Here is an 82882-nt window from a genome sequence, read left to right on the forward strand (position 1 = left end):
TTTATCGTTTAGGAGATGAAACGATCAGCACTTACGAAAATGGTCAGGCTGTAGTCTATAATCCGTTATATAATATTTACGAAGAAGGTACGCCAACGGGAAGTATCTCTTATGGAAAAGGAAAAACCATCAGCAAATTCGATAATTTTGAACCGCGAGCTGCCTTATCTTATGCCTTTAATGAAGAAACTTCGGTAAAAGCAAGTTACAACAGAATGGCGCAGTACATTCATATTTTATCCAACACGCAGTCTCCGTTACCAATGAGTATCTGGACTCCAAGTGGACCTTTTACAAAACCTCAGCTTTTGGATCAGTATGCGATGGGTTATTTTAGAAATTTCAAAGACGGCGATTACTCTTTAGAAACCGAATTATTCTACAAAAATGTTCAAAATCGTATTGACTATATTGACGGCGCTGATGTTTTGGCTAACAACAACATTGAGCAAGTTATTTTAAACGGAAAAGCCAGATCGTACGGAATGGAATTACTGTTCAGAAAAAATAGAGGCGTTTTCACCGGATGGGTTTCTTATACCTTATCTCGAGCAGAACAAAAAACGCCTGGAAGAACTCCCGAAGAACCAGGAATTGCAAATGGCAACTGGTATTTATCTGGTTACGACAAAATGCATAATTTGAGTATTGTAGGAAGTTATGAACTAAACCCGAAATGGTCTTTTAATGGAAATTTCACTTTACAATCTGGTCAGCCAGTAACGTATGCAAATGGTTATTATGAAATGGGCGGTATTCACGTTCCAAATTATTCTTTAAGAAACGAAAACAGATTGCCTCTTTTCCACCACTTAGATCTTGCGGCGACTTACACACCAAAACCAGATAAAAAGAAAGGATGGCAAAGCTATTGGGTTTTTAGCCTTTATAATGTGTACAACAGAAAAAATGCGGCTTCTATGAGTTTTACAACCAATGAAGATACGGGGGCAAATGAAACCAGAAGACTTTCGATTTTCGGAATTGTACCTGGAGTTTCTTATAATTTTAAATTTTAATGCTATGAATAAATTGAAAAAATATACAGTAATGAACAGAGCACTGGCATTAATAACTCTTCTTTTTGTTTTTTCTTTCGCTTCATGCGAAGATGTGGTAAATCTTGATTTGCCAACTGGCGAAACCAAACTGGTCATTGACGCCGAAATTATCTGGAAAAAAGGAACTGACGGAAAAGAACAAACCATAAAAATCAGTAAAACGGCTCCTTATTACAGCGGTTCTACACCAAAAGTTTCGGGCGCGCAAGTACGAATAGAAAACAGCAATGGCGACATTTTTACTTTTAACGAAACGGAAGCAGGAGTTTACAAATGCACCAATTTTGTTCCTGTAATTGATGCCGATTATAAATTATTTGTAGATGCGGAAGGACAAAGTTTCACGGCGACTGAAAAACTGACTTCTGTAAGTCCAATTAATAAAGTAGAACAGAAAATTGTTCCAGATTTTGATGGGAAAGATATCATCGAACTGACTTTTTATTACAACGATCCCGCAGATCAGACTAATTTTTACGTAACCGATTATCAAAGCGAATTCTTGATTTATCCAGAATACGAAATTACAAATGATGAATTCTATAACGGAAACGAAATCAGTACGAGATATTCTAGCGAAGACGACATAAAACCTGGAAATACCATAACGATTACACATCGAGGCGTTTCTAAGAATTTCTTTAATTATTGGAAACTAATTTTGGAAGCTTCAAACTCAAATCCGTTTTCTGTTCCTCCGGGAACCATTAGAGGAAATATTGTCAATAGTACTGATGCCAATAATTTTGCATTTGGTTATTTTAGACTTTGCGAAGCCGATCAGGTTCCTTATTTGGTACAATAAAAACCCGTTTATTTAAAAAACACAAAAGCCTTAAACATTTCGTTTAAGGCTTTTCTTATATCCAATCTGCTTTGTCAATCTGATACACAAAATTCAATTTTGGTTTTTCTCCGAAGTAAGCTACTTCTTCTTCGGCAATTTTTTCGGCTCCCACTCTTGAGATTGCAATTTGAGAACGGAAATTTTCTGAACCGACATGAAACCTAACTTTAGAAACATATTCAAAAAGATAATCAAGCATCATTTTTTTTACGCTTAGATTAAATCCTTTTCCCCAGCAGGAAACCGTATAAAAAGTATAACCAATAAAAATACAATCTTCTTCCTGATTAAAATCGTAAAATCTTGTACTTCCTACAACTTCTTCAGTTGCTTTATTTATAATTTTAAATGCGCCTTTGCTTTTAATGGCTCCTTCAAAAAAAATTTCAAAAACTTCTTTCTTCCATCGGTCTTTGTTGGGATGCTGTTCCCAAATTTTAGGATCAGAAGCAGCTTTATATAAAACATCAAAATCGTTTTCTTCTAAAGGAGATAAGATGCAAAGATCGTTTTCTAAAACAGGTTGTAGGTTTAAATTCATTGCTTGTTTTTTTTTGAATTCTAAAATTAAGGAAAAAACATAGAAAAGCCTTCAAAGTCAAAAACTGAGTTTGGAGGTTTTCATTTTATAAAATCGAAAATTATTAGTGAATAAAAAAGAAAAATATGGTTATCCGTAAATTAAATTAAAATGTATAACTTAAATTTACACACAATATTAATTAGAGAAATACACTATTCATAGTATATTGCTTAAATATATTTATATTAAAATTTAAACTAATAGAATACCAAAATAAATTAATGAATCAATCAGTACACAACAAATTAGTTTCTTTTATATGGTCAATTGCAGACGATTGCTTGCGAGATGTATATGTACGCGGAAAATATCGTGATGTAATTTTACCAATGGTGGTTTTACGCCGTTTAGATGCACTTCTTGAACCAACAAAAGAAGCTGTTTTGGAAGAATTGGCATTTCAGCGCGATGAAGCACATATTACAGATTGGGACGAAAAAGGATTGCGTGCCGCTTCTGGTTATGTTTTTTACAATACAAGCGAATGGACTTTGCAAAGATTGCACGGAACAGCAACAAATAGTCAGCAATTATTACAAGCAAATTTTGAGGATTATTTAAATGGTTTCAGTAATAATGTTAAAGAAATCATTGAGAAATTCAAGCTAAAAAGTCAAATCCGGCATATGGCAACAAAAGACGTGTTGCTTGATGTGTTAGAAAAATTTACTTCTCCAGATATTAATTTAACCCCTTTTGAGAAAACCGACAGTAATGGTCGTAAACTTCCTGCTTTATCAAATTTAGGAATGGGATATGTTTTTGAAGAATTAATTAGAAAATTTAACGAAGAAAACAACGAAGAAGCTGGAGAACACTTTACTCCACGTGAGGTAATTGACTTAATGACACACATTATTTTTGACCCAATCAAGAATAATTTGCCTCCAGTTATGACCATCTATGATCCTGCTTGCGGAAGCGGTGGAATGTTGACTGAATCTCAAAACTTCATAAAAGATGAAGATGGAGAAATTCGTGCAAAGGGTGATGTCTATTTGTATGGGAAAGAAATCAACGACGAGACATATGCGATTTGTAAATCGGATATGATGATTAAAGGGAATAATCCTGAAAATATTCGTGTTGGTTCGACATTGTCTACGGATGAATTTGCAGGAACTACTTTCGATTTTATGTTATCTAACCCTCCTTACGGAAAATCATGGGCTAGTGAGCAAAAATATATTAAGGACGGAAAAGATGTAATTGATTCCCGTTTTCAAATAAAACTAAAAAACTATTGGGGAATCGAAGAAGACGTTGACGCTATACCACGTTCATCAGATGGACAATTGTTGTTTTTGATGGAAATGGTCAGCAAAATGAAACCACTTTCACATAGTAAAACAGGAACACGAATCGCTTCTATACATAACGGAAGTAGTTTATTTACCGGAGACGCAGGAGGTGGCGAGAGCAATATTCGTCGTTATATTATTGAAAACGACTGGCTCGAAGCCATTGTACAATTGCCAAATAACCTATTTTACAATACAGGAATTACAACTTATATCTGGATTTTAAGCAACAACAAAACCGAAAAAAGGAAAGGTAAAGTACAGCTCATAGATGCAGGACAATTGTATCGTAAACTTCGCAAGAACTTAGGAAATAAAAATTGTGAGTTTGCGCCTGAACATATCACAGAAATAGTAAAAACGTACAATGATCTGGAAGCTATTGAACGTAAAACCGATAATGAAATTGCTTCAAAAGTATTTGACAACAATGATTTTGGCTATCACAAAGTAACAATCGAAAGACCAAAACGTTTAAAAGCTCAATTTACAAAAGAGCGAATTGAAGAGTTACGCTATGACAAATCGCTAAAAGAAGCAATGGAATATGCGTATAAAACATATGGCGAAGAAGTTTATACCGATATTGCAAAACACAAGAAAGAGATTCTGCATTGGGCAGAAAAGCAAGAACTTAATTTAAACAGTAAACAAGAAACTGCTTTAACAAGCAAAACTTTGTGGGAAAAACAAAAATTTTTGCTAGACAATGGTTTGCAATTATTTCAAAAAACGGGAACAAAAGAATTTAATGATTTTAACGAGTTTCGTGTAAAAGTTGATGAGGTAATTAAATCTGAAAAACTAAAACTTTCTGCTTCCGAAAAAAATGCAATCCTTAATGCTGTTAGCTGGTATGATGAAGAAGCTGAAAAAGTGATAAAAGGAACCGTAAAACTGACTGGCGAGAAGTTAGAAAAGGTTTTAAATCATTTGAATTGCTTAGAAAATGAATTACCTAATTACGGCTATTTTACAACAGCAAAAAAAGGAGAATATATCACTTATGAAACTGAAAGCGACTTACGTGATTTTGAAAATGTACCACTCAAAGAAAATATTTACACCTATTTTTTACGTGAAGTAAAACCACATGTAGAAGAAGCCTGGATAAATCTTGATAATACTAAAATTGGTTACGAAATAAGTTTTAATAAATATTTCCACCAATATAAACCATTACGTGACATTATAGAAGTTACTAAAGATATCGTTGATTTAGAGAAATTAAGTGATGGCTTAATTGCCGAAATTTTAAGCTTGTAAAATATGAAAAAATACGACAAGTATAAAAATAGCGGTGCGGAATGGTTAGAAGAAATTCCTGAGCATTGGGAAGTGAAAAAATTTAAGTTTGTTTCACATACCCAGAAAGGAAAACTTCCAAATAAAATTACTTCAATAAATGAATTAGAACTACCGCCATATATGAGTATGGAATACTTAAGAGGAGGAGAAGAAAATCAATGGGTAATTGATAAAAATGCTAAAATTATTGACGAGGGAGAAGTGCTATTACTTTGGGATGGTTCAAATGCAGGAGAATTTATAAAAAGCAGAAAAGGAGTTATATCCTCAACTGTAGCACAAATTGAATTTAAACACATTAATAAAGGCTTTGCTTGGTATTATTCAAAACTTTTGGAGATTGAATTAAGAAAAAAAAACATAGGAATGGGAATTCCCCATGTTAATGGAAATGAGTTAAAAAATTTTCTAGTAGTTATACCTCTAATCGAAGAACAAACCGCAATAGCCAATTTTCTTGATGATAAGACCAAGAGGATAGATCAAGCTATTGCCATTAAACAAAGACAAATAGAACTGCTTAAAGAACGCAGACAAATATTGATTCATAAAGCTGTTACCAGAGGTTTGAATGATGTTGCAAAGTTGAAAGATAGTGGTGTGGAATGGATTGGGGAGATTCCTGAGCATTGGAAGGTGAAACGTTTAAAGTATGTAGCCGAAATAGTGTATGGTATTTCTCCTCATGAAAAAACATACAATGATGAAGGAGAAGGAACAGTTCTTATAAATGGCCCTGTTGAGTATTCTGAAACAGATTTTGGATATACAAGATCATTAAAATGGACAACATCACCGGTAAAATTTGCAAAAAAAGGAAGTTTGCTTTTCTGTTTACGTGGTTCAACTACAGGAAGATTAAATATATGTCATCAAGATGTGGCAATTGGAAGGGGTTGTGCTTCAATATTGGGCAGAGAAAACCATGAATTTCTTATTAAAACAGTTATTGCCTTAAAAGAAAGAATTGTTGAAACTTTTAAAGGTTCAACTTTTCCGAGTGTAACAAGTTCAGATTTGGATAATTATAGTATTCCATTACCTCCAAAAGAAGAACAAACAGCAATTTCAGAATACATCGAAATCGCCACGAACAAAATCGCCACCGCCATTTCTTTAAAAGAGCAAGAAATTGAGAAATTGAAGGAGTATAAAATGAGCTTGATCGATGGAGTTGTTACTGGTAAGATAAGGGTTTCTTAAATGGAAGTTCTTTTGAATAAATTAATATTGTAGCTTTGCTTAAAACGCATTAGAAATGGAAGAAAATATTGACCCAAAATTAATAAATTTACTTAATAATTCAGATATGTCTTCTGAAGAACAAGAACCTGTTGAAGAGGAGATCATTGATGATACCATTTTATTAATGGAAAAACCTTTTGATCCCACAAAAATAAACATAGAAACAAAAACACCTTCACTAGACACTTTAATCAAAAGAATACAGTATAAAAGTATTCAAATGAATACCGAATCCTACTTTCAACGCCAAGATGATTTATGGGATAATGTAAAACAAAGCAGATTAATAGAGTCTATATTAATAAGATTTCCTTTACCTGCTTTTTTCTTTGATTCTACAGACGATAACGAATGGTTAGTAGTCGATGGATTACAGAGACTGAGTAGTATCCGTAATTTTTGTGTTGAAAAAAAATTGAAACTTACCAATTTAGAATTTTTGTCGCACCTAAATGGCAAAACATTTGACGAACTGAGCGGTGATCTACAACGTATAATTGAGGAATCACAGGTGGTTATTTACAAAATTATGCCAGGCACACCTACTGATGTAAAATTTAATATTTTTAAGAGAATTAATACTGGCGGTTTAGTTTTAGAATCACAAGAAATAAGACATGCTTTATTTCAAGGCAAACCAGCTGTATTTATAGCTGAATTAGGAAAAAATACTGATTTCTTAAAAGCCACTTATGGAAAAATAAAAACCAATAGAATGTTGGATAGAGATTTTGCTAATCGTTTCTTGTGTTTTTATTTGTTCGGTTATGAAAATTATAGCTCAGATTTAGATACGTTTATGAGTAAAGCGATGGCTGGTATATATGATAAATCGGATGATGAATTAAATAAAATCAAATATGATTTTTCAGAAGCGATGAAATTAGCACACAATATATTTGAAATTGGTGCATTTAGAAAAAATATTGGAAATAACAATAGACTTCCTCCAATAAACAAAGCCTTGTTTGATGCTATTTCAACACAATTTGCTGTTTTAAATGATGAGCAAAGAGATAAATTAAATTTAAAGAAAGAAGATTTCAAAAATGAACTAAAGAATATTTTAGCAAGCGACTCTTTATTTTTCACATCTATAAGTAGTTCAACAGGTGACAAAAATAGAGTATACAAAAGGCATCATACTATTGAGAAACTAATTCAAAAAATAATTTCAGCTTAAATGATACAGACACTGATAATAAATAATTTCAAGTCAATTAAAAGTAAAGCATTTAATTTAAAGAATCTTAATTTAGAATTAGGATTAAATGGAATGGGAAAATCTACATTTATCCAATCCATACTTGCCATCAAACAATCCAAAGATTTAATTGAAGGTAAATTGAATTTAAAAGGCGAATATGTAAATATTGGAACAACAAAAGATGCTTTGTATCAATATGCAAAAAAAGATGAGAATTTATCTTTTGAAATTCAATTTAACGATTCCGACATTTTTTCAATGGAATTTGATTACGAAATTGATGCTGATTATTTTAGATTTGACCCCAAATTAAATATGTATGGGGAAAGTAATGAAGCATTAGAAAAAATTATAAAATCAATATCTAATAGTGATTTCCAATACTTAAATGCAAATAGAATTGAACCAAAATCAATTTATAATAAAAGTTACTCAAATGTCGTAAGTGATAATAACGTTGGAAACAACGGTGAATATACGGCACACTACATAGAAATTCATGGTAATAATGAAGTTTTATTTGATAATCTTTTACATAAAGATACTATTGTAAAGGATACAACTACAAATACAGATATTATTAATAGAACTTTAATAAATCAAATTAATTTATGGATGGGAGAAATTTCGCCTGGTGTAAATGTCAGAACAACATCTATTTCATCTGAATTTGTTTTACTTGAGTATGTTTTCAAGCAGCCAAATTTCGGCAATACAAATCGATTTAAACCAGAAAATGTTGGTTTTGGTATTACTTATGGTTTACCAATTGTTACTGCTTTATTAGCTTCTAAACCTGGTGAACTGATTATTATTGAAAATCCTGAATCTCATATCCATCCACGTGGCCAAGCAGAATTAGGAAAACTTATTGCAAAAACAGCTATGAATGATGTTCAAATAATTGTTGAGACCCATAGTGATCATATTTTAAATGGCATTAGAGTAGCTGTAAAAGAATGTGATATTGATAAAGACAAAGTTGCTATTTTTTATTATGAAAAAATAGTTGAAGCCAGTGAACAATATACTAAAGTTATCGATATTAAAGTTGACAAAAATGGAGAGTTAAGTGAATACCCTAAAAATATGTTAGACGAATGGAGTAATCAATTATTTAAGTTGATGTAATTATGGAAATCTTTTTTAATGAATTATCTGTTTTTCCAACAGTTGGCACTAATGATTTGGCTAGAAAAAAAATAATTGCATTACTTGAAACCATGAAAAGTTTAAAAGAATTTGGTTTTAATATTTTAAGAGTTCATGATAACTTCTATGGGGAAAATTTAAGTTCTGATTATACATTTTCATCTTTTTTTAATGATTCAGAAGTTAGTAATGTTCAAAAATTATTACTAATGAGCCTTGTCAAAAATCCTTTTATAGCAGATGAGGATAGTTTTGAAGCCGAAATGTTTATTAATAACAAATTTGAAACAATAGATCATCTGGGAAATTCAACCTCTCCAGAAGGTGTCGCAATTTCTTTTGTACATGAGGTACCAACTCTAAGTCTATCTGGATTTCCTTTATGGGATGAAAATTATATAAGATTAAATGTTACACAAAATGCAGCGAATAATTCCTCAATTGAAAATGTAATCAATATTTCAAATTCCAATTCTGTAAATACTAATCCAGAATTTATTGAGTGGGTCAAACGTATTACAGCAGAAGACACTCCGTTAAACTCCTATGAAAATATTATTAAAGTATTTCCTTTAGATAAATACGAATTTGATGCAAGAGCAATTAATGAAATAATTTCATGGTATTATGATGACAAAAGATATATAACAAGAATTAAAAATTTGATTGAAGACATTAGAAATGCTCCTTTTGTTGGCGGAGCTGGCTTAACTGAGAACTTAGGTGGAGGTCAGGCATCTAAGAGAATTGTTAAGAAAGATAGGGTTGTCTATACTGTACTTGACAAAAAAATTATAATCCATTCTTGTAAAAAACATTATAACGACAAATAATCATGCCAAGCCAAACGAACGAACAAGCATTAGAATCTGCTATTGAAAAAAAACTCACAGGTTTTTGTCTGGAAGATTTAAAACAAGATGGAAACATTCAAGAACGTAAAGAATTGTATCGTTCTGGCAATGGTTATTACATTGGTTATTCTTCAGATTTCAATACAAAATATGCTATTGATGAAGTTCGTTTTTGGGATTTTCTGGAAACTACTCAACCTGAAGAACTTGCCAAATTGCAAAAACAAAATGACTGGAAACTCAAAATCCTGGAACGGTTTGATCGTTTGGTAAAAAAATATGGAATTTTACGCTTGCTGCGTAAAGGTCTGGAAGTAGATGATGCACATTTTACCTTATTATATGTTTTACCATTAGCAAGTAGCAGTAATGCTGCAAAAGCTAATTTCGAAAATAATCAGTTTAGTGTAACTCGACAAATTCGATATTCTTTGTTGAATCAGAGAGAAGAAATAGACATGGTGGTTTTTGTAAATGGTATTCCTCTTGCTACAATGGAACTCAAAAACCATTGGACAGGACAAAATGCAAAAGTCCACGGTCAAAACCAATATAAAACCAAAAGAGATACTACACAGCCTTTATTAAATTTTGGTCGTTGTATTGTGCATTTTGCGGTAGATACAGACGAAGTTTATATGACTACAAAACTGGATGGTGCAAACACTTTCTTTCTACCTTTCAATTTAGGACATAATTACGGAAAAGGAAATCCTCCAAATCCATTTGGACATAGAACATCTTATCTCTGGGACGAAGTTTTAACACACGAAAGTTTAGCTAATATCATACAGCATTTTGTGCGTTTTGATGGAAAAGAAACAGATGCATTAAATAAAAGGAGTTTGTTTTTTCCTCGCTATCACCAAATGAATGTGGTACGAAAACTAATAGCCAATGCGAGTAAAAATGGTGTAGGACAAACATACTTAATTCAACATTCAGCTGGTTCTGGAAAATCAAATTCTATAACTTGGGCAGCTTATCAATTGATTGAAACCTATCCCGAAAGTGAAACTACTACAGGAAGCAGAGGAATAACAAATCCTCTTTTTGATTCTGTAATTGTAGTTACTGACAGAAGATTATTGGATAAACAACTGCGTGAAAATATTAAAGAATTCTCTGAAGTAAAAAATATTGTTGCTCCAGCCTATTCATCCAAAGAATTAAAAGAAAATTTGGAAAGTGGTAAGAGAATCATCATAACTACTATTCAGAAGTTTCCGTTTATTGTTGATGGAATTGCAGATTTAAGTGATAAACGTTTTGCTGTAATTATTGATGAAGCTCATAGTAGTCAAAGTGGTTCTGCAGCTGACAATATGAATCGTGCTATGGGAAGCAATAATAGCGACGAAGAAGGTGAAGATCCTCAAGACAAGATTTTAGAAATTATGAATTCTCGTAAAATGAGTAAAAACGCTTCGTATCTTGCCTTTACCGCTACACCAAAATCGAATACACTTGAAAAATTCGGAGAAAAACAAGAAGATAGAAAATTTAAGCCATTTCATTTGTATTCAATGAAGCAAGCAATTGAAGAAGGTTTTATTTTAGACGTTTTAGCAAATTATACCACTTATAAAAGCTATTATGAAATTGAAAAATCAATAGAGGATAATCCTTTATTTGACACTAAAAAAGCGCAAAAAAAATTGAGAGCTTTTGTCGAACAAGATAAACAAACAATTGCCATAAAAGCTGATATTATTCTGGATCATTTTATTAGTAAGATTGTCAATACTAAAAAGTTAAAAGGGAAAGCAAAAGCGATGGTTGCTACACAAAGTATTGAATCAGCGATAAAATACTTTTTTGCCCTTAAAAAAATATTAAAGGAAAAGGGAGAGCCATTTAAAGCTGTTATTGCTTTCTCAGGTAAAAAAACTATAGATGGAATAGAATATACTGAAGACAGTATTAATGGTTTTGCAGAAAAAGATACACGAGATAAATTTGATACTGACGAATACAAAATTTTAGTAGTAGCAAATAAATACCTTACAGGATTTGATCAACCAAAACTAACTGCTATGTATGTTGACAAAAAACTTCAAGGAGTTTTAGCAGTTCAAGCATTATCAAGACTTAACAGATCTGCAAATAAATTAGGAAAGAAAACTGAAGATTTGTTTGTTTTAGATTTTTTCAATTCTACTGAAGAAATAAAAAAAGCATTTGATCCTTTTTACACGGCAACATCGTTAAACAAAGCTACAGATGTAAATGTTTTACATGAAATCAAAGCTGTTCTGGATAATATTGGTGTCTATGAATGGTCAGAAGTTGAAGATTTTGTAGATAAATATTTCAAAAAAGTCGATGCTCAATTTTTAAGTCCTATTATTGATGTCTGTGCTGATCGATTTAATAATGATCTGGAATTAGACGAAAGTGAAAAAGCTGATTTTAAAATCAAAGCAAAACAATTTGTAAAGATTTATGGTCAGATGGCTTCTATATTACCTTATGAGGTTATTAATTGGGAAAAGCTGTTTTGGTTTTTGAAATTTTTAATTCCTAAATTAATTATTGTTGATAGTTCGATAGATGCTTTAGATGAATTATTAAATTCAGTCGATTTGTCAACTTATGGTTTAGAAAGAGTAAAATTAAATTCTGCTATTGGCTTGGATGATTCTGAAAGTGAATTAGACCCGCAAAATCCTAATCCTCGCGGAGCTCACGGAACAGATAAAGATGAAGATCCTTTAGATTTAATTATAAATAGTTTTAATGAACGCTGGTATCAAGGATGGGATGCCACTCCAGAAGATCAAAGAGTAAAATTTGTAAGTCTTGCTAAAAGCATGCAAGCTCATCCTGATTTTGTAGAGAAATATTCCGAAAATACGGATACTCAAAATAGAGAAATAGCATTCAAAAAAATATTTGATGATATTATGTCAAAAGAACGGAAAAAGGAACTTGATTTGTATAAAAAACTTACACAAGACGATGCTTTTAGGATTGCGATGCAGGATACTTTGAAAAGAATTCTTAGTGTTTAATTTGATTATTTTAGTTTAAGTAGAGAAAAGAATCTCTACTTAAACTAAAGTGTATTATACACAAAAGTTACTCATACACTTTCTACCCCAACCCTATACAACTCATCCAACAACTCCATTTCATCATTCGGCAATAACTACAAAGCCATTTCAACCAAAATCATAGCATCAGAAAAAGGTTTGGTAGAACTGTCACTTTGGAGCATAGTAACACTTGCCTTTAATAACGCAATAATGATAATATTTAATTCATTGTAACAAGATACATTCAGCGTTGCGGAAAAAGAATCATTATTAGGTTTGAGTTTATTAAAATAGTTTCCTTTATTCATTATTTCTAATAATTCTGTCACGGCTTTTTGTTGTGTTTCCATAATTCTAATTGACGTTTTTTGATAAGTCAAAATTGAATTATTATTTTGAAATACAGGTTATCACACATGATAACTGCTCAAAAAAGTGAAAATAAAATTCAACAAAACCAAAAACCTCCAAAATCAAAAATTTGACTTTGAAGGTTTTTCACTTTATCTAAAACTCTTATTTATACTCCTCTTCTTTCTGCTTATACCAATCTTTCATGACATAAAAAGCTTTCTTTTTAATTCCCTGATCGGAGATTAAACCTTTACGGTTAAAGAAATCCTGAATATCCGGCAATTGTCTTCTTGGAGATCTGAAATCGACTAAAATCCATGGAGAAACTCCCGCTAAGTCTTCGATTCTATTGAACATTTGTGTGTTTTGAATGTACAATTCTTCCTGATATTCTTCGTTCCAACGTTCTTTTTTATCACCATGACGACCTTGCAAAGCCTCTCCGCCAAATTCGCTGACAATAACGGGTTTGTTATACGGAATTACCCATTGCATATCTTTACATGATTCGTTGGTTCCTCTATACCAACCCAAATATTGGTTAAAACTCACAATATCTACATATTCATTCATATTATCATGCAGCGTATTGATATTATTAGAACTTGAAGTAACTTCCATCGCCATACTTATTAAACGAGAATTATCTTGCGTGCGAGCGTATTTAGCCAATTTACTCAAGAAAACATCTCTGTCGGCTCCATGAGGGGTTTCGTTGGCAATGGACCAGATCACGATTCCGCAACGGTTTTTGTCGCGATAAATCATATCGTGCAATTGGCGTTCCGCATTGGCGTACGTATCAGGATTTGTCCAAGAAATGGTCCAATAAACGGGAACTTCAGACCAAATCATTAACCCCATTTTTTCGGCTTCCCTAACCATATTTTCATTGTGCGGGTAATGCGCCAAGCGAACATAATTACAGCCTAATTCTTTTGCCCAACGCAACAGCGTTTTAGCATCATCTTCTGACCACGCTCTTCCCGATCTGAAAGGTGCTTCTTCGTGAATGCTGATTCCGCGTAAAAAGACTTTTTTACCGTTTAGGAGAATTTCTTTCCCTTTGGCTTCAATCGTTCTAAAACCAATTTGATCTACGATATTTTCATCTGCTTTACTTATCGTTACGTCATATAGTTTTGGTTTTTCAGGCGTCCATAAAATCGGATTGGATTTGATTTCAAAATATGCCATTCCTTTGACGTCTGTCGTAACGTTCTTTTTGATTTTCAATTCAGGAATCGAAACCGAAACTGATTGATTGGCTGTTTCGCTATTCAGCTTTATAAAACCTGAAATTTTACCTTTTTCTTTTTTGTCCAATTGAACCAGATAATCTTCGATATAAGTATTCGGAATCTGAGCCAGCGTTACGTCTCTGGTGATGCCGCCGTAGTTCCACCAATCCATGTTTACTGTTGGAACATTGTCTTTATGACGTTTGTTATCGACTTTTACTACTACGAAGTTATTTCCGTCGACTAATAAATCAGATACATCAAAATTGAAAGGCGTATAACCGCCAATGTGCGTTCCAGCCATTTTTCCGTTTACATAAACTTTCGCGTCATAATTCACTGCTCCAAAATGCAGAATTCCTTTGGTTTTGTTGTCTTTTTTATAATTAAAATCTTTCTGAAACCAAACTGTTCCTTCGTAAAAAAACAATCTTTCGTCTTTCGAATTCCAATCAGACGGAATATCCATTGTGGCAGAAGTAGCAAAATTATATTCGGATAATTCTGCGGTATTCCATTTTTTATTTTCGAAGAATCCGTTGTTTTTAAAAGGTTCTAAACGGTAATTATAATATCCATTTTCTAATGGATCTACAATATAACTCCATTTTCCATTTAAAGTAACATTGTTTCTTGACGAAATATTAGTCACTAATGGGATTTCCTGCGCTACCGTTTTTCCAATTAAAAGAAAAGCACAACAAAGCATTGCAATTTTTTTCATAGCTAAAATCATTTTGGTTTTGAAAGGTCTTTAGTTAGTAAAATATGAATTCTATAAAGTTAGAAAGTTTCTTTAAAGCAGTATTAGGTCAACCTCATACATTTGTATAAAATAACCCATCAAATACTTATCAATTTTGCATTTAAGATTTTTTGAGTGATAGTATTTGTTGTTTTTGGATAACAAGAAGAGAAAAAGTTTTTTCAAAATCCGAAGGATTTGCATATTTATAGAATAGAAAAAGCCAAAACGCAATACGACCCCGAAGGGGTCGTATCATAATGCAACAAATTGTATGCTATAAATATTTGAATCCTTTGAATTCTTAGTTATATAAAATTGTTTTTTTTGAATTAAAAAAGTTTAATCTCGATTCTATCAAATTACTTTTGCTTCTTCTCCAATCAATCCTAAAATTTTACCGTAAGTAATCGCAGCTTTATGAACTTGAACCGTCCAATCTTCTGCGGCATTATCATCAGCTCCGTCAGAAATATATTTTAAACTTAAAAACGGAATATTTTCTTTCATGGCAATCACCGCTAAAGCATACGCTTCCATATCAACCACATTGTAAGCGTTTGAACAATGTCCCATTTCGAAATTATCACCTGTTCCGCAGATTCCTTCTGAAAGATTATCCATCAATAAACCGTATTCTAAAACTGGAGGAAGTCCAGAAAGTGGCGTTTCAAATTGTGCAAATCCCAAACCGCGAACGTCCATGTCTCTCTGTACAAATTTGGTACAGCAGATTACCTCGCCTTTTTGAAAACAGCTACTTCCCGCCGATCCTAAATTGATAATTACGGCAGGTTTTTTCTTCTGAATCTGTTTGGCTAATTCGTAAGCCGCATTTACTTTTCCAATTCCGGTAAATAAAACATTTTGTCCTTTAAAAACTTCTGCTGCTTCAGATTCAAGGGCAAAACAGAATAATATATCTTCAACAGCAAAAGATGCTGTTTGGTTAATTTGTATCATGAATAATTTAATTTTCGGTTTACAAAAATACGTTTAAAATTTTATGAGGCTGAAGCAATTATATAAAATCCAAAAAAGACGTTAAAGTCTGTTCTGGATGCGGGATTTTGTTTTAGAAAAAATACTTTTGTTAGAATGAGTATAAAAACAATTTCAATCTTTAAATAATAGAAAGAGAGACTGAATGGATAATGAAAAATTTATTTTCTGCCTTGAAGGCGTCAAAGATATAGACGATCACACACCAACTCATGTGGTAAAATGTCTGGAAGAATTGGCAATTGACCAAGGCATTTCGAGCATTCATAAAACTTGCGATACGATAGAGGGACTTGAAGAAAGTTTGAATATTCTGCTTTATGAAGATCATAATTTTAAGGATTATGAAATCATTTATTTGGCCATGCCTGGACAGCAAAACAATATTTGCCTTCATGATTATTATTACAGTATTGAAGAAATTGCCGAATTGTTTGAAGGAAAAATGAAAGGGAAAATCATTCATTTTGCGAATCTCAAAGTTTTGGATTTAAACGAAGAAGAAGCACAGTATTTCTTAGATATTACTGGCGCAAGAGCGATTTCTGGCTATGGTTCGACCTATAATAAAATTGCAAGTTGCAGTACCATTGACAAGGCTTTTTTTAGTCTATATCAGGAAAATGACAACCTGATTGAAGTCGTTGAAGACCTTTATGCTAAACATTATAATTTGTGTAAATTGCTTGACTTTAGATTATATTATTAAAAATGGAAAAGAAGCAGGCAGAGAAAATAAAAACCTATAGCCCAAAGGGATTCCGAGAGAAGTTTTTAGGAGAAGACAATCCTATTCATTTGCTTTTCAAGTCGAATTCTGATCATTTTTTCTGTCTGGAAATCGAAGAAATCATGCACATGCAGCATCCGGTTCCGTCTTCTAAACATTCCTGCCATACGGTCATTTTCATATCTTCGGGTCAGCACACTATGAAATTGGGATATCAGGAACATATTACCACTGATAATGAAATGATTGTAGTTCCTGCTGGTCAGATTTTTTCGCTTGACAATGTTAACAATATTCATAAAGGCTATATCTGCCAGTTTCATCCCGATATTTTAATTCGAAAATACGGCAGCCGCGAACTGCTGAATGATTTTGATTTTCTAAAAATTTCAGGAAATCCAAAAATCAAACTCGCGCCAGAAGATATTGCTCCAATTACCAATATTTTGGAACGATTGAAAAAGGAATATTCTGAAACAACTGTTACCGATTTCAATATTGTGCAATCGTATCTCATAACTTTGTTTTACGAAATGAATAAAAATTCGGTAAAAGCATCCAAAAGCATTTCGGCTGCAGAAGCTATTACAGCAAAATTCAAAGAATTGATTCATGATCATATCAAAACCCAGCATCAGGTTAATTATTATTCTTCTTTATTAAATGTTACTCCAAACCATTTGAACAAATGCATAAAAACCGTAACAGGAAAATCTGCGGTGAAATGGATTGACGAGAACATATTACTGGAAGCAAAATATTTATTGTTTCAAACGACCCTTTCTGTAGGTGAAATCGCAACACATGTCGGCTTTGAAGATCAATCGTACTTTAGCCGATTTTTTAAAAAAGCAGAAGGAATTTCTCCTATTCGATATCGAAAAATGATTGATAAGTCCTAATTATTGATTATAGAATCCTAACAAATATGCGAGTGTTTTTCAGAAATTTGCTTCCTCAAAAATGCAAATTATGATTTATGTTTTTAAAACTTCCGTTGATAATCAGAGCAAATTCGAATCGGCTTCTGCATTGCTAAATCAATTATTACCAGAATCTCAGTGGAATTTCGATCTTGAAGACTGCGATAATATTTTACGCGTTGACAGTGAATTGGATGTTGCAGCAATACTTCAAAACAATACTATTTTTGAATGTATTGAATTAGAATAAAAATTATATGCCTTCTAAAAAATAAAATGGAATCAAAATTATGTCAAAACCGAACTTTCGAAACCATCGATTATTCGGAACAAAGCTTAGCCAATACCGAATTTGTAAACTGCGAATTCCTTAACTGTAATTTCTCTAAAAGCGATTTAAGCCATAATGATTTTCTCGATTGCACTTTTAAAAATTGCAATATTTCTTTAGCGACTTTACGAAATACCGGCTTGAAAAACATCAAATTTATTGGCTGCAAATTAATGGGATTGGACTTTAGCGCCTGCAATAGTTTTTTATTTGCAATGAATTTTGAAGATTGTATTTTAGACTATTCGACTTTTATTTATAAAAAACTAAAGAAAACTATTTTTGCTGAATGCTCTTTAAAAGAAACAGATTTATCCAATACCGATTTATCTCTAGCTGTTTTTAAAAACTGTGATCTTTCTGGTGCTACTTTTGTGGATAGCATTTTAGAAAAAACCGATTTTAGAACTTCTAGAAATTATGCTTTTGATCCAGCAGAAAATAAAATTAAAGGCACCAAGGTTTCCCATACAGCACTTGCAGGTTTGCTTCAAAAATTTGATTTTTCTATCGAATAGTAATTTAGTTTTTAGTTGCTCTCTACGGATGAAAATAAAAAGCGGGATTACAAACTAAATTGTATCCCGCTTTTCCTATTTAATCAACCACGATTTTTTATTTTAACCAACGAGGGTCTCCAATATTATTATCAATTAAGGTCTGATTTTTAACTGTAAAGTCTCCTTTTGCAGCATCTACAAACTGTGGGTTTGCCGTTGTTGCAGACGCATCAATTTTATTATTGACTATGGCATCATCAACAAAACTAGTCGCCTCAGAATAGTAGTTTCTGCTAAATGTTGGCATTGTAGTAGAAGGCTGATTGGTATAAATTGCAGATGTCGACGCAATTAATGTGTTTTTTACTGTTGAGGTATTGTTTCCAAAACGAACATATAAAATTCTCTTTGGAGCAGCCGTATTTGAGACTGCATATAATGTACAGTTTTCAATTAATGTATTGGTAGTTAAGCCAGTTCCCGACAAACCACCGTTTGAGGTAGCAACCGCATCTACTCTTATAAAATCACGTCCCGTTGAGCAAGAATTGAATGTACTGTTTTTAAGAACTATACTCGCTACGTATGTGGCTCTGAAATCAATGAAATCTGCTCCTGCGTTTGTATTCACATTTTTAATTATGCTATTGTCTACCGTAAACGAATTCAACCTAGCCGTTTTTGCATTTGCGGCAATCAAAGCACGCGTATAATCATGAATTGTACTGTTGCTTATTAGAAAATCTCCGTAATTAGCGTTTGCGCCATCAATTGTAATGACTGCTGCATTTTCCATTCCAGTTCCGTCCAAATCTAAATCTATTAAAGATAAGTTTGCTGTGCCTGCGTTAGCCGTAAATTTTACATGCAATTTTGGTTTATCGCCAGGACGTAATCCTCTTAAGGTAATTGACTTATTCAACTCAATTTCTCCTTTAAAAATTTGATAATCTCCAGGCATTAAAACCAATATTGAGCCAGCTGCCGCTTCTGCGATTTTAGCATTTAAATCATCTTCTGGTTTAATTAAAATTCCTGTTCCAATATCAATTCCTGTTGTAAAAGTTACTACTCCTCTTTTCTTTGTACTATTTAATAATGTTGCAGTATAAGGAGTTTCACCTGTTAGCCCTGTTATAGTAGCAACTCCAGCTGTTTTCTCTGCCGCTGTAATCGTATGCATAATATCACCTGGCGCAATGGTTATTTGTGTCACAGCGCTATTTGGAGTCCATCTTAGTGTAACCTTTTTCGCGTCGATATCCACATCTTGAACGGGAAAGAAAATTTGTTCAGTTAATGTTGTTGCCGTTGTAACAGACCACTTAGAATCATCTAGCTGTGTAGAGCCAATTGCTTTTACTCTAATAGAATAAACTGTTTCTCCTTCTAATGCAACTTGTATAGGAAGTTCTGTTGGCGCTACATTTAGTGTTTTGTAGATCGTCTTAAATTCTGGATCATCTGCACTAAACTCAACCACATAATGATCTGCATCTTCTTTTACAGTCCAGTTTAACTCTACTGAAGTTTGATTTCTAACAGTAGCTTTAAGTCCGATTGGAGAAAACGCTCTGTTTACATCCAAATTTTCAATGACAGCCTCATTATAGGTTTCACAACTTGACAAAGTAAGCATGAGTACTAATGTGGCAATTAATCCTTTTACTATATATTTTGTTTTCATAATACTTATTAGTTTCAGTAAGTTTAATACCCTAATCATTAGTTAGCATACCCATAATCATTAGTCAGCATTCCATTGCTTCCATCCAGAAATACCTGCCAGATCGGCCAAAATTGTCTATTATCTGGATTAGCTCCTGGCTTGTATAAAGTACTGATCTTAGTTTCCGCAGTTGCTCCTGTCCAAGTCCACGGAAACTGAGTGTAATCTGCACCAGGATTTGCTGTTTCTCCACGATTAAGTCCGTAAATATCCAAGCTTACATTATCTGTTTGGTATTTATAATATAGTACAGCTGGAACATCTGTATAACTACCTGTTCGATCTGCCAATTGTCTCATTTTAACTTTTGCCTCATCTAATTTTGCTTTCAGCAAATTCCAACGAATAAGCGCTTGTTTACGCTCCATTTCGCCTGTAAACTCATATTTATTTTCATTAACAAGAGCATTAAACATCGCTTGTTTAGAAGTTAATCCATTTACATAATTTTCAACTTTTACAGGGTGCGCACTTGTTGGAAATGCTCTTTTTCTAATTTCTTTTAGATAAGGAGCTGCAGCCGCAGGGCCTTCCAATTCATTAGCCGCTTCTGCCGCGATTAAAAGAACCTCAGCATATCTCATGTAAATTTTATTTACACCATCATCATTTGATGAGGTAACAAAACGGGTCATCCATTCGTAACGATATTTACCGAAATACCAAGTATTTAATGCCCCTAATTCTTGTTTGGCAATATTGTTTACTGCCGTGCCATATTTGTAAGGAACACAAGTTACATCTCTTCTAGTATCTTCTTGATCATAATCATAAAACACGGTTGGAAGAGGCCCCGCAGATCCTCCACGATTTGCTCCATTTGCATGAAATTGATCATTTGTCGTATGACGAACCGCAAACGTAAACAGCATACGTCCTCTACCGTCAGCAAAAGGAAGTTCCCAAAGAGACTCACCTCCTGCGGTAACATTTTCTTGATTGTATTTTTTCCAAAAAGTCTCAAATGAAGATTCTAAATGGGCAGATCCGCTTGCGATAACCGAACGAGTTTCTGACAAAGCTAGCGCATACATCCTAGCGACTGACAATTCTGGATCTGTACTTCTTCTAATACCATCAGGATACTGCTGATAACCGCTTGCAGCCATTGCTAAACGAGCGCGAAATCCTTTTACAAATGCTTTATTGATTCTTTCTACTGTACTAGTAGCACTACTCTCGCCTGGCCAAGGAACTAATGTTGAAGCTTCAGCCAAATCATTAAGCAACTGTTTGTAAATTACGTCTCTACTCGTTTTTGCAATATAAAGTGTAGCATTGTTTACTGGTTCAAATCTTGCGGGAACATCTCCCCAAGTTTTGAGTAAATCGGCATAATAAATCGCTCTTAATGTTAATGCTTCTCCCAATAAATATCCTAATTGTGACCCTGGTTGTGGATCACCATAAGTACGCAAACCTCTAATAGCGATGTTAGCACGTTCGATACCAGAATACATCATGGCCCAAGCATTGTTTGTTGTATTCATCTGCGAGTTGTTCGGCTGCGCATCATAAGTACATAAATCTGATGCATCACTAACGGTCTGCGAAGAATTGTACCATTCTGTATCAGTGTTTAGCCCATAGAAAGGAAGAAAACGACCTCTATAAGAGTTAGTTTCTGCAAATGGAACTTTAATTCCGTCAATTGCTCCTTCAGCCAGTCCCGGACTAGAAAAAATAACGGACTCATCTAATGTTGATTTTGCTGGAGCGTCTAAGTAATCATCTGAGCAGGAAGTAAAAAGGCTTACCAGTGCAATTCCTGCAAATAATATTTTATGTTTCATCTTTGTGAAAGTTTTACTGAATTAAAAATTAAGGTTTAAACCAAATATCAACTGTCTGCTTCTTGGATAAGCAGAATAATCCACGCCAGGAGTAAGCGGAGTATTTCTTCTTGTTGAAACCTCTGGATCTGGGCCTGAATATTTAGTCCAAACAAAAACATTACTAGCTGTAAGGTAAAATCTTAACTTAGAAACACCTAATGCAGAAGTTAGTTCATTTGGTGTGTTATACCCCAAGCTTAAAGTATTTAGTCTTAAGAAAGATCCATCTTCAACAGCCCAGTCACTAAAAACATAACGAGGCATATAAGGAGACCACATTGTAGTGTTTGCATTTAAAGCTGTTAAAGCTGCAGGATCTGTAACTAACTGTCCTGTATTTGCATCAATATTTGTCCATCTTGTGCCATCGGCCATTTCAGAATTTAAATTTCTATATTGTCCATTTGGAACCGATGTTGCAAACTCAACTTTATTAGCATTATAAATATCATTTCCAATACTATAGCTAAAAGCAGCCGAAAGATCAAAACCATAAGCATTTGCATTCAGTACAAAACCTCCTGTTGCTTTAGGATTAGCGTTTCCGATAACCGTAAGGTCGTTAGCCGTAACTTTACCATCGCCATCAATATCTTTTAGTTTCATAGCGCCTGGTTTCATTGGACCAACAATAGTGGTACCATCTGCAACTCCACTTTTTAAAGTGTATGTTCCTCCATTATAATCAAAATCTGAAACTTCATAACGTCCATCGCTTTTGTAACCATACATTAAACCAATTGGCTGACCCATGTTTACTTGATAGTCGTTTCCGATTGCTGTTGAAGCCCATCCTGAAGCCCAACCAAAATTATTCATTACGCCAAGCGAATTAATTCTATTGGTATTAAATCCAGCGTTAAAAGATAAACTTACTCCATATTTTTCTTTTTCTATTAGGTTAAGATTCAAAGTAGCCTCAACTCCACTGTTCTGAACTTCACCCATATTTCTGTACTGAGAATCATAACCTCCTCCAGAAATTGGGAAGTTGATCAATAAATCTTTTGTGATATTTTTATAAAACTCAACAGATCCTGTTACTTTATTTTTAAACAAGTCAAAATCTAAACCAATGTTCTGTGTTACTGTAGTTTCCCATTTCAAATCTGGATTCGCCATAATTTTTGAAGAGGCCCAAAAATTATCTACCCCATTAATCCAAGTCGTTGTAGAAGATACAAAGCTTTGAACCATTTGTCCTGTTGGAATATTATTGTTACCAGCCTCACCATAACTCACTCTTAATTTAAGCAAATTGATCCATGAAGCATTTTTCATAAATTCTTCTCCAGAAATTTTCCAAGCTGCTGCTGCTGCTGGAAAGTATCCCCATTTATTACCTTCAGAAAATTTACTAGAACCATCTGCTCTGTATGTTGCTGTAAATAAGTAACGATCTTTGTAATCATAATTTACACGTCCAAAAAACGAAAGCAATTTATCATCTGGAAAGTAGAAATTATCAACCGAAATTGGTGTTCCTTGAGTCGTTAGTTTTTTTGCATCCTCTAAGTCAAAAGACAATGGAAATCCGTGGATCGTATTAGTTAAGTCATTTCTTTTATAATCAATTGACTCTTCACCTACAAGGATTTTTAAAGAATGATCTTCGCCAACTATTTTTTTCATATCATAATTAAGCGTATTTGCATTTCTAAAACGCGTATCCTTTCTATCTCCCATAAACATAGCTGGCATACCTTGTCTTTCTGCTGCAGGAGTATTTTTTACGTAGTACGTTGTACGCCCATAGTAACGATAATCTTGGTAATTGTAGTTATCTAAACCTAATTCTGTTTTGAAAATCAAATCTGGAGTAAATTTCCAAGAAAAACTACCCAGCATGTTAAAGTTTTTTCTAAACTGCTGACGGTTATTGTCTGTGATGACTACAAAAGGATGCGTTAAATTATCAGCAACCGCCTCATCTGTATCATCTGTTGTTAAGCCAGGAACTGGAATCGGGGCATATCCTACAACATTTTTTAAACGAGAATCGGCAGAGGAAACTTCATTTTGCTCATTCATACCCGCACCATTGATCTCAGTATCAGAATAACGCATTGTAAAACTTAAATCTATTTTATCAGAAGCTTTACTATTTAAAGCAAGAGACAAGTTATTTCTATTAAAATCTGAACCCATCATAATCGCTTTTTCATCATAATGCGCATAGTTAAAGTTATAATTCATTTTCTCGCTTCCACCTCGAATCGATAAATCACGGCTTTGGACTTCACCTGTACGTCCAAAAATTTGCTTCTGCCAATTATTCCCTTTCATGCCTTTGTACATGTCATAGTCTTGCCATGCTCCAAAATATTTTTCGTAAGAGCTTATATCTGTATTGTCTTTAAGCAATGCATATTCATACTGCCATTTAACATAGTCTTCTGGAGATGTAACACCAATAGTGTTGGCCATCTTTTTCATTCCGTAAAACATATTAAAATTTACAGCTATTTTACCATCTTTACCTTTTTTAGTAGTTACAATAACAACTCCGTATGCTCCTCTTGAACCGTAGATTGCAGTAGAAGATGCATCTTTTAATATGGTCATTGTTTCAATATCAGAAGAAGAGATATCATTAATATTGTTTACAGGAAATCCATCTACGATATACAACGGAGACGCATCTTGTGTTAACGAACCATTTCCACGAATTCTAATTTGAACATTTGAATCTGGAGATCCTTCAGAAGAAGTTACCTGTACTCCGGCAATACGACCAGTTAAAGCTTCTGCAACATTAGGAACTGGAATCTTGCGTGCTTCACTTCCAGAGAATGTAGCAACTGCCCCAGTCAAATCAGATTTCTTAGAAGTTCCGTATCCAATTACAACAACTTCATTTAAATTATTAGAATCTTCAGACAAAGTTGCATTTACTTTTGTTTTTCCTTCAGCTGAAACATCAACTGTTTTAAATCCTATAAAAGAAAAACTTAAAACCGCTTTTGGGTTAGTAAGCTTTATTTTATAATGTCCGTCAAAATCGGTAGAAGTACCGTTCTTAGTTCCTTTTTCTAAGACGTTTACCCCAGGAAGAGAAAGTCCCGCGGCATCCTTCACGGTTCCCTCTATCGTTGTGCCCTGTGCGTGTAATTGACTACCGATCAATAAGCACAGTAAGAAAACAAGTTTAAAGCAAAAATTTGCTCCTTTGTTTAATAGTTCTTTAAAGTTCATGGTTGATTGTTTAAGTTATTAATGTTTTTCTTTTTGGTTTAAGTGGTTTTTTGTGGTTACTTTCAATTCATTATAGAGTTAATTTTTGTGGTTTTATTTTAACAATATTTTTTTTATACCTGTATTAAAGCTTTAGGATTATTGCATTTTTAACCCTTTTAACTTAATCGATTTCGAAACAAATAAAAAAGTTGTAATCGATTACACAAACATAGATATTTTTTTGAAACGAAAAATAAAATTTCATAAAAATTTCATAAAAAAAATTACGAATTAAAAATTATATCCGTTTTTTATGAGACATATATAATTTATGCCAACATAAAATATTAAATATATTATTATTAATCGTTCATTTGATTCGATTTTTGCAAAAAAAACAATCGATTACAAGAATTTTAATTAAGAAATTATTAGGTGTGAATTCTACACTTAAAAAGTTAAAATAGTGCTAAAAATATTTTCCTTATTGAAATTTATCAGCTCTATTTTATAGAGATTTTACTTATAAATTAATTCCAATAAGAATCAAAAGGTTGTTTTGACCATAAGTTTTCTTATTTTCTAAAACAAAAAAAGCCCTTAAACAAAAGTTAAGGGCTCAAAAGAATATGATTTTTAAAGTTAGATAGGCTGTACTCGAACTTGTTTTTGATGTAATCTCATCAAAATGAAAGTAATAATCATTCCGATCATTGACATTATAACTCCTATAAGGTTTGGAGAAGAATAACTAAACCCAGCCGCCAATGGTAAGCCACCAAGAAAAGCGCCTAAAGCATTACCAATATTAAAACTTCCTTGAAGTGATGCGGAAGCAATCATCTCTGCTCCTTTTGCTGTACGAATCATCAGCATTTGAATTGGCGCAATAACCGAGAATGAAATAGCTCCAGTTAAAAAAGTCAAGAATAAAGACATATATTGGTTGGATGAAAAGAAGTAGACCAAAATTAAATCGATAGACATTACAAGCAACAAAGCCAGAGTTGTAGGAGCAGGCGAAAAACGATCTGCTAGTTTACCTCCCACAAAATTTCCCACAACCATTCCTAATCCCGCTAAAATTAAGATTGAAGAAACATCTTCTGGCGAAAATTTAGAAACATTAATTAATAAAGGTGCAATATAACTGATCCAAGCAAATAGTCCTCCAAAACCAATTGCCGTAATTCCTATGATTAGCCAAGCTTCGGTTTTCTTAAAAAACTGAAGTTGCGTTTTCATATTTACGCTTTCTCCTTTTTCAAGATTTGGCATCCACAAATAAATGGCTAAAAAGGTCAATAAGCCAACAATAGCAATTAATACAAAAGTATAGCGCCAGATAAAATGGTGTCCTATATAAGTACCGATCGGCACACCAATTAAATTAGCAATAGTCAAACCAGCAAACATTATAGAGATTGCCTGCGCTTCCTTGCCTTTATCTGCCAAACGGCTTGCGACTACCGCACCCACTCCGAAGAATGCTCCGTGAGGCAATCCAGATAAAAATCGAGAAGCAAAAAGAACATTATAATCGGGTGCAATAATTGACAAAGCATTAAAAACTGCTAGCATTAAAGCTAAAATTAAAAGCATTTTTTTAGGCGCATAATTTCTTCCTGCGATTACTAATAAAGGTGCTCCAATAACAACTCCAAGCGCGTAAGCCGAAATTAAATATCCAGCAACGGGAATGGAGACTTTCATATCTGAAGCAATATCTGGGAGTAATCCCATTATTACAAATTCTGTAATTCCAATAGTTAACCCTCCTAAAGAGAGTGCAATAAGACTTTTTTTCATTTTAAATTACTGTAGAAAGGAATAGATTTCTACACTACAAATTTAAGGTCGTTAAGCTGGAAATAAATTGTAAATTTGTGATATAAAATTGTACATTTAAGTTATGCCAAAATTAAATCAGTTTAAAACGCTTGTTCTTGATGAATTTGAAGAAGAGAAATTTCATCTTCCTCCGCATACTCATACGTATTACGAAATCATTTATATAAAAAAAGGAAGTGGTGTTCATCATTTGAACAACAACCTGTTACCTTATAAAGCAGGAGACTTATTTGTTATTTCGCCAGATGATGAACATTATTTTGATATAAAGAAAAGCACCCGATTTATTTTCATCAAATTCACTGATAATTATTTCAACTCTAAACAGAATTTAACCTGCGATGAGTTCTTGGTTAATACTCCCGAAAGTTTCATGAGAGATAAGATCTTAAAAGAAACGGTTTTGAAGTTTGATGAACCTTGCAAAACGATTCTCAAAAATACCGTCGAAAATATTGTAACCTACGATCGTTATATTGATGTTACGTCTTCTCCAATTGTTTTCTACCAGATTCTTTCCATCTTTGGATTAATCAAAGAAACAATTCGAGGCATGAATCTGCAGATGAAATCGACACATCTAGATAATGAGCAAATTGCTAATTATATTCATCAAAATATTTATCAGCCAAAACTAATTCAAGTAAAAATAATTGCAGAACACTTTAATATTGCGCAAACCTATTTTAGCGCTTATTTTAAGAGAACTTTCAGCATTAGTTATCGCGAATACATTCATAATTTGAGAATGGCTTTAATCGAAAAAAGATTTCACAACAATCAACTGCCAATCAAACAGATTGCGTACGAATTTGGCTTTACAGACGAAAGTCATTTGACAAATTATTTCAAGAAACGCAAAAACATGAAACCAACCGATTTTAAGAAACTCTAGTTATCGAAATCATAAAAATATATTCTTCGGATATTTTTTAACTAAATTTGAATCACAATTCAATAATCTTAATTTATTCAAACATTTTAATACATAAAAATGAAAAAATCAATCATAGCAATAGCAACAATAATTACTTTATTATTTTCTGCAAATAATATTCAGGCAAAAGCAATCGATACAACAAACAAAGTGGTTGAGGCAAGTCAGCTGCAATCGGTTTATGATTCTTATTTTGCCGTAAAAGACGCGCTTATAAAAAGTGACAGCAAACTGACTTCGGCGAAAGCTTCAACTTTATTAACTGCAATTAATGCAGTGAAAATGGACAAATTAAAAAGCAATGAGCATACGGTTTGGATGAAAGTGGTAAAAAAACTGACTGCTGATGCTAAAAGTATTGCTGCCACAACAGATCTTAAAAAACAGCGCGAAACTTTTAAATCGCTTTCTAAAAACACTTACGCTTTGATAAAAGTTTCTAATCCAGACCAGCCAATTTACAAACAATATTGCCCAATGGCCGATGCCGACTGGTTAAGCAAAGAAAAAGCAGTAAAAAACCCTTATTACGGTTCTTCTATGCTGACTTGCGGCAATGTGGTAGAAACGATTAAATAAATTCTTTGAAGATTTTTTAAACACATAGAATCATAGTTATTGAAAGCTTGGATTAGGCGTTTCACTTCTTTAAGTTCACATAGCTATGTGTAGAGAGATGAATTTCTCTTATATTCTTTGAAAAATAAAATTCTATGTTTCTATGTGTTAAAAATAGAAAATTATGAAACTATACATCAAAAATATGGTGTGCAGCCGATGCATAATGGTGGTGAAGTCTGAGTTAGAACAACTTGGCCTTCACCCCATTTCTGTTGCATTGGGAGAAGCTGAAATTGAAGAAGAAATCAATGATAATCAAAAAGATATTTTATTGAAGAACCTACAATCTATTGGTTTTGATTTAATCGATGATAAAAAAACGAAGACAATTGAGAAAATAAAAAACCTGATAGTAGATTTGGTTCATCACAAAAACAACGATCTAAAAATCAATCTTTCAGATTATTTAGCAGAAAACCTCAATCAAGATTATAATTCATTAAGCAATTTATTTTCTGAGGTTGAAAACACTACAATCGAAAAATATTTCATTAGTCAGAAAATTGAAAAAGTAAAAGAACTATTGATTTACGATGAACATTCGCTTAGCGAAATTGCCGACATCTTAAACTACAGCAACGTCGCACATTTAAGCAATCAATTCAAAAAAATTACTGGCTTTACTCCTACTGGTTTTAAACAGTTGAAAAATAAAAACCGAATTCAATTGGAGAATTTGTAGTTAAACGCTAAGATTTTTTTAACAGCAAAGAGCGCAAAGAGTTGCGCAATCCCGATAGCTATCGGGAGCAAAGTTTTTTTAAGCTTTGCGAACCTTTTTTCATAAATTTATTAAGCACAAAGATTAAAACCATAGCCCAAGGTTTTAACCTTGGGTACATGCAGGGAGGAAATTCGTTGCGTACCCAAGGTTGAAACCTTGGGCTATGTCCCTCTCGCAAAGCCACAAAAGCGCAAAGTTTTGTTTCACGCAGATTTCGCAAATTACAGCAGATTTAATTTTATCTTTTATTTTTAAAATCTATTCTTATTTGCTTAAATCATTTTAAATCTGTGTGAAACAAAACTTTGCGACTTCGCCTCTTTGCGCGATTAATTCAATCCAGTAAAAACTTTGTGAACTTTCTAAAATATTAAAAAATAAAATCTTTGCTCCCGATAGCTATCGGGATTGCGTAACTCTCTGCGCCCTTTGCTGTTTAAAACCCGTATCTTAGTAAATCTTACAAATCATTCCCAAAATTATACAAACCGAACCAATTCATAGTTCGGAAATTTGCATTGTAACCAAAAAGAACAAAGCAATGAAACATCAATATATAATTTCGGGAATGTCTTGCAACGGATGTCGAACCAAAGTAGAAAAAACGTTGAACGAAGTAGAAGGCGTTCAGGCAGAAGTAACATTGAGTCCGCCAACAGCGACCATTACAATGGAAAACCATGTTCCAACAGAAAAATTTCAAGAGGTTTTAGCTGCAACGGGAAATTATACTATCGAGATGGATTCTCCTAAAAATAAAGGTGAAGCAGTAAAATCCTGCTGTTCAGGTCATAAAAAAGAAAGTCACGACCATCATAAAAAAGAAACTAAAAAAGTCTATCAACATAGTGCAAATGGCGTTTATTATTGTCCGATGCATTGCGAAGGCGACAAAACTTATAACAAACCTGGAGATTGTCCCGTTTGCGGAATGGATTTAGTTCCTCAGATTACTGTTTCTTCAGTCCAATTTACTTGCCCGATGCATCCAGAAATAGTTTCAAACGAACCAGGCGACTGTCCGATTTGCGGAATGGATTTGGTTCCGATGCAGGCTTCTGAAAGCGAAGAAAACAAAACGTATTCTGATTTATTGAAAAAAATGAAAATTGCGATAGCCTTCACGCTTCCGATTTTCACTATTTCAATGTCAGAAATGATTCCAAACAATCCGCTGTACAATATAATGTCTATTGAAAAATGGAATTGGGTTCAGTTTCTGTTTTCAATTCCAGTTTTGTTTTATGCGGGATGGATGTTTTTCGTCCGTGCTTACAAATCGATTGTAACTTGGAATTTAAACATGTTTACGCTAATCGGAATCGGAACCAGCGTGGCATTCTTATTTAGTATTGTCGGGATGTTTTTTCCTGATATTTTTCCAGCCGAATTCAAATCGCATCACGGGACGATTCATTTGTATTTTGAAGCCGCAACCGTAATCATCACTTTAGTTTTATTGGGACAATTATTGGAAGCAAAAGCGCACGGACAAACCAATGGCGCTATAAAAGAACTTTTAAAACTTGCTCCAACTGAAGCGACTTTAGTAGAAAATGGAAATGACAGAATAATTTCAATCCACGATATCAAAAAAGGTGATTTACTTCGTGTAAAACCTGGAGAAAAAATTCCCGTTGACGGAAAAATAACTGCTGGCGAAAGCAGTATAGACGAATCTATGATTACCGGAGAACCAATTCCCGCAGATAAAAAAATCGGAGACTCCGTGATTTCTGGAACTATAAACGGAACCAAATCTTTTGTAATGGTTGCCGAAAAATTAGGCTCAGAAACGATGCTTTCGCAAATTATTGAAATGGTAAATAATGCTAGCCGTTCCCGCGCTCCGATTCAGAAATTGGCAGATCGCGTTTCTAAATATTTCGTTCCGACTGTTGTGATCATTTCGGTTTTGACCTTTTTTCTTTGGGCAAAATTCGGTCCTGAACCTGCTTATGTGTACGGATTAATTAATGCGATTGCGGTTTTGATTATCGCTTGTCCATGTGCTTTAGGATTAGCAACTCCAATGTCGGTTATGGTTGGCGTTGGAAAAGGCGCGCAGCACGGAATTTTAATTAAAAATGCTGAAGCACTGGAAAACATGAACAAAATAGATGTTTTAATTACCGACAAAACGGGAACCATTACGAAAGGAAAACCATCTGTCGAAAAAATATTTGCTTCAAATAATGACGAAGATTTACTACTTCAAAACATTGCTTCTTTAAACCAACATAGCGAACATCCTTTGGCGCAGGCCGTTGTGAATTTCGCGAAAGCTAAAAACATCTCCACAAAAGAAGTTCAAGGTTTTGAAACCATTTCTGGAAAAGGTGTTTTGGGAACTATCGAAAACCAAAAAATCGCTTTAGGAAATAAAAAACTGATGGAGCAAATTGACGCTTCTGTTTCTGAAGATTTAGAAAATAAAGTTGTTGCCGAACAAAATCTTGGAAAAACAGTTTCGTACATTTCTATTGAAAAAACGGCAATAGGTTATGTAACCATTACCGACGCTATAAAAGAAAACAGTGCCAAAGCGATCAAAGAATTAATTGATCAAGGTGTTGAAGTCATTATGCTAACAGGCGATAACAAAAATACTGCAAAAGCTGTGGCCGATCATTTGCATTTGAGTTCTTTTAAAGCCGATTGCCTTCCGGAAGATAAACTCAAAGAAATTCAACGTTTGCAAGCCGAAGGAAAAATTGTTGCAATGGCGGGCGACGGAATCAATGATGCTCCAGCTTTGGCGCAATCCAATATCGGAATTGCGATGGGAACCGGAACAGACGTTGCGATTGAAAGCGCTAAAATTACTTTGGTAAAAGGCGATTTAAACGGAATTGTAAAAGCTAAAAATCTAAGTCACGCTGTAATGTCGAATATTAAACAGAACTTATTTTTTGCTTTTATTTACAATACTTTGGGCGTACCGATTGCGGCGGGAATTTTATATCCTGTTTTCGGAATTCTGCTTTCGCCAATGCTAGCGGCAGTTGCCATGAGTTTAAGTTCAGTTTCTGTAATTGTGAATGCATTGCGATTGCGAAATCTAAAATTATAGGTTGGGGCGAAATTATTTTTAACATATAGAAACATTCCCGATAGCTATCGGGATTGAATTTTAAATAAAATGAAAGAGAAAAAACTAGTTTCACACATAGTCCCGAAGCTTCGGGATGTATTAATGCAAGTGAAAAGCTTTTGATCGCAATTCCGATAGCTATCGGGAATGAATTAAATTATGTTCAATTTTTGAAACTAATCTGAATAATTAATTTTAATAATCTTTTTAAGCAATATAGTTTATTTTTACTGGCATTAATTTTGAGATTTCAAAATGCAATACGGACAATCACAATAACTTTTTAATTTAAGAAAATGAATAAACTAAATTTCTTTCTATTGTTTATACTGGCTTTAATTTTAACAAGCTGTGATCCTGCTCAAAATATTGCATTCAAAACAGAGGAAAAAATAACTTGAAAGTGAAACTTCTTGTCAATTCTCAATTCAAAAATGAAGCTATATATTTAGAAAACATCGCAATAGATCAAGTTATAAAGGGAGATTCAATCGTTTTTACTATTAAATCTGGAAATCCTAAAGAAACTGAAAAATTTATTTATTTTGGTAAAGGAAGATGGAGAGAGGACAAAATATATGAAATAGCTAAATCCATAAAAAGTCTCGAAATAGAAAATGCTGACAAAAAGATTATCTATAAATCTCAAAAAGCAATAAATAATTTATTCTTAAATAGTAAAAAAGGAATTTTATTTAAATCTATAGAAATAAGTGTTGATGATGATTTCTAAATTAACAGGTTTTGATTAATTATTTTTTTACAAAAACATTAACAATTTGTAAGAATCATCGATAAGAATTCCTGCTATATTTGATTCATCAAAAATAAAATCTAAACCATCAAAAGACGAACAATGACTAAAGTAATCACAGCTTTAACAGTAGCTCTATTTTCAATTGGAGTAACGGCACAAGAAACAAAACCAGCGACAAAAGAAAAAGCAAAAAAAGAATCTTGCTGCAAAAAGACAACTGAGAAAAAAGATAAAAAATCTTGTTGCACAAAAAAATAAATGAAACTTAATTTCAGCAAAAGACCTCACCAAAAATGAGGTCTTTTTTATTAGCCACGAATTACACTAATTTTCGCTAATTTCTAATTGAATTTAATAAAAAACTTCGACAAAAATTTAAATTGTCAAAGTTCATATAATATTAATTCGTGTGAATTAGTGCAATTTGTGGCAAAAGAAAATAAAAATCTATTTCACGCGAATACTCCATTCAAAATCCATTTCAGAAACTTGAACGCCTTCTTCATTTGTTCCGATAGATTTCATCCAGAACGTCTGCCCTTCTCCCGTTTCTATAGTTTTCTTGATGGCATCGGCAATTACATGTCCGTCATTGCAGACAAACGTAATTCTTCCTGTCGCTTTTTTAGTAAAGTTCCCTTTGTTGTTGGCTACTAACATAGAGATCTTTTTACCGCTTTGCTGAATCTGCGAAATCACCAAAGCTCCAGTTGTTAGCTCTGCTGCCATTGCTTGTACAGCAAAATACATCGAGTTAAACGGATTTTGATTGATCCATCTATGTTTTACCGAAACGGTACAGCTTTTTGCATCTATAGCTTTTACACGTACGCCGCAAATGAATGCTGAAGGTAATTTGAAAAAGACGAATTTATTGAATTTGGATACCGAAAGTGCCATATGATTTGTTTTTTATGTAAAAATACAAAAAAACTATGCATGCACAATAAATTCTTTTCGCCTGTATAGAAAGCCTTTAAAAACGTCACTTTCAAATGGTTTTCAGTGATTTAAACATTATGTATTACTTTTATATTTGTTAAATTTTTGTTAATAATTAGTACTATGTAAAACAAGATACTGTTTTTTAGACATATATTTGCATAAGAAATTACTATATACTTTTAATCATGCAACAATCAACACCACTCATCATGGAAAAAACATCAGAAAAGAATACAGCAGCCTTTACTCATTTGAGTACTTTAAGCCAATATATAATTCCATTTGGAAATTATATTTTCCCGCTAATCATTTGGTCAAACTATAAAGACAAATCTGAATTTGCAGATCATCACGGAAAACAGGCTTTGAACTTTCAGTTAAGCATTTTGCTTTATACTTTGATTTTGGCACTTATTGCTATACCGATTTTCATAACTGTCTTTTTACAGAATCTTCCAATAGAAGCTGTTTTTAATGACGACGATTATGTAATTAGAAACTTTAACTTTCAAGCAAATATTGGAATTTTAAGTGTGGGAATTACAGCTGTTATCCTTTTTGGATTATTAAAATTTGTTGAATTCTTTTTAGTCATCTACGCTTCAATAAAAGCTTCAAACGGAGAATTATACAAATATCCGCTTACGATTCCTTTTATTAAGTAATAGTAAAAAAGTTAAAAGTTATAGGTCAAGCGATCAATCATCAATCATCACTCGAGAACTTTGCTCGACAAGCGAAGCAATCAAATTATCATCAATCAAAAAACGAATTGTTCAATCAAAAAAAAACAAAATGAAATTATGAACATTGAAAACACAAAAGCACAGATGCGCAAAGGTGTTCTTGAGTTTTGCATCTTATCAGTTCTAAAAGAAAAAGACGCATATACATCTGAAATATTAGACACTTTAAAAAACGCAAAATTACTAGTTGTAGAAGGAACCGTTTACCCGTTGTTAACTAGGCTGAAAAATGACGGTTTGCTAAATTATCGCTGGGAAGAATCGACCTCTGGGCCACCACGAAAATATTATGGACTAACCGAAATAGGACAAACTTTTTTAAACGAACTTAGCGGCACTTGGACAGAATTATCCGACGCCGTAAATCTAATCACCAATCAAAATCAATAAGTCATGAACAAAACAGTAAATATTAACTTAGGCGGGATGTTTTTTCACATCGATGAAGATGCATACTTAAAATTGACACGCTATTTTGACGCTATAAAACGATCACTTAACAACTCATCTGGTCAGGATGAAATTATTAAAGATATCGAAATGCGTGTTTCTGAATTGTTGACAGAAAAACAAAAAAGCGAAAAACATGTTGTTGGACTGAAAGATGTTGACGAAGTGATTGCGGTTATGGGTCAGCCAGAAGATTACAGAATTGAAGATGAGGAAACCACTCAATCTTATAATAATTATGGTTCTAGAAAACACAAAAAATTATACCGCGATAAAGAAAAAGGTATGATTGGTGGTGTGGCAACAGGTTTAGGACATTATTTTGGAATTGACGCTGTTTGGATCAAAATCGTATTCTTAATATTCGTTTTTGCAGGTTTTGGAACAGGAATTTTAGCTTACTTCGTTCTTTGGATTGTAACTCCTGAAGCGGTTACAACTTCAGAAAAATTAGAAATGACTGGAGAGCCTGTAACAATTTCGAACATAGAAAAAAAAGTTCGCGAAGAAATTGATTCACTTTCTGATAAATTTAAAAATGCAGATTATGACAAAATGGGAAACCAGGTAAAGTCGGGAGCTGGGAGAATAAGTAGTTCATTTGGAGACTTTGTGATGACGGTTTTTAAAATCTTTGCTAAATTTTTAGGAGTTATTCTAATTATATCTGGAATTTCAACTTTAATCATGCTATTGATTGGAGTTTTTACTTTGGGAACTAATATTTTTATAGACTTCCCTTGGCAAAATTTTATCGAAGCTGGAAACTTTACAGAATATCCAATTTGGTCTTTCGGTTTATTAATGCTTTTTGCTGTTGGAATTCCGTTTTTCTTCCTGACACTTTTAGGATTTAAATTGTTATCTCCAAACTTAAAATCAATAGGAAACATTACTAAATATACGCTTTTGGCTCTTTGGATTATTTCTATTGCAATTCTAAGCAGTATCGGAATTAAACAGGCAACTGAAATTTCATACGATAATAAAATAGTAGAGAAAAAAGTTCTTGCCATCAAATCTACTGATACTTTATACATTAAATTCAAGTACAACAATTATTATACAAAAAGCTTGAACCACTATAGAGAGTTTGAATTTGTACAAGATTCTGCAAACAACGAATTGATTTATTCTAATGATGTACGTTTACATGTATTACGCACAGACGAATCGACTCCATTTATGCAAATCGAAAAAAGTGCGAGAGGCAACTCTTTTACAAATGCTAAGAAAAGAGCAGAAAAAATTAATTATAAGTTTCAAATTGACGGAAATCATTTAATTTTGGATAACTATTTTCTGACAGATGTAAAAAATAAATTTAGAGGACAAGAAGTTGACATTTATCTATATGTGCCAGATGGACAATTAATTAAACCAGATTCTTCTGTTAGAGATTACTACAATTCAGACGATAATTTCTTTGAATTAAATTACAACGGAGATTACAATTATAAAGTAATCGGGTCTAAAGTAAAATGTCTAAACTGCCCTGCTGATCAAGACAATGATTATGAAAAAGACTACGAGAATGTTAATGAAGAGGCTAATGATGCCATCGAGGAAGCTAAAATTGATGCTGCCGACACTATAAAAGAAGTTTCGGTTAAAATTAATGGAAAAGAAGTTTTAAACGGAAAGAAAACTAAAGGAAAACTAACTACTGATAAAAACGGAGTGATAATCAAAATTAACTAAACCATGATAAAAATAATCATTCATATTACGAAATTTATAATTATAACTATTACTGCTTTATTGTTTGCTTCATGCAATTTTAACGTGAATGCAATTGAAGGAAGCGGCAATGTTACAACTGAAAAAAGAACCGTTCAGGGAGATTTTCAAAATATCTCTGTAAGCAATGCCATCGATCTGGTTATTGAGCAATCTGATGTGAAAGAAATTACGGTTGAAGCTGATGATAATCTTCAAAAAGAGATCATTACAAAGGTAGAAAACGGAACGCTTATCATTGAATGTCAATACAGCTCTTTCCGCAACATTACCTCAAAAAAAGTGACTGTAAAAATGCCTGTTGTTCATAAAATAGAAGCTTCGAGTGCATCAACTGTCGAGACTAATGGCACTATTCAAGGTGAAGATATTACTTTAGACGTTTCAAGCGCAGCATCAATGGAAGTTAATATCGAATCGGACAGAATCTCCATAGATGCCGGAAGCGGAAGTTCTGTAAATATTATAGGTAAAGCGCTAAGTCTTACTACTTCGGTTTCAAGCGGCGGAAGCATAGATGCCGAAAAATTAATGGCAAATGAGATTCATGCAGACGCCTCTAGCGGAGGAACTGTTTCTGTACATCCTATCTTAAGCCTGAAAGCAGATGCTTCTAGTGGAGGAAATATCAATTATAGCGGTAATCCAAAAACGGTTGAAAAATCGGCAAGTTCTGGAGGAAGCGTAAACAAAAGCTAAAAAAGCAACTGTTAAATATAAAAGAAATCATTCACCAAAAGTGGATGATTTTTTTATATTTGTCAAAATCAAATCTAGAATTAATGAAAAAAAGTACAGCGCTGCTCTTATTATTATTTGTTACAACACTCACTTTTGCACAAAAAAGAGAAAAAATTAAAGGTTCTAAAATTGTAACGACCTCGATAAAAGAAGTTGGAAGTTTTGACGCTCTTGAAGTCGATGATAATCTGGAAGTTTATTTGGAGCAAGGAGAAAAAAATGAACTTAAAATTGAAGCCGATGATAATCTCCACGATATTATAGGAATGGATTTAAGAGAAAAAACGCTTCGATTATACACCAATAAAGAATCTTCAATCTTCAAGAAATTATCTGTTAAAATAACTTACACGAAATCATTAAATAAAGTAATTACTAAAAATGAAGCTATTGTTTATGCTATTCAGGAATTGCAGTTAGATGACATTACAATGAATTGTCTTGATTTTTCTAAACTTTATTTAAATGTCAATTCAAAGAAATTTTCTCTAATTGCCGATGATAAAACTAAAACAGAATTAAACTTAAAAGCCGAAGATGGAAGTCTGCAATTAAGTAAAAACGCTTCTGTTAAAACATTGGTCTCTGCTGTAAAATTTAAATGCGATTTATATCAGAAATCAACTGCCGCAATTGAAGGTATTGCTGAAAAAGCCACTATCCGTTTAGATAATAATTCAGTTTTTACAGGAACAAAATTTACTTTGAAAGAAGCTAATGTAACAGCTGAAAATTATGCAGTTGGAAGCATTTTCGCAGAAACAAATCTTTCTTTGGCTATTGGAGATAAAGCAGAAATTTCTCTTTTTGGAAATCCAACAATTCAATTAACTCGCTTTTCTGAAGAAGCGAAGTTGTTTAAGAAGGTTAAATAATTTGTTTCATGTTTTTCTTGTTTCAAGTTTCAAGTTGACACTATAACGCTAAAAAAAAATCCAATCTAAATTTAGATTGGATTTTTTTTTGTCAAGTTTACACCTTCCTGAAGCTTGAAACCTGAAACAAAAATTTATTCCTTAGAAGCCAAATATCTTTCAGCGTCTAATGCGGCCATACATCCTGTACCTGCAGCAGTAATTGCCTGACGGTAAACATGGTCTGCGGCGTCACCTGCAACAAAAACACCTTCAACATTAGTTTTAGATGTTCCTGGAGTATTTACGATATATCCTGTTTCATCAAGTGTGATGTATTCTTTAAAAATATCTGTGTTTGGTTTGTGTCCAATTGCTACGAAGAAACCAGTTGCTGGAATTTCGATCACTTCTCCAGTAGTTTTGTTTAAAGCTTTAATCGCATGAACTACATTATTATCTCCTAACACTTCAACAGTATCGTGGTTCATTAAGATTTCTATATTTTCTGTTTTACGAACACGTTCTTCCATAATTTTAGAAGCTCTAAATTTCTCGCTTCTCACTAGCATCGTTACTTTTCTGCAAAGTTTAGATAAATAATGCGCTTCTTCGCAAGCAGAATCTCCTGCTCCAACAATAACAACATCTTGGTTTCTATAAAAGAATCCGTCGCAAACAGCACAAGCAGAAACTCCACCACCCATATTTAGATAATGTTGTTCTGATGGCAATCCTAAATATTTAGCCGAAGCACCTGTAGAAATAATTACAGTTTCGCAGTGTAATTCGATTGAATCATTAATCCAAACTTTATGAATATCTCCTGAAAAATCAACTTTTGTCGCCCATCCATCACGAATGTCTGCTCCAAAACGTTTAGCTTGTTCTTGTAACTGAATCATCATTTCAGGTCCTGTTACCCCATCAACATAACCTGGAAAGTTTTCAACCTCATTAGTCGTAGTCAATTGACCGCCAGGCTGCATTCCTTGATATAAAACTGGATTCATATTAGCTCTAGCTGCATAAATTGCCGCAGTATATCCTGCAGGACCAGAACCTATAATAAGGCATTTAATTTTTTCGATTGTATTTGACATAGTTATGATTTCATTAATAATTGATGCAAAAGTAAGTTTTTATTGTTGGAAAAAAGAAATCGGATAATCAGTTTTTATTATTCTCAAATAACAAATAATGAATATTGGAAGCGCATTATTGCTTTCGCAAAATAAAATTTCAAACAATTGGAATAACCACTATTCAAAAACAAGAAATACCTGATAATAATCATTTCTTAAAAATAAGTTTTATCCTACATTGTTGCCGATAAAAAATTAAACTAAAATCTAATGAAAAAAGCAATTGTAGTCTTTGCAGGTTTGGCTCTAGCCTCTTGCAAGAAAGAAGCGGGTGACTTCGATGTGATAAAAACAACAGAAACTCCCAAATCAGAATTATTAGCCAAAGCATCCTCTTTATTCCAATCTGTTTCAACATTGCCTGAAGAAAACATATCGCAGGAAAAAATTGATTTAGGAAAAAAGCTTTTCTACGATAAAGCATTATCAAAAAATGGAACTATCAGCTGTAATTCCTGTCATAATCTTGCCACTTATGGAGTAGACAACAAATCTTTATCTGTCGGGGATACAAAAGAATTGGGAGAGCGTAACTCGCCTACTGTAATTTATGCTTCTCTACACTCAATGCAATTTTGGGATGGTCGTGCCAAAAATGTTGAAGAGCAAGCCAAAGGACCTTTATTAAATCCTGTCGAACATAGTATTCCTGATGCTGCATTTTTAGAGAAAAAACTAAGAGGAATTCCAGAATATCAAGCGATGTTCAAAAAGGTATATCCAAAAGATAAAGAGCCAATTACTTTTGACAATCTTGCTAATGCAATTGGTGCTTTTGAGCGCAGACTTATTCCTAAAAGCAAATTTGATGATTATTTAGACGGAAATGAATCGGCATTAAATGATCAGGAAAAAAGAGGGCTCAATAATTTTATAGATAATAAATGCATTACATGCCATTCTGGTATTGCACTTGGTGGGCAAATGTTTCAGAAATTTGGTGTATACGGAGATTACGCAAAAGTTACCGGCAGTAAAAAAGTGGACAAAGGACTTTTTAATCTAACCAAAAAAGATGGAGACCTCTATATGTTCAAAGTTCCTAGTTTACGAAATGTAGAAAAAACGGGGCCTTATTTTCATGATGGTTCTGTTGCTTCTCTAAATGAGGCGGTAAAAATGATGGGGAAATTACAGCTTAACATTAATATATCGGATAAACAAGCAACAGATATGACCGCTTTCTTGAAAACGCTAACCGCAGATGTCGATGCAAAATATAAAGAGTAAATAGCGTATTATTTTATCGCAAATGTTCGCAAAGATTGTATGTAGAGACTCACTGCAGTGCGCCTAACGTTTGTAAGGTCGTTTGAATCTCGCAAAGTCGCAGAGACGCAAAGCTTTTGAGCTCCTTTTTCATTTTGATAAAGGAGAAATGACCAAAATTAGTCCCATTTTCAAATAGTACTTTGAAAATGGGATTTTTACAAACTTTACGCCCTTCGACTTCGCTGAGGGTGACAAAAATGAGCAAATAAACTTTGTGTACTTTACTAGGTCCTTAACTCTTATCGTTAAAATTTAGAAAATCCTATAAAAAGAAAAAAGCCGAACAGAAATGTTCGGCTTTTTGTCGGGGTGGCAGGATTCGAACCTGCGGCCTCCTGCTCCCAAAGCAGGCGCGATAACCGGGCTACGCTACACCCCGAAGATGTATATTTGTTGTAGTGCCCGAAAGCGGATGCAAAGATATAAATAAATTTGATTTGAAAAAGAAAAAATAAGAAAATAAATCTTCGTGTTTTCTTAAAAACGCTTTTTCTTAAAAACGAGACCTCTTCAATTGATTTTAATAACTGAATAACTTTTTGACTGCTATAGCATTACGTGCTGATTTTAAAAATAAAAAACTCTGAAGATCGGAAATCCTCAGAGTTTTATTTTCATACAATCTGTATAATTATTCTATACTTTTAATATAAGAAGGATAAGATTCTTTATTAGGCAACACAAATTCTTCATCAAAAGACTGTTTTCCATCTCCATTATTATACAATGCTACTCGTTTGGCTCCCGTTGCTGTGCTGCCGCCTGTACCATTAATAACATTTTGAATATTTCCTGGACCTGCAAAACGAGTGATACACATTTTCTCCAATTTCACATTTGGACTATTTGGCACTTCAAAACCGTTTTTCTTATTTACATTTCCGTCTGTTCCTGTAAAAACAGCATAAGACCCCATTCCTATTGTATGATGTTCTTTTACCGAATTTGCTACTTTAAATGCCGCATAACCATCAACTTTGCCTCCCTGACTGCTCCAGCTTGCTTGATTTGGAGCATCGTATGGCGGTTCGTTTTGAAAGAAAAAAGTTCTGCCGCGTTCTCCAAGCCACACTACTTCATATTCTTGAAAATGTTCTACAAATAAAGCATAAAGCGTAACATCATCTCCTGTCACTATCAGTCCGTTTTTACATCTATCTCTTACCCAGCGTGCATCTCCGCCTTTTTGCGATCCGTGGTCGGCACGCCAAAGCCAGAAATGATCTCCGACTACATTATTACTATTGATCTGCATCGAAACCTGAATCTGAATGTTTTTTGACTGGACTCCGCCTACTCGACACGTAATATCACTTAGCAAAATAGGATCTGCCGTATGATCAGCATTAGCTTCTTCATTTCCAATTCGAATTTGATACGTTGTACTGTTAAAAGAATCCATTAAAAGTCCAGCAATGATAACCCCGTCTTTATCATCTGCGTAAATACATCCCCACGTATTTTTCTCTGTCGGCTCTAGCGTTACCGAAGCAATTCCAGCTCCTAAAAGAATTGCATCTTTTCTATTTACCTGAATCGGAGCATTTAACGCATAATGTCCTGGAGTAAAAAATATATTTTTGCCTGCTTTCAATGCCGCGTTAATTTCCACATCAGTATCTCCTTCTTTAGCAACATACCAGCTCGTAACCAAATCTTGGATTTTTCCTTTGCCCATATCTTTTGCAGACCAAGAAACTCCAACTCTATCCTTTTGCCATGCAGGAACAAAAACTTTATATTCTCCATCATCATCAATAAACAGAAAAGGTTTTTCTCGAATAATAGGCGTTGTTGAAATTGGAGAATTGCTATCATCTGCTTGCGGAGAATTTACACAACCCTGCCAAACCATATTATATGAACCTCCCATAGCTCCAGAACCAGAAGGGAAAACGGTATTTCTGGTATACCATTGCTGTTGTCCGCCCCAATTTGGCCTTGAGGTTGTGTAATGAGAATCGGCAATAAAACCGCCGCTACCCCAGAAATTTGTATCTCCAATATCCGAAATATATTTTGAAGTGCTTTCAATGAGTAATCTTCGTGCACTCGTTGACTGAGAAACGGTCCACGAAAAATCGCGCATTACTTCTACATTTTCTACAGAACGCCAAAAGGTGCAAGTTGCATTTGCTCCGCCAGAAAGATGAGGTCTAGTAAATATTGCGCCCAATTTAACATCTGAAGGCACTTTTCCTAAACCTCCAATATGAGAATAAAATCCTAATTCTATTGCGTTTGACCCAGCCGACGATGCAGAACCAGAACCTCCGACATCGTACGTTTGTCCATTTACATTTGGCTTAAAATAATAAGCCTGACGTTTTGTGGTCCATTCTCCATTTGCGCCGCCTAAACCAATACTACTAAATTGTGAATTAATTTCATTTCGTGCTGTTTCTGCTTTTTCATGTTTTCTATCGTAGAAATACATATTATCTCCAAAAAGCTGATTTTCGAGCGAAATTATTATGGTTATATCGTTACGAGTAACTTTATAATAGTTCTCGTATTTATCTCTATTCGGTTTATTGTCGGTAAATTCCAATTTAGAAGTTGATCCCAACGATATAAAATCAGATGCTAAACGACTGCCTCCTCTAGTAATGGTATAATTTCCAGAAGAGCCGAAAGCCGACCATGATAATGTAATAGCATGTTTCTTTTTGCTGTAAACAATTTTACGCTCAATTTTTTTATTTCCCTCTATTTTTTCAACAGTCGAATAAGTTGAAACAAAACTGCATAAAAACAGCATAGACGTAAATACGGCAAATAATGAGATTACTTTTTTACCCATAATAATGTTCGTTTTTGTGGTTTGATAGTTTGTAATAATTGTATTTTAAGAAGTCCCAAAATAGCAATAATCTTGAAGCTAAATGTTCGTTTTCACTCCCAATTTTCTTATCAAAAACACTACAAAATCTGGGGTTTTTGTCTTTTTATAACATAAATAAACCTTATATCACCTATTTATGTATCTTCAATCACTTTTTTTTGCCGCGCAAATAGAAAGAGAAAATGAAATGAAAAAAAATGCACTACTAATAATCTTATTTTTTTCTACAATCGCCATCGCACAGCAAAAAAATACTGTTGCTATTACTCCTTCTGCCACAGAAATTGTACTGTTTAAAAAAAATGCTCACGCTTCTTACTACCATGATAAATTTAACGGAAGGAAAACAGCAAGTGGCAAGAAATTCAACAATAATGAATTTACTGCGGCGCACAAGAAATTTCCTTTTGGCACATTATTAAAAGTGACAAACGAAGCTAACAAGAAATTTGCAATTGTAGAAATTATAGACAGAGGACCTTTTGTAAAAGGTAGAGAAATTGATATGAGCAAGAAGGCTTTTATGAAAATTGCTTCAAACAGAAAAAGCGGTGTGGTTTATGTCACTATTGAAATTTTAAAATAATTCTTTTTTGTTCAAAAGTTTTCATTCCTCCCTTTTTGAACAAGAACAAAACCTAAATTATTCAAAAAAATTATTGACAATTCTATTCATATCCAAAATTATTTTCCTCAAAACTCCCACCAAACCCCGATTAAGCAAACTTTCACAAATGTTAACAAAATAGATTTTCAGAAACCATAAATAATTGTATTTTTACGGTTCAAAATTCAGAAAATAAATGGGCAAAATCATTGCTATTGCTAATCAAAAAGGAGGCGTTGGAAAGACTACTACATCTGTAAATCTTGCTGCCTCATTAGGTGTTTTAGAAAAAAAAGTATTATTGATCGACGCTGATCCGCAGGCCAATGCTACATCTGGTCTTGGAATTGACGTAGAAACAGTTGAAACTGGAACTTACCAAATACTTGAACATACTGTAACACCAAAAGAAGCCGTTTTAAAATGTACAGCTCCAAACGTAGATGTGATACCTGCTCACATTGACCTTGTTGCTATCGAAATTGAATTGGTTGACAAAGAAAACCGTGAGTACATGCTTAAAAAAGCATTAGAAGAAGCAAAACAAGAATATGATTACATCATTATTGACTGTGCTCCTTCTCTTGGTTTGTTAACCCTGAATGCTTTAACAGCAGCAGATTCTGTAGTTATCCCAATCCAATGTGAATATTTTGCACTTGAAGGATTAGGAAAATTATTGAACACTATTAAGAGTATTCAAAAAATACACAACCCAGATCTTGACATTGAAGGTTTATTATTAACTATGTACGATTCAAGATTACGTTTATCAAATCAGGTTGTAGAAGAGGTTCAAAAACATTTTAACGATATGGTTTTTGATACTGTAATTCAGCGAAATGTAAAATTAAGTGAGGCTCCAAGTTTTGGAGAAAGTATCATTAATTATGATGCAACAAGCAAAGGTGCCGTAAACTACATTCATTTAGCACAAGAAATTATAAAGAAAAACAGTAAATAGTTTTTATGACAAAAGTAATTAAAAAACAAGCCTTAGGAAGAGGATTATCTGCGTTATTAAAAGATCCAGAAAACGACATTAAATCAGTAGAAGATAAAAATGCTGACAAGGTTGTTGGAAACATCATTGAGCTTGAAATAAATGCGATTGAAATAAATCCGTTTCAACCTAGAAGCAATTTTAATGAAGAATCATTACGCGAATTAGCCACTTCTATTAAAGAACTTGGGGTAATTCAACCTATTACTGTTCGTAAATTAGATTTTAATAAATATCAGCTAATCTCTGGAGAGCGTCGTCTTCGCGCGTCTAAATTAGTAGGTCTGACTCATGTTCCTGCTTATATTCGTATTGCAAATGACAACGAATCTTTGGTTATGGCTTTGGTTGAAAATATCCAGCGTCATGACTTAGATCCAATTGAGATTGCCTTATCATACCAGCGTTTAATTGACGAAATCCAATTAACTCAAGAACAAATGAGTGAAAGAGTTGGAAAAAAACGTTCGACAATTGCCAATTATTTACGTCTTTTAAAATTAGACCCGATTATCCAGACCGGTATTCGTGATGGTTTTATTAGCATGGGACACGGTAGAGCGATTATCAACATTGAAGATTTGGATGTTCAGACTGATATTTACCAAAAAATTGTAAGTCAAAATTTATCTGTACGTGAGACAGAAGCTTTGGTTAAAAACTACCACGAAGGACTTACACTTTCTCCAAAAGCAGACGGAAAACCGAAAGCTGATTCTGCATTCATCGTAAGAGAAACTCAGAAAAACACTTTCAACGATTATTTTGGTTCAAAAGTTGATATAAAAGTCGCTGGTAACGGAAAAGGAAAAATTACAATTCCATTTAATTCTGAAGCCGACTTTAATAGAATTATAAAATTAATAAACGGATAGTGAATAAAATTGTCCCCATTGGTCTATTGTTCTTTCTAACAGGAACCGTTTCTCTTTTTGCCCAGGTAAAAAAAGACACGGTTTTGGTCGTAAAAGACACTACTGCATTACAAGAAATAGACCCTCTTACACCGGCAAAAGCAGCTTTTTATTCTGCTATTTTACCAGGTTTAGGCCAAGCATACAATAAAAAATACTGGAAAATTCCATTGGTTTACGGAGCAATTGGAACCAGCTTATATTTCTACATAGACAATAACAAAAAATACCATGATTATCGAGACGCCTACAAACGAAGATTAGAAGGCTACAACGATGATGACTATCAATTTTTGGATGACAACCGACTTATTGCTGGACAGAAATTCTACCAAAGAAACAGAGATTTATCTGCTTTATTTGTAGTCGGATTTTATGTCTTGAATATTATCGACGCCAACGTTGACGCCGCTTTGATACAGTTTAATGTAAACGAAAGGCTTTCAATGCGTCCAGAAATTTATCCCGCTGATGTAACATTTAAACCAAATGTGGGACTAACTTTTAACTATACGTTTTAATAGATTAATTTCTATTTAAAAAAATCAAAAAATAAATCATAATGAAAATTGCGCTTTTAGGATACGGAAAAATGGGTAAAGTAATCGAAAGAATTGCTTTGGAAAGAGGTCACGAAATAGTTTTAAAGAAAGATGAATTTAATACCTATGACGGACTTTCTACAGCCGATGTTGCCATAGATTTCAGTGTTCCATCAGCAGCGGTTAGTAATATTTCTGCTTCTTTTAACGCTAATGTGCCCGTAGTTTCTGGAACTACAGGATGGCTAGAGCATTATGACGAAATGATTGCGCTTTGCAATGAGAAAAAAAGTGGATTTATCTCTAGCTCAAATTTCAGTTTAGGGGTAAATATTTTTTTCGGACTAAATGAATATTTAGCTAAAATCATGAATCAATTCGATTCTTATAAAGTTTCGATGGAAGAAATTCATCATATTCATAAATTGGATGCTCCAAGCGGAACAGCTATTTCTCTGGCTCAGGGTGTAATTGAAAATAGCAATTATAAAAACTGGACTTTAGAAGATGCAAAAACAAACGAGATTCGCATAGAAGCAAAAAGAATTGGAGAAGTGCCTGGAACTCACACTGTAAATTACGACTCTGCAATTGACAGCATAGAAATCAAACATACTGCTCATAATCGCGAAGGTTTTGCTCTTGGCGCTGTTATCGCAGCAGAGTGGTTGGCCGGAAAACAGGGGGTTTTTTCAATGAAAGATGTTTTAAACTTAAAATAAATCGATTAAATTTTGGATTGTCTAAATCCTAATTTGAAATTTAAAAATACAATATTATGTCACTATACTCTTGGTTCGTATTTTTCTTAGCAGTACAAATTATCCATTTTTTAGGAACTTGGAAATTATATCAAGCGGCTGGAAGAAAAAGCTGGGAAGCAGCAATTCCGGTTTATAACTCTATCGTATTAATGAAAATTATCGGCCGTCCGACGTGGTGGACCATTTTACTTTTTATTCCGATTATCAACTTAATCATGTTTCCTGTTATTTGGGTAGAAACCTTAAGAACATTTGGCAAAAGATCAACTTTAGACACTATTTTAGGTCTTTTTACCTTAGGATTTTATATTTACTATGTAAATTATACCCAAAAATTAGAGTATCGTAAAGATCGTAGTCTAACTCCTGAAAACAAAACAGCAGACACAATCAGTTCTTTATTATTTGCCATTATAGTAGCAACTTTAGTTCATACCTATGTTGTTCAGCCTTACACAATTCCGACATCATCTTTAGAAAAATCTTTATTAATTGGCGATTTCCTTTTTGTAAGCAAAATAAATTACGGCCCGAGAGTTCCAATGACAACTGTGGCGTTGCCAATGGTTCACGACTCAATCCCTTTAACCAAAAGCAAGTCGTACTTAAGCTGGCCACAATTACCATATTTGAGACTTCCAGCTATACAGAAAATAAAACGATGCGATATTGTTGTATTTAACTGGCCTGTCGATACGGTTCATTATTTCTTTGAACCTAAAGGAAGACCAGGCGTTATTAAACCGATCGACAAAAAGTCAAACTACGTAAAAAGATGTGTTGGTATTCCTGGAGACAGCTTATCTATTAAAGATGGATATGTTTTCATTAACGGAAAAAAATTAGTTTTACCTGAAAGAGCAAAACCACAATATTCTTACGCTGTGGCATTGGACGGAAAAACTCCTATTGATTTTGAAACCATTTTCAAAGAATTAGATATTACAGATCCGGCAGGTTTCAGAACCGAAAAAAGAGATACGCTTTATTTAGGCGCTTTAACAGAAGCCGGAGCAGAAAGATTCAAAAATACTCCTGGCGTAACAGCTGTGGTACGCAAAATTGATAATCAGGATGACGATAGAATTTTTCCTCATATCAACAAAGGAACTCAGGACAATCTGGATCCAATTTATATTCCTGAAGCAGGAAAAACGGTTGCTTTGAACAATGTATCGCTTCCTTTTTACAAAGAAATTATCACTAATTACGAAGGAAACAAATTAGAAATTCAAGGTTCAAAATTTCTTATCAACGGAAAACCGGCAACAACTTATACTTTCAAACAGAACTATTACTGGATGATGGGAGACAACCGTCATAATTCTGAAGATAGCCGTTATTGGGGTTATGTTCCAGAAAACCATATCGTAGGAAAACCAGTTTTCATTTGGATGAGCTGGGATACTAACGGAAAAGGAATTAATAAAATTCGTTGGAACAGAGTATTTACAACTGTAGACGGCGAAGGTCAGCCTCACTCATACTTTAAATATTTCTTGATACTTCTTGCTATCTATTTCGTAGGAGATTTTATCTGGAAAAAAAGAAGAGAGAATAAAGCATAAATAAAAAATAAGTTATTTTTGTATCAGGTTTCAAGTTTCAAGTTCTATGTGAATTTGAAACTTGAAACCTGAAACTTTTTAAACACAAAATACACATGAATTCTTTAATACTTCCAACTTATTTCCCATCTATCAGTCATTTTGCTGTAATCGCACAATCTGACAGCATTACTTTTGAAATGGAAGATAATTTTCAGAAACAGACCAATAGAAACAGAACTTATATCTATAGTCCAAACGGAATTCAGTTATTAAATATCCCTGTTAAGCATTCTAAAGAAGCGCATCAAAAGACAAAAGACATTTTGATAGAGAATGAATTTGACTGGCAGAAACAGCATTTTAAATCGCTTGAAGCAGCATATAGAAGCTCTCCGTTCTTTGAGTACTTTGAAGATGATATCGCTCCTATTTTCGAGAAAAAACACAAGTTTCTAATGGATTTAAACTTCGAAGTCTTTGATATTGTTACCAAATGTCTCCGAATGAAATTAGAATTTGGAAAAACCATCGAATATTTTCACGAAGTGGCCAATTTTACTGATTTCAGATATTTGGCAAACGGCAAAAAAGACACCAATTCTTTCGAAAAATATACTCAGGTTTTTGATGATAAACATGGTTTCATCAACAATTTAAGCGTTTTGGATTTACTTTTTAACGAAGGAAAATTTGCAATGGATTACCTAAAAGACCAAAAGATAACAATCTAAGTCTATTTGGGATAGAAGTAAGACTACTAATTAACCGGTAAAGCACGGCAAGTATTGTTATCTAACATATCTTTAAAAACACAAAGTTCGCAAAGCTTCATTAACACAAAGCTTTGCGAACTTTTTCTTTTTATAGGATCTTTATTTAGAAACCTTTGCTCCCGATAGCTATTGGGATTCCGTTAAATGTGGAATTTGGAATTTAAAAATTGGAATTTATCAAAAATTTATTCCATAGAAAGCCTTGTCATAATCGGATAATGATCTGAGTTTTCAAAATCAGAGAAACTTTCAAATTCTTTAACTTTCATTTTACTGTCAGTAAAAATATAATCAATTCTGGCAGGATAATACTTAAACTTATAAGTAGCGCCAAAACCTTCGCCTGCTTCTTCAAAAGCATCTTTCAGTTTTCCTTTTATATTTCTGTATACATACGAGAACGGACTGTTATTCATATCTCCACAGATAATTATAGGATATTTACAGTTTTTTATGTGCTCTTTAAAAATCTCTGCCTGTTCTTGCTGTTGCCTAAAGCCTTTACTGATTCTTGCATAGATACGTTGCGATTTCTTTTGGTTTACTTTATCTATATCATCAGATATTTCGCTTACATCAGGAGAAATTTTAATAGATTGCAAGTGCATATTATAGACACGAATGATGTCTTTACCGCGCTTAATATCTGCGTAAACAACATTGTTATCCGATTTTGGAAAAATTATATTCCCTTCCTCAATAATAGGAAATTTAGAAAAAATCGCCTGTCCTGTTTTTACTTTTTTACCATCAATAAAAATGTAACGGTGCGGATATACTTTTAAATCTAAATGTGCAGAATTTGAATATTCTTGAATACATAAAATATCAGGATCTTTTTCGTCTATAAAGCCTTTAATATTATCAGGAATATCATCGCGGTCCAGCCATTTAAAAACATTAAAAAGGCGAACATTATAACTCATTACAGAGAAATCTTTTTCGTCCTTAATGTATTCTTTTGCAGAGAATTTATAAAATTTATTTATAAATGTTATTCCGATTAACAAAACCAATCCAGACAAAATAAGGCGTTTTTTGAACTGTATTGCCCAATAGATAAAGAATAAACCGTTGGCCACAAAAAAGGCTGGCATAAACAAGGTAAGCACCGATAAAAGCGGAAAACTTTTAGGTGCTAAAAAAGGAAGAAGATAGACACTGAATGTAAGCACAGTCAGGACTATATTCAAAAAGAACATTATTTTATTAAACCAAGATAGGTTTTTCATATTTTTCTCCTACAAGTTTATTTTCCAGCTTTAAATAAAAACTCTTTTTCTTCTTTAGTTAGACAATCATATCCCGATTGACTGATTTTATCTAAAATTTCATCAATCTGCTGTTGCGTTTTGTCTTTTGTAACAATTCTTGATGCAGTTCTTTCTGTAGGTTTTTTGTAATTTTTATGAACTTTTGTAAATGGGGTCGTAGGAGATTTTCTAAAAAGATTAGCAAAGAAATCTAAAGTTTTAGAAACAATGACACTTAAATCTGTACCGTTTTGCAGCAATTTAATATATGTGAAGCCAAATAATGCGCCGGCAAGATGCGAAATATGTCCGCCCATATTTCCAGAACGTAATTGCACCAAATCTAAAACTAAAATTACTGCCGTAATATGCCACAGTTTTACGTTTCCAAAAAGAAATAAACGAACATTCATTAATGGAGAATAAGTCGTTGCGGCAACTAAGATAGCCATTATAGCTGCTGAAGCTCCAACGATAGAACCGTACATGTTAGAAAAATAAAAACTAAGTGCAAAAACAACTCCGGCAAACAGTGCACTTAAAATATAGAGCCCTAAATATTGTTTTTGAGTAAAAAAAGTCAGGAATAAATTGCTGGCAAAATTTAGTACCATCATATTAAATAACAAATGCCAAAAATCAAAATGAAAAAAAGCATACGTTAAAAGAGTCCAAGGTTTGAACAAAAAAACCTGAGGATCTGACGACAAAGCCAACCAGTTTGGGTAATCGAACGGACCTGTAAAACCAGGCCAGAAAAATAACAGTGAAATAATAAAACAGGCAACATTCCAGTAAATGATGCGCATCGCTATACCGCCCATTCTATACTGTAATTTTAAATCGTCAAGAATATTCATAAAAAACCTCTACTTTAGAATTTGTACTTTAAAGTTAAAAATTAATTCCAACGGTTGTTATTAAACTGATTTTTTTTCCAGTACAACATCATTAAAAAACCTGCAATTGCTCCACCAACGTGTGCGAAATGTGCAATTCCCGTTCCTCCGCTTCCAAATAAAGAGCTTCCTTTAAATCCTAAAAATAAGTCAATTGCTAAAATTCCTGGAACAAAATATTTCGCCTTAATCGGAACAGGGATAAACAATAATGCCAATCCTGCGTTTGGAAACATAAATGCAAAAGCGGTTAATAAACCATATATTGCCCCAGAAGCACCTAAAACAGGTGACTGCATAATTGAACTAGCCTGCGCTAATGAATTGAATTGTTCCTGCGTACAATGTGCTTTGTTTAAAATAGAAGCTATTTCGCCCTGAATCATTTTTCCGTTTGCATCAAATAATGAAGAATAATCTGCATTTAAAATCATATGCATTTCTGATTTTGACAAATTCAAATCAGATACAGAACTTAAAAGTGACTGAATCTGAAAATAATTTACTCCTGTATGAAGCAATGCCGCTCCTAGTCCGCAAGAAATATAGAAAAACAAGAACTTTTTCCCGCCCCAAAAATGTTCTAATGCCGAACCAAAACTGTATAAAGCAAACATATTAAATAATATGTGCGCAAAATTTGGTAATGGCGCATGCATAAACATATGGGTAATAATTTGCCAAATTCTGAAATGATCACTTTCTGGGTAATAAAGCATCAAAAAGTCATAAGAAACTGGAACTATTTGAGAACCAATAAAAAATATAATATTAATAATTAGCAGTTGTTTAACCACTGGAGTCATATTCATCATAAAGCAAACTTTTTATCTATATCTTCCACACGCATGGTGATGAAAGTAGGTTTCTGAAAAGGTGAAATATTTGGATCTTTACAAGCAAACAAACCGTTTACTAAATTATCTTGTTCTTTTTCGGTTAAATAAGATCCTGTTTTAACCGCTAAACTTTTGGCCATTGACTTAGCAATGGTATCATTCTGACTATAACTGTTTGCAGGAATTCCGTCTTGCAAATCACTCAACAATTGTTCTATTACCTGCGAAACTTCGCTTTCTGTAATATTTACTGGGATTCCAGAAATAACGACATGATCGGTTTGCGCGTTGTCAAACACAAATCCGGTTGTTTCTAACGAAGGTTTCAATTCCTCAATCAATTTCATTTCGCTTGACGAATAAAACAAATCTAAAGGAAACAGCAATTGCTGGCTAGAAGCTTGATTTACCGTCATATTAAGTAAAAATTGTTCATACAAAATACGCTGATGCGCTCGCTGCTGATCAACAATTATCATTCCTGATTTTATTGGCGAAACAATATATTTTTTATGAATCTGATACGTTTTATGTGTTGCTTGTTCTACTTCATCATCATTAAATAAAGAAGAGGTCACTTCTTCGTTTTCAAATGTAAACGGAGAACTTTCTATACTTTCTGGATTTTCGACATCTAAACCAACATACAAACTTTCCCAACTTGCGGTTGGTTCTACTTTTCGTGAATATCCTGCATACGATGATCTAGAAGAAGAAGATCCTGATGAAGACGAAAATGATGAACCTGAACTATATCCTGTCGATCCCGAAGCTGCTTTGCTATAATGCTGATTCGTTTTATCATCTGTAAAAGGATTAAAAGTTCCATCTACCTGGATAGTGGGCACTTCTGCCTCTACATCTTTGTAATGATAGGGTGTATCTAAATTGGCATCTCTGTCAAAATCTAAAACCGGCGCCACATTAAACTGCCCCAAACTATGTTTGATAGATGCTCTTAAAATGGCATACAACGCTTGTTCATCATCAAATTTAATTTCCGTTTTTGTCGGATGTATGTTGATATCGATTGTGTTAGGCGGCACTTGCAGATATAAAAAGTAACTAGGCTGACAGCCATCTTTCAACAGTCCGTCATAGGCAGCCATAACAGCATGATGCAGGTAGCCACTTTTTATAAAGCGATCATTAACAAAAAAGAATTGTTCTCCTCTATTTTTCTTTGCAAATTCAGGTTTACAAACAAATCCTTGAATGCTGATTATATCGGTATCTTCGTTTACCGGCACCAGCTTTTCATTGGTTTTTCCTGACATGATTCCGACAATTCTCTGACGGTATCCTGCAGCAGGAAGATTATATAATTCGCTTCCGTTATGGTAAAAACTAAAATGAATATTAGGATGCGCCAACGCTACACGCTGAAACTCATCCATAACATGACGAAATTCGACGGTATCAGACTTTAAGAAATTTCGGCGAGCGGGAATATTAAAAAATAAGTTTTTAACCGCAAACGAAGTCCCTTTTGGCAAAACGGCTACTTCTTGCGAAACAAATTTACTGCCTTCGATAATAATATGGGTTCCAAGTTCGTCTTGATCTTGTTTGGTTTTCATTTCCATATGCGCAATCGCGGCGATAGAAGCCAAAGCTTCACCACGAAAACCTTTTGTTCCAAGAGAAAACAAATCTTCGGCCTGACGAATTTTTGAAGTCGCATGACGCGCAAAACACAAACGCGCATCTGTTACTGTCATTCCTACGCCATTATCGATAACTTGCACTAATGATTTACCAGCGTCTTTTATAATTAATTTAATATCAGTTGCTTTAGCATCAACAGCATTTTCTAACAATTCTTTTACAACTGAAGCTGGTCTTTGAACCACCTCTCCAGCAGCAATTTGGTTAGCAACGTGATCAGGAAGCAATTGAATAATACTCGACATTAAGCAAAAATAATTTTAAAGTTTAGATTCGGTTTTATAAACCAAGAAATACAAATTTAGTGAATTTTGATTGGCTTTCAGAATAAGAACAATGATAAAAAAAACAAAAAAACCTATACCGTTATTACACAGTATAGGTTTTAATCTTATTAAAGCAAATGTGTCTTATTCGTTTTCTATTTTTCTTGGAGAATCTTCAATTTGAAGCGCACCTGAAGCCAACAATGGCTGATTATAAACGTGAGCTATTGAAGCTTGCTGACGAATGTAGGCCATTTTGATTGCTGCAATTGCTGCTTCAGTTCCTTTGTTTCCATGAACTCCTCCGCTTCTATCAATTGACTGTTGCATATTATTATCTGTCAATACGCAGAAAATAACAGGAATATCAGTTTGAACATTTAAGTCTTTAATTCCTTGTGTTACGCCTTCGCAAACAAAATCGAAGTGTTTTGTTTCTCCTTGAATCACACATCCAATTACAATAACAGCATCAACGTTTTGTGTCTGAAGCATTTTTTTAGCTCCGTAGATTAATTCAAAACTTCCTGGAACATTCCATCGGATAATTTGCTGTGCAGGAACATCACAATCAATTAAAGCGTCAAAAGCGCCATTATAAAGTCCTTCTGTTATAGTATCATTCCATTCAGAAACAACAATCCCAAACCGAAAGTCTTTCGCGTTTGGGATTGTGTTTTTATCGTATTCTGATAGATTTTTATTTTCAGTAGCCATCTGTCTATTTTAGATTTTAGATATTAAATTTCAGATTGCTAAAATACGAATCTAAAATCTAAAATCTTAACTCTACAATAATATTATTGTGCTAATCCAATCAAAGCATCAACTTGTCCTGCTTCTGGAGTACTGTCGTAATTATCTTTAATGTCATTAAAGTATTTTAACGCATCTTCTTTTTGCCCTAAAGCTAAAGCAGTTTTTCCTGCTTTTAATAAGAAACGAGGCGTTGTAAAATCGTTTTTGTTAGACTCAGCAGCTTTTACATAAAAATCTAAAGCTTCTTTTTGCTGATTTTTTTGAGAATAAGCATCTCCTGTAGCACCTTTTGCTAAAGCAGTTAAGACTACGTCTTCCGATTTGAATTCACCTAAATATTTAATTGCCTCATCAAATTTACCTGTATTTAGGTAAGCAATACCAGCATAGTAATTTGCTAAATTTCCTGCATCTGTTCCAGAATATTCGTCAGCGATTTTGATAAATCCGAATTTACCTTCTGAACCGTTCAATGATAATTTGAATAATGAATCACTAGAAACACCGTTTACCGCTTTTTCAAAATTTTGTTGAGCAACAAACATTTCACTTGCAGCCTCTTCTTGTTTAGGAGTTGCAATAAATTTTTGGTAAGCCAAATATCCAATTGTAGCAACTGCAATACCAGCAACTAAACCAATAATGATTTTTTGATTTTTAGCCACCCAATCCTCAGTTTTTGAAGCTGTTTCATCTAATTTTGAGAAAACTCCAGCTGTTGTGCTGTCTTTTTCATCAATAATTACTTGTTGCTCTTCAGTAACCTCTTTAACTTCCTTTTCTTTTGGTGTCTTATATCCTCTTTTATTGTAAGTTGCCATTTAAAATTTATTTAGTGAACGGCAAAAATAAAATTTTTATTGAAATTGACGTAAAAAATTTCAATTTTATCACTATTTTAAAATAAATATTTTAAATCCTCTTCTCTACTTTCGCGGAAGCGGTAAAATAAATTAGTCTAAGAAAGCGCTAAAGCCAATTATATCGATAATTTTCGGTAATTTGCAGCCTAAATTCGAATCTAATTTTTGAAAGCGAAATAAATATATTTTAGCCACAGATTTTTAAGATTCACACAGATTAAATAAAAACAGCATAAAAATCTTTTTAGTCATTTTAATCTGTGGCAGATAAAATGCTGCGAATTGTTCAAAAAACACAAAACTTTATTTTTTGCGGAGTCTTCTAAAAAATGCATTTAAACAAAATTTCATTATTCAATTATAAAAACTTTTCTGAAGCAAGTTTTGATTTCGACATCAAAATAAACTGTTTTGTAGGGAAAAATGGCATTGGAAAGACCAATGTGCTCGATGCTATTTATCATTTGGCTTACGGGAAAAGTTATTTTAATCCGCTTGCTGTTCAAAATATCAAACACGGCGAAGAGTTTTTTGTGATTGATGCCGAACTCCAAAAAAATGAGAGAACCGAGCAGATTGTCTGCAGTTTAAAAAAAGGGCAGAAAAAGGTTTTGAAACGAAACGGAAAACCTTATGATAAATTTTCAGATCACATCGGATTCATTCCGCTTGTAATTATTTCGCCTGCCGATCGTGATTTGATTATTGAAGGAAGCGAAACGCGCCGTAAATTTATGGATAGTGTAATTTCTCAGTTAGATGCTACTTATCTTCACGAATTGATACAATACCAAAAGGTAATTACACAGCGAAATGCGCTTTTGAAATATTTTGCCCTCAATCATGTTTTTGATAACGATACCTTATCTATATATAATGAGCAACTGCAAGGTTACGGTAAATCGATTTTTGAAAAACGAAAAGATTTCCTCGAGCAGTTTATACCTATATTTAATAAACACCATCACGAAATAACAGGTTCTGAAGAAAGCGTGCAATTGGTTTATGAAAGTCATTTGTTCGAAAAAGATCTTCTGACGCTTTTACAGGAAAGCATAAACAAAGATCGCGTACTTCATTATACAACGGTCGGAATTCATAAAGACGATTTATCTTTTGAAATCGATACGCATCCGATAAAAAAATTCGGATCTCAAGGACAGCAGAAATCTTTCTTGATTGCATTAAAATTGGCCCAATTTGAATTTTTGAAAAAACAAAGTGGCGTAAAACCTATTCTGTTATTTGACGATATTTTTGACAAATTGGACGAAACGCGTGTTGCCAAAATTGTAGAAATGGTAAACAGCGAAACGTTCGGGCAGCTTTTTATTTCTGACACACATCCTGAAAGAACCGAAGCGATTGTAAAATCGACGCACCAAAGTTATAAGATATTTAATTTGTGATTTTTTTAAAGTCGCCACGAATTCCACGAATTTTCGCTAATTTATTTTAGCCACAGATTTCACAGATTAACCAGATTTTAAACTTTTTAATTTTTCAATATGTGGCTAAAATGTTGCCGCAAAGATTTCAACCACAAATTACACAAATTTTCACAAATTAATTTCTAACTGGTGCAAGTCAGAGATTTCACAGATTAGTACAGATTTTTAATCTCTTTAATACTTTTAATCTGTGGCAAAAAAGACACCACGATTGGCACAAAATAATTCGTGGAAATTTGTGTAATTCGTGGCTAACTTTCTTTTAAGAAATCAGTAAATTAGCAAAAAACATTAACTGCAATAAACAATCAAGAAATATGCTAACGAAAGAATCATTGCAATTTTTAGACGATTTAAAAAATAACAATAATCGTGAATGGTTTCAGGAAAACAAAAAACGCTATGAAATCTTCAAAAAAGATTATCACCAATTGGTAAGTGATTTTTTAGATGCCATGAAACCACTTGATCCTTCATTAGAATTGCTTGAAGTTAAAAACTGCACTTTCAGAATTAACCGTGATATTCGTTTTTCTAAAGACAAATCGCCATACAAAGCGCATTTGGGCGTTTGGATGTCGGCGGGTGCAAAAGGTGCAAATCGTTCCGGATATTATGTTCATATCGAAAAAGGCGCGAGTTTTATCGCCGGCGGATTTTATTCTCCGGATTCAGAAGAATTAAAGAAAGTCCGCAAAGAAATTGCTTTTTTCTACGATGATTTACAGGAAATTTTAAACGACAAAAATTTTAAAAAAGAATTCGGAAGTTTAGATGTCAACGAAAATAATTCGCTAAAAAGCATGCCACGCGGTTACGAAAAAGACCATCCGGCAATTGAATTTTTAAAACTAAAAAGTTTTACGGCAACTCAGCCTTATGATATTTCTGAAGTTACCAAAAAAGGTTTCGTAAAAAAAATGAGCGAAAAACTTAGTGCACTAAAACCACTTAACGAATTCATCAACCGCGCTTTGGAAACTGACGAATTTTAGAGATAAAAAAAAATCGCCACGAATTCACGAATTATTCCAAATTAATTCGTGAATTCGTGGCGAAAAAACTTTTATAATGAAAAGGAAAATACTTTTTCTTGGAGAATCTTATCGCGCCGATGCTATAACCTGGATGAAAGGTTTGAAGGAATTTGGCGATTTTGAAATTATTACTTGGGAACTCCAAACTTCTAACAATTATAGATTCAAGCGTATTATAGAATATCTTTTTTCTCCGCTTTCCATTCGAAAAATCATTAAAAAAGAAAAACCAGACATGGTAATTGCAGAAAGAACAACCAGCTACGGTTTTCTTGCTACGTTATCAGGATCTAAGACTATAGCCGTCGCACAACAGGGCCGAACCGATTTATGGCCAGAAGATTCTGCTTTATATCCGTTTAAAAAATTCATTCAGAAATATGCCTTTAAAAAAGCACATTTAATTCATGCTTGGGGGTCTGCCATGACAATTCACATGAAAGAAATTGGCGTTGACATGAACAAGGTTTTGGTTCTTCCAAAAGGAATTAATCTTTCGCTTTTTACTCCATTAACAAATAATTCAAACAAAATTGAGGCGATTGTAACCCGTTCACTACAGCCAGAATATCGACATGATTCTATTTTACAAGCTTTTTATATACTAAATCAAAGAGCAATAGATTTTTCTTTAACCATTGTTGGTGATGGAAATAGATTGGAATATTTAAAGGATTTAGCCAAGAAAATGCAAATCGAAAATAAAGTGATTTTTACGGGAAGGATCCCGAATACTGAACTTCCAAAATTATTACAGCAAGCTAACATTTACATTAGCATGCCAATTACCGAAGGCGTTTCGGCTTCTTTATTTGAAGCGATGGCGTGCAATTGTTTTCCGGTAGTTTCTGATATTCCCGGAAATCAAAGCTGGATAAAACATCGTGAAAACGGACAATTAATTACAATTGATGATATTGAAATGTTGGCCGAAGAATTAATTTGGTCTTTTGAAAATCCAGAATTGCGAAACGAAGCAATTATTCGAAACAGAAAATTTGTCGAAGAAAATGCTAATTATTATATTAATATGAACATTATTGCGGAGAAGTATCATGAGTTGTTGGATATTCTAAAATAATTTAAACGCAAAGCACACAAAGATTTAGGCAAGGTTCGCTAAGCTATTATGCCTAAAGCTTTGCGAACTTTGCTTTTGATAGGTTCAAACTGAAATAAAAATCTTTGTGTGCTTTGCGATTAAATTAAACTTTGTGCTCTTTAGAGTCAAACCAAAAATTATAATTCATACTTTTGAACACAGATTAAAAAGCCTTTTATTTATGGAAATCCAATCCAATTTTTCTTTAAAAAATTACAACACATTTGGCATCGAAGCCAGCGCAAAACAATTCGTTGCAGTTCATTCTATTACAGAACTAAAAACAATTTTGTCAGCAAACAAAAACGAGAAAAAATTTATTTTAGGAGGCGGAAGCAATATGCTTTTAACGAAAGACATTGATGCTTTAGTTATTCATATCGATTTAAAAGGCAAAAAAATCACAAAAGAAGACGACGATTTTGTTTGGGTCGAAAGTCAGGCGGGAGAAACCTGGCATGATTTCGTTCTTTGGACCATCGACAACAATTTTGGCGGATTAGAAAACATGTCACTTATTCCTGGAAATGTTGGCACAACTCCCGTTCAGAATATTGGAGCTTATGGAACTGAGATCAAAGATACTTTTGTTTCTTGCGAAGCCATGAATATTGCAACTCAGGAAATGAAAACTTTCGATAATGCTGAATGTAATTTTGGCTATCGCGAAAGTATTTTTAAACACGAAGTAAAAGACCAATATATTATCACTTCGGTTATTTTTAAACTGACCAAACGCAATCATAAAATCAATACCTCTTACGGAGATATTTTGGCAGAATTGGCTAAAAACAATATTACAGAACCAACTTTAAAAGATGTAAGCAATGCTGTAATTGCGATTAGACAGAGTAAACTTCCAGACCCAAAAGAATTAGGAAACAGTGGAAGTTTCTTTAAAAATCCCATTTTATTAAAATCTGATTTTGAAAAAATCCATCAGAAATTTCCAGAAATGAAGTTTTATGAAGTTTCAGAAACTGAAGTTAAAGTTCCTGCCGGATGGCTAATTGAACAAGCTGGTTTTAAAGGAAAACGTTTTGGCGACGCTGGAGTTCATAAAAATCAAGCATTGGTTTTAGTAAATTATGGAAATGCAACGGGGCAGGAAATTTTAGCTGTTTCGAAAGAAGTCCAAAAAACCATTTTTGAAACTTTTGGAATCCACATAGAAGCAGAAGTAAATATAATTTAGAAATAAAAACTCCAATTTCTTATTAATGAAAAAACTAAATATCGGGGTTCTTATAATACAATTTTTAGGAATGATATTTCTAATAAATGGCATTTTCCAGCTTAGATTGTACACTGTTTCAGAAAAGGTAATGTGTATCATCGACTATTATTATCATAGAAAAATAGAAAGCTGCAGTCAATTTTTTTCTAATGAGGCAGAAATACTGAACTTTCTGCCAAGCATTTATATTTGGATATTTTTCGGACTTATATTTGGAATTTCTATAGTAACTTTTTTAAACTGGAAAAAAAAGCTTTCGTCTGTAAACACCATTTTACTTGCAATTGCACTTTATTTACTTCTAAGACTTAAATTTTTTAGAAAAGAAGTTTTCTCCCTTTTGTTTAGAAAAATTAGAACAGCGCTTTCAGATGATTTTGCAACGCAATGCTTGATTGAAGGCATTATTTTTACTTTAGTAGGATTAGCAATCATTTATTTTAGTGTAAACTCTAAATTTTTCAGTTTTACAAAAGACGAAATTGAGCATTAAGCGAATTTGATTATAATGGGTGGATCAAAATTGACTTTATAAATTTTTACAAATACTTCAGCTATGTACATTCCTAACCTTTATAAAAACGAAAACGCAGAAGAAATAAGAGCTTTTTTGAAAGCAAACAGCTTCGGAATTCTGATTAATCAAACTAATGGAAAATTATGTGCTACACATATTCCGATAGAATTGGAATTGAATGCTGATGGAAAAGAAGTTTTGCAGGGACATATTTCAAAACTTAATCCGCAAGCTGAAGGTTTTAGAGAAAACGATCAAATTTTGGCCATTTTTACTGGTCCTCACAGTTACATTTCTTCTTCTTGGTATGATCATGAAAATGTTCCAACATGGAATTATATAGCCGTACATGTTTACGGAAAAATCAAGATTGTGGATTATGAAACTTCTGTAGAACAATTGAAAAAACTGGTTGATAAATACGAAGCGAATTCTAAAAACCCAGTTCGAGTTGAAGATTTATCTGAAAAAACAATGCGTGAAGCGAGAGGAATCTTTGGTTTTGAAATCGAAATTGAAGAAATTCAGGCAACCAAAAAGCTTTCCCAAAACCGTGACGATCACAATTATGAAAACATAATTTCGGAATTAGAAAAAACCGAAAACCCTCTGTCTATTGCTGTTGCAAAAGAAATGTCAAAATGCCGAAAGTAAATTGGTTTTGGCTATTGAATTTAGCGAATTGATAAGTACATTTGCAGTCGCAGAACGTGAAATTAATAGAACCTAATAAATCAGATGCTTATATACATATTTTACTTTTTTATTGCTATTGTTGTTGTTCAACTTTTTTATTATCTCGGAATTTTTGGAAAATTTGCTTTTGCCAAACCTCAGCATGTAAAGCCAAAAAATCTTCCAGTTTCTGTAATTGTATGCGCTAAAAACGAAGAAGAAAATGTAAAAAAATACATTCCGCTTTTGGCACAGCAAGATTACCCTGATTTTGAAATTGTTTTAATTGACGACGCTTCTAGCGATGAAACTCTTGAAGTTTTTGAAGAATTTGAAAAAGAATTCTCCAATATCCGTTTGGTAAAAGTTGAAAATAACGAAGCTTTTTGGGGAAATAAAAAATACGCTTTGACACTTGGAATAAAAGCGGCAAAGAAAGATTATTTATTGTTTACAGATGCTGACTGTTTTCCAAATTCAAAAAACTGGATTACTGCTATGACTTCGCAATTTACGACAGAGAAAACAATTGTTTTGGGTTATGGAGGTTACGAAAAAGTAGAGCGTTCCTTTTTAAACAAAATTATTCGCTTTGAAACGGTTCTTACCGCAATACAATATTTCTCTTGGGCAAAGTTAGGTCTTCCATATATGGGAGTCGGCAGAAATCTTGCTTATAAAAAAGAAGAGTTTTTTAATGTAAATGGTTTTATTGACCATATTCAGATTCGCTCTGGCGATGATGATTTGTTCATTAATCAAGCAGCAAATAAAGAAAACACTACCATTTCTTATACGCCAGAAAGTTTTACGTATTCAAAACCTAAACCAACCTATAAAGAATGGTTTACTCAGAAAAGAAGACATATTTCTACTGCAGAGCATTATAAGTTTTTTGATAAAATGCAGTTAGGATTATTCTTTCTTTCACAATTATTTTTCTTTTTATTGGTTATTATATTATTAGCATTTCAATTTCAATGGATTGCAGTTTTAGCCATTTTAGCAACACGTTATACTGTTGTTTGGACCGTAATTGGATGTTCAGCAGGAAAATTAAAGGAAAAAGATATTAAAATTTGGTTTCCAGTTGTCGAGATAGCGCTTATATTAACGCAAATTAATATCTTTATAACTAATATCTTTTCAAAACCGGTATATTGGAAATAAATTCTAAAATAGAAAAAGCAAAAAAAGGCGATCAGATCGCCTTTACTTTTTTATTAGATCATTATTGGAATGAGGTGTATGCTTTTATGCTAAAACGAACCGAAAATGAAACGACTGCAGAAGATATTACCATTGAGACTTTCTCTAAAGCTTTTGACAAAATAGGCTCTTATAATCCAGAATTTCAGTTCAATACGTGGCTTATAGCGATTGCAAAAAATGTCCATATTGATTTACTTCGAAAAAAGAAAACCAATCTTTTTATAGAAATCACAGACAACGAAGACCAGCAGGCCTACAACATTGCCGACCCTACTCCATCTGCAGAAGATGCTTTAATTAAAGAACAGAATCTTTCTCGTCTGCTCTTATGCATCAAAGAACTTAAACCTCACTATCAAGAAGTAATTCAGCTTCGTTATTTTCAGGAAATGTCTTATCAGGAAATTGCTGCTAAGATTGACGAACCTTTAAGCAGTGTTAAAGTAAAACTTTTACGTGCTAAAAAATTATTAGCAGAAATTATCGAACGTAATAGATAATTTATTATCTTTAAATAAAGAATAAATTATTACTACTTTTATTCTTAAAATAAACAGATTTTCACAACACTAAAACTACAACTTTTACGTTGTTAGCTCAACCCTAAACCTTTTCTGCGTATGATTTAAAGTTACTTAACCTTAAAACCCAAAAATTATGTCTAAATTAAGTATTTATGAAAACAAGTGGACCGATCTTGTTTTCGAGAACAAAAACAAAGAGTACGGCGCATACCAATTACGCCAAGAGAATTCTAAAAATTCTATAACAGCTCTCTTTATGGGTTTATTGTTATTAACTGCTTTAGGAAGTGCATCTGTCCTTATTAGCAAATTTAATTCGTCAGTAATTGAACCTGAGCCAGAACCATTTATTTACGATCCAATTACACCGGTCGACCTTACGCCTGATCTGGTTGTGCCACCGCCACCAGCACCACCAGCACCAGTAGTAGAACAAACTGCCGCAAGCCAAACAGATGCGACGCAGTTAATTAATCCTGTAATAACGAAACCAGAAGAAGCTGTAGACAAAATAGCTCCTAACACAGAAAATGTGCCTGCGGTAGACAATGCTTCTGGAACAGGAACAGCAACTAATGTAATGCCTACAACTGGAGGCGGAGGAGGAAATGGAGATGCTGCTTCGGTTGCGCCGCCAACTAACGATCCTGTTTCTATTGCAGTTTTGGATAAACTTCCAGAATTTCCAGGCGGAATTGCTCAGTTTTACAAATATGTTGGAAACAATTTCCGTAGACCAGATCTTGATGTAGAAAAAACACTGAAAGTGTATGTTTCTTTTGTAGTAGAAAAAGACGGGTCGCTTACTGACATTATGGTTAAAAATGACCCTGGTTATGGAATGGGGAAAGAAGCTGTTAGAGTTTTAAAATCATTAAAAACAAAATGGGCTCCTGGAATTCTAGACGGAAAACCAGTGAGAACCGCATATAATCTTCCGATTACAATAAAAACAGAAGTTGAATAAAATAGATATTTTGAAAAGTGAAAAAGCAGGACTTTAGGTTCTGCTTTTTTTGTTTATATTTAATTTCGAATAAAGCATAGCAACTCAAAAAATAACTTTAATGCCTTTTACTTTTTCGCATCCTGCAATAATTCTTCCGTTAAGATATTTGCCAAAAACCTGGTTTTCTATAACAGCATTAATAATTGGAAGCTTAACTCCAGATTTTGAATATTTTCTACGCATGAAAGTTAAAAGTAATTATAGCCATACTCTAAGCGGTATTTTTTGGTTTGATTTGCCTCTTGCGCTTTTATTAACCTTCCTTTTTCATAATCTAACTAGAAATCTTTTAATTCAAAATCTTCCTTCATTTATAAAAAACAGAGTTCTGATTTTTACCGATTTTGAGTGGAACGCTTATTTTAAGAAAAACTGGATTATCGTTTTAATCTCTCTGCTAATCGGAATATTTTCTCATATTTTTTGGGATGGTTTTACCCATAAACACGGTTATTTTGTAAATCAAATTGATGTTTTAAAAAATACTGTTTCCCTTTTTGGAACACAAATTCCGTTCTGGAAAATAGCTCAGCATTCAAGTACACTAATTGGCGGCATAGTTTTGTTAATAGCATTTTTTAAACTTCCTAAAAAATTCAATTCTGTTGCTTCTAATAAATTATATTGGATTTCTGTTATTTTATTTTCCTCTTCAATTCTATTTATGAGATTTATATTAAATCCAAAAGCCTTAAACATTGGTAATTTAATTGTCACTTTTATATCCTCTTTTTTAATTGCAATTACTATAATTCCACTACTAATAAAATTCAAATCAACTCTAAAAAATTAACAAAATCCACTACATTTACTCTTTCAAAACGGAATCATTTTAACTAATTAAAAACAAAATAATGGGAATATTTTCAGCTATTCTTGGCAATGCAGGTTCTGTGAGCCAGGAAGATTTAATTAAGAAATACGGACAGCTTTTGACAACAAATGAAGAAATCGAAATGGGTTTTAAACTTATTCGCGACACTTTCATTTTTACAAACAAAAGATTAATCTTAGTTGATGTACAAGGAATTACAGGCAGTAAAACCGAATACAAATCTATTGCCTACAAAAACATTACTAGATTTAGTGTAGAAACTGCTGGTACTTTTGATCTGGATGCCGAATTAAAAATTTGGGTTTCTAGCGAACAGCAACCAAGCATTGTAAAACAATTCAATAAATCGGTGAATGTTTACGAAGTGCAAAAGATTCTTGCTTTTCATGTATTAGGATAAAAAAAATAAGCCCAGCAAATTTAGAACTTGCTGGGCTTTCTATTTATAGAAAAGTTTTTATTTCTTTTTTGTTGTTTTCTTAGTTGTCGTTTTTTTGGTTGTTGTCGCTTTTTTAGTTGTAGTTACTGGAGCAGTATTTACAATTTTCTGCTGCACGTAAGGCTTGTACAAACCGTCTTTTTCTGCTCTTTTTTTCGTATCGTCTGCTCTTTTCTTAGAATCTGGGTGCGAACTCATCATCTGGTCAATAAATGAAGCTTCAGATCCTTCGCTCATTTTTGCTAAGATTCTAAAAGCAGATTCTTCAGCATTTACATCGTAGCCATTTTTCTTCATGAAATTGTAAGCAAACAAATCTGCTTCTGATTCTTGTTTACGGCTGTATTTGCTGTCAATAATCGCACTTCCGATTTTTCCAAGCTGGCTGTCTGTAACAGATGCCACAGTCGCCGATTGAGAAGCTACACCATCCATTAAAGCTTCCTTTTGGTAAGCTGCACGAATAGCATCTCTAGAATCGTTATTGGCTACGTGTCCAATCTCATGTCCGATTACAGCAATTAATTCATTATCATCCATAATATCCATTAATCCAGAATATACTCGAACACTTCCGTCTGCCGTTGCAAAAGCATTTACTTCTTTCAATTTATATACTTTATAATTCAGCGTAAATCCGTCTCCAGATGCATGTTTTCCAAAAACACGATTTAATCTTATAGCATAACCATCAGTTGGCCCAGCAATTTCGTGCTCTGCATCCAATTTATCAACCGCTTCCTTAGATAGTTTTGCTGCATCGGCATTACTAAAAGTAAAACCGCTAACCCCTTTTTGAACTGCTCCAATTGCTTTATCACCAAAATTAATTTGTGCATTTGCTTTTGTAAAACCAAAAGCAGCCAATAAAACTCCCAATACAATAAATTTCTTTTTCATCTTTACTTTTATTAATTTAATAACAAATCTACTACAAAAACAACTTCTATTTCTATAATGAATCTAGTTTTTTAAACAATTAAAGTTATAAATTTTAAAGAACTAAAACACAACTCATTGCGATAATTATAGCATAATTTAATTTAGATAAATAGAAAAACACTTTTATAATAACAAAGAATGATTTAATACAAACATTTAACTGTTTTGTTGTAATTAAACAAAGTATACTTCTACTGTTTTTTAGCACTTAAATGCTAAATTAAACCTTAAACAAATCTTCAAATAAACTACATTCCGTATCTTTGTACTTTGAACATTGATATATGGAAACAGTCACTGAAAATATACCTGCCACAAAACCAAAGTGGTTAAAAGTAAAATTACCTATCGGACAAAAATATACTGAACTTAGAGGTTTAGTTGATAAATATAGTTTAAATACCATTTGCACTTCTGGAAGTTGCCCTAATATGGGAGAATGTTGGGGAGAAGGAACAGCTACTTTTATGATTTTAGGAAACGTTTGTACCCGTTCATGCGGTTTTTGCGGTGTAAAAACCGGAAGACCAGAAACAGTAGATTGGGACGAGCCGGAAAAAGTAGCGCGTTCTATTAAAATCATGAATATCAAACATGCTGTTATCACAAGTGTGGACAGAGATGATATTAAAGATGGCGGCTCTATCATCTGGATGGAAACCGTGAGAGCTATTAGAAGAATGAATCCTCAAACTACTCTTGAAACTTTGATCCCAGACTTTCAAGGAATTGAAAGAAATCTAGACCGTATTGTAGAAGCAAATCCTGAAGTAGTTTCTCATAATATGGAAACGGTAAGACGTTTAACTCGCGAAGTTCGTATTCAAGCTAAATATGACAGAAGCTTAGAAGTGCTTCGTTATCTAAAAGAAAAAGGAATCAACAGAACAAAGTCTGGAATTATGCTTGGTCTTGGAGAAACTGAAGAAGAAGTTTTCCAAACTATGACCGATTTGAGAAATGCAAATGTTGATGTTGTTACTGTTGGGCAATATTTGCAACCAAGTAAAAAACATCTTCCTGTAAAAGAATTTATTACGCCTGAACAATTTGCCAGATATGAAAAATTTGGTCTTGAATTAGGTTTTAGACATGTAGAAAGCGGACCTCTTGTTCGTTCTTCATACAAGGCACAAAAACATATTTTATAAAAAAGTTTAATCGTTTAATCGTTTAATTGTAAAACCGATTAAACGATTAAATAGTTAAACGAATAAACAAAAAATTGAAAACAAGAATTGCTATAAATGGATTTGGAAGAATTGGACGAAATTTATTCCGATTGCTTTTAAATCATCCTGAAATTGAAGTCGTTGCGATAAATGACATTGCAGATAACAAAACCATGTCGCATTTAATAAAATATGACAGTATTCATGGAGTTTTGAAAGCAGAAGTAAGTCATGACGAAAACAGCATCATTGTAGACGGAAAGCATTTTTTCTTTTTTCACGAAAAAAATATTTTAGACATAGACTGGAAATCGCATTCGATTGATATTGTAATCGAATCGACGGGAAAATATAAAACGCACGAAGAATTAAATGCGCATCTAGAAGCTGGAGCCAAAAAAGTAATTCTTTCAGCTCCATCTGAAGTTGACACTATAAAAACGGTAGTTCTTGGTGTAAACGAACATATTTTGGAAGGCAACGAAGATATAGTTTCAAATGCAAGCTGTACGACAAATAATGCGGCTCCGATGATTAAAATTATCGAAGAATTATGCGGAATTGAACAAGCATACATTACAACTATACATTCTTTCACAACAGACCAAAGCCTTCATGACCAGCCACATAAGGATTTGCGCCGTGCGAGAGGTGCCAGCCAGTCAATTGTTCCAACAACTACAGGCGCAGCTAAGGCATTAACAAAAATTTTTCCTAAATTGCACAATAAAATGGGTGGCTGTGGTATTAGAGTCCCAGTTCCAGACGGTTCATTAACAGACATAACCTTTAATGTAAAACGCGCAGTAAGCATTGAAGAAATAAATAAAGCATTCAAACAAGCCTCAAAAACAAATTTAAAAGGAATATTAGATTATACCGAAGATCCGATTGTCTCGGTTGATGTAATTGGCAATACACACTCTTGTTTATTTGATGCTCAGCTCACTTCGGTTATCGATAAAATGGTAAAAGTGGTAGGCTGGTACGATAACGAAATTGGCTATTCATCAAGATTGATCGATTTAATTTTACTAATAAGAAAAAAATAAGATTCATTGTAAATGCATTGCCATACATGAAATACTATCTTTTTATTGTTGTTTGTTTTTTAAACTCGTTTTTGTATTCTCAGACCAAAAAGAATACGGACAGCTTAAGCTATTATAACAAGCTGGCCAATGCTAATCTTAACAATAAAAAGTTCAATCAAGCAATTTATTACACGGAAAAGTCGATTAATTTTTGCGAAGAAAATGGTAAAAAAGAAAATCTGGCCAATCAGACTTTTAAGCTTGGTAAAATTTATTACAATCAGGGAAAGTTTGAAAATGCTTTAAAAAACTTCCACAAAACAGTTTCTTTATTCGATACCTTAAAACCTAGCTGCACAAAAGCTTTGGCTTTACATTATATCGGTGTAACTAATACCGCCAAAGGCGATTACAAAACAGCAACCGTTTATTATACAAAAGCTAAAGATTTACTAAAGGAACTGAACATTAATGATAATGCCGAAGTATTAGATTATCAAAAAGCTTTGGCTTTCAAATCCAATAAAGACCTAGAATTAGCAGCAAAAACGTTTAAGGCAATAACCAAAAAATCGGATAACACTGCAATTGCAAAAACCAAAGTAGATGCATACTACCAGCTGGGCTTAATTGAAGGACAGCTTAAAAGAAATGATTCTGCTATAATATATTTTGACAAAGCTTTAGAATACAATTCTAAAATAAATGATCTTCCAAAAAAATCGAAAATTGTTTTAGCGATAAGCCAGTACTACAAACAAAACAAAAATTACGATCTGGCGTATTCTTATTTAGACGAACATTATCAGCTGGAAAATTATCTTTTAAAATTAAAAAATGCTAAAGTTGATTTAGACGAATTTGAGAAATTCAAAAAAAATCAATCTTTAAATAATACTATTAAAAAAGAAAACGAAGAAAAATTTCAGCTTAAAACCTATCGTTATTCTAAGCTTGTAAGTATTTTGGCAATTGCCTTAATTTCGATTTTATCGCTGTTGAGTTTAGCTTTATATAAAAACAATATTATAAGAAACCAAAACAATCTACTTCTTCGGGAGAAAAACAAAGAATTGATTTTGGCTAAAAATAAAGCAGAAAAAGCATCAAAAGCGCGATCTGAATTTTTGTCGACTGTAAGCCATGAACTCCGGACGCCGCTGAATGCTATTAACGGAATTACGCATATCCTTCTCGAAGATAAGCCGAAGAAAAAACAATTAAAATACTTAGAATCTTTAAAATTCTCCGGCAACTATTTAACCACTTTTATCAATGAAATTTTAGAAATTAACAAAATCGATTCGACTAAAGTTGAAGTTGAGAATATCAGCTTTAATTTGAAAGAATTGCTTTTTAATATTCAAAGTTCATTAAAAGAACTGGCTACTGCCAACAGAAACTACTTCAACTTAGAAATAGACAAATCGATTCCTGATAATTTAATTGGAGATCCCACAAAATTGTCTCAAATCATTCTTAACTTAATCAACAATGCATTAAAATTTACCGAGAACGGACATGTAAATGTTATTGCAAAATTGTATTCGCAAGAAGGAGAAGAAGCTACGGTCTATTTTGAAATCGTTGATACTGGAATTGGAATACCAGAAGATAAACTTCAATCTGTTTTCGAGAGCTTTTCTCAAGGTTCTATAGAAGTAAACAGAAAATATGGAGGAACGGGGCTTGGTCTGACTATTGTAAAAAAATTAATCGAACTTTTAGGTGGCGAAATAAAATTAAAAAGTGAAGTGGGTAAAGGCTCTACATTTACCTTCAAGTTAAATTTTAAAATTAACAATGAACCGTTGGAAGTAATTGAAGAAGTAAAATCATATAATGAAAAACAATTGAAAAACAAATCTATTTTATTGATTGAGGACAACAAAATCAATCAAATGATTACTCGTAAAATGCTGGAAAACAAAAACATTACCTGCGAGATTGTTGATAATGGAGAAGATGCTGTTGAACTTTTAAAAATCAAGCGATTTGATATGATTCTAATGGACGTTCACCTTCCTGGAATTAACGGAACAACTGCCACTAAATTGATTCGCGAATTTGATAAAGAAACTCCTATTATCGCTTTGACCGCTATTTCGCTTGACGAAAACCGAGATATGCTTCTTTCTTTCGGAATGGATGATGTGATTACAAAACCATTTGTTCCAGACGATTTCTACACTACTATTGCTAAGTTTTTTTGATAATGTTCTGAGACACTAAGCTTCTAAGTTTTTCTTTACGTATTCTAAAATCGTTGCGTCGAAGTTTTGCTGATGATTGATAAAAGAGCTTTTTATAGGTAGATAATACAATTGATCTACCAATTCAGAATCTTTTAACCGCACATAATCTTTTTCTGTAGTAATTATTTTTCTTCCGTTGGCTTTATTTCGAATTGACTCTAAATCTGCATCAGAAAAATGATGATGATCTGGAAAAGTCATACAATCATCATTTTCATTCTGTAAATAATCAAAAAATGGTTTGGGTTTTGCAATTCCAGCCAAAAGAAGTTTTGACTCTGATTTGATTTCGCTTACTGCAATTTTTTCATTTTTACCGTAAATCACCAAATCATAATCTATAAAAGTAAAAAAGACTTGTTGTGCAGCTTTCAACTTCAATTTTGATTTAATTTGACTCTGTTCTTCCTCCGTTAAAATTTTAGGACATTTGGTAACAACCACTGTACTGGCCCTTTCTGCTCCGCTTCTACTTTCACGTAAATTTCCTGTTGGCAGCATAAAATCATCTGCATATAAATCCCCGTACGAAGTCAATAAAATATAAAAACCAGCTTTTACTTTCCTGTGCTGATAGGCATCATCGAGTAAAATAATCTCTGGTTTTTCGTTTTGCGAAAGCAATTGCTGAATTCCGTTTGTACGATTGGCATCAACTGCCACCATCACATTTGGAAATTTTTGGTAAAACTGAAAAGGCTCATCACCAAGAATTTCAGCATTCGAATTTTCATCAGCCAAAACAAAACCTTCAGATTTTCTTTTGTACCCACGGCTTAAAGTCGCAATTTTATATTTATCAGATAATAAACGAATAAGATATTCAATTTGTGGTGTTTTTCCAGTTCCGCCCACACTAAGATTCCCAACTGCAATAACCGGAATCTCAAACGAAGTCGATTTTAAAATTCCTTTATTAAAAAGAAAATTGCGAATTGAAGTAATAAATCCGTATAAAACGGCGAATGGAAAAAGTATATAGCGCAGTAATTTCATAATGTTATTTATCGGAGTAATGACCCATTGCAGAAATAACGAATACAGTTACTATATCTTCTTCAACCATATAAATAATTCGATCTTTTTGATTTATTTGTCTCGACCATAATCCTGTCAGACTATATTTTAAGGCCTCTGGCTTACCAATTCCTTCAAAAGGTTTTTCACTTAATTCTTCCAGAATTTTAGCAATTTTCTTTATACTTGCCTGATCACCTGATTTTAGATGTTTTTTCAAATGATCTTCAGCTAATTTTTCTATTTTAACCCTAAACTTCCCCATACATCTTTAGGATCTATTTCTTTATAATCACCTCGTTCTTTCGCTTTCAAAACCATTTTAACAAATTCAGGATTATACGGACTTTGCTCTTCATTAACCTGATTGTAATCATCTTCAACAATTTCAATCCCTTCAACTCCTTTAAAAAAAGCTTCAAACATAGCCATAAATGCCTTGCCTGTTTTAGTATGCTCGTTTATTTTTATTGTAGTCATGACTTATTAAATTTTATACTACAAATGTAATAAATTTGCACTAAGTATAAATTCTTTACACTTAATTGCTAATTATTTGCATTGACAGATATTAAGCAATTCTATTCCGTTCAGAAAAACTTGAAACCTTAAACTTGAAACAAACATCAAAAAAATGAAAATAAAACAAATCATCTCGGTTCTTGAAGAAATGGCTCCTTTGGCTTATGCCGAAGATTTTGATAATGTCGGACTCTTAGTCGGAAATTCTGAAACTGAAAGTACAGGGGTTTTGGTTTGCCACGATGCCTTGGAAAAGGTAATTGATGAAGCAATTTCTAAAAACTGCAATTTGGTGGTTTGCTTCCATCCTATTTTATTTTCGGGAATTAAAAAAATTACGGGTAAAAACTATGTTGAACGTGCTATCTTAAAAGCAATCAAAAATGATATTGCCATTTATGCCGTTCATACCGCACTTGACAATCATTCGAAAGGCGTTAATAAAATTTTCTGCGATGCTTTAGGATTAATCAATACTAAGGTTCTGGTTCCTAAAAATAATTTCATTCAAAAACTAGTCACTTTTACCGTTCCTGACAATGCAGACAAAGTTCGAAATGCAATGTTTGAAGCTGGAGCCGGAACCATTGGGAATTACGATAACTGTAGTTTTAATACGAAAGGATTTTTTACTTTTCAAGGAAATGAAGAAAGCAATCCGGTAATTGGCGAAAAAGGAAAACTGCATACAGGAGAAGAAATCAAGATTGAAGTGGTTTTTGAAAAACATCTTCAATCTCGCATTTTAAAAGCGCTTTTTGCGAATCATATTTACGAAGAAGTGGCTTATGAAATCTATAATTTAGAGAATCAGCATCAAAATATTGGCTTAGGAATGATCGGTGAATTTGAAAATGAAATGGATGAAAAAGATTTTCTTCATTTTGTTAAAGAAAAAATGATTTCTGACGGAATTCGTCATTCTCAATTTTTAGGAAAAAACATCAAGAAAGTTGCCGTTTTGGGTGGTTCTGGAAGTTTTGCCATAAAAAATGCAATCATAGCTGGAGCCGATGCTTTTTTGACCGCAGATTTGAAGTACCATCAATTTTATGAAGCTGAAAATAAGCTACTTTTGGCCGATATTGGTCATTTTGAGAGCGAACGCTATACAAAAAATTATATTGTTGATTATCTTCGAAAAAAAATTCTTAATTTTGCAATCATTTTATCGGAAGAAAATACAAATCCAGTTAAGTACTTATAGAATATGACGAATACGAAAGAATTAAGTGTTGAGGACAAGTTAAGAGCAATATACGATTTACAGCTTATTGACTCTAGAATTGACGAAATCAGAAACGTTAGAGGAGAACTTCCTTTAGAGGTTGAAGATTTGGAAGATGAAGTTGCAGGTTTGAGCACTCGTTCAGAGAAACTGAAAGGTGAACTTGAAGTGATTGAAGAGCAAATAAAAGCAAAGAAAATTGCTATTGAGGAGCATAAAGAGGTTATCAAGAAGTACACAAAACAACAAGAATCTGTTCGTAACAACAGAGAATTTAATTCTTTGACAAAAGAAGTTGAATTTCAAGAATTAGAAATTCAATTGGCTGAAAAGCAAATCAAAGAAATGAAAGCTTCTATCGAGCATAAAAAAGAAGTTATTTCTAATTTAAAAGAAAAACTTGATGCTAAAAGCTCTCATTTAAAACATAAAAAATCTGAATTAGATGCTATTATGGCTGAAACTCAGAAAGAAGAAACTTTCTTAACTGAGAAATCTGCTGAATATGCTGCACAAATCGAAGACAGATTATTGGCTGCTTACAACAGAATCAGAAGCAGTGTTCGTAATGGTTTAGCTGTAGTTTCTATCGAAAGAGGAGCTTCTGCAGGATCTTTCTTTACAATTCCACCACAAACTCAGGTTGAAATTGCTTCAAGAAAGAAAATCATCACAGATGAGCACTCTGGAAGAATCTTAGTTGATACGCAATTAGCTGAAGAAGAAAAAGAAAAAATGGAACAATTGTTCGCAAAATTCTAAATATCAAATCCCGATTTTTAATCGGGATTTTTTTTGCCTTTTTCTGCCACAGATTAAAATGATTAGAAAAGATTTTCACCATAAGAATGATTAAATCTGTGTTAATCTTTTTAATCTGTGGCAAAACTTTTTTTTACCTTTAGAAAAAAAATAAGTTTTGAAAATTAAAAAAGGAATTCGTTTTATCACTTTAAAATCGGTTGGGTCGTATATTAACTTTTTGAGTTATGTACGCCCGCAAAAGGCAATGGAGCTTTCGTATGCCCTTTTTAGTCAGCCAAGAATTGGAAGATTAAAAAAAGAAACACTTCCAAAAATTCTAAAAAATACCGAAACAGAAATTTTTCATCATGACGAACATCATTTTCAAACTTATATCTGGAAAGGAAACGAAACTAAAATACTTTTAGTTCACGGTTGGGAAAGCAATGCTGCACGCTGGAAGAAAACATTGCCACATCTTCAAAAATCAGGAAGCACCATTATTGCTCTTGACGCACCAGCACACGGGCAAAGTAGCGGAAAAGAATTTAACGTTCCTCTTTATGCTGAATTTATTAATAAAGCAGTAGAAAAATACCAGCCAGAAATTATTATTGGCCATTCTATTGGTGGTGCGGCTTGCGTTTACCATCAACATTTATTTCCAAATACCAGTATTAATAAAATGGTAATTCTGGGCGCTCCATCTGACTTAAAAACTTTGATTGACAATTACGTTTCGATGTTGAGTTTGAATAAAAGAATGCTTCCTCTTTTAGAAAATAAATTTATAAATCGTTTTAATTTTAAACTGGAAGATTTTTCGGGACAGAGATTCGCCTCAGAATTCAATATTCCAGGGTTCATCGCTCACGATACTTCTGATAAAATTGTGGCTTTCGCCGAAGGGCAAAAAATCGCCAGCAATTGGAAAAACAGCCAGTTTGTAGAAACAAGCGGTTTAGGTCACGGCATGCATGATGACGAATTGTATGATAAAGTGATTGAGTTTTTGTTTTCTTCTGAAGGGACAAAGTAACAGAGAGGCAAAGTTGCAAAGTTTTTTTGAACTTAAGAAAAAACGTTTCACTTATGATTAATTCACATAGCTATGTGTGAGAAACTAGTTTCTTTCAATTACCTTTTTAAGCAAGAAAAACCTATGTTTCTATGTGTTAAAAATTACTTCTTTTCAATTACACACAACGGATTAATTTTAAAATATCGGAAAAGCTCTTTTTCACCTTTTCCTGTAATTTGAATTGCTCTCGAATCTTTTGTTTTTCTTAGCCAGTCTTCTGTAATCATTTTATTTAATAATGATGCTCCGACCGAGCCGGCAATATGATTTTTTCTTTCGCTCCAATCTAAACAAGGTTTTAAGAACAATCGCTTTTGTTTTTTGAGTTCTTCTAAATTTATTCCAAAATCGGCAAACCACTTTGTTCCTTCTGAACTTATTTCAAATTTTTCATTTAAATCAATTATTATTTTTTGTTGTAAAAGACTTTCTGCAACAGCAACACCAATTTTTCCTGCCAAATGATCATAGCAAGTTCGGCAATGTTTTATGGGTGAATGTTTTTCTGTTTTTTCTTTTTGAAGCTTTTTTGGCGGAATCAAACTTCCTAAAGCTTCAATGGCATACGCAACTTCTTTGTTTGCAAAACGATAATATTTATGACGTCCTTGCTTTTCTACCGCAAGCAGACCAGCCTCTAAAAGTTTAGCCAAATGCATACTCATATTTTGTGCTGAAGTATTTACGGCTATTGACAATTCTGTTGCCGTAAAAGCTTTTCCATCAAGTAATGTCCACATGATTTGAGCTCTGGTCGGATCGCCTATTAAAGATGCTGTTTTTATAAATTGATCTTCCATTTTAAGTAATCAATAGTTAAATACAAACTGAAGTGTTGCGATGTAAAGTTAAATAACTTTGCTAAAAATAATAGATCATGACAACCTTATTTCTGCAATCTGAAATTAAAAATCCTTATCTTTTTTATGATAAAATGATAGCCAAAAATCCAGTTTTTTGGGACGAAAACAGTAAAATCTGGGCCGTTTATTCTTATGAATATTGTGCCGAAATTTTAAAAAACGAAAATGCTCATATTCCTAAACTCCCTTTTAACCCGAATCTTAATCGTTATGCTTTAGAGATCATTGACAATTTAGCTCGATTATCAAATGGCGTTCAGCATCAAATTACTAGAGAAACAACAAACACTCTTTTTTCATACATGAAAAATGTTGGTGTAGATTCCATTTTAAAAGAATTGATTAACAATGAAATCAATCAAAACCAAATAAATTGGGTTGATTCGGTTTGTAAAAAACTACCCATTCTAACTGTTTTAAAAAGTTTTGATTTTAATGAAAATGACTGCATTTTTATTTTAGAGAAAATAGAATCTTTCACTAAAATAATGCTTCCGCAGAAAACAGAAGAACAGATTAAATTTATCAATGAACATGCAGAGGAATTTTATTTAAAAGTTGAAAAACATATTTCGACATTAGAATTTTATGAAACTTTAATATTTAAAATTGCCGAAAAACATAATATTAAAAAAGAGGAAATTATTCCGATTGCCGTGAGCAATTTAATTGGATTATGTATTCAAAGTTTTGATGCCGGAAGAGGGCTTTTAAGCAATTCGCTGCTTCAGATTCTTCAAAATAAAAATGTTAAAGACAAAACTGAGATAGAAAAATCTGTTATAGAAACTTTACGATTTGATCCGCCCATTCATAATACACGAAGAATAGCGACGGAAGATTTTGTTATCGACGAAAGCCTGATTCAAAAAGGCAATGCTATTTTAGTCGTTCTTGCATCGGCTAATCGGGATGCTGAAAAATTCGAAAATGCACCGAATTTTGATCCTCATAGAAAAAACAATCATGAGAATTTAACTTTTGGAATGGGTGGTCACGAATGTCTGGCTAAATATTTCTCGATACATTTAACGACTGAAACTTTATGGTTTTTATTCACAAACTATAAAACCATTTCGCTTTTAGAAAATAATATTCAATACGAACCTTTAATAAATGCCAGATTGCCTAAAAATATCTGGATTTCAATTTACAATTAAAAATATAAAAATATGATCGCAGTAATTTTTGAAGTCATTCCAAACGAAGGAAAAAAAGAAGAATATCTGGATATTGCAGCCAGTCTAAAACCCGAATTAAGCCATATTGACGGATTTATTTCTATTGAACGTTTTCAGAGTTTGGCTGATCCTGGCAAAGTTTTGTCTCTTTCTTTCTGGCGAGATGAAGAAAGCATTCAGCAATGGCGAAATCTGGAAATGCATCGTCATGCGCAGGCAAAGGGCAGAAATGAAGTTTTTAAAGACTATCATTTGCGAATTGCAACTGTAGTTCGCGATTATGGAATGTTTGAGCGAAAAGAAACTCCTGAAGACAGCAAGGAATATCATTCTTAAAAGTTGCAAAAGTTCAGAGGTTCAAAGGGACAAAGCTTTTTGAGAATCTAAAATCTAAAATCATTTTTTTGACTACTTTTGCAGTATGGAAGAAAATTTAAAACGTCTTAATAAATTTATTGGAGAAACGGGTTATTGTTCTCGCCGTGAAGCCGATAAATTGATTGAAGAAGGACGCGTGACAATAAATGGTGCTGTGGCCGAAATGGGAACTAAAGTTTCGCCCGATGATGAAGTACGCATAAATGGTAAACTCATTGTTGAAAAAAACGAAAAGATGGTTTATCTGGCTTTCAACAAACCTGTCGGAATTGAATGCACCACTAATCTTGAAGTTAAAAACAATATTGTTGATTATATCAATTATCCGAAACGAATTTTCCCAATCGGAAGATTGGATAAAGCCAGTGAAGGATTGATTTTTATGACGAATGATGGAGATATTGTAAATAAGATTCTTCGAGCGCGAAATAACCACGAGAAAGAATATACGGTTACGGTAAACAAACCCATTACAGAACGTTTTATTCAAAGAATGGGAAATGGAGTTCCGATTCTGGATACGGTTACTAAAAAGTGTAAAGTAGAGCAGATTAGTAAATTTACTTTTAAAATCATTCTAACGCAGGGATTAAACCGCCAAATTAGAAGAATGTCTGAATATCTAGGTTACGAGGTTACAGCGCTTAAACGTATCCGAATTATTAATATTTCTTTGGATGTTCCTGTTGGCCGTTACAGAGATTTGACCGATGAAGAAATTAAAGAATTAAATCAGTTGATTGAGCCTTCAAGTAAAACGGAAGAAGCAAGTTTTCCTAAAGTTGAAGCTCCAACTTCTGCTTCCACTCCAACTCGAAGAAAAGCATTTATATCCAAACATGATCCTCGATTTAAAAAAAGAGGCGATAATAAATAAGTAGAAATCCCATTCAATTAAATGAATGGGATTCTTGTTTTAAGACTATTTTTTTTTATCCAAAAACTCATAATACAACGCTTTTGATAAAAAGTTTTCGTTCTGATAATTTGAAATTAATTTTTCTCTCATTTCTTCATTATATCCTCCACTCAAATTGTTCTTTAGAAAATATGCTCTTCGAGCTTCATCATTAAAATTCAAGCCACTTAAAAAAGTTGGCTCTAGACCTTTGTTTACCGAAATATTGTAATTCGTTACTAGATTTCCCCAATTTACATAACTGCATAAAAGAACTGTTCCGTAAAAATACCAGACCATTTGGTTGACTAAATACGCATTTGTTTTTTGTTTCTTTATTTTTAAAAAAGTATAAACCAACCCAATAAGCGAAAGAATTAGGAAAGCATAAACTCCTAAACGTTTATAGGTCAAGCCAAAAGAAGAAATATACTCTGAGTTTTTAACGAATGTGCTTAAGATCAAAATACCGTTTAGAAAGATCCAGATTTTAGCCAAAGTTTTAAGAAAAGTGGCATTTTTATCGAAATTAAATCCTCCTTTGAAATAAAATAAAATTACGCCTACTGCCATCAAAATTGAAAAAATAACTGAATTTACTCTTTCATGTGTTGCTGCACTTAACTCTGACATTTTTACGGCTGTGTTTTTAATTTCAAAAAACTGCTCGTAATTATATGTTCCGATGAAAACTAAAAGCATAATGTTTAAGAGAACTAAAGTGATCTCGCCACTTTTTCTTTCGAAGTCAAGATCAAGAAACGAAAAAGTGTTTTGATTTTTTATTTCTGAAATATTAGTGAATTCATTATTCAATTTCGGATTGTATTGATAACAAACATCTGGAACCCAATAATTCCAAAAACTGAACGAAATATAAAAGCCCAAAATGCACATTGCAATTAATTGCGGCATATTAATATCCAATTCATAATCGGTAAACAAAGAAGAGAAATGATCACTTCCGAAAGAATAAACAATAAAAAACAACCCGAGGAAAATTACTGGGATAATAACAAAGGCCACTAGTTTTTTAGCAAAATCATTATGGATTTTTCGCTCTGGAAGCCATTGCTTAAATATCCAAATTCTTCCTAGAGAAGTAATTCCGTTTAAGAAGATTAAAGGAAAAACTTGAATTATTTTGAGCTCTCCATCTTGTGTTTTGAATTGCAAAAACAGTATTGATAATGCTAAAGCGAAGAATGAAGCTGCATCTCCGTACCACGCAAAAGCGAAACAAGACAATATAGATGTAACCACAAGAACAAGATGTGATCGGTCGACAAACTTTTCTTGGAAGAAATAACTAATTAAAAGCGTGAGTAAAACGCCAAAAATAGAAAGATTGATCCCAATAGATTCGTTGTAAAAAAGCAGTATAAAAACCGCTGTGCAAGCAAAGATAATTTGATGTTTTTTCATGATTTTATAATTTAAAAGTACTTTGTAATTCAAAGTTTTTAGATAAAAATTTTTAGTTTTTAAGATTTCATTAATTTTTCTAGATATGATAAATGCTCTTTAAAAGCAGCGCGCCCTAAATCGGTAACCTGATAAGATGTTTTTGGCTTTTTGCCCACAAATTCTTTTTTTACTTCTATATAACTCGCTTTTTCAAGCGCTGAGGAATGACTCGCTAAATTACCATCGGTGATATTTAAAAGCGCTTTCATCTCGGTAAAATCTACCCAGTCGTTAACCATCAGAACGGACATTATACCCAGTCTGACACGGCTTTCAAAATCTTTATTTAGTTTATCAATAATTCCCATTGGGTTATTTGTATTTTTTGAACATCACTAATCCGTATACGATATGCAGGATTCCGAATCCTAAAATCCAGAAAATCAACCCATATCCGATATAAAAAAGTGAAATACATCCTAAAATCAGTTCCGAAAAACCAAGATATTTAATATCTGAAAATGTATATTTTTCTGCGTTTAAAACGGCTAATCCGTAAAATATTAATGTTGATGGCGCTACAAGACCAAAATAGCCGTGGTGCATCATTGCCAAACAGAATATCCCGCCAGCAAAAAGCGGCACTGCTAGATTGAACAGCATTTTTTTTGTTGCCGATGTCCAGATTGGCAGATTGTATTTTCGGCTTTTTCTAATGGTGAAAAAGATTCCAAATGCAAATGCAAATACTAAAATTGTGATTCCGATCCAGAATAATTCTGAAACTAAATTGGTTGTGTACAATCTATGTTCATCGTTTAGGTAATCCATACCGTTTGCTTTGAACAGCTGGTAAACATAGATTCCGCCAATTAAAGCCGAAAGACCCGCGAAAACTCCTGAAAGTCCGCTTAATGATATAAATCTTGAAGAGCGCTCCATCATGGAACGAATATGTGCTAAATCTTCTTGGTGCTTTTGATTCATAATTAAAGTACTTTGCGGTACAAAGTTATTATTTATTTTGAATTGGCAAATAAAAATTTGGATTTTTTTAATCGGAAGTTGTTGGGATGGGTTTTACCGCAGATATTCACAGAGAGATTTTCGCAGAGAAACGCAAAGATTTTTTCTTTTTTTAGTCTACAAAGAGTTCGCAGAGGTTTTACTGTAGAGACGCACTGCATTGCGTCTAACCGTTCTAATTGAAAATTTTTGGGATGGGGTTGTTACGCAAAGAAACGCAAAGATTTTTCGCAGAGATTCGCAAAGAGTTTTTCTCTTTTTGGTCTGCAAAAAGTTCACAAAGGTTTGGTCGTAGAGGCGCACCGCAGTGCGTCTATCGTTTTTGTTGAAATTGCTATTTAATTTATTTCAAGATAAAACGTAAAATTTCTATTGAAAACGACTGCGTGAGGGATAGGAGCCAATGTCATTAAGTTAAGGGATAAGAATATAAAAACCATTGGGTTATGAACCTAAATTAGGTTCTTTGTAATTGACAAAAAAAACAAACCCCAATGGTAGGAGCAAATAT

At 33.2% G+C, this 82882-nt stretch carries 76 protein-coding genes and 1 tRNA gene (1 of these 77 running past the window's edge); 51 read left to right on the top strand and 26 right to left on the bottom strand.

From position 1 onward, the window contains the following. Nucleotides 1–1019, top strand: the 3' end of a protein-coding gene (locus tag EG814_RS14480; protein WP_125722612.1) for a TonB-dependent receptor. 1600 nt of this gene lie to the left of the window's left edge; 1019 of the gene's 2619 nt are visible here — the last part of the coding sequence; its start codon lies off the left edge, out of view; the stop codon is at nucleotides 1017–1019. Nucleotides 1020–1023: 4 nt separating this feature from the next. Further along, nucleotides 1024–1866 (top strand): DUF4249 domain-containing protein, encoded by an 843-nt coding sequence (locus EG814_RS14485; protein WP_235830982.1) that lies wholly within the window; start codon nucleotides 1024–1026, stop codon nucleotides 1864–1866. Between the two features lie 55 nt (nucleotides 1867–1921). Here the strand turns inward: EG814_RS14485 and EG814_RS14490 are convergent, their stop codons facing one another. Next, entirely contained in the window at nucleotides 1922–2449 is a 528-nt protein-coding gene (locus tag EG814_RS14490) for a GNAT family N-acetyltransferase (RefSeq protein ID WP_125722614.1), read from the bottom strand. A gap of 263 nt (nucleotides 2450–2712) precedes the next feature. Here EG814_RS14490 and EG814_RS14495 point away from each other — a divergent pair, with 263 nt between their 5' ends. The 6 genes from EG814_RS14495 to EG814_RS14520 are packed head-to-tail and all read left to right on the top strand — an operon-like array spanning nucleotide 2713 to nucleotide 12572. Then, nucleotides 2713–5058: a type I restriction-modification system subunit M gene (locus EG814_RS14495; RefSeq protein WP_125722615.1), complete on the top strand. Its 2346-nt coding sequence runs from the start codon at nucleotides 2713–2715 to the stop codon at nucleotides 5056–5058. 3 nt (nucleotides 5059–5061) lie between these two features. Further along, nucleotides 5062–6303, top strand: coding sequence for a restriction endonuclease subunit S (locus tag EG814_RS14500; protein WP_125722616.1), 1242 nt, complete (start codon nucleotides 5062–5064; stop codon nucleotides 6301–6303). A 55-nt stretch (nucleotides 6304–6358) separates the two neighbouring features. Beyond that, on the top strand, nucleotides 6359–7528 hold the full coding sequence (locus EG814_RS14505) for a DUF262 domain-containing protein (RefSeq protein ID WP_235830983.1): 1170 nt from the start codon (nucleotides 6359–6361) through the stop codon (nucleotides 7526–7528). Beyond that, the gene (locus EG814_RS14510) at nucleotides 7529–8683 is read left to right on the top strand and encodes an AAA family ATPase (protein ID WP_125722617.1); all 1155 of its coding nucleotides are present in this window, start codon (nucleotides 7529–7531) and stop codon (nucleotides 8681–8683) included. 2 nt (nucleotides 8684–8685) lie between these two features. Next, complete coding sequence (locus EG814_RS14515; protein WP_206430314.1) at nucleotides 8686–9537, top strand: type II toxin-antitoxin system YoeB family toxin; 852 nt, start codon at nucleotides 8686–8688, stop codon at nucleotides 9535–9537. Nucleotides 9538–9539: 2 nt separating this feature from the next. Continuing rightward, nucleotides 9540–12572 carry a type I restriction endonuclease subunit R gene (locus EG814_RS14520; protein ID WP_125722618.1) on the top strand — a complete coding sequence of 1011 codons (3033 nt, stop codon included), beginning with the start codon at nucleotides 9540–9542 and terminating at the stop codon, nucleotides 12570–12572. 137 nt (nucleotides 12573–12709) lie between these two features. Here EG814_RS14520 and EG814_RS14525 read toward each other — a convergent pair whose 3' ends face one another. From EG814_RS14525 to EG814_RS14535, 3 genes are all read right to left on the bottom strand, one after another. Further along, a complete protein-coding gene (locus EG814_RS14525) occupies nucleotides 12710–12946 on the bottom strand; it encodes a hypothetical protein (RefSeq protein ID WP_125722619.1) in 237 nt (78 codons plus the stop codon). Between the two features lie 166 nt (nucleotides 12947–13112). Then, nucleotides 13113–14915 (bottom strand): glycoside hydrolase family 2 protein, encoded by a 1803-nt coding sequence (locus EG814_RS14530; protein WP_125722620.1) that lies wholly within the window; start codon nucleotides 14913–14915, stop codon nucleotides 13113–13115. A 378-nt stretch (nucleotides 14916–15293) separates the two neighbouring features. Continuing rightward, a complete protein-coding gene (locus EG814_RS14535; RefSeq protein WP_125722621.1) occupies nucleotides 15294–15899 on the bottom strand; it encodes a 5'-methylthioadenosine/S-adenosylhomocysteine nucleosidase family protein in 606 nt (201 codons plus the stop codon). A 184-nt stretch (nucleotides 15900–16083) separates the two neighbouring features. On the opposite strand from EG814_RS14535, the gene EG814_RS14540 reads away from it, so the two are divergent. The 4 genes from EG814_RS14540 to EG814_RS14555 all read left to right on the top strand — a co-directional run bounded on the left by EG814_RS14540 (nucleotide 16084) and on the right by EG814_RS14555 (nucleotide 18440). Further along, the gene (locus EG814_RS14540; RefSeq protein WP_125722622.1) at nucleotides 16084–16647 is read left to right on the top strand and encodes a DUF6642 family protein; all 564 of its coding nucleotides are present in this window, start codon (nucleotides 16084–16086) and stop codon (nucleotides 16645–16647) included. Nucleotides 16648–16649: 2 nt separating this feature from the next. Then, nucleotides 16650–17570, top strand: coding sequence for a helix-turn-helix domain-containing protein (locus tag EG814_RS14545; RefSeq protein ID WP_235830984.1), 921 nt, complete (start codon nucleotides 16650–16652; stop codon nucleotides 17568–17570). Nucleotides 17571–17640: 70 nt separating this feature from the next. Further along, nucleotides 17641–17841: a hypothetical protein gene (locus EG814_RS14550; RefSeq protein ID WP_125722624.1), complete on the top strand. Its 201-nt coding sequence runs from the start codon at nucleotides 17641–17643 to the stop codon at nucleotides 17839–17841. 26 nt (nucleotides 17842–17867) lie between these two features. Further along, complete coding sequence (locus EG814_RS14555) at nucleotides 17868–18440, top strand: pentapeptide repeat-containing protein (protein WP_125722625.1); 573 nt, start codon at nucleotides 17868–17870, stop codon at nucleotides 18438–18440. A 97-nt stretch (nucleotides 18441–18537) separates the two neighbouring features. Here the strand turns inward: EG814_RS14555 and EG814_RS14560 are convergent, their stop codons facing one another. The 4 genes from EG814_RS14560 to EG814_RS14575 form a co-directional block, all read right to left on the bottom strand. Further along, nucleotides 18538–20109: a DUF5123 domain-containing protein gene (locus EG814_RS14560; protein ID WP_125722626.1), complete on the bottom strand. Its 1572-nt coding sequence runs from the start codon at nucleotides 20107–20109 to the stop codon at nucleotides 18538–18540. A 38-nt stretch (nucleotides 20110–20147) separates the two neighbouring features. After that, on the bottom strand, nucleotides 20148–21944 hold the full coding sequence (locus EG814_RS14565) for a RagB/SusD family nutrient uptake outer membrane protein (RefSeq protein WP_125722627.1): 1797 nt from the start codon (nucleotides 21942–21944) through the stop codon (nucleotides 20148–20150). A 21-nt stretch (nucleotides 21945–21965) separates the two neighbouring features. Further along, nucleotides 21966–25181: a SusC/RagA family TonB-linked outer membrane protein gene (locus EG814_RS14570; protein WP_125722628.1), complete on the bottom strand. Its 3216-nt coding sequence runs from the start codon at nucleotides 25179–25181 to the stop codon at nucleotides 21966–21968. A gap of 624 nt (nucleotides 25182–25805) precedes the next feature. Continuing rightward, on the bottom strand, nucleotides 25806–26972 hold the full coding sequence (locus tag EG814_RS14575) for an MFS transporter (protein WP_125722629.1): 1167 nt from the start codon (nucleotides 26970–26972) through the stop codon (nucleotides 25806–25808). 103 nt (nucleotides 26973–27075) lie between these two features. On the opposite strand from EG814_RS14575, the gene EG814_RS14580 reads away from it, so the two are divergent. From EG814_RS14580 to EG814_RS21040, 6 genes are all read left to right on the top strand, one after another. After that, a complete protein-coding gene (locus EG814_RS14580) occupies nucleotides 27076–27909 on the top strand; it encodes an AraC family transcriptional regulator (RefSeq protein ID WP_125722630.1) in 834 nt (277 codons plus the stop codon). Nucleotides 27910–28008: 99 nt separating this feature from the next. After that, on the top strand, nucleotides 28009–28530 hold the full coding sequence (locus tag EG814_RS14585; protein WP_125722631.1) for a DUF3347 domain-containing protein: 522 nt from the start codon (nucleotides 28009–28011) through the stop codon (nucleotides 28528–28530). Between the two features lie 163 nt (nucleotides 28531–28693). Then, nucleotides 28694–29254, top strand: a complete 561-nt coding sequence (locus EG814_RS14590; RefSeq protein WP_125722632.1) for a helix-turn-helix domain-containing protein — start codon at nucleotides 28694–28696, stop codon at nucleotides 29252–29254. Between the two features lie 583 nt (nucleotides 29255–29837). Then, nucleotides 29838–32369: a heavy metal translocating P-type ATPase gene (locus tag EG814_RS14595; protein WP_125722633.1), complete on the top strand. Its 2532-nt coding sequence runs from the start codon at nucleotides 29838–29840 to the stop codon at nucleotides 32367–32369. 424 nt (nucleotides 32370–32793) lie between these two features. Then, entirely contained in the window at nucleotides 32794–33123 is a 330-nt protein-coding gene (locus EG814_RS14600; RefSeq protein WP_125722634.1) for a hypothetical protein, read from the top strand. A 123-nt stretch (nucleotides 33124–33246) separates the two neighbouring features. After that, on the top strand, nucleotides 33247–33405 hold the full coding sequence (locus EG814_RS21040; RefSeq protein ID WP_164515329.1) for a hypothetical protein: 159 nt from the start codon (nucleotides 33247–33249) through the stop codon (nucleotides 33403–33405). A 189-nt stretch (nucleotides 33406–33594) separates the two neighbouring features. On the opposite strand, the gene EG814_RS14605 is transcribed toward EG814_RS21040, so the two are convergent. Next, nucleotides 33595–34047 (bottom strand): DUF4442 domain-containing protein, encoded by a 453-nt coding sequence (locus EG814_RS14605; protein ID WP_125722635.1) that lies wholly within the window; start codon nucleotides 34045–34047, stop codon nucleotides 33595–33597. Between the two features lie 254 nt (nucleotides 34048–34301). On the opposite strand from EG814_RS14605, the gene EG814_RS14610 reads away from it, so the two are divergent. The 5 genes from EG814_RS14610 (at nucleotide 34302) to EG814_RS14630 (ending at nucleotide 38644) form a co-directional block, all read left to right on the top strand. Then, a complete protein-coding gene (locus EG814_RS14610) occupies nucleotides 34302–34757 on the top strand; it encodes a DUF4870 domain-containing protein (protein WP_125722636.1) in 456 nt (151 codons plus the stop codon). 138 nt (nucleotides 34758–34895) lie between these two features. Next, nucleotides 34896–35228 carry a PadR family transcriptional regulator gene (locus tag EG814_RS14615; protein ID WP_008464689.1) on the top strand — a complete coding sequence of 111 codons (333 nt, stop codon included), beginning with the start codon at nucleotides 34896–34898 and terminating at the stop codon, nucleotides 35226–35228. Between the two features lie 3 nt (nucleotides 35229–35231). Next, nucleotides 35232–36989, top strand: a complete 1758-nt coding sequence (locus tag EG814_RS14620) for a PspC domain-containing protein (protein ID WP_125722637.1) — start codon at nucleotides 35232–35234, stop codon at nucleotides 36987–36989. A 3-nt stretch (nucleotides 36990–36992) separates the two neighbouring features. Beyond that, nucleotides 36993–37727, top strand: coding sequence for a head GIN domain-containing protein (locus EG814_RS14625; protein ID WP_125722638.1), 735 nt, complete (start codon nucleotides 36993–36995; stop codon nucleotides 37725–37727). Nucleotides 37728–37810: 83 nt separating this feature from the next. After that, on the top strand, nucleotides 37811–38644 hold the full coding sequence (locus tag EG814_RS14630; RefSeq protein ID WP_235830985.1) for a GIN domain-containing protein: 834 nt from the start codon (nucleotides 37811–37813) through the stop codon (nucleotides 38642–38644). A gap of 134 nt (nucleotides 38645–38778) precedes the next feature. Here EG814_RS14630 and trxB read toward each other — a convergent pair whose 3' ends face one another. Further along, a complete protein-coding gene (gene trxB / locus EG814_RS14635; protein WP_125722640.1) occupies nucleotides 38779–39726 on the bottom strand; it encodes a thioredoxin-disulfide reductase in 948 nt (315 codons plus the stop codon). A gap of 252 nt (nucleotides 39727–39978) precedes the next feature. On the opposite strand from trxB, the gene EG814_RS14640 reads away from it, so the two are divergent. Beyond that, a complete protein-coding gene (locus EG814_RS14640; RefSeq protein WP_125722641.1) occupies nucleotides 39979–40998 on the top strand; it encodes a cytochrome-c peroxidase in 1020 nt (339 codons plus the stop codon). Nucleotides 40999–41344: 346 nt separating this feature from the next. Here EG814_RS14640 and EG814_RS14645 read toward each other — a convergent pair. Further along, a tRNA-Pro gene (locus EG814_RS14645) sits at nucleotides 41345–41419 on the bottom strand. Between the two features lie 252 nt (nucleotides 41420–41671). After that, nucleotides 41672–43843, bottom strand: a complete 2172-nt coding sequence (locus tag EG814_RS14650) for a pectate lyase family protein (protein ID WP_125722642.1) — start codon at nucleotides 43841–43843, stop codon at nucleotides 41672–41674. 229 nt (nucleotides 43844–44072) lie between these two features. Here EG814_RS14650 and EG814_RS14655 point away from each other — a divergent pair, with 229 nt between their 5' ends. The 7 genes from EG814_RS14655 to EG814_RS14685 all read left to right on the top strand — a co-directional run bounded on the left by EG814_RS14655 (nucleotide 44073) and on the right by EG814_RS14685 (nucleotide 49996). Beyond that, complete coding sequence (locus EG814_RS14655; protein ID WP_125722643.1) at nucleotides 44073–44471, top strand: septal ring lytic transglycosylase RlpA family protein; 399 nt, start codon at nucleotides 44073–44075, stop codon at nucleotides 44469–44471. Between the two features lie 217 nt (nucleotides 44472–44688). Further along, nucleotides 44689–45456, top strand: a complete 768-nt coding sequence (locus EG814_RS14660; RefSeq protein ID WP_125722644.1) for a ParA family protein — start codon at nucleotides 44689–44691, stop codon at nucleotides 45454–45456. A gap of 5 nt (nucleotides 45457–45461) precedes the next feature. Beyond that, on the top strand, nucleotides 45462–46370 hold the full coding sequence (locus EG814_RS14665) for a ParB/RepB/Spo0J family partition protein (RefSeq protein ID WP_125722645.1): 909 nt from the start codon (nucleotides 45462–45464) through the stop codon (nucleotides 46368–46370). Continuing rightward, complete coding sequence (locus EG814_RS14670) at nucleotides 46370–46930, top strand: DUF5683 domain-containing protein (protein ID WP_125722646.1); 561 nt, start codon at nucleotides 46370–46372, stop codon at nucleotides 46928–46930. The genes EG814_RS14665 and EG814_RS14670 overlap by 1 nt, the downstream gene beginning before the upstream one ends. Nucleotides 46931–46971: 41 nt before the next feature. Continuing rightward, complete coding sequence (gene dapB, locus EG814_RS14675; RefSeq protein WP_125722647.1) at nucleotides 46972–47673, top strand: 4-hydroxy-tetrahydrodipicolinate reductase; 702 nt, start codon at nucleotides 46972–46974, stop codon at nucleotides 47671–47673. Between the two features lie 56 nt (nucleotides 47674–47729). Then, complete coding sequence (lepB, locus tag EG814_RS14680; protein ID WP_125722648.1) at nucleotides 47730–49283, top strand: signal peptidase I; 1554 nt, start codon at nucleotides 47730–47732, stop codon at nucleotides 49281–49283. Between the two features lie 95 nt (nucleotides 49284–49378). Further along, the gene (locus EG814_RS14685) at nucleotides 49379–49996 is read left to right on the top strand and encodes a WbqC family protein (RefSeq protein WP_125722649.1); all 618 of its coding nucleotides are present in this window, start codon (nucleotides 49379–49381) and stop codon (nucleotides 49994–49996) included. 227 nt (nucleotides 49997–50223) lie between these two features. Here the strand turns inward: EG814_RS14685 and EG814_RS14690 are convergent, their stop codons facing one another. From EG814_RS14690 to EG814_RS14715, 6 genes are all read right to left on the bottom strand, one after another. Next, nucleotides 50224–51270, bottom strand: a complete 1047-nt coding sequence (locus tag EG814_RS14690) for an endonuclease/exonuclease/phosphatase family protein (RefSeq protein WP_164515330.1) — start codon at nucleotides 51268–51270, stop codon at nucleotides 50224–50226. A gap of 17 nt (nucleotides 51271–51287) precedes the next feature. Next, nucleotides 51288–52151: a rhomboid family protein gene (locus tag EG814_RS14695; protein ID WP_125722650.1), complete on the bottom strand. Its 864-nt coding sequence runs from the start codon at nucleotides 52149–52151 to the stop codon at nucleotides 51288–51290. A gap of 41 nt (nucleotides 52152–52192) precedes the next feature. Beyond that, on the bottom strand, nucleotides 52193–53005 hold the full coding sequence (locus EG814_RS14700; RefSeq protein WP_164515331.1) for a rhomboid family intramembrane serine protease: 813 nt from the start codon (nucleotides 53003–53005) through the stop codon (nucleotides 52193–52195). Beyond that, nucleotides 53002–54942, bottom strand: a complete 1941-nt coding sequence (gene mutL, locus EG814_RS14705; protein WP_125722651.1) for a DNA mismatch repair endonuclease MutL — start codon at nucleotides 54940–54942, stop codon at nucleotides 53002–53004. The genes EG814_RS14700 and mutL overlap by 4 nt, the downstream gene beginning before the upstream one ends. A 165-nt stretch (nucleotides 54943–55107) precedes the next feature. Beyond that, a complete protein-coding gene (gene ribH, locus EG814_RS14710; protein ID WP_125722652.1) occupies nucleotides 55108–55680 on the bottom strand; it encodes a 6,7-dimethyl-8-ribityllumazine synthase in 573 nt (190 codons plus the stop codon). Between the two features lie 83 nt (nucleotides 55681–55763). Further along, nucleotides 55764–56543, bottom strand: a complete 780-nt coding sequence (locus EG814_RS14715; RefSeq protein WP_125722653.1) for a tetratricopeptide repeat protein — start codon at nucleotides 56541–56543, stop codon at nucleotides 55764–55766. A 371-nt stretch (nucleotides 56544–56914) separates the two neighbouring features. Here EG814_RS14715 and recF point away from each other — a divergent pair, with 371 nt between their 5' ends. The 11 genes from recF (at nucleotide 56915) to EG814_RS14770 (ending at nucleotide 66584) form a co-directional block, all read left to right on the top strand. Further along, a complete protein-coding gene (gene recF / locus EG814_RS14720) occupies nucleotides 56915–57994 on the top strand; it encodes a DNA replication/repair protein RecF (protein ID WP_125722654.1) in 1080 nt (359 codons plus the stop codon). Between the two features lie 359 nt (nucleotides 57995–58353). Further along, complete coding sequence (locus EG814_RS14725; protein ID WP_125722655.1) at nucleotides 58354–59031, top strand: DUF2461 domain-containing protein; 678 nt, start codon at nucleotides 58354–58356, stop codon at nucleotides 59029–59031. Nucleotides 59032–59107: 76 nt separating this feature from the next. Next, nucleotides 59108–60154 (top strand): glycosyltransferase, encoded by a 1047-nt coding sequence (locus tag EG814_RS14730; protein WP_125722656.1) that lies wholly within the window; start codon nucleotides 59108–59110, stop codon nucleotides 60152–60154. 202 nt (nucleotides 60155–60356) lie between these two features. Further along, nucleotides 60357–61370 carry a UDP-N-acetylmuramate dehydrogenase gene (gene murB, locus EG814_RS14735; RefSeq protein ID WP_125722657.1) on the top strand — a complete coding sequence of 338 codons (1014 nt, stop codon included), beginning with the start codon at nucleotides 60357–60359 and terminating at the stop codon, nucleotides 61368–61370. 25 nt (nucleotides 61371–61395) lie between these two features. Then, a complete protein-coding gene (locus EG814_RS14740; RefSeq protein WP_125722658.1) occupies nucleotides 61396–61905 on the top strand; it encodes a hypothetical protein in 510 nt (169 codons plus the stop codon). A gap of 63 nt (nucleotides 61906–61968) precedes the next feature. Next, a complete protein-coding gene (locus EG814_RS14745; RefSeq protein WP_125722659.1) occupies nucleotides 61969–62583 on the top strand; it encodes an FMN-binding negative transcriptional regulator in 615 nt (204 codons plus the stop codon). Between the two features lie 84 nt (nucleotides 62584–62667). After that, nucleotides 62668–63774, top strand: coding sequence for a glycosyltransferase (locus EG814_RS14750; RefSeq protein WP_125722660.1), 1107 nt, complete (start codon nucleotides 62668–62670; stop codon nucleotides 63772–63774). After that, complete coding sequence (locus EG814_RS14755) at nucleotides 63765–64316, top strand: RNA polymerase sigma factor (protein WP_125722661.1); 552 nt, start codon at nucleotides 63765–63767, stop codon at nucleotides 64314–64316. The genes EG814_RS14750 and EG814_RS14755 overlap by 10 nt, the downstream gene beginning before the upstream one ends. 157 nt (nucleotides 64317–64473) lie before the next feature. Beyond that, nucleotides 64474–65307, top strand: coding sequence for an energy transducer TonB (locus tag EG814_RS14760; RefSeq protein ID WP_125722662.1), 834 nt, complete (start codon nucleotides 64474–64476; stop codon nucleotides 65305–65307). A 100-nt stretch (nucleotides 65308–65407) separates the two neighbouring features. Next, nucleotides 65408–66142, top strand: coding sequence for a DUF4184 family protein (locus EG814_RS14765; protein WP_125722663.1), 735 nt, complete (start codon nucleotides 65408–65410; stop codon nucleotides 66140–66142). Nucleotides 66143–66203: 61 nt separating this feature from the next. After that, nucleotides 66204–66584 carry a PH domain-containing protein gene (locus EG814_RS14770; RefSeq protein ID WP_125722664.1) on the top strand — a complete coding sequence of 127 codons (381 nt, stop codon included), beginning with the start codon at nucleotides 66204–66206 and terminating at the stop codon, nucleotides 66582–66584. A 57-nt stretch (nucleotides 66585–66641) separates the two neighbouring features. On the opposite strand, the gene EG814_RS14775 is transcribed toward EG814_RS14770, so the two are convergent. Further along, on the bottom strand, nucleotides 66642–67523 hold the full coding sequence (locus tag EG814_RS14775; protein ID WP_125722665.1) for a M48 family metalloprotease: 882 nt from the start codon (nucleotides 67521–67523) through the stop codon (nucleotides 66642–66644). 326 nt (nucleotides 67524–67849) lie between these two features. On the opposite strand from EG814_RS14775, the gene lipA reads away from it, so the two are divergent. From lipA to EG814_RS14790, 3 genes are all read left to right on the top strand, one after another. Further along, a complete protein-coding gene (gene lipA / locus EG814_RS14780) occupies nucleotides 67850–68716 on the top strand; it encodes a lipoyl synthase (protein ID WP_125722666.1) in 867 nt (288 codons plus the stop codon). A gap of 74 nt (nucleotides 68717–68790) precedes the next feature. Next, the gene (gap, locus tag EG814_RS14785) at nucleotides 68791–69789 is read left to right on the top strand and encodes a type I glyceraldehyde-3-phosphate dehydrogenase (RefSeq protein ID WP_125722667.1); all 999 of its coding nucleotides are present in this window, start codon (nucleotides 68791–68793) and stop codon (nucleotides 69787–69789) included. Between the two features lie 26 nt (nucleotides 69790–69815). After that, nucleotides 69816–71984 (top strand): tetratricopeptide repeat-containing hybrid sensor histidine kinase/response regulator, encoded by a 2169-nt coding sequence (locus EG814_RS14790; RefSeq protein ID WP_125722668.1) that lies wholly within the window; start codon nucleotides 69816–69818, stop codon nucleotides 71982–71984. A 15-nt stretch (nucleotides 71985–71999) separates the two neighbouring features. On the opposite strand, the gene lpxK is transcribed toward EG814_RS14790, so the two are convergent. From lpxK to EG814_RS14805, 3 genes are read right to left on the bottom strand one after another with little or no spacing between them, the layout of a single operon-like run. After that, nucleotides 72000–73022: a tetraacyldisaccharide 4'-kinase gene (gene lpxK / locus EG814_RS14795; RefSeq protein WP_125722669.1), complete on the bottom strand. Its 1023-nt coding sequence runs from the start codon at nucleotides 73020–73022 to the stop codon at nucleotides 72000–72002. A gap of 4 nt (nucleotides 73023–73026) precedes the next feature. Continuing rightward, nucleotides 73027–73308 (bottom strand): Txe/YoeB family addiction module toxin, encoded by a 282-nt coding sequence (locus EG814_RS14800; protein WP_125722670.1) that lies wholly within the window; start codon nucleotides 73306–73308, stop codon nucleotides 73027–73029. Next, nucleotides 73284–73523 carry a DUF2683 family protein gene (locus EG814_RS14805; protein ID WP_125722671.1) on the bottom strand — a complete coding sequence of 80 codons (240 nt, stop codon included), beginning with the start codon at nucleotides 73521–73523 and terminating at the stop codon, nucleotides 73284–73286. Before EG814_RS14805 ends, EG814_RS14800 begins: the two co-directional genes overlap by 25 nt. A 154-nt stretch (nucleotides 73524–73677) precedes the next feature. On the opposite strand from EG814_RS14805, the gene EG814_RS14810 reads away from it, so the two are divergent. The 3 genes from EG814_RS14810 to EG814_RS14820 all read left to right on the top strand — a co-directional run bounded on the left by EG814_RS14810 (nucleotide 73678) and on the right by EG814_RS14820 (nucleotide 76576). Further along, nucleotides 73678–74772 (top strand): Nif3-like dinuclear metal center hexameric protein, encoded by a 1095-nt coding sequence (locus EG814_RS14810; RefSeq protein ID WP_125722672.1) that lies wholly within the window; start codon nucleotides 73678–73680, stop codon nucleotides 74770–74772. A gap of 3 nt (nucleotides 74773–74775) precedes the next feature. Further along, nucleotides 74776–75555, top strand: coding sequence for a zinc ribbon domain-containing protein (locus EG814_RS14815; protein WP_091496387.1), 780 nt, complete (start codon nucleotides 74776–74778; stop codon nucleotides 75553–75555). A gap of 157 nt (nucleotides 75556–75712) precedes the next feature. After that, the gene (locus EG814_RS14820) at nucleotides 75713–76576 is read left to right on the top strand and encodes an alpha/beta fold hydrolase (protein ID WP_125722673.1); all 864 of its coding nucleotides are present in this window, start codon (nucleotides 75713–75715) and stop codon (nucleotides 76574–76576) included. Between the two features lie 143 nt (nucleotides 76577–76719). Here EG814_RS14820 and EG814_RS14825 read toward each other — a convergent pair whose 3' ends face one another. Continuing rightward, nucleotides 76720–77418 carry an ArsR/SmtB family transcription factor gene (locus tag EG814_RS14825; protein WP_125722674.1) on the bottom strand — a complete coding sequence of 233 codons (699 nt, stop codon included), beginning with the start codon at nucleotides 77416–77418 and terminating at the stop codon, nucleotides 76720–76722. A 77-nt stretch (nucleotides 77419–77495) separates the two neighbouring features. Here EG814_RS14825 and EG814_RS14830 point away from each other — a divergent pair, with 77 nt between their 5' ends. The 3 genes from EG814_RS14830 to rluF all read left to right on the top strand — a co-directional run bounded on the left by EG814_RS14830 (nucleotide 77496) and on the right by rluF (nucleotide 79917). Continuing rightward, nucleotides 77496–78641, top strand: a complete 1146-nt coding sequence (locus EG814_RS14830) for a cytochrome P450 (protein ID WP_125722675.1) — start codon at nucleotides 77496–77498, stop codon at nucleotides 78639–78641. Between the two features lie 12 nt (nucleotides 78642–78653). After that, nucleotides 78654–78998: an antibiotic biosynthesis monooxygenase family protein gene (locus EG814_RS14835; RefSeq protein WP_125722676.1), complete on the top strand. Its 345-nt coding sequence runs from the start codon at nucleotides 78654–78656 to the stop codon at nucleotides 78996–78998. 85 nt (nucleotides 78999–79083) lie between these two features. Further along, a complete protein-coding gene (rluF, locus tag EG814_RS14840; protein ID WP_125722677.1) occupies nucleotides 79084–79917 on the top strand; it encodes a 23S rRNA pseudouridine(2604) synthase RluF in 834 nt (277 codons plus the stop codon). Nucleotides 79918–79962: 45 nt separating this feature from the next. Here rluF and EG814_RS14845 read toward each other — a convergent pair whose 3' ends face one another. Genes EG814_RS14845 through EG814_RS14855 form a run of 3 tightly spaced genes read right to left on the bottom strand, consistent with a single transcriptional unit; the run spans nucleotide 79963 to nucleotide 82332 of the window. Then, entirely contained in the window at nucleotides 79963–81363 is a 1401-nt protein-coding gene (locus tag EG814_RS14845; protein ID WP_125722678.1) for a DUF4153 domain-containing protein, read from the bottom strand. A gap of 59 nt (nucleotides 81364–81422) precedes the next feature. Next, a complete protein-coding gene (locus EG814_RS14850; protein ID WP_125722679.1) occupies nucleotides 81423–81713 on the bottom strand; it encodes a winged helix-turn-helix domain-containing protein in 291 nt (96 codons plus the stop codon). Between the two features lie 4 nt (nucleotides 81714–81717). Next, nucleotides 81718–82332, bottom strand: coding sequence for a hypothetical protein (locus tag EG814_RS14855; RefSeq protein ID WP_125722680.1), 615 nt, complete (start codon nucleotides 82330–82332; stop codon nucleotides 81718–81720). Nucleotides 82333–82882 lie beyond the last annotated feature (550 nt).

The sequence above is a fragment of the Flavobacterium ustbae genome (genome assembly GCF_003946915.1).
In the GTDB taxonomy this organism is placed as follows: domain Bacteria; phylum Bacteroidota; class Bacteroidia; order Flavobacteriales; family Flavobacteriaceae; genus Flavobacterium; species Flavobacterium ustbae.

Coding starts and splice junctions, on each gene's coding strand:
- trxB (WP_125722640.1), bottom strand. CDS start 39,726: ATGTCAAATACAATCGAAAAAATTAAATGCCTTATTATAGGTTCTGGT.
- EG814_RS14805 (WP_125722671.1), bottom strand. CDS start 73,523: ATGACTACAATAAAAATAAACGAGCATACTAAAACAGGCAAGGCATTT.
- lipA (WP_125722666.1), top strand. CDS start 67,850: ATGGAAACAGTCACTGAAAATATACCTGCCACAAAACCAAAGTGGTTA.
- EG814_RS14685 (WP_125722649.1), top strand. CDS start 49,379: ATGAATTCTTTAATACTTCCAACTTATTTCCCATCTATCAGTCATTTT.
- EG814_RS21040 (WP_164515329.1), top strand. CDS start 33,247: ATGACTAAAGTAATCACAGCTTTAACAGTAGCTCTATTTTCAATTGGA.
- EG814_RS14835 (WP_125722676.1), top strand. CDS start 78,654: ATGATCGCAGTAATTTTTGAAGTCATTCCAAACGAAGGAAAAAAAGAA.
- EG814_RS14585 (WP_125722631.1), top strand. CDS start 28,009: ATGAAAAAATCAATCATAGCAATAGCAACAATAATTACTTTATTATTT.
- ribH (WP_125722652.1), bottom strand. CDS start 55,680: ATGGCTACTGAAAATAAAAATCTATCAGAATACGATAAAAACACAATC.
- EG814_RS14750 (WP_125722660.1), top strand. CDS start 62,668: ATGCTTATATACATATTTTACTTTTTTATTGCTATTGTTGTTGTTCAA.
- EG814_RS14845 (WP_125722678.1), bottom strand. CDS start 81,363: ATGAAAAAACATCAAATTATCTTTGCTTGCACAGCGGTTTTTATACTG.
- EG814_RS14535 (WP_125722621.1), bottom strand. CDS start 15,899: ATGATACAAATTAACCAAACAGCATCTTTTGCTGTTGAAGATATATTA.
- EG814_RS14825 (WP_125722674.1), bottom strand. CDS start 77,418: ATGGAAGATCAATTTATAAAAACAGCATCTTTAATAGGCGATCCGACC.
- EG814_RS14660 (WP_125722644.1), top strand. CDS start 44,689: ATGGGCAAAATCATTGCTATTGCTAATCAAAAAGGAGGCGTTGGAAAG.
- EG814_RS14655 (WP_125722643.1), top strand. CDS start 44,073: ATGAAAAAAAATGCACTACTAATAATCTTATTTTTTTCTACAATCGCC.
- recF (WP_125722654.1), top strand. CDS start 56,915: ATGCATTTAAACAAAATTTCATTATTCAATTATAAAAACTTTTCTGAA.
- EG814_RS14545 (WP_235830984.1), top strand. CDS start 16,650: ATGGAAAAGAAGCAGGCAGAGAAAATAAAAACCTATAGCCCAAAGGGA.
- EG814_RS14510 (WP_125722617.1), top strand. CDS start 7,529: ATGATACAGACACTGATAATAAATAATTTCAAGTCAATTAAAAGTAAA.
- mutL (WP_125722651.1), bottom strand. CDS start 54,942: ATGTCGAGTATTATTCAATTGCTTCCTGATCACGTTGCTAACCAAATT.
- EG814_RS14620 (WP_125722637.1), top strand. CDS start 35,232: ATGAACAAAACAGTAAATATTAACTTAGGCGGGATGTTTTTTCACATC.
- EG814_RS14590 (WP_125722632.1), top strand. CDS start 28,694: ATGAAACTATACATCAAAAATATGGTGTGCAGCCGATGCATAATGGTG.
- EG814_RS14760 (WP_125722662.1), top strand. CDS start 64,474: ATGTCTAAATTAAGTATTTATGAAAACAAGTGGACCGATCTTGTTTTC.
- EG814_RS14595 (WP_125722633.1), top strand. CDS start 29,838: ATGAAACATCAATATATAATTTCGGGAATGTCTTGCAACGGATGTCGA.
- EG814_RS14725 (WP_125722655.1), top strand. CDS start 58,354: ATGCTAACGAAAGAATCATTGCAATTTTTAGACGATTTAAAAAATAAC.
- EG814_RS14695 (WP_125722650.1), bottom strand. CDS start 52,151: ATGAATATTCTTGACGATTTAAAATTACAGTATAGAATGGGCGGTATA.
- EG814_RS14605 (WP_125722635.1), bottom strand. CDS start 34,047: ATGGCACTTTCGGTATCCAAATTCAATAAATTCGTCTTTTTCAAATTA.
- EG814_RS14810 (WP_125722672.1), top strand. CDS start 73,678: ATGAAAATAAAACAAATCATCTCGGTTCTTGAAGAAATGGCTCCTTTG.
- EG814_RS14815 (WP_091496387.1), top strand. CDS start 74,776: ATGACGAATACGAAAGAATTAAGTGTTGAGGACAAGTTAAGAGCAATA.
- EG814_RS14715 (WP_125722653.1), bottom strand. CDS start 56,543: ATGGCAACTTACAATAAAAGAGGATATAAGACACCAAAAGAAAAGGAA.
- EG814_RS14855 (WP_125722680.1), bottom strand. CDS start 82,332: ATGAATCAAAAGCACCAAGAAGATTTAGCACATATTCGTTCCATGATG.
- EG814_RS14500 (WP_125722616.1), top strand. CDS start 5,062: ATGAAAAAATACGACAAGTATAAAAATAGCGGTGCGGAATGGTTAGAA.
- EG814_RS14790 (WP_125722668.1), top strand. CDS start 69,816: ATGAAATACTATCTTTTTATTGTTGTTTGTTTTTTAAACTCGTTTTTG.
- EG814_RS14575 (WP_125722629.1), bottom strand. CDS start 26,972: ATGAAAAAAAGTCTTATTGCACTCTCTTTAGGAGGGTTAACTATTGGA.
- EG814_RS14625 (WP_125722638.1), top strand. CDS start 36,993: ATGATAAAAATAATCATTCATATTACGAAATTTATAATTATAACTATT.
- EG814_RS14520 (WP_125722618.1), top strand. CDS start 9,540: ATGCCAAGCCAAACGAACGAACAAGCATTAGAATCTGCTATTGAAAAA.
- EG814_RS14560 (WP_125722626.1), bottom strand. CDS start 20,109: ATGAAAACAAAATATATAGTAAAAGGATTAATTGCCACATTAGTACTC.
- EG814_RS14650 (WP_125722642.1), bottom strand. CDS start 43,843: ATGGGTAAAAAAGTAATCTCATTATTTGCCGTATTTACGTCTATGCTG.
- EG814_RS14690 (WP_164515330.1), bottom strand. CDS start 51,270: ATGAAAAACCTATCTTGGTTTAATAAAATAATGTTCTTTTTGAATATA.
- EG814_RS14830 (WP_125722675.1), top strand. CDS start 77,496: ATGACAACCTTATTTCTGCAATCTGAAATTAAAAATCCTTATCTTTTT.
- EG814_RS14550 (WP_125722624.1), top strand. CDS start 17,641: ATGATTTATGTTTTTAAAACTTCCGTTGATAATCAGAGCAAATTCGAA.
- EG814_RS14540 (WP_125722622.1), top strand. CDS start 16,084: ATGGATAATGAAAAATTTATTTTCTGCCTTGAAGGCGTCAAAGATATA.
- EG814_RS14640 (WP_125722641.1), top strand. CDS start 39,979: ATGAAAAAAGCAATTGTAGTCTTTGCAGGTTTGGCTCTAGCCTCTTGC.
- lpxK (WP_125722669.1), bottom strand. CDS start 73,022: ATGAAATTACTGCGCTATATACTTTTTCCATTCGCCGTTTTATACGGA.
- EG814_RS14700 (WP_164515331.1), bottom strand. CDS start 53,005: ATGATGAATATGACTCCAGTGGTTAAACAACTGCTAATTATTAATATT.
- EG814_RS14485 (WP_235830982.1), top strand. CDS start 1,024: ATGAATAAATTGAAAAAATATACAGTAATGAACAGAGCACTGGCATTA.
- EG814_RS14615 (WP_008464689.1), top strand. CDS start 34,896: ATGAACATTGAAAACACAAAAGCACAGATGCGCAAAGGTGTTCTTGAG.
- EG814_RS14665 (WP_125722645.1), top strand. CDS start 45,462: ATGACAAAAGTAATTAAAAAACAAGCCTTAGGAAGAGGATTATCTGCG.
- EG814_RS14765 (WP_125722663.1), top strand. CDS start 65,408: ATGCCTTTTACTTTTTCGCATCCTGCAATAATTCTTCCGTTAAGATAT.
- EG814_RS14495 (WP_125722615.1), top strand. CDS start 2,713: ATGAATCAATCAGTACACAACAAATTAGTTTCTTTTATATGGTCAATT.
- EG814_RS14850 (WP_125722679.1), bottom strand. CDS start 81,713: ATGGGAATTATTGATAAACTAAATAAAGATTTTGAAAGCCGTGTCAGA.
- EG814_RS14630 (WP_235830985.1), top strand. CDS start 37,811: ATGAAAAAAAGTACAGCGCTGCTCTTATTATTATTTGTTACAACACTC.
- EG814_RS14770 (WP_125722664.1), top strand. CDS start 66,204: ATGGGAATATTTTCAGCTATTCTTGGCAATGCAGGTTCTGTGAGCCAG.
- EG814_RS14525 (WP_125722619.1), bottom strand. CDS start 12,946: ATGGAAACACAACAAAAAGCCGTGACAGAATTATTAGAAATAATGAAT.
- EG814_RS14775 (WP_125722665.1), bottom strand. CDS start 67,523: ATGAAAAAGAAATTTATTGTATTGGGAGTTTTATTGGCTGCTTTTGGT.
- EG814_RS14800 (WP_125722670.1), bottom strand. CDS start 73,308: ATGGGGAAGTTTAGGGTTAAAATAGAAAAATTAGCTGAAGATCATTTG.
- dapB (WP_125722647.1), top strand. CDS start 46,972: ATGAAAATTGCGCTTTTAGGATACGGAAAAATGGGTAAAGTAATCGAA.
- EG814_RS14570 (WP_125722628.1), bottom strand. CDS start 25,181: ATGAACTTTAAAGAACTATTAAACAAAGGAGCAAATTTTTGCTTTAAA.
- EG814_RS14580 (WP_125722630.1), top strand. CDS start 27,076: ATGCCAAAATTAAATCAGTTTAAAACGCTTGTTCTTGATGAATTTGAA.
- rluF (WP_125722677.1), top strand. CDS start 79,084: ATGGAAGAAAATTTAAAACGTCTTAATAAATTTATTGGAGAAACGGGT.
- EG814_RS14740 (WP_125722658.1), top strand. CDS start 61,396: ATGAAAAAACTAAATATCGGGGTTCTTATAATACAATTTTTAGGAATG.
- EG814_RS14505 (WP_235830983.1), top strand. CDS start 6,359: ATGGAAGAAAATATTGACCCAAAATTAATAAATTTACTTAATAATTCA.
- EG814_RS14610 (WP_125722636.1), top strand. CDS start 34,302: ATGGAAAAAACATCAGAAAAGAATACAGCAGCCTTTACTCATTTGAGT.
- EG814_RS14745 (WP_125722659.1), top strand. CDS start 61,969: ATGTACATTCCTAACCTTTATAAAAACGAAAACGCAGAAGAAATAAGA.
- EG814_RS14515 (WP_206430314.1), top strand. CDS start 8,686: ATGGAAATCTTTTTTAATGAATTATCTGTTTTTCCAACAGTTGGCACT.
- EG814_RS14565 (WP_125722627.1), bottom strand. CDS start 21,944: ATGAAACATAAAATATTATTTGCAGGAATTGCACTGGTAAGCCTTTTT.
- EG814_RS14490 (WP_125722614.1), bottom strand. CDS start 2,449: ATGAATTTAAACCTACAACCTGTTTTAGAAAACGATCTTTGCATCTTA.
- EG814_RS14555 (WP_125722625.1), top strand. CDS start 17,868: ATGGAATCAAAATTATGTCAAAACCGAACTTTCGAAACCATCGATTAT.
- lepB (WP_125722648.1), top strand. CDS start 47,730: ATGTCACTATACTCTTGGTTCGTATTTTTCTTAGCAGTACAAATTATC.
- EG814_RS14530 (WP_125722620.1), bottom strand. CDS start 14,915: ATGAAAAAAATTGCAATGCTTTGTTGTGCTTTTCTTTTAATTGGAAAA.
- EG814_RS14730 (WP_125722656.1), top strand. CDS start 59,108: ATGAAAAGGAAAATACTTTTTCTTGGAGAATCTTATCGCGCCGATGCT.
- murB (WP_125722657.1), top strand. CDS start 60,357: ATGGAAATCCAATCCAATTTTTCTTTAAAAAATTACAACACATTTGGC.